The 96772-nt window shown below is 64.2% G+C and carries 99 protein-coding genes, 1 tRNA gene and 1 riboswitch (1 of these 101 only partly in view); of the genes, 43 read left to right on the top strand and 57 right to left on the bottom strand.

Going from position 1 to position 96772, the window contains the following annotated elements; genetic code table 11:
- Positions 1-410 precede the first annotated feature (410 nt).
- The gene (locus tag CI15_RS13640; RefSeq protein WP_062128566.1) at positions 411-1187 is read right to left on the bottom strand and encodes an enoyl-CoA hydratase; all 777 of its coding nucleotides are present in this window, start codon (positions 1185-1187) and stop codon (positions 411-413) included.
- A gap of 137 nt (positions 1188-1324) precedes the next feature.
- On the opposite strand from CI15_RS13640, the gene paaN reads away from it, so the two are divergent.
- The 4 genes from paaN to paaK all read left to right on the top strand — a co-directional run bounded on the left by paaN (position 1325) and on the right by paaK (position 5862).
- Complete coding sequence (gene paaN / locus CI15_RS13635; protein ID WP_062128564.1) at positions 1325-3025, top strand: phenylacetic acid degradation protein PaaN; 1701 nt, start codon at positions 1325-1327, stop codon at positions 3023-3025.
- A 167-nt stretch (positions 3026-3192) separates the two neighbouring features.
- Positions 3193-3984: a 2-(1,2-epoxy-1,2-dihydrophenyl)acetyl-CoA isomerase PaaG gene (gene paaG / locus CI15_RS13630; protein ID WP_062128560.1), complete on the top strand. Its 792-nt coding sequence runs from the start codon at positions 3193-3195 to the stop codon at positions 3982-3984.
- 1 nt (position 3985) lies between these two features.
- Positions 3986-4447 (top strand): hydroxyphenylacetyl-CoA thioesterase PaaI, encoded by a 462-nt coding sequence (gene paaI / locus CI15_RS13625; RefSeq protein ID WP_062128559.1) that lies wholly within the window; start codon positions 3986-3988, stop codon positions 4445-4447.
- 119 nt (positions 4448-4566) lie between these two features.
- On the top strand, positions 4567-5862 hold the full coding sequence (gene paaK, locus CI15_RS13620) for a phenylacetate--CoA ligase PaaK (RefSeq protein WP_062128558.1): 1296 nt from the start codon (positions 4567-4569) through the stop codon (positions 5860-5862).
- Positions 5863-5978: 116 nt separating this feature from the next.
- Here the strand turns inward: paaK and mltA are convergent, their stop codons facing one another.
- Positions 5979-7097 carry a murein transglycosylase A gene (mltA, locus tag CI15_RS13615; protein WP_062128556.1) on the bottom strand — a complete coding sequence of 373 codons (1119 nt, stop codon included), beginning with the start codon at positions 7095-7097 and terminating at the stop codon, positions 5979-5981.
- 28 nt (positions 7098-7125) lie between these two features.
- Between mltA and CI15_RS37285 the strand changes: the two genes are divergently transcribed.
- Positions 7126-7287 (top strand): hypothetical protein, encoded by a 162-nt coding sequence (locus CI15_RS37285; RefSeq protein WP_162842050.1) that lies wholly within the window; start codon positions 7126-7128, stop codon positions 7285-7287.
- A gap of 146 nt (positions 7288-7433) precedes the next feature.
- Here the strand turns inward: CI15_RS37285 and apaG are convergent, their stop codons facing one another.
- Positions 7434-7808 carry a Co2+/Mg2+ efflux protein ApaG gene (gene apaG, locus CI15_RS13610; RefSeq protein WP_062128555.1) on the bottom strand — a complete coding sequence of 125 codons (375 nt, stop codon included), beginning with the start codon at positions 7806-7808 and terminating at the stop codon, positions 7434-7436.
- Positions 7809-8150: 342 nt separating this feature from the next.
- Here apaG and rpe point away from each other — a divergent pair, with 342 nt between their 5' ends.
- The 8 genes from rpe (at position 8151) to CI15_RS13570 (ending at position 15515) form a co-directional block, all read left to right on the top strand.
- Positions 8151-8834 (top strand): ribulose-phosphate 3-epimerase, encoded by a 684-nt coding sequence (gene rpe / locus CI15_RS13605; protein ID WP_062128553.1) that lies wholly within the window; start codon positions 8151-8153, stop codon positions 8832-8834.
- A gap of 7 nt (positions 8835-8841) precedes the next feature.
- Complete coding sequence (locus CI15_RS13600) at positions 8842-9558, top strand: phosphoglycolate phosphatase (RefSeq protein WP_062128551.1); 717 nt, start codon at positions 8842-8844, stop codon at positions 9556-9558.
- 377 nt (positions 9559-9935) lie between these two features.
- Entirely contained in the window at positions 9936-11429 is a 1494-nt protein-coding gene (gene trpE, locus CI15_RS13595) for an anthranilate synthase component I (RefSeq protein WP_062128549.1), read from the top strand.
- A 13-nt stretch (positions 11430-11442) separates the two neighbouring features.
- A complete protein-coding gene (locus tag CI15_RS13590) occupies positions 11443-12060 on the top strand; it encodes an aminodeoxychorismate/anthranilate synthase component II (RefSeq protein ID WP_062128547.1) in 618 nt (205 codons plus the stop codon).
- 19 nt (positions 12061-12079) lie between these two features.
- Positions 12080-13111, top strand: a complete 1032-nt coding sequence (gene trpD, locus CI15_RS13585) for an anthranilate phosphoribosyltransferase (protein WP_062128590.1) — start codon at positions 12080-12082, stop codon at positions 13109-13111.
- An 18-nt stretch (positions 13112-13129) separates the two neighbouring features.
- Positions 13130-13915, top strand: coding sequence for an indole-3-glycerol phosphate synthase TrpC (gene trpC, locus CI15_RS13580; RefSeq protein WP_062128545.1), 786 nt, complete (start codon positions 13130-13132; stop codon positions 13913-13915).
- Positions 13916-13976: 61 nt separating this feature from the next.
- The gene (locus CI15_RS13575) at positions 13977-14603 is read left to right on the top strand and encodes a CYTH domain-containing protein (RefSeq protein WP_062128543.1); all 627 of its coding nucleotides are present in this window, start codon (positions 13977-13979) and stop codon (positions 14601-14603) included.
- Positions 14604-14693: 90 nt separating this feature from the next.
- Complete coding sequence (locus tag CI15_RS13570; protein WP_062128541.1) at positions 14694-15515, top strand: uracil-DNA glycosylase; 822 nt, start codon at positions 14694-14696, stop codon at positions 15513-15515.
- 127 nt (positions 15516-15642) lie between these two features.
- On the opposite strand, the gene CI15_RS13565 is transcribed toward CI15_RS13570, so the two are convergent.
- From CI15_RS13565 to CI15_RS13545, 5 genes are all read right to left on the bottom strand, one after another.
- Positions 15643-16239, bottom strand: coding sequence for an FMN-dependent NADH-azoreductase (locus tag CI15_RS13565; RefSeq protein ID WP_062128539.1), 597 nt, complete (start codon positions 16237-16239; stop codon positions 15643-15645).
- 200 nt (positions 16240-16439) lie between these two features.
- The gene (locus CI15_RS13560) at positions 16440-18230 is read right to left on the bottom strand and encodes a M61 family metallopeptidase (protein ID WP_062128538.1); all 1791 of its coding nucleotides are present in this window, start codon (positions 18228-18230) and stop codon (positions 16440-16442) included.
- Between the two features lie 143 nt (positions 18231-18373).
- Positions 18374-19099: a DsbC family protein gene (locus CI15_RS13555; protein ID WP_062128535.1), complete on the bottom strand. Its 726-nt coding sequence runs from the start codon at positions 19097-19099 to the stop codon at positions 18374-18376.
- A 206-nt stretch (positions 19100-19305) separates the two neighbouring features.
- Complete coding sequence (locus CI15_RS13550) at positions 19306-20478, bottom strand: UbiH/UbiF family hydroxylase (RefSeq protein WP_062128533.1); 1173 nt, start codon at positions 20476-20478, stop codon at positions 19306-19308.
- Positions 20479-20563: 85 nt separating this feature from the next.
- Positions 20564-20923, bottom strand: coding sequence for a hypothetical protein (locus tag CI15_RS13545; protein WP_062128531.1), 360 nt, complete (start codon positions 20921-20923; stop codon positions 20564-20566).
- A gap of 276 nt (positions 20924-21199) precedes the next feature.
- Between CI15_RS13545 and ychF the strand changes: the two genes are divergently transcribed.
- From ychF to CI15_RS13510, 7 genes are all read left to right on the top strand, one after another.
- Complete coding sequence (gene ychF / locus CI15_RS13540) at positions 21200-22294, top strand: redox-regulated ATPase YchF (protein WP_062128530.1); 1095 nt, start codon at positions 21200-21202, stop codon at positions 22292-22294.
- A gap of 308 nt (positions 22295-22602) precedes the next feature.
- Complete coding sequence (ugpB, locus tag CI15_RS13535; RefSeq protein ID WP_062128528.1) at positions 22603-23928, top strand: sn-glycerol-3-phosphate ABC transporter substrate-binding protein UgpB; 1326 nt, start codon at positions 22603-22605, stop codon at positions 23926-23928.
- A 74-nt stretch (positions 23929-24002) separates the two neighbouring features.
- Positions 24003-24887, top strand: coding sequence for a sn-glycerol-3-phosphate ABC transporter permease UgpA (gene ugpA / locus CI15_RS13530; RefSeq protein ID WP_062128526.1), 885 nt, complete (start codon positions 24003-24005; stop codon positions 24885-24887).
- Positions 24884-25729, top strand: coding sequence for a sn-glycerol-3-phosphate ABC transporter permease UgpE (ugpE, locus tag CI15_RS13525; protein WP_062128524.1), 846 nt, complete (start codon positions 24884-24886; stop codon positions 25727-25729). Before ugpA ends, ugpE begins: the two co-directional genes overlap by 4 nt.
- A 50-nt stretch (positions 25730-25779) precedes the next feature.
- Positions 25780-26868, top strand: coding sequence for a sn-glycerol-3-phosphate import ATP-binding protein UgpC (locus CI15_RS13520; RefSeq protein WP_062128522.1), 1089 nt, complete (start codon positions 25780-25782; stop codon positions 26866-26868).
- A 234-nt stretch (positions 26869-27102) separates the two neighbouring features.
- Entirely contained in the window at positions 27103-28767 is a 1665-nt protein-coding gene (gene ettA, locus CI15_RS13515; protein WP_062128520.1) for an energy-dependent translational throttle protein EttA, read from the top strand.
- A 126-nt stretch (positions 28768-28893) separates the two neighbouring features.
- Positions 28894-30018: a DUF748 domain-containing protein gene (locus CI15_RS13510; RefSeq protein WP_062128518.1), complete on the top strand. Its 1125-nt coding sequence runs from the start codon at positions 28894-28896 to the stop codon at positions 30016-30018.
- A gap of 8 nt (positions 30019-30026) precedes the next feature.
- Here the strand turns inward: CI15_RS13510 and CI15_RS13505 are convergent, their stop codons facing one another.
- Genes CI15_RS13505 through CI15_RS13495 form a run of 3 tightly spaced genes read right to left on the bottom strand, consistent with a single transcriptional unit; the run spans position 30027 to position 32781 of the window.
- Entirely contained in the window at positions 30027-30650 is a 624-nt protein-coding gene (locus tag CI15_RS13505; protein ID WP_062128516.1) for an HAD family hydrolase, read from the bottom strand.
- 31 nt (positions 30651-30681) lie between these two features.
- Complete coding sequence (locus tag CI15_RS13500; RefSeq protein WP_062128514.1) at positions 30682-32496, bottom strand: aminopeptidase P family protein; 1815 nt, start codon at positions 32494-32496, stop codon at positions 30682-30684.
- Positions 32497-32514: 18 nt separating this feature from the next.
- Positions 32515-32781, bottom strand: a complete 267-nt coding sequence (locus CI15_RS13495) for a hypothetical protein (RefSeq protein ID WP_062128512.1) — start codon at positions 32779-32781, stop codon at positions 32515-32517.
- Positions 32782-33008: 227 nt separating this feature from the next.
- Here CI15_RS13495 and CI15_RS13490 point away from each other — a divergent pair, with 227 nt between their 5' ends.
- The 8 genes from CI15_RS13490 (at position 33009) to CI15_RS13455 (ending at position 41965) form a co-directional block, all read left to right on the top strand.
- Entirely contained in the window at positions 33009-33719 is a 711-nt protein-coding gene (locus CI15_RS13490; RefSeq protein ID WP_062128510.1) for a response regulator transcription factor, read from the top strand.
- A gap of 80 nt (positions 33720-33799) precedes the next feature.
- Positions 33800-35086, top strand: a complete 1287-nt coding sequence (gene hemA, locus CI15_RS13485) for a glutamyl-tRNA reductase (RefSeq protein WP_062128508.1) — start codon at positions 33800-33802, stop codon at positions 35084-35086.
- A 120-nt stretch (positions 35087-35206) separates the two neighbouring features.
- The gene (gene prfA / locus CI15_RS13480) at positions 35207-36289 is read left to right on the top strand and encodes a peptide chain release factor 1 (RefSeq protein ID WP_062128506.1); all 1083 of its coding nucleotides are present in this window, start codon (positions 35207-35209) and stop codon (positions 36287-36289) included.
- A 10-nt stretch (positions 36290-36299) separates the two neighbouring features.
- A complete protein-coding gene (gene prmC, locus CI15_RS13475) occupies positions 36300-37187 on the top strand; it encodes a peptide chain release factor N(5)-glutamine methyltransferase (protein WP_062128504.1) in 888 nt (295 codons plus the stop codon).
- A 1092-nt stretch (positions 37188-38279) separates the two neighbouring features.
- A complete protein-coding gene (gene ltrA, locus CI15_RS13470; protein ID WP_062128502.1) occupies positions 38280-39980 on the top strand; it encodes a group II intron reverse transcriptase/maturase in 1701 nt (566 codons plus the stop codon).
- Positions 39981-40107: 127 nt separating this feature from the next.
- Positions 40108-40419 (top strand): Grx4 family monothiol glutaredoxin, encoded by a 312-nt coding sequence (grxD, locus tag CI15_RS13465; protein ID WP_062128500.1) that lies wholly within the window; start codon positions 40108-40110, stop codon positions 40417-40419.
- Positions 40420-40459: 40 nt separating this feature from the next.
- Positions 40460-41062, top strand: a complete 603-nt coding sequence (locus CI15_RS13460) for a UbiX family flavin prenyltransferase (RefSeq protein WP_162842049.1) — start codon at positions 40460-40462, stop codon at positions 41060-41062.
- A 117-nt stretch (positions 41063-41179) separates the two neighbouring features.
- Positions 41180-41965, top strand: a complete 786-nt coding sequence (locus tag CI15_RS13455) for a DODA-type extradiol aromatic ring-opening family dioxygenase (protein WP_062128498.1) — start codon at positions 41180-41182, stop codon at positions 41963-41965.
- A 120-nt stretch (positions 41966-42085) separates the two neighbouring features.
- Here CI15_RS13455 and CI15_RS13450 read toward each other — a convergent pair whose 3' ends face one another.
- Entirely contained in the window at positions 42086-43681 is a 1596-nt protein-coding gene (locus tag CI15_RS13450) for an APC family permease (protein ID WP_062128496.1), read from the bottom strand.
- Between the two features lie 430 nt (positions 43682-44111).
- Between CI15_RS13450 and CI15_RS13445 the strand changes: the two genes are divergently transcribed.
- Complete coding sequence (locus CI15_RS13445) at positions 44112-44315, top strand: cold-shock protein (RefSeq protein ID WP_013090665.1); 204 nt, start codon at positions 44112-44114, stop codon at positions 44313-44315.
- A gap of 136 nt (positions 44316-44451) precedes the next feature.
- On the opposite strand, the gene CI15_RS13440 is transcribed toward CI15_RS13445, so the two are convergent.
- Positions 44452-45702: an Hsp70 family protein gene (locus CI15_RS13440; protein WP_062128494.1), complete on the bottom strand. Its 1251-nt coding sequence runs from the start codon at positions 45700-45702 to the stop codon at positions 44452-44454.
- A gap of 217 nt (positions 45703-45919) precedes the next feature.
- On the opposite strand from CI15_RS13440, the gene CI15_RS13435 reads away from it, so the two are divergent.
- A complete protein-coding gene (locus CI15_RS13435) occupies positions 45920-47401 on the top strand; it encodes an MFS transporter (RefSeq protein WP_062128492.1) in 1482 nt (493 codons plus the stop codon).
- 103 nt (positions 47402-47504) lie between these two features.
- Here CI15_RS13435 and CI15_RS13430 read toward each other — a convergent pair whose 3' ends face one another.
- Both CI15_RS13430 and CI15_RS13425 read right to left on the bottom strand, forming a co-directional pair.
- Positions 47505-48098 (bottom strand): nitroreductase family protein, encoded by a 594-nt coding sequence (locus tag CI15_RS13430; protein WP_174543227.1) that lies wholly within the window; start codon positions 48096-48098, stop codon positions 47505-47507.
- Positions 48099-48302: 204 nt separating this feature from the next.
- The gene (locus tag CI15_RS13425) at positions 48303-49586 is read right to left on the bottom strand and encodes an MFS transporter (protein WP_062128490.1); all 1284 of its coding nucleotides are present in this window, start codon (positions 49584-49586) and stop codon (positions 48303-48305) included.
- A 154-nt stretch (positions 49587-49740) separates the two neighbouring features.
- Between CI15_RS13425 and CI15_RS13420 the strand changes: the two genes are divergently transcribed.
- Positions 49741-50388, top strand: coding sequence for a TetR/AcrR family transcriptional regulator (locus CI15_RS13420; protein ID WP_062128488.1), 648 nt, complete (start codon positions 49741-49743; stop codon positions 50386-50388).
- A gap of 94 nt (positions 50389-50482) precedes the next feature.
- Positions 50483-51037 (top strand): DUF1415 domain-containing protein, encoded by a 555-nt coding sequence (locus CI15_RS13415; protein WP_062128486.1) that lies wholly within the window; start codon positions 50483-50485, stop codon positions 51035-51037.
- 10 nt (positions 51038-51047) lie between these two features.
- On the opposite strand, the gene CI15_RS13410 is transcribed toward CI15_RS13415, so the two are convergent.
- Positions 51048-51890: a class I SAM-dependent methyltransferase gene (locus CI15_RS13410; protein WP_062128584.1), complete on the bottom strand. Its 843-nt coding sequence runs from the start codon at positions 51888-51890 to the stop codon at positions 51048-51050.
- A 391-nt stretch (positions 51891-52281) separates the two neighbouring features.
- Between CI15_RS13410 and CI15_RS13405 the strand changes: the two genes are divergently transcribed.
- A complete protein-coding gene (locus CI15_RS13405; RefSeq protein ID WP_062128484.1) occupies positions 52282-52602 on the top strand; it encodes a type II toxin-antitoxin system HicA family toxin in 321 nt (106 codons plus the stop codon).
- Positions 52603-52739: 137 nt separating this feature from the next.
- Here CI15_RS13405 and CI15_RS13400 read toward each other — a convergent pair whose 3' ends face one another.
- Positions 52740-52949, bottom strand: a complete 210-nt coding sequence (locus CI15_RS13400) for a DUF1059 domain-containing protein (RefSeq protein WP_062128482.1) — start codon at positions 52947-52949, stop codon at positions 52740-52742.
- Positions 52950-53369: 420 nt separating this feature from the next.
- Here CI15_RS13400 and CI15_RS13395 point away from each other — a divergent pair, with 420 nt between their 5' ends.
- A complete protein-coding gene (locus CI15_RS13395) occupies positions 53370-54641 on the top strand; it encodes a TIGR03862 family flavoprotein (RefSeq protein WP_062128481.1) in 1272 nt (423 codons plus the stop codon).
- Between the two features lie 13 nt (positions 54642-54654).
- Here CI15_RS13395 and CI15_RS13390 read toward each other — a convergent pair whose 3' ends face one another.
- From CI15_RS13390 to CI15_RS13380, 3 genes are all read right to left on the bottom strand, one after another.
- A complete protein-coding gene (locus tag CI15_RS13390; protein WP_062128479.1) occupies positions 54655-55779 on the bottom strand; it encodes a methyltransferase in 1125 nt (374 codons plus the stop codon).
- 563 nt (positions 55780-56342) lie between these two features.
- The gene (locus CI15_RS13385; protein WP_062128477.1) at positions 56343-58487 is read right to left on the bottom strand and encodes a glycoside hydrolase family 28 protein; all 2145 of its coding nucleotides are present in this window, start codon (positions 58485-58487) and stop codon (positions 56343-56345) included.
- 388 nt (positions 58488-58875) lie between these two features.
- Positions 58876-59499, bottom strand: coding sequence for a CGNR zinc finger domain-containing protein (locus CI15_RS13380; protein WP_062128475.1), 624 nt, complete (start codon positions 59497-59499; stop codon positions 58876-58878).
- 175 nt (positions 59500-59674) lie between these two features.
- Between CI15_RS13380 and CI15_RS13375 the strand changes: the two genes are divergently transcribed.
- Genes CI15_RS13375 through CI15_RS13365 form a run of 3 tightly spaced genes read left to right on the top strand, consistent with a single transcriptional unit; the run spans position 59675 to position 62091 of the window.
- Positions 59675-60370 carry an alpha/beta fold hydrolase gene (locus CI15_RS13375; protein ID WP_062128473.1) on the top strand — a complete coding sequence of 232 codons (696 nt, stop codon included), beginning with the start codon at positions 59675-59677 and terminating at the stop codon, positions 60368-60370.
- A 58-nt stretch (positions 60371-60428) separates the two neighbouring features.
- Positions 60429-61283 (top strand): alpha/beta fold hydrolase, encoded by an 855-nt coding sequence (locus CI15_RS13370; RefSeq protein ID WP_062128471.1) that lies wholly within the window; start codon positions 60429-60431, stop codon positions 61281-61283.
- A gap of 37 nt (positions 61284-61320) precedes the next feature.
- Positions 61321-62091, top strand: a complete 771-nt coding sequence (locus CI15_RS13365; RefSeq protein WP_062128469.1) for an SDR family oxidoreductase — start codon at positions 61321-61323, stop codon at positions 62089-62091.
- A gap of 93 nt (positions 62092-62184) precedes the next feature.
- Here CI15_RS13365 and CI15_RS13360 read toward each other — a convergent pair.
- From CI15_RS13360 to CI15_RS13330, 7 genes are all read right to left on the bottom strand, one after another.
- Positions 62185-62260: transfer RNA gene (locus CI15_RS13360), tRNA-Thr, on the bottom strand.
- A gap of 19 nt (positions 62261-62279) precedes the next feature.
- Entirely contained in the window at positions 62280-62777 is a 498-nt protein-coding gene (locus tag CI15_RS13355; protein WP_062128466.1) for a ClpXP protease specificity-enhancing factor, read from the bottom strand.
- 66 nt (positions 62778-62843) lie between these two features.
- Positions 62844-63455, bottom strand: a complete 612-nt coding sequence (locus CI15_RS13350) for a glutathione S-transferase N-terminal domain-containing protein (protein ID WP_006052302.1) — start codon at positions 63453-63455, stop codon at positions 62844-62846.
- A gap of 95 nt (positions 63456-63550) precedes the next feature.
- Positions 63551-64306, bottom strand: a complete 756-nt coding sequence (locus CI15_RS13345) for a cytochrome c1 (RefSeq protein ID WP_062128464.1) — start codon at positions 64304-64306, stop codon at positions 63551-63553.
- A gap of 23 nt (positions 64307-64329) precedes the next feature.
- The gene (locus tag CI15_RS13340) at positions 64330-65709 is read right to left on the bottom strand and encodes a cytochrome b (protein WP_062128462.1); all 1380 of its coding nucleotides are present in this window, start codon (positions 65707-65709) and stop codon (positions 64330-64332) included.
- Entirely contained in the window at positions 65709-66329 is a 621-nt protein-coding gene (petA, locus tag CI15_RS13335; protein WP_062128460.1) for a ubiquinol-cytochrome c reductase iron-sulfur subunit, read from the bottom strand. The genes CI15_RS13340 and petA overlap by 1 nt, the downstream gene beginning before the upstream one ends.
- Positions 66330-66549: 220 nt before the next feature.
- Entirely contained in the window at positions 66550-67296 is a 747-nt protein-coding gene (locus CI15_RS13330; protein WP_062128458.1) for a Nif3-like dinuclear metal center hexameric protein, read from the bottom strand.
- Between the two features lie 19 nt (positions 67297-67315).
- Here CI15_RS13330 and CI15_RS13325 point away from each other — a divergent pair, with 19 nt between their 5' ends.
- Positions 67316-68539, top strand: a complete 1224-nt coding sequence (locus CI15_RS13325) for a Do family serine endopeptidase (RefSeq protein WP_062128456.1) — start codon at positions 67316-67318, stop codon at positions 68537-68539.
- Positions 68540-68627: 88 nt separating this feature from the next.
- On the opposite strand, the gene tatC is transcribed toward CI15_RS13325, so the two are convergent.
- The 28 genes from tatC to CI15_RS13185 form a co-directional block, all read right to left on the bottom strand.
- Positions 68628-69410, bottom strand: coding sequence for a twin-arginine translocase subunit TatC (gene tatC, locus CI15_RS13320; protein WP_062128454.1), 783 nt, complete (start codon positions 69408-69410; stop codon positions 68628-68630).
- Positions 69411-69444: 34 nt separating this feature from the next.
- A complete protein-coding gene (gene tatB / locus CI15_RS13315; protein ID WP_062128452.1) occupies positions 69445-69978 on the bottom strand; it encodes a Sec-independent protein translocase protein TatB in 534 nt (177 codons plus the stop codon).
- 48 nt (positions 69979-70026) lie between these two features.
- A complete protein-coding gene (gene tatA / locus CI15_RS13310) occupies positions 70027-70272 on the bottom strand; it encodes a Sec-independent protein translocase subunit TatA (RefSeq protein ID WP_062128450.1) in 246 nt (81 codons plus the stop codon).
- Positions 70273-70547: 275 nt separating this feature from the next.
- Positions 70548-70913, bottom strand: a complete 366-nt coding sequence (locus tag CI15_RS13305; protein ID WP_062128448.1) for a histidine triad nucleotide-binding protein — start codon at positions 70911-70913, stop codon at positions 70548-70550.
- 93 nt (positions 70914-71006) lie between these two features.
- Positions 71007-71402, bottom strand: coding sequence for a DUF4870 family protein (locus CI15_RS13300; RefSeq protein ID WP_062128445.1), 396 nt, complete (start codon positions 71400-71402; stop codon positions 71007-71009).
- 90 nt (positions 71403-71492) lie between these two features.
- On the bottom strand, positions 71493-71888 hold the full coding sequence (locus CI15_RS13295) for a phosphoribosyl-ATP diphosphatase (protein ID WP_062128443.1): 396 nt from the start codon (positions 71886-71888) through the stop codon (positions 71493-71495).
- Positions 71885-72295, bottom strand: coding sequence for a phosphoribosyl-AMP cyclohydrolase (gene hisI / locus CI15_RS13290; protein ID WP_062128442.1), 411 nt, complete (start codon positions 72293-72295; stop codon positions 71885-71887). Before hisI ends, CI15_RS13295 begins: the two co-directional genes overlap by 4 nt.
- 1 nt (position 72296) lies before the next feature.
- On the bottom strand, positions 72297-73070 hold the full coding sequence (gene hisF, locus CI15_RS13285) for an imidazole glycerol phosphate synthase subunit HisF (protein ID WP_062128440.1): 774 nt from the start codon (positions 73068-73070) through the stop codon (positions 72297-72299).
- 197 nt (positions 73071-73267) lie between these two features.
- Positions 73268-74020, bottom strand: coding sequence for a 1-(5-phosphoribosyl)-5-[(5-phosphoribosylamino)methylideneamino]imidazole-4-carboxamide isomerase (gene hisA / locus CI15_RS13280; protein ID WP_062128438.1), 753 nt, complete (start codon positions 74018-74020; stop codon positions 73268-73270).
- A gap of 181 nt (positions 74021-74201) precedes the next feature.
- Positions 74202-74843 (bottom strand): imidazole glycerol phosphate synthase subunit HisH, encoded by a 642-nt coding sequence (hisH, locus tag CI15_RS13275; protein WP_062128436.1) that lies wholly within the window; start codon positions 74841-74843, stop codon positions 74202-74204.
- A gap of 161 nt (positions 74844-75004) precedes the next feature.
- Complete coding sequence (gene hisB / locus CI15_RS13270; protein WP_013090696.1) at positions 75005-75592, bottom strand: imidazoleglycerol-phosphate dehydratase HisB; 588 nt, start codon at positions 75590-75592, stop codon at positions 75005-75007.
- A 102-nt stretch (positions 75593-75694) separates the two neighbouring features.
- Entirely contained in the window at positions 75695-76765 is a 1071-nt protein-coding gene (hisC, locus tag CI15_RS13265; protein ID WP_062128434.1) for a histidinol-phosphate transaminase, read from the bottom strand.
- A 171-nt stretch (positions 76766-76936) separates the two neighbouring features.
- On the bottom strand, positions 76937-78271 hold the full coding sequence (hisD, locus tag CI15_RS13260; RefSeq protein ID WP_062128432.1) for a histidinol dehydrogenase: 1335 nt from the start codon (positions 78269-78271) through the stop codon (positions 76937-76939).
- Between the two features lie 58 nt (positions 78272-78329).
- Entirely contained in the window at positions 78330-79031 is a 702-nt protein-coding gene (gene hisG, locus CI15_RS13255) for an ATP phosphoribosyltransferase (protein WP_062128431.1), read from the bottom strand.
- Entirely contained in the window at positions 79028-80290 is a 1263-nt protein-coding gene (gene murA, locus CI15_RS13250) for a UDP-N-acetylglucosamine 1-carboxyvinyltransferase (RefSeq protein ID WP_062128430.1), read from the bottom strand. Before murA ends, hisG begins: the two co-directional genes overlap by 4 nt.
- A gap of 111 nt (positions 80291-80401) precedes the next feature.
- Complete coding sequence (locus CI15_RS13245; RefSeq protein WP_062128429.1) at positions 80402-80641, bottom strand: BolA family protein; 240 nt, start codon at positions 80639-80641, stop codon at positions 80402-80404.
- Between the two features lie 15 nt (positions 80642-80656).
- Positions 80657-81421 carry an ABC transporter permease gene (locus CI15_RS13240; RefSeq protein ID WP_062128428.1) on the bottom strand — a complete coding sequence of 255 codons (765 nt, stop codon included), beginning with the start codon at positions 81419-81421 and terminating at the stop codon, positions 80657-80659.
- Positions 81418-82350, bottom strand: a complete 933-nt coding sequence (locus CI15_RS13235; protein ID WP_062128427.1) for an ABC transporter ATP-binding protein — start codon at positions 82348-82350, stop codon at positions 81418-81420. Before CI15_RS13235 ends, CI15_RS13240 begins: the two co-directional genes overlap by 4 nt.
- A gap of 190 nt (positions 82351-82540) precedes the next feature.
- Entirely contained in the window at positions 82541-82861 is a 321-nt protein-coding gene (locus tag CI15_RS13230) for an STAS domain-containing protein (protein WP_062128425.1), read from the bottom strand.
- Positions 82858-83490 (bottom strand): MlaC/ttg2D family ABC transporter substrate-binding protein, encoded by a 633-nt coding sequence (locus CI15_RS13225; RefSeq protein ID WP_062128423.1) that lies wholly within the window; start codon positions 83488-83490, stop codon positions 82858-82860. Before CI15_RS13225 ends, CI15_RS13230 begins: the two co-directional genes overlap by 4 nt.
- A gap of 114 nt (positions 83491-83604) precedes the next feature.
- Positions 83605-84621, bottom strand: coding sequence for an MlaA family lipoprotein (locus tag CI15_RS13220; protein ID WP_062128418.1), 1017 nt, complete (start codon positions 84619-84621; stop codon positions 83605-83607).
- 20 nt (positions 84622-84641) lie between these two features.
- The gene (mlaD, locus tag CI15_RS13215; protein WP_062128582.1) at positions 84642-85172 is read right to left on the bottom strand and encodes an outer membrane lipid asymmetry maintenance protein MlaD; all 531 of its coding nucleotides are present in this window, start codon (positions 85170-85172) and stop codon (positions 84642-84644) included.
- A 91-nt stretch (positions 85173-85263) separates the two neighbouring features.
- Positions 85264-86031 carry a lipid asymmetry maintenance ABC transporter permease subunit MlaE gene (gene mlaE / locus CI15_RS13210; RefSeq protein ID WP_062128416.1) on the bottom strand — a complete coding sequence of 256 codons (768 nt, stop codon included), beginning with the start codon at positions 86029-86031 and terminating at the stop codon, positions 85264-85266.
- A complete protein-coding gene (locus CI15_RS13205) occupies positions 86028-86849 on the bottom strand; it encodes an ABC transporter ATP-binding protein (RefSeq protein WP_062128580.1) in 822 nt (273 codons plus the stop codon). The genes mlaE and CI15_RS13205 overlap by 4 nt, the downstream gene beginning before the upstream one ends.
- A gap of 94 nt (positions 86850-86943) precedes the next feature.
- On the bottom strand, positions 86944-88047 hold the full coding sequence (gene thiE, locus CI15_RS35315; RefSeq protein WP_075643697.1) for a thiamine phosphate synthase: 1104 nt from the start codon (positions 88045-88047) through the stop codon (positions 86944-86946).
- Entirely contained in the window at positions 88044-88859 is an 816-nt protein-coding gene (locus CI15_RS13195; protein ID WP_062128414.1) for a thiazole synthase, read from the bottom strand. Before CI15_RS13195 ends, thiE begins: the two co-directional genes overlap by 4 nt.
- Before the next feature lie 109 nt (positions 88860-88968).
- The gene (gene thiS / locus CI15_RS13190; RefSeq protein ID WP_026225709.1) at positions 88969-89166 is read right to left on the bottom strand and encodes a sulfur carrier protein ThiS; all 198 of its coding nucleotides are present in this window, start codon (positions 89164-89166) and stop codon (positions 88969-88971) included.
- Positions 89167-89229: 63 nt separating this feature from the next.
- Positions 89230-90360: an FAD-dependent oxidoreductase gene (locus tag CI15_RS13185; RefSeq protein ID WP_062128412.1), complete on the bottom strand. Its 1131-nt coding sequence runs from the start codon at positions 90358-90360 to the stop codon at positions 89230-89232.
- Positions 90361-90581: 221 nt separating this feature from the next.
- Positions 90582-90705, bottom strand: a riboswitch (TPP riboswitch).
- A 429-nt stretch (positions 90706-91134) separates the two neighbouring features.
- On the opposite strand from CI15_RS13185, the gene CI15_RS13180 reads away from it, so the two are divergent.
- From CI15_RS13180 to CI15_RS13160, 5 genes are all read left to right on the top strand, one after another.
- Complete coding sequence (locus CI15_RS13180) at positions 91135-92886, top strand: ABC transporter ATP-binding protein/permease (protein ID WP_062128409.1); 1752 nt, start codon at positions 91135-91137, stop codon at positions 92884-92886.
- Positions 92883-93686 (top strand): SDR family NAD(P)-dependent oxidoreductase, encoded by an 804-nt coding sequence (locus tag CI15_RS13175; protein WP_062128407.1) that lies wholly within the window; start codon positions 92883-92885, stop codon positions 93684-93686. Before CI15_RS13180 ends, CI15_RS13175 begins: the two co-directional genes overlap by 4 nt.
- Positions 93687-93892: 206 nt before the next feature.
- Positions 93893-94366 carry a hypothetical protein gene (locus tag CI15_RS13170; RefSeq protein ID WP_062128406.1) on the top strand — a complete coding sequence of 158 codons (474 nt, stop codon included), beginning with the start codon at positions 93893-93895 and terminating at the stop codon, positions 94364-94366.
- 30 nt (positions 94367-94396) lie between these two features.
- Positions 94397-95080: a hypothetical protein gene (locus tag CI15_RS13165; protein ID WP_062128576.1), complete on the top strand. Its 684-nt coding sequence runs from the start codon at positions 94397-94399 to the stop codon at positions 95078-95080.
- A 101-nt stretch (positions 95081-95181) separates the two neighbouring features.
- Positions 95182-95925, top strand: a complete 744-nt coding sequence (locus CI15_RS13160; protein WP_062128403.1) for a response regulator — start codon at positions 95182-95184, stop codon at positions 95923-95925.
- 37 nt (positions 95926-95962) lie between these two features.
- Here the strand turns inward: CI15_RS13160 and CI15_RS13155 are convergent, their stop codons facing one another.
- Positions 95963-96634 carry a flagellar basal body L-ring protein FlgH gene (locus CI15_RS13155; RefSeq protein WP_062128401.1) on the bottom strand — a complete coding sequence of 224 codons (672 nt, stop codon included), beginning with the start codon at positions 96632-96634 and terminating at the stop codon, positions 95963-95965.
- 53 nt (positions 96635-96687) lie between these two features.
- Positions 96688-96772: the end of a hypothetical protein gene (locus CI15_RS13150; RefSeq protein WP_062128399.1), read on the bottom strand. It continues 638 nt past the right edge of the window; 85 of the gene's 723 nt are visible here — the last part of the coding sequence; the start codon falls outside the window, past its right edge; it ends in the stop codon at positions 96688-96690.

The raw sequence follows: 96772 nt of genomic DNA, 5'->3' as shown, positions 1-96772 counted from the left end.
AACACATGTTTCACCAACCTTTGGTGATAAAAACCTTCTTTTTCGTCCGTGGTAGAGGTCTTACTGCTGTGTCTTGACCACAGTCCCCTGCTAATCCGTCCCTGCATTCCGCATCAAGCGCCCACACTTATCGGCTGTTAGTTTTTAAAGATCGATCCGCGCACTGCGCAGCACCTGACTACCCGGCACTGCTTCGTTTGCGTCGCTGCGTCTGCAGCAGAGAAACGAGATTATGAAGAACTTCTATCGGATCGTCAACAGGTTTTTATCACTCGCTTAACCTGCCCACGCCGCTGAAGCCCCCGCCATCACTGGCTTCCCGCACCCCCGTGCCCCGGCATCCGGTGCACGAAAGAGCGAGATTCTAGTCGCCGGCATCGGGACTTGCAAGCGGTATTTTGACAAGCGTATTACCGGTGCTTGAAAACCGGTTTGCGCTTCTCCACGAACGCGGCCATGCCCTCTTTCTGATCCTCGGTGGCGAAGAGCGAATGGAACAGGCGGCGCTCGAAATGCACGCCCTCCGCGAGGGTTGTTTCATAGGCACGGTTGACCGACTCCTTGACCATCATCACCGCAGGCAGTGGGAACTCGGCAATGATGGCGGCCGCAGCGAGCGCTTCGTCAAGCAGCGATGCCGCCGGGATCACCCGCGAGACCAGTCCGGCGCGCTCGGCTTCGACGGCATCCATGAAGCGGGCGGTCAAACACAAGTCCATCGCCTTCGCTTTTGACACCGCGCGCGGTAACCGCTGCGTGCCACCCGCACCCGGCATGACGCCGAGCTTGATTTCCGGCTGACCGAACTTCGCCGTGTCGGCGGCGAAAATGATGTCGCACATCATCGCCAGTTCGCAACCGCCGCCGAGCGCGAAGCCCGCCACAGCGGCGATGATCGGCTTACGGATGGAGCGAACCGTTTCCCAGTTGCGCGTGATGTAGTCGCCCTTGTAGACATCCATATAGGTGTAGGACGCCATCATGCCGATGTCCGCGCCGGCGGCGAACGCCTTCTCGCTGCCCGTCACGACGACTGCGCCAATCGCCTCGTCGGCGTCGAACTCGCGCAGCGCGGCGCCCAGTTCGTCCATTAGCGCGTCGTTCAGCGCATTCAGAGCTTTCGGTCGGTTCAGCGTGATCAGTCCGACGCGCCCTCGCGTCTCCACCAGAATATTCTCGTAAGCCATGCCACCTCCATAAGGGTTAATCGCACGCGAAAAACGCTTCGCGCATCACTCGTAGTGATGCTACCATTCCCCAACCAACCGGTCGGTCAATTATTCGACAGGCTTTTCCCCAACGTACAGCCGAGCCCCTCTTTGCCATGACACATCCGCTATTCACCAAGCACGAAGACACGCTGCACAAAGCGCTCGCCGCGCTCGAAACGCGCGGCTACTGGAGCCCGTTCGTCGAAATGCCCAGCCCGAAAGTGTACGGGGAAACAGCCAACGCAGACGGCGAAGCCGCATTCAAGGCGCTTCTCGACAAGACGTTCGACCTCGACCAACCGTCGACTGGAGAAACCGTCGGCGCCGAAGTCTCGCCGTTCGGCTTCCCGCTCGGCGTGCGCTACCCCAAAGCCGACCAGAACGCGCTCATCGCCGCGTCCGCAGCGGCGCAACGCGATTGGCGCGCGGCCGGCCCGAAGGCATGGATCGGCGTGAGCCTCGAAATCCTCGCGCGTCTGAACCGCGCTAGCTTCGAGATCGGCTACACCGTGATGCATACGACCGGCCAGGCTTTCATGATGGCCTTCCAGGCCGGCGGCCCGCACGCGCAGGATCGCGCGCTCGAAGCCGTTGCGTACGCCTGGGACCAGTTGCGCCGCATTCCCGCAGACGCACATTGGGAAAAACCGCAAGGCAAAAACCCGCCGCTCGCGATGCAAAAGCGCTACACCGTCGTGCCGCGCGGCATCGGCCTCGTTCTTGGCTGCTGCACGTTCCCGACGTGGAACGGCTATCCGGGCCTGTTCGCCGATCTGGCCACCGGCAACACGGTAATCGTCAAGCCGCATCCGGGCGCGATCCTGCCGCTCGCGCTGACCGTGCGCATCGCGCGTGACGTGTTGCGCGAAGCGGGCTTCGATCCGAACGTCGTCACGCTGCTCGCCACCGAACCGAATGACGGCGCCCTCGTCCAGCAACTGGCCCAGCGCCCCGAAATCAAGCTGATCGACTTCACGGGCAGCACCCAGAACGGCACCTGGCTGGAGCGCAATGCGCATCAGGCGCAGGTCTATACCGAAAAGGCCGGCGTCAATCAAATCGTGATCGACTCGGTCGAAGACATCAAGGCGGCTGCGCGCAACATCGCATTCTCGCTGGCGCTGTATTCGGGCCAGATGTGCACCGCACCGCAAAACATCTACGTGCCGCGCGACGGCATTCGCACCGCGGACGGCTCGCTCAGCTTCGACGATGTCGCCCAGGCGCTCGCAGGTGCCGTGCAAAAGCTCGTGGCCGATCCGGCCCGCGCCGTCGAACTGCTCGGCGCGATCCAGAACGAAGGCGTCGTGCAGCGCATCGACGAAGCCGCTAGCCTCGGCCACGTTCTCGTCGCGAGCCAGGCGCTCGAACACCCGTCCTTTCCGGGCGCTCGCGTGCGTACGCCGCTCGTGGTGCAGCTCGATGCGGCGACCGACCGTGCGCAGTTCACGCGAGAATGGTTTGGGCCGATCTCGTTCGTGATCGCGACGGACTCGACTGCGCAGTCGCTCGACCTGGCAGGCGAAATTGCCGCCGAGCACGGCGCGCTGACGCTGTCGGTCTACAGCACGGACGACGCGGTGCTCGACGCCGCGCACGAAGCGTCGATTCGCGGCGGCGTCGCGCTGTCGATCAACCTGACCGGCGGTGTGTTCGTCAACCAATCCGCGGCTTTCTCCGACTTCCACGGCACCGGCGCCAACCCGGCTGCCAATGCCGCGCTGGCCGATGCCGCTTTCGTCGCCAACCGCTTCCGTGTCGTTCAAAGCCGCGTTCATGTTGAACCGAAAGCGGCGCCGGCGGTAGCTGGCTGAACGACATAGGACACAGCGTCAGCCCACGCACGACTTCGTCCTATGCCATTCGGCGGATGGACCTGGTCGTGCGCTCTCACTAAGATCAAACATCGGATCGAGATCGCACGCCGACGCTAGTCGAGCACTCGTGCCCATCGGTCAACGAGACTTTGAGGAGACATCCCATGGCATATGAAGCGATCCAGCTGGACATCGACTCATCGAGCCACGTCGCCACCATCACGCTGAATCGCCCGGACAAGCTCAACAGCTTCACGCGAGCGATGCATCAGGAACTCGGCGCCGCGCTCGGTCAAGTCGAAACGTCGGGCGCCCGTGCGCTCGTGCTCACCGGCGCGGGCCGTGGCTTCTGCGCCGGCCAGGACCTCGCCGACCTCGATTTCACGCCCGGCGCCATGACCGACCTCGGCGGCCTGATCGACGCGTACTTCAATCCGTTGATCCGTCGTCTGCAGGCGCTGCCGCTTCCGGTGATCGCGGCAGTCAACGGCACGGCCGCCGGCGCGGGCGCCAACCTCGCGTTGGCCTGCGACCTCGTGCTCGCAGCTCGCTCTGCGAGCTTCATCCAGGCTTTCGTCAAGATCGGTCTCGTGCCTGATTCGGGTGGCACGTGGTTCCTGCCGCAGCGCGTCGGCATGGCCCGCGCGCTCGGGCTCGCGCTCACCGGCGACAAACTCAGCGCGGAGAAAGCCGAAAGTTGGGGCTTGATCTGGCAAGTGCTCGACGACGCCGAACTCGCGCCGGCCGCGGCGAAACTCGCAACCCAGCTCGCCCAACAACCAACGCGTGCGATCGCCGCGATCAAGCAGGCGATGCGCGCCGGGGCGACGCAAACGCTCAACCAGCAACTCGACCTCGAACGTGATTTGCAGCGCGAACTCGGCGCCTCGCACGATTACGCGGAAGGCGTTCAGGCATTTATCGAGAAGCGCGCGCCGCGCTTCGAGGGACGTTGAGATGTCCACACAAACCACCCGCCCAGACCAGATGACGCCCGAAGAAGTCGCCCGGGCGACAGCCGCCGCGATGTACGAAGACGACGCCTGCAGCCGTGCGCTCGGACTCGAGATTCTCGAAGTGCGTCCCGGCTATGCGCGGCTGCGCATGGCGGTGCGCGACGACTTCCTGAACGGCCATCAGATCTGCCACGGCGGCTTGATCTTCACGCTCGCCGATTCGACCTTCGCGTTCGCCTGCAACACCTACAACATCAATACGGTCGCGGCCGGCTGCTCGATCGAGTTTCTGCGACCAGTCCACGGCGGCGACGTGCTGAGCGCCGAAGCGGTCGAGCAGACATTGAGCGGGCGCACCGGCATCTACGATATCCGCGTGACGAATCGCGCCGGTGAAACCGTCGCGATGTTTCGCGGCAAGTCGGCGCAAATCAAGGGCAACCTGATTCCGACCGGCGAGTAGTAACTAGCAGTTAGCGGTGGCGAACCAGAACCACCCGCACGGACGACCGTCCGCGTGGTTTTCTGGCGCCAACGCGTCATATATCAGACTCAGATACTGAGGCAGCAAGGAGACATTCGATGAGCACCGCCCTTCCGCTCGATCCCATCGAGACCGCCAGCCGCGACGAGCTCGCCGCGCTCCAACTCGAACGGCTCAAATGGTCGCTGAACCATGCGTACGAAAATTCGCCGGTGTATCGGCGCAAGTTCGACGAAGCCGGCGTTCATCCGGGTGATGTCAAGTCGCTCGCGGACCTCGCACGCTTTCCGTTTACGACGAAGAAGGATCTGCGCGACAGCTATCCGTTCGGGATGTTCGCCGTGCCGCAGGAGCAGATTTCGCGAATCCACGCCTCGTCCGGTACCACCGGCAAGCCGACCGTCGTCGGCTACACGGCGCGCGACATCGATACGTGGGCGAATCTCGTCGCGCGTTCGGTGCGCGCCTCCGGCGCGAAGCGTGGCGACAAGGTGCACGTAAGCTACGGCTACGGCCTCTTCACGGGCGGTCTTGGCGCGCATTACGGCGCCGAGCGCGCGGGGCTCACCGTCATTCCATTCGGCGGCGGCCAAACCGAAAAGCAGGTGCAACTGATTCAGGACTTCCGGCCCGACATCATCATGGTGACGCCGAGCTACATGCTGTCGATCGCCGACGAATTCGAACGTCAGGGCATCGACCCGGCCAGTTGCTCATTGCGCATCGGCATCTTCGGCGCGGAACCGTGGACCAACGACATGCGCGTGGCGATCGAAAAGCGCATGGGCATCGACGCGGTCGACATCTACGGCCTCTCCGAAGTGATGGGCCCGGGCGTCGCCTCGGAGTGCGTCGAAACCAAAGACGGCCCGACGATCTGGGAAGACCATTTCTACCCCGAGATCATCGATCCCGAGACGGGCGAGGTACTGCCCGATGGCGAACTCGGCGAGCTCGTGTTCACCTCGCTGACGAAAGAAGCGCTGCCGATCATCCGCTACCGCACGCGCGATCTCACTCGTCTGCTGCCGGGCACCGCCCGCACGATGCGGCGGATGGAAAAGATCACGGGCCGCTCGGACGACATGATGATCGTACGCGGCGTCAATGTGTTCCCGACGCAGATCGAAGAACTGCTGCTCAAGCAGCATGCGCTCGCGCCGCACTATCAGATCGTCCTGACCAAGGAAGGACCGCTCGACGTCTTGACGCTGAACGTCGAACCGTGCCCCGAAACCGCCCCGGATACGTCCGCGATAACCGCCGCGAAAAACGCGCTGGCCTACGACATCAAGGCGCTGATCGGCGTCAGCGCGGTGGTGAACGTGCTGGGGGTGAATGGAATCGAGCGCTCGGTGGGCAAGGCTCGGCGCGTGGTGGACAAGCGCAAATAGAGGCTCTGATTCGGGCGACGGGCAATCGGCAACGTCAGAAGAGCCCGACAAAAACCGGCGTCACGCACGGATCCTGATCCGACGCGACGCCGCTTCCGATCCCCGCCCCACTCCTCTCACGAATTCGGCAGCAGCAACCACATCCGGCCGCCCTGCTTCATCTTGCCGGCCAGATCGCCGGCATCGTCGCCGAGGCCCCAGAAGTAGTCGGCGCGCACACCGCCCTTGATCGCGGTGCCGGTGTCCTGGGCGAACACGAGGCGGTTCATCGGCGAATTAGTCAGCGGCCGCGTGGTTTGCAGGAACACCGGCGTGCCGAGCGGAATCGCGCTCGGGTCGACCGCGATCGAGCGTTCCGGCGTCAGCGGCACGCCGAGCGCGCCGATCGGACCGTCCGCTCCGCCGCTTGGCGTGCTTTCGGCCGACGGCATCTCACGGAAAAACACGAAACGCGGATTGGTGTCGAGCAGCCCATCGACGCGGGTCGGATTCGCGCGCGCCCAGGCCTTGATGCCTTGCATCGTCGCTTGCGCGGGCGTGACCTCGCCATGATCGAGCAGCCAGCGCCCGATCGACTTGTAGGGCTGATTATTGGTCCCGCCAAAGCCGACGCGCATCACGCTGCCGTCTTCCATCACAATGCGCCCGGACCCCTGCACCTGCAGGAAGAACGCTTCGATTGGATCGTCGACCCAGACGAGTTCGTTGCCGCTGAGCGTGCCCGAGCGCTCGAGCTGCGCGCGCGCCGGCAACGGCGCCCCTGCGCGGGAGCCGGCGGGCCAGCGGTACAGCGCGGTCTGATACACGCCGTGCCGCGTGCGCGAACCGCGCAGCAGCGGCTCGTAGTAACCGGTGACCAGACCATCGAGCGTGCCGTCGCTATTCGCGAGCTGGAATGGCGTGAAGTAGGCCTCGAAGAATGCGCGCGCGCTGGTCACGTCGAGATCGTCGATTTGCGCGGCCGCCGCGCATGCACGCGACCAGTTCGGCTGACGCGCGAGTCTTACGCAGTTTTGCCGCAACGCGGCCGTCGCGCCGATCAGCGAGTCATCCTGCCAGCCCGGCACTTGCTGCCACGCAACCGCGGTCAAACGCGCCGAGGCAATCTGGCCAGGAATGATCGCCGCGCCGCTCGGCGGTGAAGGCCGGATCGCGCCGCCGCCCCCACAGGACGCAAGCAACACCGCAACCGACAACGCACCGAGCCATGCACCGGCCCGGCGGACAAAACGCATACAATGTTCGTTCTTGATGGAAACCGCCATGTCTGATCTGTTCGACGAATACCCGATGCTCATCTTCGCGCTGGAAGCGCTGCTCGCGCTGTTCCTGCTCGTCTTTATCGTTGTATGGACGTCGTCTGGCAAGAAAAAATCGACCCGAGCCAAATCGGCGGAACAGTCCGGACAGCAAAAGCCGCAGTAGCCCTGGCGGGGCGAGCCGCGCGCCGAACTGCGCGGCAAGCTCCACATCAAGCGCTCCACCTGTCGGTCACCCAACCTCGGCTCGACAACTTACTGCGCCGCGCGCCCATCCCGAAGTCATTAAAGACCGCGCAGTGTCGCGCCGGTTCAATGCAACGTGCGCGGCATGCGCAACACGAACTCCGGCACGGGTGCCTCGAAGCGCTCGCCATCTTCGGCCACGCAGAAGTAATCGCCGCGCATCGTGCCGACCGGCGTCGCAATCACTGCCCAACTCGTGTATTCGAAATGCTCGCCCGGTTTGAGCAGCGGCTGATGACCGACCACGCCCAGGCCTTTGACTTCCTGCACGGTGTTGTCGCTGTCGGTGATGATCCAGTGACGCGCAATCAACTGCGCGGGCACCTGGCCGGTGTTACGGATGGTCAGCGTGTAGGCAAAGGCGTACTGGCGACGCTCCGGGTCCGACTCTTCGGGCAGGTATTGCACCTGCGCCGCGACGCTGAATTCGTACTGGCTCATCCTGATTCCGATCTGATCAAACGGGCTGGGAAAAATCGTGGAAGGCCCGAACGCCAATGGTCTGCGGGTGCAGCGGCGATGCGGCGCTCATGGAGTGGCATTCTGCTTGATGCGCGGCATGGCCGCAACCAGACAACCCTTTTGGCCAGGACAGTCTAAGACATTGGGACATGTCTACTTTGCCGCAACGCTTCTATATACCGCTCGTCCCCGCCATTTCTCGCGCTGGCTGTTTGCGCCATTCGATCGCGCGATTGCGCCACGCCAGCCGCCTCCGACACCCCGGTCAACACGCGCAAAGACGGTAAAATGGCGCTTTCCCGCTTGCATCGGCCCCCTGTCATGACGCAATTTCGCATCGCCCCCAGCATTCTCTCCGCCGATTTCGCCCGTCTGGGCGAAGAGGTCCGCAACGTCGTCGCCGCCGGCGCCGACTGGATCCACTTCGACGTGATGGACAACCACTACGTGCCGAACCTGACCATCGGCCCGCTCGTTTGCGAAGCGATCCGCCCCCACGTGGACGTGCCGATCGACGTGCACCTGATGGTGCGTCCCGTCGACCGCATCGTGCCGGACTTCGCGAAAGCCGGCGCGAACGTGATCAGCTTTCATCCAGAGGCGTCGGATCACATCGACCGCACGCTGTCGCTGATCCGCGACCACGGCTGCAAGGCCGGCCTCGTGTTCAACCCGGCGACGTCGCTGAACTACCTCGATCACGTGATGGACAAGGTCGACCTCGTGCTGATCATGTCGGTGAACCCGGGCTTCGGCGGCCAGTCGTTCATCCCCGAGGCGCTCAACAAGCTGCGCGAAGCACGCAAGCGCATCGACGCGTACAACGAGCGCACCGGCCGCGACATCCATCTCGAAGTGGACGGCGGCGTGAAGGTCGACAACATCGCGGAAATCGCGGCGGCTGGCGCGGACACGTTCGTGGCCGGCTCGGCGATCTTCGGCCAGCCCGATCACAAGGTCGTGATCGACAAGATGCGCGCCGCTCTGGCCACCGTCCCGCGCTGATCCGACGATGACTGCTCCGTACCCCGCCCCGACCTTCACCGGCCCGCGCCTCGAAGCGGCGATCATCGATCTGGACGGCACGATGATCGACACCGCCGACGACTTCACCGCCGGCCTGAACGGCATGCTCGCGCAGCTCGATGCTGAAGAAACGACGCGCGAGGAAGTGGTCGGCTATGTCGGCAAGGGTTCGGAGCATCTGATCCGCAGCGTGCTCGCGCCGCGCTTCGAAGCCACGCATGCGCAAGCGCGCTTCGACGAAGCGCTCGCGATCTATCAGGCCGAGTACGCGAAGATCAACGGCGTGCATACGCGGCTTTATCCCGACGTCGAAGCCGGCCTGCGCGCGCTGCGCGACGCGGGGCTGAAGCTCGCCTGCGTGACCAACAAGCCGCACCGCTTCGCGCTCGAGCTGCTGCAGCAGTATGGACTCGCGCAGTATTTCGGCGTCGTGCTCGGCGGTGACAGTCTCGCGAAAAAGAAGCCCGACCCGCTGCCGATGCTGACCGCCGCAGCGCAACTCGGCGTCGAGCCGCGCGCCACGGTCGCGATCGGCGACTCGGAAAACGACGCGCTGGCGGGCCGCGCGGCCGGCATGGCCACGCTCACCGTGCCCTACGGCTACAACCACGGCCAAGCTATACAAACGATAAAATCCGATGGTATAGTTGCCTCGCTGCTCGACGCCGCCAGGGCGATCGCGGCGCATCAATCCACGACTTAACAGTCCTTCATCCTCATGTTTCTGAATAAAAAACGGAGTCTGATTAGCATCGACCGGGGAGCCTGGCCCTGGCGTCGCTGGTCGCGCTAACCTCACCTGAGGTACGCTGAAGATCGTCTTCGGCAACCGTTTTTTACTTCGCTGCGCTTACGCGCTTTTTCCATCGTTCTGTTTTTTGCGCTGCTGCATCGGCTGATTGGGCCTGCGCGTACCCGCAAAGTACCGCTGCACACCCGCACCGCTCGCACGCGCCGATGGAAGACCCGCGCCGGTCGGTATCATTGTGTCGAAAACGTCGACCCACGCCCTGACCGGAGGCGCCTAGCCCCGCTTTGCCCGACGCTTGCAGCCGCCGGACCACCGTACAGGATCGGAACATGACCGAACTCGAATTCCAATCCCTCGCCAACGAGGGTTTCAATCGCATCCCGCTGATCGCCGAAGCGCTCGCCGACCTCGAAACGCCGCTTTCGCTGTACCTGAAGCTCGCGCAGACCGAGCGCAACGGCGCGAACTCGTTCCTGCTGGAGTCGGTGGTGGGCGGCGAACGCTTCGGGCGTTATTCGTTCATCGGCCTGCCGGCGCGCACGCTCGTGCGCACGCGCAACAGCGTGTCGGAAGTGGTGCGCGACGGCAAGGTCGTCGAAACGCACGACGGCGATCCGCTCGCATTCATCCAGCAGTTCCAGGCGCGCTTCAAGGTCGCGCAACGCCCGGGGCTGCCGCGCTTCACGGGCGGTCTCGCCGGCTACTTCGGCTATGACGCGGTGCGCTACATCGAGAAGAAGCTCGCGCACAGCGCGCCGAAAGACGATCTGAACCTGCCCGACATCCAGCTGCTGCTGACCGAGGAAGTCGCCGTGATCGACAACCTCGCGGGCAAGCTCTATCTGGTGGTCTACGCGGACCCGACCCAGGCCGAGGCGTATACGAAAGCGAAGCAACGTCTGCGCGAACTACGCCAGCGTCTGCGCGTCACCGTCGAGCCGCCCGTCGTGTCGTCCAGCGTGCGCACCGAGATCTACCGCGAATTCGCCAAAGACGATTATCTGGCCGCCGTGCGCAAGGCGAAGGAATACATCGCCGCCGGCGAGCTGATGCAGGTGCAGGTCGGCCAGCGCCTGACCAAGCCGTACCGCGACAATCCGCTGTCGTTGTATCGCGCGCTGCGCTCGCTGAATCCGTCGCCGTACATGTACTACTACAACTTCGGCGACTTCCATGTGGTCGGCGCATCGCCGGAAATTCTGGTGCGCCAGGAAAAGCGCGGCGAGGACCGCCTCGTCACGATCCGCCCGCTCGCCGGCACGCGGCCGCGCGGCAACACGCCCGAGCGCGACGCCGCGCTCGCGACCGAGCTGCTGAACGACCCGAAGGAAATCGCCGAGCACGTGATGCTGATCGACCTCGCGCGCAACGACGTCGGCCGCATCGCGCAGATCGGCTCGGTCGTCGTGACCGACAAGATGGTGATCGAGAAGTACTCGCACGTGCAGCACATCGTCAGCTCGGTCGAAGGCAAGCTGAAGCCCGAGATGACCAATTTCGACGTGCTGCGCGCCACCTTTCCGGCCGGCACGCTGTCGGGCGCGCCGAAGGTCCGCGCGATGGAGCTGATCGACGAGCTCGAGCCCGTCAAGCGTGGCCTCTACGGCGGGGCGGTCGGGTATCTGTCGTTCACCGGCGAGATGGATCTCGCCATCACGATCCGCACCGGCGTGATCGCGAACGGCAATCTGTATGTGCAGGCGGCCGCGGGCGTGGTCGCCGATTCGGTGCCGGAATCCGAATGGCAAGAGACCGAGAACAAGGCACGCGCGGTGATGCGCGCGGCCGAGCAGGTCCAGGACGGCCTCGATAGCGACTTCTGACCGGAGACACACCATGCTGCTCATGATCGACAACTACGACTCGTTCACCTACAACCTGGTGCAGTACTTCGGCGAACTCGGCGAAGACGTGCGCACCTACCGCAACGACGAAATCACGCTCGACGAAATCGCGAAGCTGAACCCCGAGCGCATCTGCCTGTCGCCGGGCCCGAGCAACCCGCAACACGCCGGCATCACGCTCGACGTGCTGCGCGAATTCGCCGGCAAGACGCCGATTCTCGGCGTGTGCCTCGGCCATCAGGCGATCGGCGAGGCGTTCGGCGGCCGCGTCGTGCGCGCGCAGACCATCATGCACGGCAAGGTCAGCACGATCGAAACCGACTGCAAAGGCGTATTCGCGGACCTGCCGAAGCACTTCACGGTGACGCGCTACCACTCGCTCGCGATCGAACGCGAATCGCTGCCCGACTGCCTCGAAGTATCGGCATGGACCGAGGACGGCGAAATCATGGGCGTGCGCCACAAGGAACTCGCCGTGGAAGGCGTGCAGTTCCACCCGGAATCGATCCTGTCCGAACACGGCCACGCGCTGCTCGAAAACTTCGTCAAGCAGTCGAAGCTCGCCGTCGCCGGCAAGAACCCGAATAACACGGCGTCCGGCAATGCCTGACAACAAGGGAGACGAGACCATGTCCATTACGCCCCAGGAAGCGTTGCAGCGGACCATCGAGCACCGCGAGATTTTCCACGACGAAATGCTGCATCTGATGCGCCTCATCATGCGCGGCGAACTCTCGCCCGTGATGTCGGCGGCAATCATCACCGGCCTGCGCGTCAAAAAAGAGACCATCGGCGAAATCACCGCGGCCGCCACGGTGATGCGTGAATTTGCCCGGCACGTCGAGGTGCAGGACAACTCGAACTTCGTCGATATCGTCGGCACCGGCGGCGACGGTGCCCACACGTTCAATATTTCCACCGCGACGATGTTCGTGTCGGCCGCGGCCGGCGCGAAGGTCGCAAAGCACGGCAATCGCGGCGTATCGAGCAAGTCGGGCAGCGCCGACGTGCTCGAAGCGCTCGGCGTCAACATCGATCTGCAACCGGAGCAGGTCGCGGCATCGATCGCGGAGACGGGCATGGGCTTCATGTTCGCGCCGAACCATCATCCGGCCATGAAAAACGTCGCGGCGGTCCGCCGCGAGCTCGGCATACGCACGATCTTCAACATCCTCGGCCCGCTCACCAATCCGGCCGGCGCGCCGAATCAGCTGATGGGCGTGTTCCACCCCGACCTCGTTGGCATTCAGGTGCGCGTGATGCAGCGTCTCGGCGCGAAGCACGTGCTCGTCGTCTACGGTATGGACGGCATGGACGAGGTGTCGCTTGGCGGCGCCACGCTGGTCGGCGAGTTGCGCAATGGCGAGATCCGCGAGTACGAGATCCACCCGGAAGACTTCGGCATGCAGATGGTGTCGAACCGCACGCTGAAGGTCGCCGATGCGGGCGAGTCCAAGGTCATGCTGCTCGACGCGCTCGACAACAAGCCCGGCGTCGCGCGCGAAATCGTCACGCTGAACGCCGGCACGGCGCTCTATTCGGCGAACGTCGCGGCTACGATCGCGGACGGCATCGAACTCGCGCGCGAAGCGATCGCGAGCGGCAAGGCGCGCGCGAAGGTCGACGAACTGGTGCGCTTCACCCAGCAATTCAAGCAGTAATCACGTAGCGAGACATTTATGAGCGACATCCTCGACCGCATCATCGCGGTCAAACGCGAAGAAGTCCGGGCGGCCGAACAAAGCGTGCCGCTCGAAGAACTGCGGCTCGAAGCGTCCTCGCGCGACCTGCGCGACTTCGTCGGCGCACTGCGCGCCAAGCATGCGGCGGGTCTCGCCGCGGTGATCTCCGAAGTGAAGAAGGCGAGCCCGTCGAAGGGCGTGCTGCGCGAACAGTTCGTGCCGGCCGACATCGCGCGCTCGTACGAGAAGCACGGCGCGGCGTGTCTGTCCGTGCTGACCGACGTGCAGTTTTTCCAGGGTAGCGTCGCGTACCTGCAGCAAGCGCGCGCCGCCTGCCAGTTGCCGGTGCTGCGCAAGGACTTCATCGTCGATCCGTATCAGATCGTCGAAGCACGCGCGATGGGCGCCGACGCGATCCTGCTGATCGCCGCGGCGCTCGAAACCTCGGAGATGCAGGACCTCGAAGCGCTCGCGCAGTCGCTCGGTCTCGCGGTGCTCGTCGAAGTGCACGACGGCAAAGAACTGCAGGAAGCGCTGACGCTGAAAACGCCGCTGATCGGCATCAATAACCGCAATCTGCGCACGTTCGAAACCTCGCTCGAGACGACGCTCGGCATGCTCGACGCGATTCCCGACGATCGGATCGTCGTGACCGAATCGGGCATCCTGTCGCGCGACGACGTCGATCGCATGCGCGCGCGCAACGTGCATACGTTCCTCGTCGGCGAGGCGTTCATGCGCGCGGACGAGCCGGGTGTGGAACTTGCGCGAATGTTTTTCTGAGCGCCGCATCGACGTATCAACGAATCGGCCCAGACAGACACCCGCAACAAGGACACGCATCATGAGCATGGAACGCGAAATCAAGCTGGCGCTGCCCGCTTCGCAGGTGCAGGCCGCGACGCGATGGTTCGCCGCGCGCGCCGGCATTGAAGGACATCCGATCAAGCTCGTGAACATTTACTTCGATACGCCACAGCTGACGCTGGCGTCGTCGAAGAGCGCGCTGCGTCTGCGGCAGACACCGGACGGCTGGCTGCAGACCTTCAAGACGGTCGGTACCGCGAAGAATGGTTTGCATAGCCGGCACGAATGGGAAATGCCGGTCGCGGGCCCGAAGCTCGAAATCGACGCGTTGCTGAGCGCTTGCGATGAACCCGCCGCCGCGGACGCTTTGAAGCAGGCGGCACCGTCCCTGGTCGAGCTGTTCCGCACGAATTTCACCCGCACGCTATGGCAGCTCGACACCGACGGCGCGCAGGTCGAGGCCGCGATCGATCAGGGCGACGTGCTTGCCGAAGTCGACAGCGAAGCGCGCCGCGCGCCGATCTCGGAGATCGAGCTCGAACTGAAATCGGGCGACGAAGCGGCGCTTCATACGCTGGCCGCCGAACTCGGCAAACGGATTGCCGGCCTCGCGCCGGATGACATCAGCAAGGCGCAGCGCGGGTATCGATTGCGCGCGGGTTGAGTGCGGGTTGGGCGCAGGTCGGTCGCGGCAGCGCCTCATCCGCTCGCCACAGCTTGAGCTAGCCGACGTTTGCTGCGACACTTCCCCGCCATGACCTCCGCTTCCCGTACCCGCTCCAGTTCGCCGCAGGCATCGCTGTTCGACGATGCCGCGCCAGTCGCCACTCAAGCCCCGACCGATACGGCCGCCGCGCTGCCCACGCTCGAAGCCCAGTTCGCCGCGCTGCCCGCGGCATGGCGTGCGCACCTCAAATCATTCATCGACAGCGACACCTACGCGCCGCTGTGCCGTTTCGTCGACGGCGAGCGTGCCGCCGGCAAGACCATCTATCCGGCCGACGTGTTTCGCGCACTGCGCCTGACGAGCCCCGACGAAGTGAAAGTCGTGATCCTCGGTCAGGACCCGTATCACGGTGAAGACCGCGGCACGCCACAAGCGCACGGTCTCGCGTTTTCAGTCGCGCCGCACGTGCGGCCGCCGCCGTCGCTGCGCAACATCTTCAAGGAAATCGCCGCGAGTCTCGGTCACGAAACGCCGCAGCACGGCTGTCTCGACAGCTGGGCCAAACAGGGCGTGTTGCTGCTGAACACCGTGCTGACCGTCGAGCGCGACAGCGCCGCGAGCCACGCGAAACGGGGCTGGGAAAAATGCACGGACACGCTGATCCACGAACTCGCGACGCGGCATCAGAACCTCGTCTTCATGCTGTGGGGCGCGCATGCGCAAGCGAAGCGCTCGCTGCTCGGCGGCAAGTCGCACTACGTGCTGGAGGCGCCGCATCCATCGCCGCTGTCCGCGCATCGCGGCTTTCTCGGCTGCGGGCATTTCGCCAAGGCGAACGAGTATCTGGAGCAGCACGGCCGCGAACCGATCGACTGGCGTCTGCCCGACGAGGCGCAAATGCTTGCGTAAGGACGCAGTCGTCGGAAGATTGAGATACGAAGCGAAAACGCCACGGAGGGCGAACCCGTCCGTGGCGTTTTTTCATTTCGCCGCTCGCGCCGCATCGAAGCGGCGCAAGGCAGCACGACCGACCCGCTTAAACCGCGGCGATCGCTTCGCGCGCCGAGCTCAGCGCGGCGTTGGCGGCGTCCGGGCCCATGTTCAGGCCTTCGGCGTAGATGAAGTTCACGTCGGTCATGCCGAGGAAGCCGAGGAAGCTCTTCAGGTACGGCGTCTGGCTGTCGTTCGGCGTACCGAGATACTTGCCGCCGCGCGCAGACACGACATGAACCTTCTTGCCCTTCACGAGACCTTCCGGGCCGTTCGCGGTGTATTGGAACGTGATGCCCGCACGCGCGATGAAGTCGAAGTACGTCTTCAGTTGCGACGAAATGCCGAAGTTGTACATCGGCGCGCCGATCACGATGACGTCGGCGGCTTGCAGCTCGGCGATCAGCGCTTCGCTGCGCGCGGCGATCGCGGCTTGTTCCGGGGTGCGCTGCTCGGCCGGCGTGAAGAACGCGCCGAGCACGTCATCGTCGAGGTGCGGCAGCGGCTCGGCTTGCAGGTTGCGGACGACGACTTGCGCGCCCGGATTCGACTGTTGCAGCTTTGCGGTCAGCTCGTTGACGAGAAGCGTCGAGTTCGCGCCTTGCGAACGGGCTGCCGAGTTGATTTGCAGGATCGTGGTCATGGTTGACTCCAGTAGGGGCGCGCAGTGTTGCGCGAGTGGAGCCATTGTGTTTATTTACCGGCCGGCGAAAAAGCCGTCCGGCGGCGACGGATTGTTGCATGGATAGAACAATCCACCACCCTCGCCCGCCGATTGACGACGGAGCGGGCGACGATCGGTGGGCCGCCCGGTGCGGCCCACCACCCCCACCACCGCGCCGATCAGCTCGCCAGCCAACGCTCGCGGGCCTTGCGCGCGGCGGGACGGTTATCGCTGACCGCGAGCTTGTAGCGCGCCACTTCGGGGCCGTCGAGCTTCACCTGCGTGACCCGCAGTTCGTCGCGGCGGAACGCATGCACCTCGACGTTGGCGCCCGGCTGATAGCGCGACAGCAGAGCATCGATATTCCCGCCCGTCACGCGCAGCCCATCGAGCGCGATCAGCACGTCGCCGGCGGAGAGGCCCGCCTTCTGCGCGGCGCTGCCCTCGTGCACGGTGGCAAGCGCGCAATCCGCGCCGCCGCGCAGTCGCACGCCGAGCGAGGGCTTGCCGTTCTTGTCGAGATCCGCCGCGAGCGCCACGCCGAACGGTGCGAGCAGCGTGTCGAGCGGCAGATCGCGCGTGCCGCGCACGCCTTCGGCGAACAACTCGGCCAGTTGCGCGCCGGTCGCTTCCGCGAAAATCGTCTCGATCTCGCTTTCGTCGACGCCGACCGGCTTGCCGCGATAAAAGTCACGGCCGAAGCGCTTCCATAGCAGACGCATTACGTCGTCGAGCGATTTGCGGTTGCCGGTCTGCGCGCGGATCGTCAGATCGAACGCGAGCGCAAGCAGCGAGCCCTTCGTGTAATAGCTGACGATCGCGTTCGGCGCGTTTTCGTCCTGCCGGTAGTACTTGACCCAGGCATCGAACGAACTCTCGGCGACGCTTTGCTTCAAACGCCCGCTGCCGCGTTGCACGCCGCCGATCACCTTGCCGAGCAGGCCGAAATAGTCATCCGGCGAGATCACGCCGCTGCGCACGAGGATCAGGTCGTCGTAATACGACGTAAAGCCTTCGAACAGCCACAGCAGCGACGTGTAGTTTTCGACGCTGAGATCGTACGGCGCGAAGGCGGCCGGCTTGATGCGCTTCACGTTCCACGTGTGGAAATACTCGTGGCTGCACAGCCCGAGATAGGTCCGGTAGCCCTCGCTCATCGTGTCGCGGCCCTGCACCGGCAGATCGGTGCGATTGCAGATCAGCGCGGTCGACGCGCGATGCTCGAGGCCGCCGTAGCCGTCGGTGACGGCCTGCGTCATGAACACGTAGCGCTCGACCGGCGCCTGGTTCGACTTCGGTTCGAACAGTGCGATCTGCGCCTCGCAGATCCGCTTCAGGTCCTTACACAGCCGCTCCATGTCGAGCCCGATCACCCGACCGCCGATCACGACGTCGTGCGGCACGCCATGCGCCTTGAACGTCGCGAGCGCGAATTCACCCAGCGTGACGGGATGATCGATCAACTCGTCGTAGTTCTGCGCGCGGTACTCGCCGAAGCCGTAGCGCTTCGTGCCGCGCGCTTCCGGCAGCGCGGTCGCGACGCGCCAGTTGCGATACGCGGTGCCCTGGGGCTTGCGGATATCGACCACGCACTGCGCGTCTTCATGGCCGAGCGGCGACAGAAACACGCTGGTGCCGTTGAAAAAGCCGATCGTGTCGTCCAGATGCGCGGCACGCACCGACATGTCCCATGCATACACCTCGTAGCGCAGCGTCAGCGCGCCCTTGACGGTCGCAGCCTGCCACGTGTGCTTGTCGATCTTCTCGACGCGCACCTTGCGGCCCGCGTCGTTCACCGCGCGCAGCGTGACGATGTTGCGTGCGAACTCGCGCACCATGTAGCTGCCCGGAATCCACACCGGCAGCATGAAACGCTGGCCGGCCGGATCGGGATCGACGACGGTCATGGTGACTTCGAACAGGTGGGCGGCGGGATTACCCGGAACGATGGTGTAGCGAATCGGCTTCATCGGCGGCGTTGGGGAGTGTCAGGGGAGTGAGCGGAGAAGTTCGGGCTCGATGCGAAAGGAGGCGCTGTGTGCGCCTCCTTTCGTTTGCGGGTTGCTTCTGTTGCGCGCCCGAAGCGTGCGTGGTGCTGCGTGCAGCGCGCGGTTCAGTGCACCGCCGACAGCTCCTTGTCGAGCCGGTCGGCCGGCACCGCACCGGGCAGGCGACGGCCGTCGGCGAGGAACATCGTCGGCGTGCCTTCGACGTTCATCGAACGGCCGAGCGCGAGGTTCTTGTCGATCGCGGCAGTGTCGCAGGTGGCGGCGGCGGTCGGCGCCTGACGGTCCTGCATCCACGATTCCCACGCCTTCGCGCGATCGGCCGAGCACCAGATCGACTTCGACTTGGCGGTCGAATCCGGCGACAGCACCGGGTACAGGAACGTGTAGACCGTCACGTTGTCGACCGACAGCAAGGTCTTTTCGAGCTGCTTGCAGTACGGGCAGTTCGGGTCGGAGAACACGGCGATCTTGCGCGCGCCGGTGCCGCGCACGACCTTCACCGCATTGCCGAACGGCAGGCTCGCGAAGTCGATGCGGTTGGTTTCCGACAGGCGCGCCTCGGTCAGATTCTTGCGCGTCTTCGCGTCGACCATGTCGCCGAGCATCAGGTAGTCGCCGTTCGCATCGCTATAGATGATCTGCGTGCCGAGGTTCACTTCGTACAGGCCCGCGATCGGCGTCTTCGACACACTCTTGATCGTCACGTCGGAAAGACGCGTTTGCAGCGCGGCTTTGAGCTTGTCGGTGGTCTGGTCGGCCTGTGCCGAGCAGCCGAGCGTAGCGGCAGCGATCGCGAGCACGGCGGCGGCGATGCGGAAAGTCTTTTTCATGCTGGAGTCCTGGGTTCAGTCGCACACCGTGCGCGTTTCTTCACGTTCCGGCCGCGCGTTTGGGTCGCCTATCGGGTCGATCCGGGTCGATCAGGTTTGATCGGGGTCAGATAGGGGAGCGATCGCAGCGCGTCGATCCGCTCATGATACCTGTCCCGGACGCCCGTGAACGGCCATCGGCTATCCACGCGACGCCTCCTTGCCGTTTAGCCCAGCGCGGCCGACACGAGCCAGCGCTTGATGAACGGCTGCGCACCGACGAACGCCATGCCGGTATTGCGCACGGCACGGGCGAGCGGACCGGGCACCGAGAACAGTTTCTGCAGGCCGTCGGTCGCGATCATCAGCGCGCGGATGTCTTCGCGGCGCGCGCGCTCGTAGCGGCGCAGCAACACCATGTCGCCGAGGTCGCGAAACGACTCCTTGCCACCGATCGTGCTCGCGAGCGCGGCGACGTCGCGCAAACCGAGGTTCATGCCCTGCCCCGCAAGCGGGTGAATCAGATGCGCGGCATCGCCGACTAGCGCGACGCGTGGCGCGACGAGCCGGTCGACGGTCTGCAGCGCGAGCGGGAAGCCTTGCGCTGGCGTCACGCAGTCGAGCGCGCCGAACTGGCCGCCGCTCACGTGTTCGACTTCGGCGGCGAGCCGCTCGGGATCGAGCGCGAGCAGTTGCTCCGCGTGCTCGGTGCGCGCCGACCAGACCAGCGACACGTGGCCATCCGGCATCGGCAGCAACGCGATGATCTCGCCGTCACGGAACCACTGATACGCGGTTTCGCCGTGCGGTTTCGCGGTCTTGAAATTGGCGACCACGCCGGTCTGTTTATAGTCGCGCCGCACCGTCTTCGAGCCGATCTGCGCGCGCACCCACGAGTGCGCGCCGTCCGCGCCGACCACCAGGTCCGCTGCGAGCACGCTGCCGTTCGCGAGGCCGACGCTCGCGCTGTCGGCGGAGAAATCGAGCGCCTGGGCGCGCGTGTCGATCCACGTTAGATTCGGCTGGAAGCGCAGCGCGGCATCGAGCGCGCGCTCGATCACCGACGACTCGACGATCCACGCAAGCTGCGGCACCGATGCCTGAAACGCGGAGAAATGCAGCTCGGCGTGCGCGTCGCCGTACACGCGCATGTCGTAGACGGGACCGAGCCGCGTGTGATCGAGCGCCTGCCACACCCGCAGTCGCTCGAGCAGGGCCTGCGAACTCGACGACAACGCATAGACGCGCGAGTCGAAGACCGCACCGGCCGGCAGCGCCGCGCAAGGCTGCGCGAGCAGTGCGACGCGCAGTCCGCCTTGCGTGAGCGCGAGCGCCGCGGTCTTGCCGACGAGCCCGCCGCCGATCACGGCGGCATCAAAGGTCTGGTGGTGTGCGTTCATGCGCGCATTATAGCCGCGGGGGGTGCGGGGGACGGATCGACCGGCGCGGCATGTGGGCCCGTCAGATCAGGCCCGGCGGCCCGCGTTAATGCCCCGGAGCGCTCGCCGCGAGCGCCGCGTTGGCCTCGCGCATGCGCATGAAATCGCGATCGGACGACAGGTTGCGCCACGCGGCCGCCTCGAGCTGCGCCTTGCGATCGCGTTGGTCGCCGCGCACCGCGCAGTCGGGGAACACGCGGTCATACACGCTCCACAACGAATCGTTGTCGTTCTTGTCTGCGAACCGCGCGATGTCGGCCCGATCCTGGTGCGTGAGGTGACTCGTCAGGCAATCGATCGTCTGACGGTCCGTGGTGGCTTGCGCTTCGTCGAAATTCGGCGTGACCCATGTCGCGACCACGCCCACCACGATCGCGGCGACGACGCCGATTCCGACCCATCTCATGATTCGCACGTTTTTGCCCCGGAAATGAGCTCTCTCGGCTCTGAACTGACGATTCTACAGTGGCTTCACGCAAATGCGCCGGCCGGTCCGCCCGGGCGAACGGGTTACAATTGCGTTTTCCGTGAAAACTCGCACTCAATCGTCGAGCCAACGCCCCGATTCGGTGACTTGTCCGCTCCGCCGCGCCTGCCACGCAACGCCCTACGCGAAGGCTTTCCGAATCCGCGCGCAGCGTCGAGCGCATCACGCAACCTACTGATTCACTGAAGGATTTCCATGAGCCTCCAATGCGGCATCGTCGGCCTGCCTAACGTCGGCAAGTCCACCCTGTTCAACGCCCTGACGAAGGCGGGCATTTCCGCCGAAAACTATCCGTTCTGCACGATCGAGCCGAACGTCGGCATCGTCGAAGTGCCGGACGCCCGTCTGAAGGCGCTCGCCGAAATCGTCAAGCCGGAGCGCATCCTGCCGGCGGTGGTCGAGTTCGTCGATATCGCGGGTCTGGTGGCTGGTGCAAGCAAGGGCGAAGGCCTCGGCAACCAGTTCCTCGCGAACATCCGCGAAACCGATGCGATCACGCACGTGGTGCGCTGCTTCGAGGACGACAACGTGATTCACGTCGCGAACAAGGTCGATCCGCTGTCGGACATCGAGGTGATCAACACCGAACTCGCGCTCGCCGACCTCGGCACCGTCGAGAAGGCACTCGCGCGCTATTCCAAGGCAGCCAAGTCGGGCAACGACAAGGAAGCCGCGAAGAATGTGGCGGTGCTGGAGAAGGTCCGCGCGCAGCTCGACCAGGCGAAACCGGTCCGCGCGCTCGACTTGACCGATGAAGAAAAGGCCACGCTCAAGCCGTTCTGCCTGATCACCGCGAAGCCGACCATGTACGTCGCCAACGTGAAGGAAGACGGCTTCGAGAACAACCCGCACCTCGACGCGGTCACGAAGTTCGCGGCCGCGGAAGGCGCGCCGGTCGTGGCCGTGTGCGCGGCGGTCGAAGCGGAAATCGCCGACCTCGACGAAGCCGACATGGAAGTGTTCCTCGCCGACATGGGCATGCACGAGCCGGGCCTGAACCGCGTGATCCGCGCGGGCTTCAAGCTGCTCGGCCTGCATACCTACTTCACGGCCGGCGTGAAGGAAGTGCGCGCGTGGACGATCCACATCGGCGATACGGCGCCGAAGGCAGCGGGCGCGATCCACACCGACTTCGAACGTGGCTTCATCCGCGCGCAGACGATCAGCTTCAACGACTACATCACCTACAAGGGCGAGCAAGGCGCGAAGGAAGCCGGCAAGATGCGCGCCGAAGGCAAGGAATACGTCGTGCATGATGGCGACGTCATGAACTTCCTGTTCAACGTGTAAAGCGCAAAGCAGCGCAAACTGCGCTGCACGAGTAAGGCCCGCGAACGCTCAGGCGTCGCGGGCTTTTTTATTTGCGCGCGACGATTAACCCACCGCACCGGGACAACGAGCCTCGCTACGCATCGCTGACGATCTTCCCGAATCCCGTCCCATTTATTTCCTTTCCATGACAGCCGATGCTAAATTGCGACTTCCGGCGCCCCGCCACCCATCGTGCGCGCCGCCCGGCCAACGACGCCGGAATGTCATCGAACACAAATAGAATCGCGCGATTCGCGTCCGCGCCCTTCCGAACCGGAGACAAATCGATGAATTACAAGCCGCTGTTCCGTTCACTTTCCGTCGCCGCCGTGTTGAGTATCGGCGTCAGCCAGGCGGCTCACGCCGCGACCGAAATCCAGTTCTGGCATGCAATGGAAGCCGCGCTGGGTGAACGTCTGAACGACATCGCCAACGACTTCAACAAATCGCAAAGCGACTACAAGATCGTGCCGGTGTTCAAGGGCACCTACGACCAGACTCTCGCCGCCGGCATCGCGGCCTATCGCAGCGGCAACGCGCCGGCCATCCTGCAGGTCTACGAAGTCGGCACCGCGACGATGATGCAGGCGAAAAAAGCCATCGTCCCGGTCACCCAGGTATTCAAGGACGCGGGCGTGCCGCTCGACCAGAAAGCGTTCGTGCCGACCATCGCGAGCTACTACAGCGATTCGAAAACCGGCGAGCTGATCTCGATGCCGTTCAACAGCTCGACGCCGGTGCTGTACTACAACAAGGACGCGTTCAAGAAAGCCGGCCTCGACCCGAACCAGCCGCCGAAGACCTGGGCCGAACTGCACGCCGACGCGCAGAAGCTGAAGGCCTCGGGCATGTCGTGCGGCTACTCGTCGGGCTGGCAAAGCTGGATTCAGCTCGAGAACTACAGCGCGTGGCATGCGGCGCCGTTCGCATCGCGTAACAACGGCTTCGACGGCATGGACGCGCAGCTCGAATTCAACAAGCCGCTGCAGGTCGCACACATCCAGTTCCTGCAGAACATGCAGAAGGACGGCACGTTCACCTATGTCGGCCGCAAGGACGAGCCCGTGTCGAAGTTCTATAGCGGCGACTGCGGCATCATCACGAACTCGTCGGGCTCGCTCGCAACGATCAAGAAATACGCGAAGTTCAATTTCGGCACCGGCATGATGCCGTACGACGAGAGCGTGAAGGGCGCGCCGCAGAACGCGATCATCGGCGGGGCGAGCCTGTGGGTGCTGTCGGGTAAAGACCCGGCGGTCTATAAGGGCGTCGCGAAGTTCCTCGCGTATCTGGCCACGGCGCCGGTCGCCGCGAAGTGGCATCAGGACACCGGCTATCTGCCGATCACGACCGCCGCGTACGACCTGACGCGCCAGCAGGGCTTCTACGAGAAGAACCCGGGCAGCGACACCGCGATCCGTCAGATGCTGAACAAGCCGCCGCTGCCGTTCACGAAGGGCCTGCGTCTGGGCAACATGCCGCAGATCCGCACCGTGATCGATGAAGAACTCGAGCAGGTCTGGGCGGACAAGAAGACGCCGCAGCAGGCGCTCGACTCGTCCGTCGCGCGCGGCGACGACCTGCTGCGCCGCTTCGAAAAGGCCGGTAACTAAGCATCGCCTGGTGGCGGGGTTCCGGCGCTGTTGCGCTGGAACCCGATGTCGTTGCCACACACCTGAGAATCTCGATGGAAAAGCGCTCTTACTTCGGCACCAGCGGGCTGCCCTACCTGCTCGTCGCGCCGCAGTTGCTCATCACGCTGGTGTTCTTTCTGTGGCCGGCTGGCGTTGCGCTGTGGCAATCGACGCAAAGTCAGGACGCGTTCGGCACGTCGAGCCAGTTCGTCGGACTCACGAACTTCAAACAGCTGTTCGCCGACCCGCTCTATCTGGCGTCGTTCAACACGACGATCGTGTTCTGCACGCTCGTCACCGTGTCGGGCCTCGTGATCTCGCTGTTGCTCGCGGTCTGCGCGGATCGCGTGACGCGCGGCGCGAAAGCCTATCAAACCTTGCTGATCTGGCCGTACGCGGTCGCGCCCGCGATCGCCGCCGTGCTGTGGTCGTTCCTGTTCAATCCGAGCATCGGCCTCGTCACGTATGCGCTCGCGAAGTACGGCATCGTGTGGAATCACGCGCTGAATCCCGGTCAGGCCATGTTCCTCGTCGTGCTCGCGTCGGTCTGGCAGCAGGTCAGCTATAACTTCCTGTTCTTCTACGCGGGCCTGCAGGCGATTCCGCGCTCGCTGATCGAAGCGGCCGCGATCGACGGCGCCGGTCCGGTGCGGCGCTTCTTCGGCATCGCGCTGCCGCTGCTGTCGCCAACCACGTTCTTCCTGCTGGTGATCAACATCACCTACGCGTTCTTCGACACCTTCCCGGTGATCGACGCGGCAACCGGCGGCGGCCCCGGCCAGGCCACCCGGACGCTGATCTACAAGATCTTCGCCGAAGGCTTCCAGGGGCTCGACATCGGCAGCTCGGGCGCGCAGTCGGTCGTGCTGATGATCATCGTCGTGGCGCTGACCGTCGTGCAATTCCGCTTCATCGAACGCAGGGTTCAATACTCATGATCGAGAACCGACGCGGTTTCGACCTCTTCTGTCACGCGGTGCTGATCCTCGGCGTCGCGCTGGTGGTGTTTCCGGTGTACGTCGCATTCTGCGCGGCGACGATGAGCGAGCACGAAGTGTTCACGGTGCCGCTGTCGCTCGTGCCGAGCACGCATCTGTTCGAGAACATCGCCACGATCTGGTCGCACGGCACCGGTAACGCGGCGGCGCCGTTCAACCGCATGCTGCTCAACAGTCTCGTGATGGCGCTCGTGATCGCGATCGGCAAGATCGCCGTGTCGATGATCTCCGCGTACGCGATCGTCTACTTCCGCTTTCCCTTTCGCACGGCCGCGTTCTGGCTGATTTTCGTCACGCTGATGCTGCCGGTCGAAGTGCGGATTTTCCCGACCGTGGAAGTGGTGTCGTCGATGCATCTGAGCAATACGTACACCGGTTTGACGCTGCCGCTGATCGCGTCGGCGACCGCGACGTTCCTGTTCCGCCAGTTCTTCAAGACGCTGCCGGACGAACTGATGGAAGCCGCGCGCATCGACGGCGCGGGCGCGCTGCGCTTCTTCTGGGACGTCGTGCTGCCGCTGTCGCGCACCACCATGGCGGCACTCTTCGTGATCACGTTCATCTACGGCTGGAACCAGTATCTGTGGCCGATCCTGATTACGAGCCAGCAATCGCTGACCACCGCGGTGATCGGCATCAGGGGCATGATCGCCTCGGGCGACACCGCGACCGAATGGCATCTCGTGATGACGGCCACGTTGCTCGCGATGCTGCCGCCGCTCGTGGTCGTGCTGACGATGCAGCGCTGGTTCGTGCGCGGCCTCGTGGATTCGGAGAAGTGATCGGATATGACGAACTGCGACAAGCACTCAAAAGCAAAGGCTAAAACAGCATGGCTGCACTGACTCTGCAAAGCGTCAAGAAAACCTACGACGGCAAACAGTTCGTATTGCACGGCATCGACGTCGACGTCGCCGACGGCGAATTCGTCGTGATGGTCGGTCCGTCCGGCTGCGGCAAATCGACGTTGCTGCGGATGGTCGCCGGGCTCGAGCGCATCTCCGACGGCAGCATTTCGATCGCCGGGAAGGTCGTCAATGATCTGGAGCCGAAGGATCGCAACATCGCGATGGTGTTCCAGAACTACGCGCTGTATCCGCACATGAGCGTGGCCGAAAACATGGGCTACGCGTTGAAGATCGCGGGCGTCGAGCGCGCGCAGATCGCGAAGCGGGTGGAAGCCGCCGCGCAGATTCTCGAACTCGGCGCGCTGCTGCAGCGCAAGCCGCGCGAATTGTCGGGCGGGCAGCGGCAGCGCGTCGCGATGGGACGCGCGATCGTGCGCGAACCGGCCGTGTTTCTGTTCGACGAGCCGCTGTCGAATCTCGACGCGCGTCTGCGTGTGCAGATGCGCCTCGAAATCCAGCGTCTGCATGCGCGTCTGAAGACCACGAGCCTGTACGTCACGCACGATCAGATCGAAGCGATGACGCTGGCCCAACGCGTGATCGTCATGAACAAGGGCCACGCCGAGCAGATCGGCGCGCCGACCGAGGTCTATGAGCGGCCGGCCACGGTATTCGTCGCAAGCTTCATCGGCTCACCGGGGATGAACCTGCTCGAAGGCCGTGTCTCGGACGACGGCTCCACGTTCGACGTCGCCGGCAACGGCCCGAAGCTGCCGCTCGCGGGCGTACCGTCGATCGGCCGCGAAGTCGCGACCGGCCGCGAATGGACGCTCGGCATCCGCCCCGAGCATCTGAGCCCGGGCACGGCCAACGCAGCGTCCGCGACGCTGACCGTCGATTCCTGCGAAATCCTCGGCGCGGACAATCTCGCGCATGGCCGTTGGGGCAAGCACGACGTGACCGCACGGCTGCCGCACGCGCACCGCCCGGCGGCGGGCGAGGTGCTGCAGGTCGCGCTGCCCGCGCAGCATCTGCATTTCTTCGATCCGGCGACGGGACATCGCGCGAACTGAGACGCCCCCCGAAGCGCCGTGACGGCGGCCTGCCGTCGGCCCTCCCCTGCCGCCCGGCCCCCGCCGCGAAGTACAATGCGACCTGAACCACGCGCCGCGCGCGGCAGCGTCGTCTGAATCCGACGCCGCGCCGGCCGGCGCCGGGCGTTCCGCCCGGCTCTCACACCGATTACCCATTCACCCTCGACTGCCCGCCCGCACGCGGCCGGCGTCGTCAACGTCTACTGCAAGCAAATGGCCCAATACGTTTTCACCATGAACCGGGTCGGCAAGATCGTGCCGCCCAAGCGCCAGATCCTGAAAGACATCTCGCTATCGTTCTTCCCCGGCGCGAAGATCGGCCTGCTCGGCCTGAACGGCTCGGGCAAGTCGACGCTGATCCGCATCATGGCTGGTGTGGACACGGAAATCGAAGGCGAAGCGACGCCGATGCCGAACCTGAACATCGGCTATCTGCCGCAGGAGCCGCAGCTCGATCCGCAAAAGACCGTGCGTGAAGCGGTCGAGGAAGGCCTCGGCGACGTCTTCAACGCGCAGAAGAAGCTCGACGAAATCTATGCGGCTTACGCCGAGCCGGACGCCGACTTCGACGCGCTCGCCGCCGAGCAGGCGAAGTACGAAGCGATCCTCGCGACGACCGACGGCAGCGCCGAGCAGCAGATCGAAATCGCCGCCGACGCGCTGCGTCTGCCGGCATGGGACGCCAAGATCGAGCATCTGTCGGGCGGCGAAAAGCGTCGCGTGGCGCTGTGCAAGCTGTTGCTGCAGAAGCCCGACATGCTGCTGCTCGACGAGCCGACCAACCACCTCGACGCGGAATCGGTCGAATGGCTCGAGCAGTTCCTCACGCGCTTCCCGGGCACCGTGGTCGCCGTCACGCACGATCGCTACTTCCTCGACAACGCCGCCGAGTGGATTCTCGAACTCGACCGCGGCCACGGCATTCCCTGGAAGGGCAACTACAGCAGCTGGCTCGATCAGAAGGAAGACCGGCTGAAGCAGGAAGAGGCGTCGGAATCGGCGCGCCAGAAGGCGATCAAGAAGGAGCTCGAGTGGGTGCGCCAGAATCCGAAGGGCCGCCAGGCGAAGTCGAAGGCGCGTATCGCCCGCTTCGAGGAGCTGAACAGCCAGGACTACCAGAAGCGCAACGAAACGCAGGAAATCTTCATTCCGGTCGGCGACCGACTCGGCAATGAAGTGATCGAGTTCAAGAACGTCAGCAAGTCGTACGGCGATCGCCTGCTGCTCGATAACGTCAGCTTCAAGATTCCGGCGGGCGCGATCGTCGGCATCATCGGTCCGAACGGCGCGGGCAAGTCGACGCTGTTCCGCATGCTGACCGACCGCGAGCAACCCGATTCGGGCGAAATCGTGAAGGGCCCGACCGTCAAGCTCGCTTACGTCGACCAGAGCCGCGACGCGCTCGCAGGCACCAAGACCGTGTTCGAGGAAATCTCGGGTGGCGCGGACGTGCTGACGGTCGGCAAGTACGAAACGCCGTCGCGCGCGTATATCGGCCGCTTCAACTTCAAGGGCGGCGACCAGCAGAAGATCGTCGGCAATCTGTCCGGTGGCGAGCGCGGTCGTCTGCATCTGGCGAAGACGCTGATCGCGGGCGGTAACGTGCTGCTGCTCGACGAACCGTCGAACGACCTCGACGTCGAAACGCTGCGCGCGCTCGAAGACGCGTTGCTCGAATTCGCGGGCTCGGTGCTCGTGATCTCGCACGATCGCTGGTTCCTCGACCGTATTGCGACGCATATCCTTGCGTTTGAAGGCGACTCGCAGGTCACGTTCTTCGACGGCAACTACCAGGAATACGAAGCGGACAAGCGCGCGCGTCTGGGCGAGGAAGGCGCGCGGCCGAAGCGTCTGCGCTACAAGCCGATCTCGCGTTAAGAAGCAGGAAACAACGGCCCGTCTGGTGCAATGCCGGACGGGTCACGGGGCATGCGGGTTGCTTGCCTTCGCGTGGTGGGCCCGCGCGTGAAAAATCCGCGCACGCGACAGACGAAGGAGACAAGCATGGCGATGTCGAAGGGCAGACGCTGGATCGTCGTCGTGGGCGGCACGCTATTAGCGTTGATTCTGATCGCGATCGGCGCGATGCAATTCGCGCAACAAGAAGTCAAGAATCGCGTGAGCGCGGCGCTCGGGCCGCTCGGCAGCGCCGAGAGCATCGATGTCGGCCTCACCTCGGTCCACCTCACCCACGTCGTGCTGAAAGCGCCACCCGGCTGGCCGGCGGGCGAACCGCTGCGCGCCGACGAAATCACCATCACCCCCGACGTGCGCGATCTGGTCGCGCGGCGCATGCATATCCGCGAGGTCGTCGTGCGCGGTTTCGACATGGCCGTGCTGCGCACCAGGGACGGCTCGCTGAATCTGCTGCCGAACCTGCGCGAAACGCTGAACCGCGACGATCAGCCGGGCGGCACCGGCAAGGCGCCGCCGATCCCGCGCGAAAAGCAGGTCGACCGGATCCGCTTCGAGCAGGGCAACTTCCACTTCTACGACATGACCGTCGGGCCGCCACCGTTCAAGGTGACGGTCAGCAACGCGAACGCGACGGTCGACAATCTGCATCTGCCGACCCTCGCCGAGCCGACCAACGTCAGCGTCCGCGGCTCGCTGAAGGGTCCGGCGCATACGGGCACGGTTACATTCGACGGCTGGATCAAAATCGCCAGCCGCGATTCACAGACGACGAGCACGTTGCGCGGCGTCGATATCGCGATGCTCGATCCGTATCTGCTGAAGAAGGCCGGCACGCGAGCGCAGGTGACGGGCGGCACCGTCGATCTGACGATCGAATCGACGGTGCGCAACTATCACGTGCACGCGCCCGGCACCGTGACGATCCACAATCTGCAGCTCGCTGAAACCGACAATCCGCTCGAGACGTTCATGTCGATCCCGACCCGCGCGGCCGTCGCCGCGCTGCGCACCCATAACGGCGACATCTCGTTGCATTTCGTGCTCGACGGCGATTTGCGGGATCCGAAGTTCTCGGTGCGCGACGGAATCCTCGCGCGCGTCGGCGAGGGGTTTGCAAAGGCGTTGGGGGTGAGCGTCGAAGGTGTCGCGAAGGGCGCGGGCGAGACCGTTAAAGGTCTCGGCAATGCGTTGAAGAATCTGCTGGGGCAGTAGCGCTCAGCTCAAACCGGCAAGCCTAGCTCGCGCAGCTGCGCTTGCGTTTGCGCGGCGCTCGTATGATGCACGCCGTGCCAGCCGAGCGCCGTCGCGGCTTCGGCGTTCTTCGGGTTGTCGTCGATGAAGACGAGCTCGGCCGGCTCGACGCCGGGCATCTGCGACTCGATGCGCTGGTGCATTTCCGCGAAGATCGCCGGGTCGGGCTTGACGAGCTTCACGCGCCCCGACACGACGATGTCGCGGAACCGCCGCAGCACCGGATAGTGCTCCCACGCATACGGGAACGTCTCGGCCGACCAGTTGGTGAGCCCGAAGAGCGGCACGTCGGCCGCTTCGAGCTTTTCCATCAGCGCGACGCCGTCATCGAGCACACCCGCCACCATCTCGTGCCAACGCTCGTAGAACGCGCGGATCAGCGGCTCGTGGTCGGGAAAACGTGCGATCAGCTCGTCGGTGGCCTCGACGATCGGCTGACCGCCGTCCTGGCGGATCACCCAGTCCATCGAGCACACGTGCGTGAGGAACCAGCGGCGCTCGGTTTCGTCGGGAATCAGCTCGCGATACAGGTACTCGGGACTCCAGTCGATCAGCACGCCGCCGAAATCGAACACCACTGCCTTGATTGCCATGCACGCTCCGCCTGGAAGGTTTTCGTTGCGTTCAGATCGGTTGCGTGCGCAGTTCGAGCCACGCCTTCGCGTCGCCCGACACGTGCGGCGCGAGGCGCGTGCGCACCGTCTCGTGATACGCGTTGAGCCAGGCGCGCTCGTCCTCGCGCAGCAGCGACAGCTCGATGCAGCGCGTGTCGATCGGGCACAGCGTCAGCGTTTCGAACTTCAGGAAATCGCCGAATTCAGTCTTTTCCGCGGCGACATTGAGCACGAGGTTTTCGATGCGCACACCCCACTTGCCCGGCCGATATAGACCCGGCTCGTTCGACGTGATCATGCCCTCCTCCATCGCGGTCCACGGTTCGGCCGGCGCGTAGTGCGAGATCACCTGCGGGCCTTCGTGCACGTTCAGGAAGTAGCCGACCCCGTGGCCGGTGCCGTGACCGTAGTCCGCGCCCGCTTGCCAGATCGGCGCGCGCGCGATCGCGTCGAGCATCGGTGAGCGGATACCACGCGGGAATTGCGCGCGCGACAGCGCGATCATGCCCTTCAGCACGACGGTGAAGTCACGCCGCTGTTCATTGCTCGGCGTGCCGATCGGGACGACGCGCGTGATATCGGTCGTGCCGCTCAGATACTGGCCGCCCGAGTCGATCAGCAGCAGGCCGTTGCCTTCGATCACCGCATGCGACTCCTCGGTCGCGCGATAGTGCGGCATCGCGCCGTTCGCGTTGAAGCCCGCGATCGTCGCGAAGCTCAGCGACACGAAGCCGGGACGGCGCGCGCGGGCGGCCGTCAGATGTTCGTCGATCGTCAGCTCGGTGATGCGCTCGCGGCCCAGCGCGCTTTCGAACCACGCGAAGAATTCGGCGAGCGCGGCGCCGTCCTGCTCCATCGTTGCGCGCACGTGCGCGGCGTCGGCGGCGGTCTTGCACGACTTCAGGAAAGTGGACGGATTGACCGCCTCGACCACCTTGACCGACGACGGCACCGCCTGCAGCGAGCCGTAGGTGATCCGGCGCGGATCGATCAGCAGCGTGCTGCCGGCCGGCAGCGCGGCGAGCGCGCCGGCGGCTTGCGCGTATGGCTCGACGCTGATGCCGTCGCGCGCGAGCACTTCGGCGAGCGCCGGCGACACCTTGCCGTCGGCGATAAAGAGCGACGCCCGATCCGCGCCGATCAGCGCATGGGCGACGAACACCGGGTTGTAGCTGACGTCGGCGCCGCGCAGGTTCAGCAGCCACGCGAGGTCGTCGAGCGTCGAGATGAAGTGCCACTGCGCGCCTTTGTCGGCCATCGCGCGACGCACCTGCGCGAGCTTGGCCGCCCGCGCGACGCCCGCTTGCGGCGCGGCGTGCTCGAAGACGGCGTCGGTAGGTAGCGTCGGACGCTGCGCCCAGATCGCGTCGAACAGGTCGACATCAGTGCGCAATTGCACGCCACGCGCGTTCAGCGTCGCGCTCAGGGCACGCGCCGCCGCGACGCCGAGCACCGCGCCGTCCACGGCGACGGTCCCACCGCTCGGGACGTTCTGCGCGAGCCATTCGAAATGCGGCGTGGTCAATTGGCCACCGGTCATCTTCATCAGCTGGACACCGGTCCCGGCGAGCTGCGCGCTCGCCTGTTCCCAGTAGCGGCTGTCGGTCCAGACGCCGGCGAAATCGGCGGTCACGACCAATGTGCCGGCCGAGCCGGTGAAGCCGGACAGCCACTGACGGCCCTGCCAGCGACCCGGCAGATACTCGGACAGGTGCGGATCGGCGGACGGCACGAGGTAAGCGGCGATGCCTTCATGCGCCATCGCGGCGCGCAGGCTCGCGAGGCGCTCGGGAATGGAGGAGGTTTCGGGAAGTCGGGCGTTCATGGAGTTACCTGCAAGGATTCATCGACGGATTGATCGGCGCGAAAAAAGGCCGACCGTCACGGCGACGGCGATCAGCGCAAAGGCGGTGCATACCAGCCATTCGAGCATGTCGCCGTCATGGAAGAGACCTGTCACATTGCCGGCCATGCGCGCGACGCTCGCGCCAAGCACGCCGGCCAACAACGCGACCCACCAGCGGGCGCGGCTCGTCGCGCGCAGCGGATGCAACCCCCAACCCGCGAGGCCGATCACGACGCCGAGCACGAGAATGCCTGGCCAACCCATCAGGCGTGGGCTCCAGACTGGGCGCTCAAACACGGCAAAATCAATTTCAGATTCGTCTCATAGGCGGAATAAGCAGCCAAGGCTAGCATTTTTGCCTCCTTAACTATAGAAGTTCAGCACGGCGCTTTCCGCATAGCGGTTGAGTTTAGGGGTCGGGGTGTGCTTAGGCAAGTTGTCGGTCTGACGAAAAGCCTGTACTCCGCCCGTTGCCAGGCTGACGCCGAGCCATGCGCATCGCCCTTATCGAACCGGACGTGCAACACGCCAAACTGGTCGACCGGCTCATTTTCGCCGGCGGTCACGTGTGCCAGCACTTCACCACCAGCACCACCTTCCTGCAGTGCGCCACCGACGAATTTTTCGACCTGCTCATCACCGAGAGCTGGGCCGGTGACCATTGCGCCGAAGACGTGATCCCGCGCGCGCGCTCCATTTTGCCGGGGCTGCCCGTCATGATGCTGATCGTGGCTCCGCGCGAGAGCCAGATCGTCGCCGCGCTGCACGCCGGCGCCGACGACTGCCTGAGCAAGCCTGTGCGTGGCCCCGAAATGCTCGCGCGCGTCGAGGCGCTGCAGCGTCGCGCGGGCGTGCGTCGCCCTCCCAACCGGCGGCGCGACGTGATCGGCGGCTATACATTCGACGCGGCGAGTTTCGCGGTGAGCTTTCGCGAGCTGACCGTCATCCTGACGCCGAAGGAATTCCGCCTCGCGCTGCTGCTGTTCAACAATCAGGCGCGGCCAGTGTCGCGCGCGCATATCCTCGAAACCGTGTGGTCGCGCCGTCGCGACGTAAAGTCACGCACCATCGACACCCACGTCTCGCGCGTGCGCAGCAAGCTGCAACTGCGCCCGGAGCTTGGCTACGCGCTGACGCCGGTCTATGGTTACGGTTATCAACTCGACCCGATTCCGCCGGAGAACCTGACAGGCGCGAGCTGACGCATGCGGGGTATACGGCCGCCAGGATGTGAGAATCGTGGAAACGCTATAATATAGGCCTGAACGATAGCTCCCCTCAAATGCAGCTCCTTACGATCGGAATCAACCACCACACTGCGCCTGTCGCCTTGCGCGAACGCGTGGCGTTTCCGCTCGAACAGATCAAGCCCGCATTGGACACGTTCAAAGGCATCTGGCTGGGCCGCATGGCCCCCAACGCGCCCGAAGCGGCCATTCTGTCCACCTGCAACCGTACCGAGCTCTACTGCGCGACCGACGACCTCGCCGCGCGCGAAGCCGCGATCCAGTGGCTGTCCAGGTACCACCACCTGCCCATCGACGAACTCGCGCCGCACGTCTACGCGTTGCCGCAGTCCGAAGCGGTGCGGCATGCGTTCCGCGTCGCATCGGGGCTTGATTCGATGGTGCTCGGTGAAACGCAGATCGTCGGACAAATGAAAGATGCGGTGCGCACCGCGTCCGAAGCCGGTGCACTCGGCACTTATCTGAACCAGCTGTTTCAACGCACGTTCGCCGTCGCGAAGGAAGTCCGCAGCACGACCGAAATCGGCGCGCAGTCGGTGTCGATGGCCGCCGCCGCGGTACGCCTCGCGCAACGCATTTTCGACAAGATCTCGAACCAGCGCGTGCTATTCATCGGTGCTGGTGAAATGATCGAACTGTGCGCGACGCACTTCGCCGCCCAGCATCCGCGTGAGCTCGTCGTCGCGAACCGTACCGCCGAGCGCGGCATGCGGCTCGCCGAGCGCTTCAACGGCCGCGCCATTCCGCTCTCCGAGCTGCCCGCGCGGATGCATGAATTCGACATCATCGTGTCGTGCACCGCGTCCACGTTGCCGATCATCGGGCTTGGCGCGGTCGAACGCGCGGTGAAGGCACGCCGCCACCGCCCTATTTTCATGGTCGACCTCGCGGTGCCGCGCGACATCGAGCCCGAAGCCGGCCAGCTCGAAGACGTGTTCCTTTATACCGTCGACGACCTCGGCGCGATCGTCCGCGAAGGCAATGCGTCGCGCCAGGCCGCGGTCGCGCAGGCCGAAGCGATCATCGAAACGCGCGTGCAGACCTTCATGCAATGGCTCGACCAGCGCAGCATCGTGCCGGTAATCCGCCATATGCATACGCAGGCTGACGCACTGCGCCGCGTGGAAGTCGAGCGCGCGCAAAAAATGCTCGCGCGCGGCGACGACCCGGCCGCGGTGCTCGAAGCGCTGTCGCAATCGCTCACCAACAAGCTGATCCACGGTCCCACGCACGCGCTGAATCGCGCCGACAGCGACAACCGCGACAAGCTGATCGCGTTGATGAGCGGCTTCTACAAACACTCCGGCTCCTCCGAGCGTTAGCGGCGCAGTTCTCGCCGCACCCCGCGCGCCACCGTCGTGGCTCGCTAAGTGCTTCAGTCCCGGGCATTCACCCGTTCCCCTGGCCGCATCCTTTCCGGAGTCCGCTCCGCTACCCGCCCGATGAAAACGAGCATGCAACGCAAGCTCGACCAGCTGACCACCCGGCTGGCCGAACTGAACGACCTGTTGAGCCGCGAGGACATCACCGCCAACCTCGACCAATATCGCAAGCTCACGCGCGAGCACGCGGAGCTGGGGCCGGTCGTCGAGCAATACGGGCTGTGGCGTCAGGCGCAGAACGACGCGACCACCGCGCAGGAGCTGCTCGCCGACGCGTCGATGCGTGATTTCGCCGAAGAGGAGATCCGTGCGGCGCGCGATCGCATGGACACGCTCGGCGTCGAGTTGCAGAAAATGCTGCTGCCGAAGGACCCGAACGACGACCGCAACATCTTCCTCGAAATCCGCGCGGGCACCGGCGGCGACGAATCCGCGCTGTTCGCGGGGGATCTGCTGCGCATGTATCTGCGCTATGCCGAGCGCAATCGCTGGCAGGTCGAGATGATGTCGGCGAGCGAATCGGATCTCGGCGGCTATCGCGAAGTGATCGTCCGAATCGCCGGCGACGCCGCGTATTCCAAGCTCAAGTTCGAGTCGGGCGGACACCGTGTGCAGCGCGTGCCGGCTACCGAAACGCAGGGCCGCATTCACACCTCGGCGTGCACGGTCGCGGTGATGCCTGAAGCGGACGAGATCGGCGAAGTCGAGATCAATCCGGCCGATCTGCGGATCGACACGTTTCGCGCGTCCGGCGCGGGCGGCCAGCACATCAACAAGACCGATTCGGCGGTGCGCGTCACGCACTTGCCGACCGGCATCGTCGTCGAATGTCAGGACGACCGTTCGCAGCACAAGAACAAGGATCGCGCGCTGAAGGTGCTCGCCGCCCGCATCAAGGACAAGCAGGCGCACGAGCAGCAGGCGAAGGAAGCGGCGACGCGCAAGAACCTGATCGGCTCGGGCGACCGCTCGGAACGGATTCGCACCTACAACTTCCCGCAGGGACGCCTCACCGATCACCGCATCAACCTGACGCTGTACCGCCTCGACGCGATCATGGACGGCGATCTCGACGAACTGATCGCGGCGCTCGTCAGCGAACATCAGGCCGAACTGCTGGCCTCGCTCGGCGACGCGGACTAACGCCCCGCCAATGACCGACGCCGCCCCAGCCCCGCTCGACTCCTCCGCTTCGCCCGCCACGGCCGCTGCGCTGTTGCGCACGTCGCCGTTGCCGGCGCTCGAAGCGCGGATTCTGCTCACGCACGTGCTCGGCTGGCGACGCACGCAACTGATCACGCGCGGCGAGGAGCCGCTCGAGCGCGAAGGGGTCGAGCGTTATCGCGCGCTCGAAGCGCGGCGCCTCGCCGGCGAGCCGGTTGCGCAGCTCGTCGGTGCGCGCGAGTTTTTCGGGCTGGAGTTCGAGGTTACGCCGCACGTGCTGATTCCGCGCCCCGAAACCGAACTGCTGGTCGAGACCGCGCTCGCGGCGATCGAACCTCGGCCGCGTCCGCTGGTGCTCGATCTCGGCACCGGAACCGGCGCCATCGCGGTGGCGATCGCGTCGATGCGGCCCGACGCGCAGGTCTGGGCGCTCGACCGTTCGGCCGATGCGCTCGCGGTCGCCACGCACAACGGCGCGCGCCTGCTCGACGCGAAGCGCCCGGGCGGCGCCATCGCGTTCCTGTCCAGCGATTGGTACGGCTCGCTCGATGCCGCGTTGCGTTTCGACGCGATCGTCAGCAATCCGCCGTATATCGCGAGCGGCGACCCGCATCTGTGCGAAGGCGATTTACGCTTCGAGCCGCGCGGCGCGCTCACCGACGAAGCCGACGGCCTCAGCGCGATCCGCGCGATCGTCGCCGGCGCGCCCGAGCGTCTCACCGCCGATGGCGTGCTGTGGATCGAGCACGGCTACGACCAGGCCGAAGCCGTGCGCGCATTGCTCAGCGCGCGGGGTTTTGCCGAGGTCCGCTCGGAGCGCGATCTGGCCGGCATCGAGCGGATCAGCGGAGGCGTGCTGCGCGCCGCCTCGGCATAAACGGCCTCGCCGCAGCTAAAACCCTTGGCGCGACGCGGCTGCGGCCGCCCTTAGCGAAATCCGCTATCATTTCAGCCTATTGTGCGACACGCACCGTTCGCTCACGTTACGAGCATCGACAATCAAACCCACTTTTCTCTGGGGGTTTGGGGGACTTTTGTCCTTAATTTTTCTGCGTGAGTGCATCGGCCTTTACGCCGCATGCTATGTATTAATCCGATTATCCTCGGATTCCGCCTCGTCAGCGGCACCAAACCGCTGACAAAGCGGAGTGGCGTCTACTAATTGCCCCTTCTTTTGGAAGGGGTACTCACTTCGATGCGAGCGACAAGCTCGATCCGTCATTGTTCAACCTCGGTCTGCCTGTCGGATAGTTCTTATCGACTGGTACGGCTGTGGCAGAGAACCTGTTATACGACTAGCAGTAGCCTACGAAGACATGCGTCACTGGTAACGGTGGGGTGTGAAGCTCTTCTGACAAAGTAGCCTCCGGATGTTCTCGGACAAGTGATCTCCGTGAGGCGATCACTTGGATACTCCTAGCAGCAAAAGGGGTTGAGGAGCTGGCTGACTGACACGGTCAACATATGTGAACTGCTGATAAACCTCGTAAAAATGGCGTTGCCAAAGCTGCTGACAGGCAACAACCAAAAGGTGTGCGGCCGGTTAACTCGCTGGTAGGACGGGTTACGTCGTCATCGGTGCCGCCGGGGAAGAGGCAGGACCTAAATCAGTCGTGTGACGGATCGGGAACGTGGTAAGCCCGTATGGTTGCCTGCGGAACATTGCAGGCAGGTGGACCGCAAGGAACGCTGTTGACTGTGCGGGTATGGGAGGACGGAAAAAGCGAACGCCAGACTGTAATGGTTTGGATAGGGGCTGAGACATTGCCCCACGCGAAAGCGGGCAGACTTCCGTTTGGTCTACCGTCGCAAGACGGCTGACGGACCTTTCGCTAAAAACTGGTGATCGTTGGCGGCTGCTCTAGCCGTCAGTGTATGTATTTAACCCCCTTGCGGGAGCAGATAGCTCCCGCAAGGGGCGATCTGTTCTTCGCTCGGGTCTCACTTTTTTTTCGAGCAGGAGAGCAGCATGAAAGTATCTATCCGCGAGGATCGATCTGCGCTTTCCCACGCGCCGGACAACTGGCACGCCATCGATTGGCGTCGCGTTGAACGGAACGTGAGAGGGATGCAGATTCGAATTGCGAAGGCGACGCGGGAACGCGACTGGCGCAGGGTGAAAGCCCTGCAACGGATGTTGACCCGCACGTTGTCCGCAAAGCTGCACGCGGTACGACGTGTTACGCAAAACCAGGGTGCGCGAACGGCGGGAGTCGATCGCGAGCTTTGGAATTCACCTGAAAGTCGATGGCAGGCCGTCAACCGGTTGACGCGACGTGGATACAAGCCTCTGCCTTTACGGAGAATCTTTATCCCCAAGGCCAATGGGAAGGAGCGCCCTTTGGGCATCCCAACCATGCGGGACAGGGCGATGCAAGCTTTGTATCTGCTAGCCTTGGAACCGGTGTCGGAATCGATGAGTGACCCAAACTCTTATGGGTTCAGGTTAAGTCGCTCGACGGCTGATGCAATGTCCCAGATTTTCGTCGCCATGTCTCAGCACGGTTCTGCCCGCTGGGTACTGGAGGCGGACATCAAGGGCTGCTTCGACTACATCAATCATGACTGGCTGGAGAACCATGTCCCGATGGACAGGGCAATCCTCCGAAAATGGTTGAAGGCTGGCCTGATTTACAAAGGACAGTTACAGGCGACTGAGGCCGGTACGCCACAGGGCGGGATCATCTCCCCTACGCTGGCGAACGTGACGCTGAACGGGCTTGAACGTGAACTGATTGCGCATCTTGATGCGAAATTTGGGATCGCAAAAGCAAAGAAGCTGAAGGTGAATGTGGTGCGATACGCGGATGACTTCGTCATAACCGGCGACTCGAAAGAGATACTGGAAAACGAAGTGAAGCCTTGGGTGGAAGCATTCCTGGCAACTCGAGGACTGCAACTGTCGGAGGAGAAAACGCGGATCACTCACATTGATCAAGGCTTTGATTTCCTTGGGTGGAACTTCCGGAAGTACTCGGGAAAGCTACTCATCAAGCCGAGCAAAAAGAACGTGCAAACGTTCTATCGCAAGGTGGCGGATACGATCAGTGGCAACAAGACGGTGAAGCAGGCGGATCTGATTCGTTTGCTCAATCCGATGCTACGGGGCTGGGCGCAGTACCACAGTCCCGTGGTTGCCAAGCAAGCGTACAGCCGCATGGAGCATCTGATTTTCAAGAGGCTTTGGCGGTGGTCGAAGCGGCGTCATCCTAAGAAGAGCACCAGTTGGATAAAGAAGAAATACTTCTGCTCCATTGGTGATCGACACTGGGTGTTCGCCGCTCCAATAACTCGCGAAGACGGCAGTAAGGGGCTTTTTGACCTGTACGAAATCAGCGGTACGGTTATCAAAAGGCATAAGAAGATTCGAGGGGATTACCACCCCTTTGATCCAATGTTGGAGCAATACAGCGAGAAACTGCGGCAGGAACGCATGGTGAATTCGATGCGTTATCGAAAGCAGTGGGCCACGCTGTATCTATCGCAGAGCGGGTTGTGTGCGCACTGCAACTGTGCCCTAACGGACGAAACGGGTTGGCACGACCATCATCTGGAATATCGGATGCATGGCGGGTCAGACGCGCTGTCTAATCGGGTACTGCTTCACCCCCAATGCCACCAACTGGTACACGCTGGTAAAATCGCAGTAACTAAACCGTCTCTGCGTTAAGCAGGGATTTGCCGTAGGCTTGAGCTGTATGCGGGGAAACTCGCACGTACAGTTCTTAGGGGGCCCCTCTTCCGCGAGGAAGGGGGGCTACCCTACCCCTTCCTCTATCGGAACCGCAAGGTCAGTCATGGATACGCAACAACGCATCAAGCAAATCGTCGACGGCAACAACGTCGTTCTCTTCATGAAGGGCACGGCCCAGTTCCCGATGTGCGGTTTCTCCGGCCGCGCCATCCAGATCCTGAAGGCGTGCGGCGTCGGCGAGATCAAAACCGTCAACGTGCTCGAAGACGACGAAATCCGCCAGGGCATCAAGGTGTTCTCGAACTGGCCGACCATTCCGCAGCTGTACGTGAACGGCGAATTCATCGGCGGCTCGGACATCATGATGGAGATGTACGAATCGGGCGAGCTTCAGCAGCTGTTCGCCGCAGCCTGAGCGATCTTCGCCTGGTTCGCTTCATCAGGCGCCGCAAGCCATGCTGCAAACCCGCTCCGCGGCGCCCCGCCGGCTGATCGTCGCGATCACCGGCGCCACCGGCGCCATCTACGGCGTCCGGCTGCTCGAAACGCTGCGCCGGCTCGGCGGCGTCGAGAGCCACCTGCTGATTTCGAGCGCAGGTTGGCTCAACATTCAGCACGAACTCCAGTTGGGCAAGGAATACGTGCATCCGCTCGCGGATGTCGTCCATTCGGTGCGCGACGTCGGCGCGAGCATCGCCTCGGGCTCGTTCGCGACCGACGGCATGGTCATCGCGCCGTGCTCGATGAAAACGCTCGCGAGCATCGCGCACGGTTTTGCCGACAACCTGATCACCCGCGCCGCCGACGTTACGCTCAAGGAGCGTCGCCGCCTCGTGCTGCTGGTGCGCGAAACGCCGTTCAATCTCGCGCATCTGCGCAATATGACGGCCGTCACCGAAATGGGCGGCGTGATCTTCCCGCCGCTGCCCGCGTTTTACAACCAGCCCACTTCGATCGACGAGATGGTCGACCACACGGTCGCACGCGTGCTCGATCTGTTTGCGCTGGGACCCGCGCTGTCGCCCGCGTGGAAAGGCTTGCGCGACGCGCAAGATTGAACGCGTCCGCTGATTAACAATAACCGCGACACAATCAATTCCGCCCGCACCCATTTATCAAGCCGGCGTGCGGACCTATATTGGTAGCAACCCAATTTCTCGTGCCGCGTTGCTGTCATGAACCGCTTACCTTCGCTTTTCCTGTCCCACGGCGCACCCACGCTGCCGATCGATCCGTCGATGCCGTCCGCCGAATTCGGTGCGCTGAGCACGCAATTACCCCGTCCCGAGGCCATCTTGATGTTGTCGGCGCACTGGGGCACCGCGCAGCCGCTCGCGAGCATCGCGACGGCGCCTGAAACCATCCACGATTTCTACGGCTTTCCGCGCCAGCTCTACGAGATCCAGTACCCGGCGCCTGGCGCGCCTGACGTCGCGCGCAGCGCCGCCGCGCTGCTCGGCGCGAGTGGCATCGCCGCCGACGTGCAGCCGCACGGACTCGACCACGGCGCATGGGTGCCGATGCTGCTGATGTTCCCGCAGGCCGACGTGCCGATCGCGCAACTGTCGATCCAGCCGCACAAGGACGCCGCGCATCATTTCCACGTCGGCCGCGCGCTACGCGCGCTGAAGGACGAAGGCGTGATGGTGATCGGCTCGGGCCAGATCACACACAATCTGCGCGCCGCCGATTTCTCCGCGCGCCCGGAAGACGCCGATCCGCGCGTGACGGAATTCACCGACTGGTTCGAGGACAAGCTCATCGCGCGCGATATCGATGCGCTGCTCGACTATCGTCGCCAGGCGCCGCACGCGGTGCTGATGCACCCGACCGACGAGCATCTGTTGCCGGTGTTCGCCGCGCTTGGCGCCGCCGACGACGACTATTCGCTCGCGATCCAGTCGCTCGGCACTTATCAGCGCTCGCTCGCAATGACGAATTACGTGTTCGGCACGGCCTGATCCGTCGCGAAACCATCCGGAAACGGCCGACAAAAAAGCCCGCCTGATCATCGATCAGGCGGGCTTTTTCAATGACCCGAAGCACCCGCCGCGAGCGGATTCTTCGATGTCGAGCGGCGCTCAGTGCGCGCCGATGCCTTCGAGCACTTCATCGTGCACGAGCCGCTCGTCCAGATAGTCCGAACGATAGCCGCTGTTCACGCCCCAGAAGTAGAACACCAACGCGAAGGCGATCACGACGAGCATGTCCCAGCCGTAGGGCAGGATGCCGAAGCCGCCGAACTCCTTGCTGCCGATCAGCGAAAGGATCGCCATGATCGGCAGATACGCGACCAGCCACCAGGCGGCCTTCAGGTCACGGGTCCAGCCGTCGAAGCCCTGCTTGGCCTGGAAGTAGAAGTACACCGGCAGCGCGACGACCATCAGCAGAATGATTTCACCGGTGAGCGGCCACTTCGCCCAGTACAGGATCAGCGACGCGCAAACGAACGCGAACGGCGCGATGACCTTCATGCCGGCGATGCGCAGCGGGCGGTCGAGATCGGTCGCCGCGCGACGCAGCGCCATCAGGCTGATCGGGCCCGTCAGGTACGAGATCACCGTCGCGACCGAGATCACGGCCGCGAGCGAACTCCAGCCGCGGAAGAAGAACAGGAAGATGAACGACACGAACAGGTTGAACCACATCGCCGGACGCGGCACGCCGTAGAACGGATGCACCTGGCCGAAAATCTTCGGCATCGTGTTGTTGCGCTCCATGGCGTAGATCATGCGCGTCGTGGTCGCCATATAGGTCGTACCGGTGCCGCTCGGGCTCACGAACGCGTCGACGTACAGCAGGATCGCCAGCCAGTTCAGGTTCAGCGCGATCGCCAGTTCCGCGAACGGCGAAGCGAAGGTGAGGTGGCTCCAGCCCTTCATCACGTCGGCCGGGTTCACCGCGCCGATGTACGCGATCTGCAGCAGCACGTAGATCACGAGCGCGAGCAGGATCGAGCCGATCACCGCGAACGGCACGCTCTTGGCCGGATTGCGCGCTTCACCGGCGAGGTTGATCGGGCTCTGGAAGCCATTGAACGCGAACACGATGCCGCTCGTCGCGACTGCGGTCAGCACCGACGACCAGCCGTACGGGGCGAAGGTGGTCGTCTGGCCGAAGTTCTCGGTATGCACGCCGGTCATCATCAGACCGATGATCGTCGCGCCGGGGATCAGGAACTTGAAGATCGTGATCGCCGAGTTGGCGCGCGCAAACAGCTTGACGCCCCAGTAGTTGAGCAGGAAGTAGATGATCACGAGCCCCGCCGACAACAGCAGGCCGTTCGTGGTCAATGACCCGTCGACGAACAGCGCATGCGCCCACGGATAGGGCCAGGTGCTCATGTACTGGATCGATGCTTCGGCCTCGATCGGAATCACGGATACGATCGCGATCCAGTTGGCCCACGCGCTGATAAAACCGACCAGCGCACCGTGCGAGTAGCGCGCGTAGCGCACCATCCCGCCAGATTCCGGAAACATCGCGCCGAGCTCCGCGTAGGTCAGCGCAATCGCGAGAATCACGACCGCGCCGATGATCCATGCGCAAATCGCGGCCGGACCGGCAATCTTTGCGGCCTTCCACGCCCCGAACAGCCAGCCCGATCCAATGATCGAGCCCAGACCGGTCAGCATCAGCGCGAATGGCCCGATGTTCCGTTGTATAGAACTTTTCACGTCTTCTCCTAAATCAGAACCATGTCGGCACCCGCATGACCTCGCTTGTGGCGTGAGGACGGGTGACGCGCATGCAAGCGCGTCCAGATGCCGAGTAGGTGCAACCGACGCGCGGCGCGTAGTTTAACGGTTGCACCGTGTTACTGCAGCGAAACCGCCGAACAACTAAGGGGTTCCCCCTAGCAAAAAGCTCGCCTGATCGCAAGGTTTGTAAGAAATATTCGGATCAGTCCGGCAAAGTTTCGTCCAGACTGTTGACCTTCGTCCGAATTCGCCGTATAACGTTCGGGCAGGATTTCAAGCGGCGAGTGAAGTGGTTCTTTCGTAGTTCGCCCATCAACGGTACTCCGGTTGGTCCCATTACCCCCTTCCTTGATTTTCATGCACCCCGGGCTTCGGCCTTATTCACCATCTTTAGGAACAAAGTAATATGGAAACCGGTACCGTCAAGTGGTTCAACGACGCTAAGGGCTTTGGCTTCATCACTCCGGACGGCGGCGGTGAAGATCTGTTCGCGCATTTCTCGGAAATCCGCGTCGACGGCTTCAAGACGCTGCAAGAAAACCAGAAGGTCACGTTTGAAGTGAAGACGGGCCCGAAGGGCAAGCAAGCAGCCAACATCAAGCCGGTGTAAGCTCTCCGCTTCCTTCTGGACGCAAAAAAACCCCGCTTCTGCGGGGTTTTTTATTATCGGCGGCGAATCCATAATGCGCCGATTAACTTCGCATCACTTCGCAATTCGCGGCGGATTAATTGCTGATTATTCGCGATTATCCGAACACGCGCCGGGCGTGAATACCGAGCCCGGTCGCCACGCTCGCGAGACGGTCGCCGAACACCGCTTTCGCGTCCGGAAACGCCGCGGCCAGCGCGCCCGACAGAAACGCGAGCCCCGTCGAGCCACCCGTGAAATAGATCGCGTCGACGTCGCGCGGCGCGACACCCGCGGCCTGCACGGTATCGCGTGCCGCCTGGACGATGCGCCGGGTTTCTTCCTCGCCGGCCTTGACGAGCTGCGCTTCGTCGAACGCGAGACGCAGATCCTCTTCGACCTCCTCGAGATCGATCACGGTCTCGCCGCCCGCCGCCACGCCGATCTTCGCCTCTTCCGCATGCGCGGCGAGCGCATGCCCGAAACGCTGCTCGACGACGCGCATCAGCCGGTCGTGGTGCTTCGTCTCCGTGAAAAGGTGCCGCATCAGCGCCAGTTCGCTGACGCGCTTCGGCGTGTAGACGGTGTTGATCAGATGCCACGTCGCGAGATCGAAATAAATCCGGTTCGGGATTTCGCGCCCCTGCGGATCGAGCGACTGGTAGCCGAGCTCGCGCAGGATCGTCACGAGTTCGACGCGGCGATCGAAATCCGTACCAGCGACGTGCACCCCGTGGTGCGCGAGCACGTCGTCCTTTCGCTCGACGCGCTTCATCCGCTCCGGCCCCACGCGCACGAGCGAAAAGTCCGACGTACCGCCGCCGATGTCAGCCACCAGCACGAGCCCCTCGGCGCTCAGATGCGATTCGTAGTCGAACGCGGCTGCGATCGGTTCATACTGAAAGTGGATGTCGCGCAAACCGACCGTGCGCGCGGCAGCTTCGAGCTGTTGCTGCGCCATCTGGTCGGCGCGCGGATCGTCGTCGACGAAAAACACCGGGCGGCCCAGCACCGCGCGGTCGATCGCGCCGCCGGCGCTCGCCTCGGCCGAGCGTTTCAGGTGACTCAGGAACGTCGCGATCACGTCGGTGTACTTGATCGCACTGCCGTCGCCGAGGTCGGTCGTATTCTCGGCGAGTGGCGAGCCGAGAATGCTTTTCATCGAGCGCATCAGCCGGCCGTCGAAACCGTCGATATAGGCCGCGAGCGCCGCACGCCCGAATTCGCTGGTGTTTTCGTCGGTATTGAAGAAGACCGCGGTGGGCAGCGTCGTGTACGCGCCCTCGACCGGCGCCAGCTTAAGCTGCGCACCGTCAGGGACCGCGACGGCCGAATTGGAAGTACCGAAGTCAATCGCGCAATAGTTCATGGCAGGAATGGCCGCTCACGGCTGGCGCGCACAGGAAGGGGAGCGGCTTTGTATCACGAAAACTCCGGCAGCATCAACTGAAGCTGGTGGGACGGCCGCGGCATCGGTTGAAATCGTGCCACGGAACGGGACTTGCTGCGTCGGACCCGCTGCATCGGACCCGCTGCATCGGACCCGATATGCCGCCCCATTTTCGCCATCGAGGAGACTTCGCGTCATGAGCATGCCGCCCACCGCCGCCGTCGATGACCGCCACGCCAGGCTGATCGAAACCGATCTGCCCTCGCGGCTGGACCGCCTGCCGTGGGGCCGCTTCCACACGCTGATCGTGGTCGCGCTCGGCGTGACGTGGCTGCTCGACGGGCTCGAAGTGACGCTGGCGGGGGCGGTCGCGAGCGCGCTGAAAACGAGCCCGGCGCTGCGTTTCTCGAACGCCGACGTCGGTCTAGCGGGCAGCGCGTACATTGCCGGCGCCGTGCTCGGCGCGCTCGGCTTCGGCTGGCTGACCGACCGGCTCGGCCGCCGCAAGCTGTTTTTCATCACGCTGACCCTCTATCTGGCCGCGACCGCGGCGACCGCGCTGTCGTGGAATCTGATGAGCTTCATGCTGTTTCGCTTCCTGACCGGCGCGGGTATCGGCGGTGAATACACCGCGATCAACTCGACCATCCAGGAATTTACGCCGGCACGCGTACGCGGCTGGACCGACCTCGGCATCAATGGCACGTTCTGGGTCGGCGCGGGGCTCGGCGCGGCAGGCTCGCTGGTGCTGCTCGATCCGCATCTGCTGCCCGCCGACTGGGGCTGGCGCGCGTGTTTTTTCATCGGCGCGGTGCTCGCACTTGGGATTCTGCCCATGCGCATCTGGGTGCCCGAAAGCCCGCGCTGGCTGCTCACGCATGGCGACGAGCCCGACGCGCGCAAGATCGTCGAGGGGATCGAGAGGGGTATTCGCGCCGACGGTCACACGCTCGTCGACGACACCCTTACGCGGTTGCGCTTGCGCGCGCGCGACCACACGCCGTTGCGCGAGGTGTTCCATGTGCTGTTCAACGTGCACCGGCGTCGCGCGCTGGTCGGCCTCACGCTGATGACTGCGCAGGCGTTTTTCTACAACGCGATCTTTTTCACCTATGCGCTCGTCCTCACCGACTTCTATCACGTGCCGGGCGACCACATCGGCTGGTATCTGCTGCCTTTCGCGCTCGGCAATTTCCTGGGACCGCTGGTGCTCGGGCGGCTGTTCGACGTGATCGGCCGACGCAAGATGATCGCCGCGACGTACGCGATGTCGGCGATCCTGCTGACGCTGTCCGGCTATCTATTCGAGCAGCAACTGCTCACCGTCGTCACGCAGACAGTGGCCTGGATGGTGATTTTCTTCTTCGCGTCGGCGGCCGCGAGTTCGGCGTATCTGACCGTGAGCGAATCGTTTCCGCTCGAAATCCGCGCGCTCGCCATCGCGGTTTTCTACGCGTTCGGCACCGCGCTCGGCGGCATCATCGGACCGGCGTTTTTCGGCCGGCTGATCGATACGCACCAGCGCAGCGCAGTGTTTTCGGGCTATCTGGTCGGATCGGCGTTGATGCTCGCAGCGGCGCTCGTCGCGGCGATCTGGGGTGTCGATGCGGAGCGCAAGTCGCTCGAACACGTGGCGGCGCCCCTATCGAGCGTGGCGGACGACGACGGCGCCGCATGAAAAACGCGCGGACGATGCCGCGCGCGCCTGACTGCTTCGTTGCCTGTCTACTGCTTTCTTCGCCTCGCGCGAACTCACGCGGCAAGCGCCGCGCGGCCGGCACTCAGAACGCCTTCTTCCAACCGCCGCCGTATGCGATATCCGCGAGCGCCGCGCGCTGACGCGGCGCCTTCTCGCGCTCACGCAGAACCGGGTCGAGTTTATCGATATCGCCGTAGTGGCCGAGCGAGATCATCGCGATCGGCTCGACGTCTTTCGGCAATTCGAAGGCGGTGCGGAACGCGTTCACGTCGAAGCCGCTCATCTGATGCGCGGCGAGGCCAAGCGCGTGCGCCTGCAGCACCAGGGACATCGCCGCCGCGCCCGCATCGTAAAACGCGCAGCGGTTCAGGTCGCCCTTGTTGGTTAGCGTATGTGCGGTCACCGCGATCAGCACCGGCGCGGGCGCATTCCAGCCCTGGTTGAACGGCACCAGCGTGGCGAAAGCCTTCTTGAACGCGACTTCGTCGACGCTGCGATCGAAGACGACAAAGCGCCACGGCTGTACGTTATACGAAGACGGCGCCCAGCGCGCTGCTTCGAGCACGGCGCGCAACTGGTCGCGGCTCACCGGCTCGCTCGAAAACGCGCGCGGGCTCCAGCGGCCTGCAATCAGCTCGTGAATAGCAACTTCGGTTGAGGCGGGTTTGTTGGCCATGCGCTTCTCTCGGTAGAAATTCATGATCGCCGGACGGTTGCCCGGGGCCACATAGCATAACGGGCTTTCGGCGCGCGCGCTCCAAGTCGCGGCGCGGCGTGATGCGGCGCTGGCTGCGAAAATGCGCACGGCCCCGTGGCGGGGCCGTGCGTCGTTGCTTCGCTGCTTCGGTGCCGGCGAATCTGCGCGGCTCGCGAGGACGCCTCAGATTGCCTGTGGCGTCGGTACCTTCGCCGGACGGTTGATGCGCAGCACGATCACCGCGGCGATCAGGCACAAGCCGCCGGAAATCATCGACGCGACCGTGTAGGTACCAAGGCTCGCGCGCAGCATGCCCGCGCCGAGCGCCGCGAACGCCGCGCCGAGCTGATGGCCCGCCACCACCCAGCCGAACACGACCGGCGCCGCTTCCTTGCCGTAGACATCGGTGGCGAGACGCACGGTCGGCGGCACCGTGGCGATCCAATCGAGACCGTAGAACACCGCGAACAGCGGCAAGCCGAAAAAGTCGATGCCGAACGCGTGCGGCAGATACATCAGCGACAGCCCGCGCAACCCGTAGTACCAGAACAGCAGCACCCGGCTATTGAAGCGGTCCGACAGCCAGCCCGACAGCGTCGTGCCGAACAGGTCGAATACGCCCATCGCCGCGAGCAGCGACGCGCCCTGCACCTCGGTCATCCCGTAGTCGCCGCACATCGCGATCAAATGGGTGCCGACGTAGCCATTGGTGCTCGCGCCGCAGATGAAGAAACTAAAGAACAGCAGCCAGAAATCGCGCGTTTTGCTTGCCGACGCGAGCGTGCCGAACGCGATGGCGAGCGGGTTCTGCTTCGTGACGGTCGTGGTGATCGGTGCGTCGTGCGGTTCGCCGTACGGGCGCAGCTGCATGCTGGCCGGATGCTCGGGCAGCAGAAACGCGACGAGCGGAATCACGACAGCCGCGGCGAGCGCGACGACCCACACGACCTGGCGCCAGCCGTAATGCTCGGCGATGGCCGCGAGCAGCGGCAGGAACACGAGCTGACCGGTCGCCGAGCTGGCGGTCAGAATGCCCATCACGAGACCGCGGCGCGTCGTGAACCAGCGCGTCACGACGGTCGCCGACAACGACAGCGCCGCCACCCCGGTCGAGCCGCCGACCATCACGCCCCAGATCAGCACCATCTGCCACGGATGCGTCATCAGCGACGACAGCGCGACGCCCGCGGCCATCGTGCCGAGCGCGGTCAAGAGCGTCGGACGGACGCCGAAGCGCTGCATCGCGGCGGCCGCGAACGGCCCCATCAACCCGTACAGCGCGATGTTCACGGAGATCGCCAGCGAAATCGTCGCGCGGCTCCAGCCGAATTGATGCTCGAGCGGCACCATCATCACGCTCGGCGTCGCGCGCGTGCCGGCCGCCGCGAGCAATACCAGGAACACCACGGCGACGGTCAACCAGCCGTAGTGAAAACGTCCGCCTATCAGTCGCGCAGCCCAGTTCATCGGTTCTCCCATCGACGCGGCCTGGCGGGCGGCGTCGTTCGCATTATTACGGCTTCGGTAAAGGACTTGTGACAGATCAGTCACAATAGTGTTGCGATCTTAGTTACCGGTCGGTAACATGTCAAGACGTCAATTCCATTCGGGGTGACTTTCCATGTCCGACAGCGAAACTCTCAAGCGCAGCCCCACTCGCGCGCGGCGCGCACGCAGCGCGCAGACTGCGGGGCCGCAGGCCCAGCAGCATCTGCTGCGTGCGGCCAGCGAGCTGTTTTATCGCGAAGGCGTGCGCAGCGTCGGCGTCGATGCGGTGGTCGAGCGCGCAGGCGTGAACAAGATGAGCCTGTACCGGCAGTTTTCGTCGAAGGACGAGTTGGTGATGGCGTATCTGGAGCAGAAGGACGAACAGTTCTTCGGCTACGTCGAGAAAAGCTTCGCGAAGCATCCGGGCGAGCCAGCCAGACAGCTTCAGCAATATTTCGACGACCTCGCGGTGCGCGCATCGGTCGACGATTATCGCGGCTGTCCGTTCGTGAACGTGTCGGTGGAGTTTTCTGATACGACGCATCCGGCGCGGCAGTTCGTGTTTCGCAACAAGCAGCGCTTGATGGCGCGTCTGCTCGAATTGTCGACGTCGGCCGGCGCCGACGACCCGCAAGCGCTCGCCGATGGGCTTGGTCTGCTGATCGAGGGTGTGTACGCGGCGAGCCAGACTTATGGGCCGGGCTGCGGGCCGGTCCTCGCCGCGCCGAAGGTCGCCGCGCAGTTGATTGCGGCGGCTTGCCGGCAGTCGCGGGCTTGCTGAGCCGGTCCGCGAGCCGGTCCGCGAGCCGGTCCATGAACCGGTCCATGAGCCGGGTCGATTAAAATCACGCCTTTCCCCGCCGCGTCCGTTTGCCATGCCGTTGCCCGCCGAATCCCACGATGCCGTTATCGCCTCGACCCGTCATTGGCTGACGGAGGCCGTGATCGGCCTGAACCTGTGTCCGTTCGCCAAGGCCGTGCATGTAAAGGGGCAGATTCGCTACGCAGTCAGCGAAGCGGACAATCTCGAAGCGGTGCTGTGCGCTCTGGAAGCCGAGTTGCAGACGCTCGTGGCGGCCGACCCCGCCGCCATCGACACGACCCTGCTGATCCTGCCGCGCGCGTTCGGCGACTTCCTCGACTTCAACGACTGCCTGTTCTTCGCCGATCGGCTGATCAAGCAGTTGAGGCTCGAAGGCGTCATCCAGGTCGCGAGCTTTCATCCGCATTACCAGTTCGAAGGCAGCGAGCCCGACGACATCGAGAACTACACGAATCGGGCGCCCTATCCGATCCTGCATTTGCTGCGTGAGGACAGCATCGAGCGGGCCGTGCAGGCCTTTCCCGACGCGGAAGAGATTTACGAGCGCAATCAGGAAACGCTGCGGCGCATCGGCCTCGCGGGTTGGGACGCGTTGATGAAGCGCTAGGCCGCGCCTCTCAAGCCGGCGCGAAAAAGCGCTCCTTCAGCGCATCGAGGCCAAGCGTGTCCAGTACTTCGACGAGCCGCTCGGCCGGCCGGCGCCGCGGCAGATCCTTGTAGTGCGCGATGATCAGCTCGTTTTTCATCGAATGCTCCCAGCCGACCAGCTCAGTCACGCTGACCTGATAGCCATGCGCTTCGAGTTGCAGGCAGCGCAGCACGTTGGTGATCTGGCTGCCGAATTCGCGCGTGTGCAGCGGATGCCGCCAGATTTCCGTCAGCGCGTTCTTCAGCGCCTTACCCTTGTTCTGCCGCAGCACGCCGGCCACCTCGGCCTGGCAGCAGGGCACGACGACGATGTACTTCGCGTGCTTTTCGAGCGCGAAGCGGATCGCGTCGTCGGTGGCGGTATTGCATGCGTGCAGCGCGGTGACGATGTCGATTTCGGCGGGCAGGCGCGTCGACGTGATCGACTCGGCCACCGACAGATTCAGAAACGACATCCCCTTGAAGCCGAGCCGCGCCGCCAGCTCTTCGGACTTCGTCACCAGCTCCTCGCGCGTTTCAATGCCGTAAATGTGCGAAGCCACACCAGCGGCGTCCTGAAACTCCTTGAAAAACAGGTCGTACAGAATAAAACCGAGGTATGACTTGCCCGCGCCGTGATCGACGAGCGTGAGCGACCCCTGCTGGTCCTTGAGGTCCTTGAGCAGCGGCTCGATGAACTGGAACAGGTGATAGACCTGCTTCAGCTTGCGACGGCTGTCCTGATTCATCTTGCCGTCACGGGTGAGGATGTGGAGCTCCTTCAGCAGCTCGACGGACTGGTTGGGACGGATTTCGTGGGATTTGACGGACATCATGTGAGCCGCCATCAATTGCAGCGCGAACGTGCGACAGATGACGGAAAAAGAGAAAAGTTGCTGCCAGTTTACCCAAAGTGCGGCACTCCCAGCGAGCAAGCCGTGCGGAACACGCGAGACATGCGGTCAATCTGGAACACTTTCTGCTCGAAGGACGAAGCACAGAAGCGTCTAGAGAATGGCTGAAAACAGCTTGCGCGCCGGCTGAGCGCGCGGGTGCACGCTGTGTCGCCGAAAAACAGGGGCTGTCCGGCCATGTGCGGCCGGACACGCGCACCGGATGCATGTGGGGAGGGCGGTCCCGGAACATGGGCCAAACGTTACGTAACCAGCGGCGTGCCGGCGTGGACAGCGGTCGCGCGCTCGGCTGATCAGAGAAGAGGCGGCAATGGATACCGTACCTGGCGGAAACGTCGAACAAAAGTTTCAGGAAATGCTGGCGAAGCTCACCGCCGCGCCCGCGTGGTCGGAGAAGCAGCAGCTCGAGCTGGAGATGGCACGCGACATCTCCACGGAAATGCTACGGCTCGCCGAGGTCATGCGCGACGGCAGCGTCGATCTCGAAACCTGCCTGACGATGCTCAAGTACGCCAAAGTGCTCGACTTCGTGATGACGACACTTGCGTCGCGACGCGACATCAAGCCGCAAACGCTGCGGGTGATCTTCAAGCTCGCTGGGCTGAAGGTCGACGAGGCCTATCCCGGTTAGCGCGTCGTCACGTTGGTTAGGATGGCTTGGTATTGCGTCTCTCGCGCCACGACAAGACTGCTGCAACGCGACTGCGCGCGGGCGGCTCCATGCCGCTCGCGGCGCAGGCTTCCGCACTCCTCCCCTCCACGCTGGCGTCACGCGCGCGGCGCCTCGACGGGCGGCGTTCCGTCATGAAATAGCGACTTCAGCTGCGCGCGCAGCTCGGGCGAATCCGCGTGCTTGTGAACGCTGACGGCATGCTGGACCGCGGCTTCGAGCAGTTCGCTGTCGCTGTCGGCGGACAACGCGACAGTGCAGTTCACGTCGCTCGGACACTCGCGACAGTCGATATATTTGCGGGCCATGGCAACCTCCTTGCGCTAAACGATCGACCCTTCCACCGATTTAAACGCGCTGCGCGTCGGCTGCCGGCAAGCGGCAGTGAAGCGCGCCGCAGCGGCTGCGTCCGAAGTGACGGGAGTGGGATTTGACGCGGAGAACGACGCGAACGGCGTCCGATGGAGGGTGTTCGAAAAGTATAGGTCGCGGGCCGCGCGCGCCAAACGTCGGACGCGATGCATAAAGGCCGGGAGAAGGACGGAATGCAGTATTTTCCGGCCTGGCTGGGTCAAACCCTGCTGGTTTGATCAATTCCCGCGTGCTCGGCTGCGTTCGGCGGCGTTTGCCGCACACCGCGCACGGTGTGACAATGGCGCCCTTCGCGCCCCTGTCCGCCTGACCGCTTTGGCGCACTACCATTTCCCCCCGCTGATCTGCCGAACCGCATGCCATCCTCGCTCGATTCCGCCCGCGTCGCCGTCATCGGCGGCGGCCCCGCCGGCCTGATGGCCGCCGAGACGCTTGCCCGGCGCGGCGTGCAAGTCCACGTGTATGACGCGATGCCGTCGGTCGGCCGCAAATTCCTGATGGCGGGCAAAGGCGGCATGAACATCACGCATTCGGAACCCCTCGAGCCGTTTCTCGGCCGCTACGGCGCGCGCCGCGAGCGCATCGCGCCGTTGCTCGACGTGTTCGGGCCCGACGCGCTGCGCACGTGGCTGCGCGAGTTGGGCGTCGACACGTTCGTCGGCAGTTCGGGGCGGGTGTTCCCGTCCGACATGAAGGCCGCGCCGATGCTGCGTGCGTGGCTGCATCGGCTGCGCGAAGCCGGCGTGCAATTCCACATGCGTCACAAGTGGAGCGGCTGGGCGTCGATGTCCGAAGCCGATGACGCGCACGTGCTGCGCTTCGACACGCCCGACGGTGAGGGAACGGTGCGCTGCGACGCCGTCGTGTTCGCACTGGGGGGAGCCAGTTGGCCGCGTCTCGGCTCCGACGCGGCGTGGGTACCGCTGATGAGCTCGCGCGACGTGCCGGTGACGCCGCTGCGTCCCGCGAACTGCGGCTTCGACGCGGACTGGAGCCCCTATCTGCGCGAGCGATTCGCCGGTCAGCCGATCAAACCGGTCGCCATCTCACTCACCGATGTAGACGGAAAAGTCCACAATCGACAAGGTGAAATACTTTTGACCGAAACAGGCCTCGAAGGGAGCCTGATTTACGCGTTGTCGGCGCCGATCCGCGAGCGGATTCTGGCTGACGGCGAGGTCACGATCACGCTGGATCTCGCGCCAGGCTTGCCGCTCGAGCGAGTCGTCGAGGAGGTGACGCGGCCGCGCGGCTCACGTTCGATCGCGAGTCATCTGCACGGGCGGATCGGGATCGGCGGGGTCAAACTGGCGTTATTGCACGAAATTCTGTCGAAAGAAGCGTTCGCCGATGCCGCCGGCCTCGCTCGCTCGATCAAGGCGCTGCCGGTGCGGCTTCTGCGCGCGCGACCGATCGAGGAAGCGATCAGCACCGCGGGCGGCATTCCGTTCGAGGCGCTGGACGCGCATCTGATGATCGAGCGGATGCCCGGCGCATTCTGCGCGGGTGAAATGCTCGATTGGGAAGCGCCGACCGGCGGTTATCTGCTGACCGCCTGTTTTGCCAGCGGGCTGGTGGCGGGTGACGGCGCGCACGCGTATCTGGCAGCGCGCGGCACGTCGGCGTGACGCGCGCTCGGCTTCACCGCGCTTTGAGCCGCCATAACGACGTAAGCTCGGCCGCTCGCGCAACATACAGCGGGTCGTTCTGATCGCTGGCCTTCGGATGCCGCGGACGGATGTCCTCGCGGCCCACCACGCTCAGACCTGCGTGATCGATCGCCGCCAGCAGCCACTCACGCGTGCGCAGCCCCAGATGCTCGGCGAAATCCGAAATGATCAGCCAGCCCTCGCCGTCCGGCGTCAGATGATTCGCGAGGCCGTTCAGGAAGCCGAGCAGCATGCGGCTGTCCGGATCGTAGACCGCATATTCGAGCGGTGACGCGGGCCGCGCCGGCACCCACGGCGGATTACAGACGACGAGCGGAGCGCGCCCATCGGGAAACAGATCCGCCTGCACGATCTCGACCTGCTCGCCGTAGCCAAGACGCGCGAGGTTTTCACGAGCACACGCCAGCGCGCGCGAATCCTGATCCGTCGCGACGATCTTGCGCACGCCGCGTTTGGCCAGCAGCGCGGCCAGCACGCCGGTGCCGGTGCCGATATCGAACGCGAGCTCGAGCGAAGGCAGTGGCGTGCGCGCGACCAGATCGACGTACTCGCCGCGCACCGGTGAGAACACGCCGTAATGCGGATGGATGCGCTCGCCGAGCGCTGCAATCTCGACGCCCTTCTTGCGCCATTCGTGCGCGCCGATCAAGCCGAGCAATTCCCGCAACGACACGACCGACGCGTCACCACTCGCCGGCCCATAAGCTTCGATGCAGGCCTGCCGCACGTCCGGCGCACGGCGCAGCGCAATGCCGTAGTCGGCATCGAGCGGAATCAGGATCATGCCGAGCGTGCGCGCGCGCTGCGATTGGGTTTGCCGATGCAGATTGAACGCGTCGAGCGGCGTCGCGCCCTGCTTGCGCGGCTTGCGTTCGAGCCGGCGCGTGACCGCCTGCAGTAGTTGGCGCGCGTTCTGGAAGTCGCCGTGCCACAGCAGCGCGGTGCCTTCGCTGGCGAGACGATAGGCCGAGTCGGCGGTGGTGCGATCGTCGGCGACGACGACGCGCTTCGGCGGCGGCACGGCCGCTTCGGAACGCCAGCGCGCGGTGCGCGGGCCGTCGGCTTCTGGCCAGGTGAGGGTTGCGGGGCTGGTCATGGTGCAATGGAGTCGAGGTGGCGTCGCCGGCGACGGGGACCGCGGCAGCCGATCAGAATGCCCGGTCGCTGACCGCCATCCCGGGCGACGCCCGAATAGTACCGTACCGCCGCCGTGGGGATTCGCGGCGCGGCATGCAACGGTGACGGTGATGAGGGGAGTTTAGAGGCCCCTAACGCAGACCAAAATGTAGACTTATAAGTCCACAATCGACAAGGTGAAAGAGATATTGTGATTTTTGAGCCATTGGGAGGCTCACCTCACGTCGTGCGGATTCGCGGCGCTGCATCCTGCGGTGACGTTGATGAGATGAGTTTACCGGCCCCGAACGCAGGCCAAATGAAGACTAAACAGTCCACAATCGACAAGGTGAAAGAGATATCGTGATTTTTGAGCCATTCGGAGGCTCACCTCACGCCGCACCGACCTCTTTCCGGCCCGAACCAAAGACAAAAAAAGCGCCGTCGAATCCGACGGCGCCCGTTGTGAAGCGTGCTTGCTGCAGCAGAAAAGCGCAGACACCAGCGCGAACGGAACGCGGTTCCGTCCGCGCCGATGCCCGATCAGCCGGTCAGCACCGAGTTGTACGTGGTACCTGCAACCACCACGTTGTTCAACGTAATGCCGTTCGTGTTGACGACGAACATCGGTCCCGGCACGGTCGACGAGGCCGGGCCCACGCAAACCGGGTGACCCAGGTTGCAGTTCGAGATCGTCACGCCGGTGATCGGCGAGACCGTCGGGACCGGCAGCGGACCGTTGTAGTCCGCCGCCATCGGGCCCTGCGCCACGATTGCCTGGAAGCACGAGTTCGTGCCGGCGGTGAAGCCCGGCGTCATCGAGTACTTGACGCTGCCCGACACGTCGGTTGCGTTCACGTTCGAGATGTTGACGTTGTTGATCGTGGCCGGATTCCAGCGCACCGCATCGCCCGACGCGCTGTAATCACAGTCGAACGTGATCAGACCGCCCTGACCCGTCGACGGGTTGGTGACCGTACCGACCGTGCCGGTGCCAGGCACCGAACCCGGGTAGGCCGCGCCCAGCGCGCCGCCGCCGAACTTGCCGGCGAGGTTCACGCCGTTCGGCAGGGTCACGCCGTTGATCCACACGTTGTTGATGAAGCCGCCGCGGTTCATGTTGGTCTTGAAGCGCAGCGCGATGTTCAGCGGGTTGCTTGCCCAGTTCTCGTTCTGCATCGTCAGATTGCGCGCGTAGACGTTTTGCACGCCCGCGCTCATTTCGCTGCCGATCGTCAGACCGCCGTGCCCGCTTTGCATCGTGCAGTTCTGCACGACGATGTTCTGCATCGGGCCGTATTCGGTGTCGAGGCACTTGCCCGACTTGATCGCGATGCAGTCATCGCCGGTGTTGAACTGGACGTTCTGCACCAGCACGTAGTTGCATGCGTCCGGGTCGAAACCGTCGTTGTTCGGGCCGATACTGTCGGCGAACACACCGTCGATCACCACGTTCGAGCTGGCGGTCGGGTGGTGCTGCCAGAACGGCGTGTTTTGCGTGTGGTAGTTCTGCAGCAGCACGTTGGTGCAACCGATGAACTCGACCATGCACGGACGCAGGTAGTGACCGTTGCCGAACACGCGGTTCACCACTGGCACGCCGAGTTCGGACAGCGCCGGCAGATAGTTCTGGTCCTGATTCCAGCCGGTCGCGGTGAGCAACGTCATCAGCGTCGTCGTCACGCCGTCCTGGTTCGTGAACGACACGTTCGCCTTCGGATTCGTGACCTGCGTGGCGGGCAGGCTCGTCAGCGCGACGTTGTTCGGGTTCGCGTAGGCCTGCGTGGTCGTCGTCGAGCTGGTGGAGCCATACGTGTTGCTCGAACCCTTGTACGTCCACCAGCATGACGTCGGCGGCTGGGTGCTCAGCTGCATCGGCGTCATGGCCTGTCCGTTCAGGACACAGGTGTTGTCGTCGGCAGTCAGTGCGATGTTCTTCTGCTGATACGCGTAGATCGGCGAGCCGAAGTTCAGGCAGTCGTTGGCCTGCCAGCGCGTCCAGTAGAGGTTGCCGTTTGCCGTCGGGTACGGACCATTCTTCGCGTAGTCGGCCGGGTTCGGGCTGAAGTAGATCGTGCAACCCGAGCTCAGGTGGAAATTCACGTTGCTCAGCAACACGATCGGACCGCCGCAATACCAGTTGCCGGCCGGCACGACCACGCGGCCGCCACCCGCCTGACTCGCGGCGCGGATCGCGGCGTTGAACGCCGGGCATGCGTCGTATGCGGTGTCCGTGTAGTCGCACGGGACCATGATGTTCGAGCCCGGGCTTTGCAGGTCGTTGCTCGGATACTGGGTCTGCTCGCTGCCGCCGGTGACCCAGGGAATCAGGCCGCCCGGCCAGGCGGTCGACTGGATCAGCGCTGCCGCGGGCAGCGGTTGCGCGCCGTACGTCGTGACCTGGAAATCGACCGAGGGGAACATCGACGTCGTGATGCCGGCCAGCTTGTTGATGATCGTGGTCGCCTCGCCGCTCGGGCCCCAGATCGGATCGGCGGGCGGTGTGGTGGTAGCCGACGTGCTGCCGCCGCTAGCGGCGGTGTCGGTCGAACCGCCACAGCCGGGCAGACCCGCAATCAGCCCGGCGCCGGCCGTGACGCCAGCGAATGCGAGAAAGCTACGGCGAGCCGGCGATTGCGGACGCTCCTGCTGTGCGCGGTTCAGTGAATCTTCCACTTTCCTGGTCATAAAACCTTGGTCTCCTGTTGCTTTCTGGTGTGAGCACGCACGCAACGGTCTGCGCGCGTGAATATTTTTACCGCCATCTTGTAAGACGACGTACAAATGGCGCAGGTTTACCTTAGCAGGAAAGGTCGCCTGACAGCCGTTTTTATAGAGAAAATTTTCGATTCAGCCGCTAAATTCGGGCTATACGGATTTTCCCTTGCCGCCCACGTGATGTAAGACATATGACAACATTCACGAAAAGTTTTCGTAAGCAAGGCGAAGGTTTGGGCGAGCTCCTTTCTTGCTCACATCACCCGGGACCCGCCTTCTGCAATTAAAAAACCCCGCAAGGCCATTGTTGGCTTTGCGGGGTTTGGGTTAGCTGTGAACGCAAATGGCGAGGGTTACATCACCCGCCCTCCAGTTCCTTCAGCCGCTTGCGGTGTGCTGCCACCTTCGCGCGATTCCCACAGACCGCCATGCTGCACCAGCGCCGCGCATGTCCACGCGTGTGGTCGGCAAACAGCAGCGTGCAGCGCGGACCTTCGCACGCTTTTACGTACGTGAAATCCTCGTCGCAAACGAGTCTGGCCAACGCTTCGGCGATCGGCATCAGCAACGATTCGGGCGACGCCCACCGACGGCGTTCGCGGAATTCGAATCCACCGTCGTCGCCGGTAACGAGTGCGCCGTATCGTTCGTCGCGCTCGAGCAGTCGATTCAACAGCTCGAGTTCTAGCAAGTCTCCCGCAGCCAGCGGCCGCCCTTTCCTCGCGCCGACAAAGCCTCTGAACCACTCGCGCAGCTCGCGCGCCTGAGCGGCCATCGCATCGAACTCAGTCGATACGAACCTCTCGCGCACTTCAGCGAGCGCCTCGGGCGGCACCATGCCGGCCTGCTCGAGCCACGCCAGCAAGCCTGCGCCGTCCGCGATCCAGTCGACTTCCTCATCCACGGGCGTAGCCACTGAGTTCAGAAAATCGAGGCCCGGCGCGTCGGCCAGGAACAGCGGGGGGAACTGACGGTAGTCCATTTTTCTCGACGAAACGGAGCTGATGACGATTCGCTCATCGTAACCATCAAAATCTCACTTGACAAGTTACAACGTACGTTTGTAACCTGTAAATACGCATTAACACGGTTACACAGAAGCGTCACGCGTCCGGACGTCGCAGCCAAACATTTCCTTCGCTCAAAGGAGCAACAACATGTCTCTTCGCAATGTGAACGTAGTGCTCGTGCATGGCGCATGGGCCGACGGGTCGAGTTGGAGCCGGGTCATCGAGCGGCTCGCCGACCGGCATATCGATGCGGTCGCGGCGCCTCTGCCGCTGACGTCGCTCGGTGACGACACGGCCGCGCTGGAGCGCACGCTCGCGCGAATCGAGGGTCCCGTCGTGCTGGTCGGACATGCGTATGCGGGCGCTGTGATCGGTTCCGCGCGTGCCGCGAACGTGAAGGCGCTGGTCTACATCGCGGCGTTGGCGCCCGACGAAGGCGAAACGGTGGCCGACGTGTTCCACCGCGGTGAAGCGCATCCGCAGGCTCCGACGCTCGCGCCGGATCGCGACGGCCTGATCTGGCTTCCGCGCGAGGCGTTCGCAGGTGCGTTCGCACATCACGCGAGTGCGCGCGAAGCGAACGTGCTCGCCGCGATCCAGCGTCCCATCGCGGCGGCCTGCATCGGCGTACCCGTGGGACGGCCGCGGTGGAAAGACCTGCCGAGCTGGTTTCTCGTGGCCGCGCAGGACCGAATGATCGCGCCCGACAACCAGCGCTCGATGTCGCAGCGGATGGGCGCGCGCGTCCACGCGCTCGACGTCGATCACACGCCGAGCGTCACGGCGCCCGAGGCCGTCGTCGAGGTCATCGTCGAGGCGGCGCTGGCTGTCTCGGCCGACTGAAGCAGGCCGTTTGCATCCGCATCCGTTATTCACGCCCTTTTTTGCAGAGAGAGCCATCATGACCGCCATCACCTATCGCCATGCCGACGTCGACGGTTTCAAGGTCTTCTATCGTCAAGCCGGTTCCGAGAACGCCCCGAAACTCCTGCTGCTGCACGGCTTTCCAAGTTCGAGCCATATGTTTCGCGAGCTGATTCCGCGGCTTGCCGATCGCTTTCACATCGTCGCGCCCGATTTGCCGGGCTTCGGTCAATCCGACATGCCTGCGCGCGAAAACTTCGCGTACACGTTCGCGAACCTTGCAGAGGTGATCGGCCGATTTACCGAAGTGATCGGGTTTGACCGATTCGCCGTCTACGTCTTCGACTATGGGGCGCCGACCGGCTTCCGGCTGGCGCTCGCGCATCCCGAGCGGATCACGGCGATCATTTCGCAGAACGGCAACGCCTACGAAGAGGGGCTCAGCGACGGCTGGAATCCGATTCGCGCCTACTGGCGAGACGCGTCGCCGGCCAATCGCGAAGCGCTGCGCGCCTTGCTCGCGCCTGAGACGACCGTGTGGCAATACACGCATGGGGTGCCGGATACTGCGTCGGTCTCCCCGGACGGCTATTCGCTCGACGACTTCTACCTGCGCCGCCCCGGCGCGGACGAGGTGCAGCTCGATCTGTTCCGTGACTATCGCCACAACGTCGCGCTGTACCCGGCGTTTCAGGAGTATTTCCGCAGTTACCGCCCGCCGCTTCTGGCCATATGGGGCAAGAACGACCCGTTCTTTCTGCCGGCGGGCGCGGAGGCGTTCCGGCGCGATCTGCCTGATGCGGTCGTGCGTTTCCTCGACACCGGCCACTTCGCGCTTGAAACGCATGCGGACGAAATCGCCGCGGCAATCCGCGAGTTTCTTGACCGTTGATGCCCACCGAACCACCCCATCCTTCAGGAGAAGCGAAATGTCGAGCAGAGTTGCTATCGTCACCGGCGCGAGTCAAGGCATCGGACGCGCCACCGCGATCAGATTGGCGCGGGATTTTGATTCGATCGTGGTAGTCGCACGCAATCGGCCCAATCTCGAGGAAACGGCGTCTCAGGTTGAGCAGGCCGGAGCGAAAGCGCTCGTCGTCGATCTCGATCTGTCGGAGCCGGATGCCGCCGGGCAAGTCGTCGAGCGGACTCTCGCTGCGTTCGGCAGGATCGACGCGCTGCTCAACATCGCCGGCGCGGTGCCGCAGATCGACATCCTCGAAATGACCGATCAGCAATGGGATCAAGGGCTTGCGCTGAAGCTGCACGGCGCGCGCCGGCTGACAGTGGCGGCTTGGCCGGCGTTGAAGGCAAGCGCGGGGTCGGTCGTGTTGATGTCCGGCAACTCGGCGCTGTTCCCGAAGGCGCCTTACGCAGCGGTCGGCACCATCAACGCGGCAATCGTGGCGCTGGCCAAGGCCTTCTCGGATCGCGGCATCGCGGACGGCGTGCAGGTCAACAGCGTCCTACCCGGACCGGTCATGACCGGCCGGCGCCGCTCCTATCTCGAGCATTGGGCGCCGTTGCATGGCATGAGCGTCGAAGAGGCAACCGCGAAATTCCCCATCGAGGCAGGCATCTCGCGCTATGGCACACCCGAGGAAATCGCGGAGCTGATGGCATTCGTCGTGTCGCCCGCGGCACGCTGGATGACGGGCTCGACGCTGCGGATGGATGGCGGCGAAGTGAAATCGATCTAGCCGCCCATTTACGGCCGAAAAAAGAAAAACCCCGCCGAAACAAGCGCTTCGTCGGGGTTTTCAGTATTTCCGGTTACTGCTGATAAAGCAATTTGGTGCCGGCTGCAGGACTCGAACCCGCCACCTCATGATTACAAGTCAAGCGCTCTACCTGATGAGCTAAGCCGGCATGAGGCCGTGATTCTACTTCATTTCACGATCTTAAGGCGAGCCCTTCCGCCGCCTTTCGAGCCATCGTCGTCAGGCTGCGGTTTGTCGTCGGCATCGGCGGTCGCGGCCGGATCGGCCGGCGACGTTTCGACGGCACGAGGGGCCGCCGGCGTGTCGACTTCGTCCGCGGCATCCGCGCCCGAATCCTGCGCCTCGCCGCCCGCCGATTCGACCGGGAACGCCATGCCCTGCCCGTTTTCACGCGCGTAGATCGCGAGAATATTGGCCACCGGCACCTCGATCTTGTGCGACTTGCCGGAGAAACGGGCGTTGAACTCGATCCACTCGTTGCCCATCTGCAGCTGGCTCGTCGCCTCGAAGCTGATGTTCAACACGATCTCGTTGTCGCGGACGAACTGACGCGGCACACGCGTCTGATTGTCGACCCGGACCGCGATGTGCGGTGTGTAGCCGTTATCCGTGCACCACTCGTAGAGCGCGCGCAGCAGATAAGGCTTCGTGGAAATCTCTTGCATCAACAGTCCTCTTGCGGACGCGGGCGCGTATCAAAACGATGCGGCGCCCGCGCGCCAAAGCCAAACTCAACGACGCATCACCTTTTCCGACGGCGTCAGCGCTTCGATATATGCCGGGCGGCTGAAAATGCGCTCGGCGTACTTCATCAGCGGCGCGGCGTTCTTCGACAGCTCGATTCCGTAGTGGTCGAGACGCCACAGGAGCGGCGCGATCGCGACGTCGAGCATCGAGAACTCTTCGCCGAGCATGTACTTGTTCTTCAGGAAGATCGGCGCGAGCTGCGTCAGGCGATCGCGGATCGCGAGGCGCGCCTTCTCGTGATTTTTCTCCGCCGCCTTGCCCTTCTCGTTTTCGAGCGTGCCGACGTGAACGAACAGCTCTTTCTCGAAGTTCAGCAGGAACAGACGGGCCCGCGCGCGCTGCACCGGATCGGCCGGCATCAGCTGCGGGTGCGGGAAGCGCTCGTCGATGTACTCGTTGATGATGTTCGATTCGTACAGAATCAGGTCCCGTTCGACGAGAATCGGCACCTGACCGTACGGATTCATCACAGCGATGTCTTCCGGCTTGTTGAACAGGTCGACGTCGCGGATCTCGAAGTCCATGCCCTTTTCGAACAACACCAGCCGGCAACGCTGGGAGAACGGGCAAGTAGTGCCGGAATACAGAACCATCATGTTTACGTTTCCTCAAAAAGCTGAAGGGCCAGCGCGCAGAAAAACCGTTCAGCAGGTCTTTCCTGGCGCCGGCCCCACGCCGTGTAACGGCGTGATTATTTGATATGTTTCCAGTACGCGGCGTTCAGTCGCCAGGCGAAAAAGCTCAGGATACCGAGGAACAACAGCACCCACACGCCAAGTTGCTTGCGGGTTTGCTGCGTCGGTTCGGACATCCATGACAGGTACGACACGAGGTCGGCCACAGCAGAATCATAATCTACCGGCGACATCGTCCCCGGAGTCAGCTGCTGGAAGCCGAGGAATTTGTGTACCGTTTCGCCGGATTTTTCGTCGGTTTCATCGCCGAATTTAGCCGCGCGCTGCCCCTGAAGCTGCCACAGCACGTGAGGCATGCTCACGTTTTCGTACACCAGATTGTTCCAGCCAGTCGGGCGCGTATCGTCGCGGTAAAAACTGCGCAGATACGTGTAGAGCCAATCCGTGCCGCGCGCCCGCGCCTCCACCGACAGATCCGGCGGCGTCGCGCCGAACCACGCTTTCGCGTCTTCGGGCCGCATCGCCACGGTCATCGTGTTGCCGACCTTGTCGGTGGTAAACAGCAGATTCGCCTGGATCGAGCTCGGCGAAATGCCGAGATCGGTCAGGCGGTTGTAGCGCATCAGGTTCGCGCTGTGGCAATTCAGGCAGTAGTTTACAAACAATTGCGCGCCGCGCTGCAAAGAAGCGAAATTGTTCGTGTTATCCGGCGCGCGATCGAGCGGGAAATTCTCGTCCGCATGGACCGGAGCGGCCAGCAGCGCCAGCACGGTCGCGCCGACCAGCGCGCACATCGAAAGCAGTTTTTTCATCTTCGTGTTCTCCTGGCTCGCGATTAGTGAGGCTTGAACCGCACCCGTTCCGGCGGCTGCTTGAACGTGCCAAGCCGCGTCCAGAAGGGCATGCCGAGGAAAAACGCGAAGTAGATCAGCGCGCAGATCTGGGCGATCAGCGTCGAAGCTGGCGATGGCGGCCGCGTGCCGAGGAAGCCGAGCGTCAGGAACGCGACCACGAAGATCCCGAAGAAAACCTTGTGGAAGAACGGCCGGTAACGGATCGACCTGACCGGCGAGCGGTCGAGCCACGGCAGGAAGAACAGCGAAATCACCGCGCTGCCCATCACCACGACGCCCCAGAACTTCGACTCGGTGAACGCCATCGCGACGATCACCAGTACCGCCAGCACCGGCAGGCCGAGCTTCCACTTGCCGCGGGCGCGCACGAGCGCGAGCAGCCCGAGCAGCGCGATGACGATCATCAGCACGATCTTGAACGGATCGGTGGTGGCGCGCAGCATCGCATAAAAAGCGGTGAAGTACCACACCGGCGCAATTTCCGGCGGCGTTTGCAGCGGATTCGCGGGAATGAAGTTGTTCGCTTCGAGGAAGTACCCGCCCATTTCCGGCGCGAAGAAGATGATCGCCGCGAAGATCAGCAGGAAGATCGTCACGCCCATGAAGTCGTGCACGGAGTAGTACGGGTGGAACGGAATGCCGTCGAGCGGCACGCCATCCGGGCCCTTCTTCGCCTTGATCTCGATACCGTCCGGGTTGTTCGAGCCGACTTCATGCAGCGCGACCAGGTGCGCGATCACGAGGCCGATCAGCACCAGCGGAATCGCGATCACGTGGAACGCGAAGAAGCGGTTCAACGTGACGTCGGAGACCACGTAATCGCCACGAATCCACAGCGACAGATCCGGTCCGATGAACGGAATCGCCGAGAACAGGTTGACGATCACCTGCGCGCCCCAGAACGACATCTGGCCCCACGGCAGCAGATAGCCGAAAAACGCCTCGGCCATCAGACACAGGAAGATCAGGCAGCCGAAAATCCACACGAGCTCGCGCGGCTTGCGGTACGAGCCGTACATGAGACCGCGGAACATGTGCAGATACACGACGACGAAGAACATCGACGCGCCCGTGGAGTGCATGTAGCGGATCAGCCAGCCCCACGGCACCTCGCGCATGATGTACTCGACCGACGAGAACGCGAGCGTCGCGTCGGGCTTGTAGTTCATCGTGAGGAAAATGCCGGTGACGATCTGATTGACCAGCACCAGCAACGCAAGCGAACCGAAGAAGTACCAGAAGTTGAAGTTCTTCGGCGCGTAGTACTCGGAAACGTGCTTCTTCCACGTGGCAGTCATCGGGAAGCGCTGGTCGATCCAACCCGTCACCCCGGTCGTCTCTACTTCGTGTTCGCTCGCCATTACGCTTCTCCTTTTTCGTCCTTCCCGATCACAAGGGCCGTCGCCGACGTGAACATGAAGCGCGGGATGTCGAGGTTCTGCGGAGCGGGCTTGTTCTTGAAGACGCGGCCGGCCATGTCGTAGGTGGAGCCATGGCACGGGCACAGGAAGCCGCCGGGCCAGTCGTCGGGGAGATTGGGCTGCGGGCCCTCCTGGAAGCGCGGCGTCGGCGTGCAGCCCAGATGCGTGCACACGGCGACGGCGACGAGCAGATGCTTGTTCTCTGCGCGTGAACGGAATTCGTTGTTGCAGTAGTCCGGCAGCGGCATCGAGAACGGATTCAGCGAGTGGGGATCCGCCAACTGGCTATCGGCTTTCTGGACATCGGCGAGCATGCGGTCCGTGCGGTTGATGATCCACACCGGCTTGCCACGCCAGGCGACCGTCATCATGTCGCCGGGCTTGAGACTGCTGATATCGACTTCGACCGGGGCACCCGCTGCCTTGGCCTTTTCGGATGGTGCAAACGAACTTACAAAGGGTACGACAACGGCAACACCTCCTATGCCGCCTGCTACGGTCGTCGCTACCAGCCAGTTACGGCGGCTGCCATCGACGCGTTCCTCTTCTTTGTCTCGCATCACACGCCCCACTTCTGAGTTGGATTTTTCCTTCACGCCGCTTCTACCGCCGCTAGTTTGCTCGAATGGAGTCGCCATTTACAAGGGCCGATTGCCAAAAACCGTGCGAAGCCCTTGATAACTCAGGGTTTGTCCGTACCGATCGCAAACTTTTTCGCCACTCTTTTTAAGTGCCTTCTACGGTATTCATGCCTTTTTCTGCGTGAATGCAATTCGCAATTCAAACCGGATTGGGGATATCGATAAACAGGTGTTCGATATCGAAAGATTCGGACAGATGCTTGCCCACCGCCTGGACGCCGAAGCGCTCGGTCGCGTGGTGGCCGGCCGCAAGAAACGCGACGCCGCTTTCCGCCGCCGTGTGCATCACCGACTCCGATACCTCGCCGGTCACGTAGACGTCGGCGCCCGCGTTGATCGCCGCGTCGAACATGCCTTGCGCAGCGCCCGTGCACCAGCCGACGCGGCGCAGCTCGAGATCCGGATCGCCGAACACGAGCGGCGTACGGCCGAGCGTCTGCTCGATTTCCGCGGTCAGGTGCGACAGCGTGATGCGCATCGGCAGCGTGGCGAGCCAGCCGAGATCGTTCTCGCCAAAGCGCGCGTCGCTGATCCAGCCCATCTTCTCGCCGATCTGCGCGTTGTTGCCGAACTGCGGGTGATCGTCGAGAGGAAGGTGGTAGGCGAACAGGTTCAGGTCGTTGGCGAGCAGCAGCTTCAGGCGCGCATGTTTGCGGCCGGTGATCTGCGGTGCCTCGTTGCGCCAGAAGTAGCCGTGATGGACCAGCACAGCGTCTGCGCCCCAGTCGAGCGCGGCCTCCAGGAAGGCCACCGACGCGGTCACGCCGGTCGCGAGCTTGTTGATCCGGCGGCGCCCTTCGACCTGTAATCCGTTCGGGCAATAGTCCTTGAACCGCGCGGTTTCAAGGAGATTGTTCAAGTACAATTCAAGTTCAATCCGATCCATATAGACCTCTAGTCTTCAGATGCTTAGACGCTTTTGGCTGTTATTTGCCCAAGCGGTAACTGTGCTGTTGGCGCTGATGTTCATCATTGCGACCCTCAAACCGCAGTGGCTGCAGCGTCAAGGACAATTCGGCAGACAACTCGTCGAACCGATCGTCGCGCTGCGGGAAGTGGCGCCGGGCATCAGCAATGGCCATGCCGAAGCGTCCTATGCCGAAGCGGCGCAAAAGGCCATGCCCGCGGTCGTCAACGTGTTCTCCAGCAAGGATGGCTCACTGCCTCCCGACCCGCGCGCCAAAGATCCGCTGTTCCGCTACTTCTTCGGCGACAGAAACAATCGCAAGCAGCAGGAGCAGCCTGCATCGAATCTCGGCTCAGGCGTGATAGTGAGTTCGGAAGGTTACATTCTAACGAACCAGCACGTCGTCGACGGTGCCGATCAGATCGAAGTTGCGCTCGCCGACGGCCGCACCGCCAGCGCCAAGGTCATCGGCATCGACCCCGAAACCGATCTGGCCGTGCTCAAGGTCAACATGACCAATCTGCCTACCATCACGCTCGGCCGGATGGAGCAGACCCGCGTCGGCGACGTCGTGCTCGCGATCGGCAACCCGTTCGGCGTCGGCCAGACCGTGACGATGGGTATCGTCAGCGCGCTGGGCCGCAACCACCTCGGCATCAACACGTTCGAAAACTTCATCCAGACCGACGCGCCGATCAACCCAGGTAACTCGGGCGGTGCGCTCGTCGACGTCAACGGCAATCTGCTCGGCATCAACACCGCGATCTACTCGCGCTCGGGCGGCTCGCTCGGCATCGGCTTCGCGATTCCCGTGTCGACCGCGCGCAGCGTGCTGGAAAGCATCATCACGACCGGCACGGTCACGCGCGGCTGGATCGGCGTCGAGCCGCAGGACGTGACGCCGGAAATCGCCGAGTCGTTCGGGCTCGACCAGAAGTCGGGCGCGATCGTCGCGGGCGTATTGAAGAGCGGCCCGGCCGACCGCGCGGGTATCAAGCCCGGCGACATCCTGACGAGGGTGAACGGCCAGGAGATCACCGACACCACGCGACTGCTGAACGTGATCGCGCAGATCAAGCCGGGCACGTCGGCGAAGGTGCATCTGGTGCGCAAGGGCCATCAAATCGATCTCGACGTGATGATCGGCAAACGCCCACCGCCGCCGAAGCAGGCGGCGGAAGACGAAAACGGCGGCGATCAGCCGGACGACGAGGGCGGCTGAGGGCGACCAAGGCTTCGCACAATGAAAAAGGGCAGTCCGCGATGGACTGCCCTTTCTTATTCAACGCCCGGCCCCGACTAGCGACACCTCAACTCGACGGCGGGCTCGCATCCTCCACGACCACCGGCTGCTTGCCGACGATCAGCCGCGCCGCGATGATGCCCGCTTCATACAGCACGATCAGCGGAATCGCGAGGATCAGCTGCGAAAACACGTCGGGCGGTGTCACCACAGCCGACACCACGAACGCACCGACGATCACATACGGCCGGATTTCCTTCAGCTTTTTCAGCGTCAGCACGTTCATGCGCACCAGCAGCACGACGACGATCGGCACTTCGAACGTGACGCCGAACGCAATGAACATGGTGAGCACGAAGCTCAGGTAATTGTCGATATCGGTTGTCATCTCCGCGCCGAGCGGCGCGTTGTAGTGCGCCATTACGCGGAAGATGGTCGGAAACACGACGAAGTACGCGAACGCCATGCCGCACAGGAACAGCGTATAGCTGCTCGCGACGAGCGGCCCGACCAGCTTCTTCTCGTGCTGATAGAGCCCCGGCGCGACGAACGCCCAGATCTGGTAAAGCACGACCGGCAGCGCGATCACGAAGGCCACCAGCATGGTCACCTTCATCGGCACGAAGAACGAGCCGGTGACGTCGGTGACGATCATCTTGCCGTCCTTCGGCAGATTCATCATCAGCGGCCGCGCGAGCAGTTTGAAGATGTCCGGTGCCCAGTACACGAGCCCGATAAACACGACGATGACGGCAAGCCCCGCACGGATGATGCGGTCACGCAGTTCGACGAGGTGGGAAATGAAGGTCTCTTCAGCGCCTTCGTTCTGGGATTGCTGGGGGTCGCTCACACCGGCCCTCGGTTAGGGATTGTCGATCTGAACATCAGAGAAACCGCGTCGGACGACGCAGGTTGGCAGGCGTGTGCCGCGCGACGCGCGCGGCACCCGACTGCACGCGTGTGCGGCGTAGACTCGCGCGCTTGTACCAGGTAGGTGTGGCGCTCTGCTGGACGCGCCAGTTCTTGCGTTTGGGCGCGGCGGCCGGCGTCGTGACCGGCCACGATGTGCCACCGGTGCTGCCGCTGCTGGCGTCTTCGAGCGCGCCGCCGGCGATGCTCGGGGACACCGACGTCCCGCTACTCCACGCTTCGTTCAGCTCGTTCTCATGCTTGCGCAGATTGTCCTGAACCGCCGTTTCGACATTGGTCGCGGCCTTCTCGAACTCGGTCTTCATGCGCCGCAATTCGTCGAGCTCGATTTCGCGCGTGACCTCGGCCTTCACGTCGTTGATGTACCGCTGCGCGCGGCCGAACAGCGCGCCCGCCGTGCGAGCGACGCGTGGCAGGCGCTCAGGCCCGAGGACGACCAGCGCGACGACGCCGATCAGCGCCATCTTGGTTAGACCGAGGTCCAGCATGAAGTGGAGTGTCCGTCAGAAACGCGGGAACGGCGCGAACGCCGCGGCTTAGCGGTAGTCGCCCGAACGCGGCGCCTTTTCTTTCGCTTCGACGTCCACCGCGCCGTTGCGCGGCAGCTCGCGCTGCTGCTGTTGCGCGTCGGCCGACGGCGTTTCGGCTTCCTTCATGCCTTCCTTGAAGCCCTTCACGGCGCCGCCCAGGTCACCGCCGATGTTGCGCAGCTTCTTCGTGCCGAACACGAGCGCGACGATCAACAGAACGATCAACCAATGCCAAATACTCAACGAACCCATGACTACTCTCCTTAACCCCGACGCCGCATCTCGATGCGGCAAATTTGCATAACCTGAAGCGCGTGCGCTTCGTCTCCATGTATCTCTACGTTACCGCAGGTCGCCCGGCCTCGCTCTCGACGCGCCGGTCGTCTCTACCGTTGTCATTGTGTCGGGACGATCGCGTCGACGTTATTACACAGCGGTAAAAAACAACGGCGGCGCTATTGTCCTCGACCAAAATCACGCGGCGACGTGCATTTGCCACGCATCGCGCATCACACGCGAATCCGCGCTCAGCCCATCCGTTGCCAGGGGCGCGGTCCCGCAAGAATGTGCGCGTGCAGGTGATACACCTCCTGACCTCCGCCCGGACCGGTATTGATTACCGTGCGAAAGCCCGTCTCGCCGCCGGTGTACGCGACCCCCAATTGCCCGGCCAGACGCGCGGTCAAGACAAGCATTCTACCAAGCAGAGGCGCGTCGCTTTCGGTGCAGTTCGACAGCGTCGCGATGTGCTTGCGAGGAATTACCAGCACATGCGTTTCGGCCGCCGGACGGATGTCGCGAAAGGCGACGAACTCGTCGTCTTCGCGGACCTTGGTCGACGGGATTTCGCCAGCGGCGATCTTGCAGAAAAGACAGTTTGGATCGTGACTCATCGTATTCCTGACGCGATATGACTTGAGCGAGCGAAGCCGCACGCGACCAGGTTCGACCCGAATGCCGGCCCGCCCATACGGACCGGCTAGCGTTCAGACCCAGCCGGCCGGATTCGCGAACGGCTTGTTATCGTACAGGTACAACCAGCCTTTGATAATACGGTACAACATCCATATGCTGACGGCCCACAGCACCGGAATGCCGATCACGACGAGCAGCAGCAGCGCACCGATCGCGTAACCGATGAGGCCCAGCCAGAACGTGCGGATCTGCCATTCGAAGTGCGCTTCGTACGGCGTGCCGGCCACGTCCGACCGTTTGATGTAATTGATGATGATGGCGACCAGAATGGTGAGCCCACCGGTCAGCCAGTGGACCGCATACAGTGCGTACAGCACGTGCGTGAGCGTGCGCAGGCCGCGCTCGCGCTCAGGCTCCATCGCGTGGCGGTAGACCGGCGGCGGATAGCTTCCTTGCGGCTGTTCCATGCTTGCGTCCTCCCGATGGTGCGCTTACCGCTATATAGGTGGCGGTACGCGCGACTTCAAGCGGAAACGCCCGATTTCCGCCTCGAATGCTCAGTCGCCGTTCTCTTCGCGCTCGCGGCTCTTGCGCAGTGCCTTTTCCTCGATGCCCGACAGGCCTTCTCGCCGCTCGAGTTCGGCGACCACGTCGGCGGGGCTCAGATCGAAATGCGACAGCATCACGAGGCAGTGGAACCACAGGTCCGCGACCTCGCCGACCAGCGCCTTCGGCGCGCCGCCGTGGCGCGCGTCCTTCGCGGCCAGCACGACTTCGGTGGCCTCTTCGCCGATCTTCTTCAGCACCGCGTCGTCGCCCTTGTGGAACAGGCGCGATACATACGAGATGTCCGGGTCTCCGCCCTTGCGGCTATCGATCACCGCGGCGAGACGCAGCAGCGTGTCGAGCGTGGAAGCTTCGGCGGACGACGGGTTTTGCGTGGATTGCGTCATTTGTAGATGTGTTCGGGGTCTTTCAGCACGGGCTCGACAGCCTGCCAGTCGCCGTCGTTCACCGAGCCTTCGAATTTCTGGAAAAAGCACGAGTGGCGGCCCGTGTGGCACGCAATGCCCGATACCTGCTCGACTTTCAGCAGCACGACGTCTTCGTCGCAATCGAGCCGCACTTCATGCACATGCTGCACGTGGCCCGACTCCTCGCCCTTGAACCACAAGCGCTGGCGCGAGCGCGAGAAATACACCGCGCGGCCGGTTTCGACGGTCTTCGCGAGCGCCTCGCGGTTCATCCACGCGAACATCAGCACGTCGTTCGTCGACGCTTCCTGCGCGATCACCGGCACGAGGCCGTTCGCGTCCCATTTGACCTTGTCGAGCCAGTTCACTGCCGAGGGATTCGTCACGTCACAACCTCACCGAGATGCCCTGGTCGGCCATGAAGCGCTTGGCCTCGCCAACCGTGTGTTCGCCATAGTGGAAGATGCTCGCGGCGAGCACCGCATCCGCGTGACCGCTCTTGATACCGTCGGCGAGATGCTGCAGATTGCCGACGCCGCCCGAGGCGATCACCGACACCGGCACCGCGTCCGACACCGCGCGCGTCAGCGCGAGGTCGAAGCCGCTCTTGGTACCGTCGCGATCCATGCTGGTCAGCAGGATTTCGCCCGCGCCGAGCTCGGCCATCTTGCGCGCCCATTCGACCGCATCCAGGCCGGTCGCCTTGCGACCGCCGTGCGTGAACACTTCCCAGCGCGGCGTTTCACCGTCCGCCGACACGCGCTTCGCGTCGATCGCGACGACGATGCACTGCGAGCCGTACTTGTCGGTGGCGTCCTTCACCAGTTGCGGATTCGCGACCGCCGACGAGTTCATGCTGATCTTGTCGGCGCCCGCGTTCAGCAGGCGCCGCACGTCTTCGACCGCGCGCACGCCGCCGCCGACCGTCAGCGGAATGAACACCTGCGAGGCGACTGCTTCGATGATCGGCAGGATCAGGTCGCGCTGATCCGAGGTCGCGGTGATGTCGAGGAACGTGAGTTCGTCGGCGCCCTGGTCGTCGTAACGGCGCGCGATTTCGACCGGGTCGCCCGCGTCGCGCAGTTCGACGAAGTTGACGCCCTTGACCACACGGCCCGCGGTGACGTCGAGACAGGGGATGATGCGTTTAGCTAGAGCCATGATCGTGCAATTCTGCCAATACCGCTGATGAGGCCGCTCGCTTGCGGGCAAGCGGCACGCTGCCGGCGCGAACGGTTGCGTCGCGCCGCGAGTGGGGTGCCGGCCGGAAGCTGGCGATTCCGGATGCGTGCTCGGGCGACGCGCGCGGCGGCCAGGCCGTCGCTCGAGCGAGCGAGCGCCGCAAACCGGCGCCGTGCTTAGGCGTCGTCCGCTTCGCGCAGCCGGTCCGCGAGCGTTTGCGCGGCCGCGAAGTCGAGGTCGCCCGAATAGATCGCGCGGCCGCAGATCACACCTTCGATGCCTTCGCCTTCGACTTCGCACAGCGATTCGATGTCCGCGAGGTTCGACAGGCCGCCGCTCGCGATCACCGGAATCTTGACCGCGCGCGCGAGGCGCACCGTCGCTTCGATGTTGATGCCTTGCAGCATCCCGTCGCGGCCGATGTCGGTGTAGATGATCGACTCGCAGCCGTAGTCCTCGAACTTGCGCGCGAGGTCGGCCACTTCGTGACCGGTCAGCTTGCTCCAGCCGTCGGTCGCGACCTTGCCGTCTTTCGCGTCGAGACCCACGATGATGTGGCCGCCGAACGCGGTGCACGCGTCTTGCAGAAAGCCAGGGTTCTTCACCGCGGCCGTGCCGATGATCACGTACGACAAACCGTCGTCGAGATAGCGCTCGATCGTGTTCAGATCGCGGATGCCACCGCCCAGCTGGACCGGAATCTGGCCGCCCACTTCATCGATGATCGCCCGGATCGCATCGCCGTTCTTCGGCTTGCCGGCGAACGCACCGTTCAGATCGACCAGATGCAGACGACGCGCGCCGCGGTCGACCCAATGTCGGGCCATTGCCGCCGGTTCCTCGGAGAAAATCGTCGCCTGGTCCATATCGCCTTGTTTGAGGCGTACACACTGACCATCTTTCAGGTCGATGGCGGGAATCAGCAGCATAGCAATCGGGTGTTATCTGGGAGTGGATTGAAGGTCGACGGCAGCGGCTGGCGAGTCAGCCCGCCGCAACACCGTCTCGCTAGTTTAGTACAACTCTTCCGGCGCTCCAGTGGGGCGCCGCTCGGATGCGGGACCGCGGCGCCGCGCGACGCGCGCGCGGCAACGGGATAAAGAAAGGCGTTCACGGGTTCCAGTGCACGAAGTTGCGATACACGCGCAAACCCGCCTCGGCGCTCTTTTCAGGGTGGAATTGGGTGGCGAAGATGTTATCCCGCGCGACTGCCGAGGTAAAGGGCATGCCGTAGACCGTCTCGCCCGACGTATGCGCCGGGTTGTCCGGCACCACGTAGTAGCTGTGCACGAAGTAGAAGAATGCGTTGTCGGCGACACCGTCCCACAGCGGATGCGGCTGCGCCTGACGCACACGGTTCCAGCCCATCTGCGGGACCTTGAAGCGCGAGCCGTCGTCCTGCACCTGGCCTTCGAGCTCGAAGCGCACCACTTTGCCGGGCAGCAGACCCAGGCCCGGCGTATCGCCCTCGGCGCTCCAGTCGAACAACATCTGCTCGCCGACGCACACGCCCATTAGCGGCTTGCTGCGCGACGCCTCGACGACCGCTTCCTGCAAACCGGACGCGCCGAGACTGCGCATGCAGTCGGGCATCGCGCCCTGGCCGGGCAGCACGACGCGGTCGGCCGCACGGATCGCTTCGGGACGATCGACGATCGCCACGTCCGCTTCCGGCGCGGCTTTGCGCAATGCCTGGGCAACCGAGCGCAGGTTGCCCATACCGTAATCCACAATCGCTATCGAAGTTTTCATTTCAAGTTTGGCCGCTCTGCCTTCAATCCATCGACGCCGCGGCGCGGCGTCGAACGACGTGCCGGCAAGTGCGGTCCTGCCCGATGCGTCGCTTGAAGGTGAGTGGCCTGAAGACGTTGGAGGCGGTGATACCCGTGTTAAAGCCTGCTACGGCCGTTGCGTCAAAGGCTGCCTTTGGTCGACGGAATCTGTCCGGCCGCGCGCTCGTCGAGCTCGACGGCCATGCGCAGCGCGCGCCCGAACGCCTTGAACACCGTTTCGAGCTGATGGTGAGCGTTGATGCCACGCAGGTTGTCGATGTGCAGCGTCACGCCGGCATGGTTCACGAAGCCGCGGAAGAATTCGATCGACAGGTCGACGTCGAACGTGCCGATGCGCGCGCGCGTGAACGGCACGTGGAATTCGAGACCCGGACGGCCGGAAAAATCGATCACGACGCGCGACAGCGCTTCGTCGAGCGGCACGTACGAATGACCGTAGCGGCGAATACCCTTGCGGTCGCCGATCGCCTTCGCGACGGCCTGGCCGAGCGTGATGCCGGTGTCTTCGACCGTGTGGTGGTCGTCGATATGCAGGTCGCCATGCGCTTCGATCTCGAGGTCGAACAACCCGTGGCGGGCGATCTGGTCGAGCATGTGGTCCAGGAACGGCACACCGGTGGCCAGCTTCTGCTGACCGGTGCCGTCCAGGTTGATCTTCACACGGATCTGCGTTTCGCTGGTGTTGCGAACGACTTCCGCAAGGCGCATGGCAATTCCTCGAATCTGGCTTAAAAGCGCTAGTAATGTGGGGTGGAAACAATGGCGTGCTGCGCGGCGCAGCCGCTCGAGGCGGCCGCCTGGTGCTGCGGACTACCGCAACACGAGCTTCAGGCCGGCGAGCAACTGGGCGTTCTCGTTCGGTGAACCGACGGTCAAACGCACGCAATTAGCCAGCAATGGATGCATTTTACTCACGTTTTTGATCAGAACCCGCGCCGTGAGCAGGGTTTCGAACAGCACCGACGCATCGGGCACGCGCACCAGCAGGAAGTTGCCCGCGCTCGGAAACACTTCGGCACCCGGCAACGCGGCCACGGCCTGCGCGAGCTTCGCGCGCTCGTCGCGCAATTGCGCGGCCTGGGCGTCGAGCACGCCGATGTGATCGAGCAGGAAATCGGCGGTGGCTTGCGTCAGCACGTTGGTGTTGTACGGCGGGCGCACCTTGTCGAACTCGGTCAGCCACGCGGGCTTGCCAACCAGGTAACCGAGGCGGATGCCGGCGAGGCCCAGCTTCGACACCGTGCGCATCACGACGACGTTGTCGAACTGGTCGGCGCGCGGCAGCCAGCTCTTTTGCGCGAACGGCTGATACGCCTCGTCGATCACGACGAGGCTCTTGCCCGCCGCGGCGATGACGCGCTCGATGTCGGCGTCGTCGAACAGCGTGCCGGTGGGGTTGTTCGGATACGCGAGATAGATGATCGCCGGTTGATGTTCGGCGATCGCCGCGAGCATCGCGTCAGTGTCGAGCGCGAAGTCCGGCTTTAGCGGCACGCCGACGAATTCGAGATTCGCGAGCTGCGCCGACATCTGATACATGACGAACCCCGGCACCGGTGCGAGCACCTTCGCGCCCGGCTTCGCGCACGCGACCGACATGATGCTGATGATTTCGTCCGAGCCGTTGCCGAGCAGCACGTCGCAACCGGCAGGCACGCCCATCACCTGACGGATGCGCTCGATCAACTGCTCGGGACGCGGCGCCGGATAGCGGTTCAGCGCGACGCCGGCCAGACGTTCGCCGAGATGCGCGGCGAGTTCCGGCGGCAGCGAAAACGGGTTTTCCATCGCGTCGAGCTTGATGAAGCCCGTGGCGTCCGGAACCGGATAGCTCGTCATTGCGAGCACGTCGCTGCGGATGATGTCTTGAGGTGTCGTCATAGCTTCGGGGGCCGGGCCGTGCGAAGAACGCCGGGCCGGCGTCGTCGGCGCAGGTGCGCTCGGGTTGGTCTCTGTGGTAGTTATTGAACGGGCAGTTGGCGCGCGCCGTCGGGCGAGCGGGTGGAAGCAGGCAGACCTGGAAGCCACCCTCGCCGCGATCGGTGATCCGCCTCAGCCGCGTTCGTTGCTGTTCTGCCGCATCCGGTATTCGGCGCTGCGCGCGTGCGCTTGCAATCCTTCGCCGTAAGCGAGTTCGGCGGCGATTTCGCCAAGCGTCTGTGCACCTTCCGCGCTGACCTCGATCAGGCTCGAACGCTTGAAGAAATCATAGACGCCGAGCGGCGACGAGAACCGCGCAGTGCGCGAGGTCGGCAGCACATGGTTCGGGCCCGCGCAGTAGTCGCCAAGGCTCTCGCTGGTGTAGCGGCCCAGGAAGATCGCGCCCGCATGGCGGATCTGCTGCGCCCATTGATGCGGCTCGAGCGCCGAGATTTCGAGGTGCTCGGGCGCGATGTCGTTGGCGATCGCGCAGGCCTCGGCCATGTCGCGCACCTTGATCAGCGCGCCGCGATTTTCGAGCGACGTGCGAATCACGTCGCGGCGCGGCAGCGTGGGCAGCAGTTCGTCGATCGCTTCCTGCACACGCGCGATGAACGCATCGTCCGGACACAGCAGGATCGACTGCGCGAGCTCGTCGTGCTCGGCCTGCGAGAACAGGTCCATCGCGACCCAGCGCGGATCGGTCGTACCGTCGCACAACACGAGGATTTCCGACGGCCCGGCGATCATGTCGATGCCGACCGTACCGAACACGCGACGCTTCGCCGACGCGACATACGCATTGCCGGGGCCGCAGATCTTGTCGACCGCGGGCACCGTCTTCGTGCCGTACGCGAGCGCGGCCACCGCCTGCGCGCCGCCGATCGTAAACACCCGATCGACACCGCCCAGCAGCGCCGCCGCCAGCACGAGCGGATTCTTCACACCGTCCGGCGTCGGCACGACCATCACGATTTCGCGTACGCCTGCGACCCGCGCCGGAATCGAGTTCATCAGCACCGACGACGGATACGCGGCCTTGCCACCCGGCACGTAGATCCCCGCGCGATCGAGCGGCGTGACCTTCTGGCCAAGCACCGTGCCGTCCGCTTCGGTGTACTGCCAGCTATGGCTACCGCACTCGATCTTCTGCTTCTCGTGATAGCCACGCACACGCGCCGCCGCCGCTTCGAGCGACGCACGCCGCTTCGGCTCGAGACTTTCGAGCGCCGCTTCGAGCTCCGACATCGGCAGCTCGAGCTCAGCCACGCTTTTCGCAGCGATGCGATCGAAGCGGTTCGTGTACTCGAGCACCGCCTCGTCGCCGCGCGCCTTCACGTCGTTCAGAATCTGCGCAACCGAGCGCTCGATGGCTTCGTCTTCGCTCGCCTCGAACGCGAGCACCGCATGCAGCGACTTGTGGAAGTCGCGCGCGGTGGAATCGAGTTTGCGAATCTTGGTAGACATACAGGTATCCGTTTCGGTAAGGCGCTCAGTCGCAGCGTGATCAGAGTGCCATCGTCAGTCAGGCCGCCGGGGCGCCGGTTTTCAACGACGCATTGGCAAACGCGTCGAGAATCGGCCGCAACGCGGCGCGTTTGAGCTTCAGCGCTGCCTGGTTCACCACGAGACGCGAAGAAATCTGCATGACCTCCTCCACCTCGACGAGATTGTTCGCACGCAGCGTATTGCCCGAGCTGACCAGGTCGACGATCGCGTCGGCCAGGCCGACCAGCGGCGCGAGTTCCATCGAGCCGTACAGTTTGATCAGATCGACGTGAACGCCCTTGGCGGCGAAATGCTCACGCGCGGTTTCAACATACTTGGTCGCGACTCGCAGACGCGCGCCCTGGCGCACCGCGTTCGCATAATCGAAACCCGCCGCGACCGCGACCGACATCCGGCAACGCGCGATGTCCAGATCGACCGGCTGATACAGGCCGCTGCCGCCGTGTTCGAGCAGCACGTCCTTGCCGGCCACGCCGAAGTCGGCCGCGCCGTACTCGACATAGGTCGGCACGTCGGTCGCGCGCACGATGATCACGCGCAGATTCGCGTCGGTGGTCGGCAGGATCAGCTTGCGCGACGTTTCCGGGTCTTCCGCGACTTCGATGCCGGCCGCCGCGAGCAGCGGCAGCGTTTCCTCGAAGATACGCCCTTTCGACAACGCAAGCGTGAGCGGCGCGCTCACCGCCGGCGACGACGAAGTCTGCGGCATCGAACTCATGCCTCGCTCCCGGAAACCCGGCGCACCTTTGCGCCGATCGCATTGAGCTTCGCTTCCATACGGTCGTAACCGCGGTCGAGGTGATAGATGCGGTCGATCAGCGTCTCGCCCTCGGCGCGCAGCGCGGCGATCACGAGGCTCGCGGAGGCGCGCAGATCGGTGGCCATCACCTTCGCGCCCGAGAGTTTCTCGACGCCGTTCACGAGCGCGGTGTTGCCGTCGATCGTGATGCTCGCGCCGAGGCGGTTCAGTTCCTGCACGTGCATGAAGCGGTTCTCGAAGATCGTCTCGACGACCTGCGACGTACCGTCCGCGATCGTGTTGAGCGCCATGAACTGCGCCTGCATGTCGGTCGGGAAAGCCGGGTATTCGGAGGTGCGGAACGTCACCGCCGACGGGCGTTTGTCCATGCGCACGCGCATCCAGTCGTCGCCTTCGTCGACCGTCACGCCCGCCTCGCGCAGCTTTTCCGTCACCGCTTCGAGCAGCAGCGGACGCATCTTGCGCAGCGTGACATCGCCGCCGGCCGCCGCGACCGCGCACAGGAACGTGCCTGCTTCGATGCGGTCCGGAATCACCGCGTGCTTCGCGCCGTGCAGCTTGTCGACGCCGTGGATCACGAGGCGGTCGGTGCCGATGCCGTCGATCTTCGCGCCCATCGCGACGAGCAGATGCGCGAGGTCGACCACTTCGGGTTCGCGCGCTGCGTTCTCGATGACCGTTTCGCCTTCGGCAAGCACCGCCGCCATCAGCAGGTTCTCGGTACCGGTCACGGTGATCATGTCGGTGACGATGCGTGCGCCCTTCAGACGCTTCGCGCGCGCTTCGATGAAGCCGTGCTCGATCGTGATCTCGGCGCCCATCGCCTGCAGACCCTTGATGTGCTGATCGACCGGACGCGCGCCGATCGCGCAGCCGCCCGGCAGCGACACGCGCGCATGACCGAAGCGCGCGAGGAGCGGACCGAGCACGAGAATCGACGCGCGCATCGTCTTCACCATCTCGTACGGCGCGACGAGGTTGTCGACCTGCGATGCGTTCAGCGCGACGCGCCCTTCGCCCGCTTCGATGCGCACGCCCATCTGCCCGAGCAGCTTGAGCATCGTGCGCACGTCCTGCAGATCGGGCACGTTCTCCAGATGCACCGGATCGGCGGTCAAAAGACCCGCGCACAGGATCGGCAATGCCGCGTTCTTCGCACCCGAGACGACAACTTCACCGGAGAGCGGGTAGCCACCTTCAATGATGAGTTTATCCATGCCTGTCGGTTCCTGATCGGCCCGGTTCGCGCCCGGACCTGCTTTGTCTGTGTTCGGCGCGCCGCTCGCGGCGTCGCGCCCTTCCTGAGTAATTCGCACTAAATTTCCAGATTACGCGTTCTGCCATTCGGCGGGCGTCAGCGTCTTCATGCTGAGCGCGTGGATTTCTTCGCGCATGCGGTCGCCGAGCGCCGCATACACGAGTTGATGGCGCTGGATCAGGCGCTTGCCTTCGAAGCTCGGCGAAACGATCGTCGCAAAGAAATGCTGACCGTCGCCTTCGACTTCGAGATGCTCGCATGCGAGCCCAGCCGCTATGTATTGCTTGACCTGTTCGGGAGTCGGCAACATGAGAGAAGCTCCTCGTCAGTGGCGCAGCTTGTAGCCGGTGGCGAGCATGCGCATCGCGACGACAGCCAGCACCACGAAGAAACCGGCGACGATCGCAAGGCTCACGAGCGGGTCGATATCCGACACGCCGAAAAAGCCATAGCGAAAGCCGTCGATCATGTAGAAAAACGGATTGAGCCGCGACGCTTCGCGCCACCCCGGCGGCAGCGTATGCGTCGAGTAGAACACGCCGGACAGGAACGTGAGCGGCATGATCAGAAAGTTCTGGAACGCGGCGAGCTGGTCGAACTTTTCGGCCCAGATGCCGGCGATCAGACCCAACGTGCCGAGAATCGCCGCACCGAACATCGCGAACACGATGATGTAGAGCGGCGCGGTAAAGGAGAGCGGCACAAACCAGATCGTCACGATGAACACGCCGAAGCCGACGCACAAGCCGCGCGCGACGGCCGCGAGCACATAGGCCGCGAACATCTCGTAGTGCGACAGCGGCGGCAGCAGCACGAACACCAGATTGCCGGTGATCTTCGACTGGATCAGCGAAGACGAGCTATTGGCGAACGCGTTCTGCAGCACGCTCATCATCACGAGACCCGGAATCAGGAAGCTCGTGTACTCGACGCCCGGATAGACCTGCACGTGGCCGCGCAGCGCGTGGCCAAAGATGGTCAGGTAAAGCAGCGCGGTGATGACCGGCGCGAGCACGGTCTGGAACGACACTTTCCAGAACCGCAGCAGTTCTTTGTAGAACAGCGTGCTAAATCCACTGTAGCCGCTCATGCCAGCCCCTCGATCACTTCCGGACCGTTCATCACCTGAACGAATACGTCTTCGAGATCGGCCTTGCGGACCTCGATTTCTTCGAATGTGCAACCTGCCGCGCGACATTGCGCGAGGATGCGCTCGACGTCGTCATAGCTCGTCAGACGCAGCAGATGCTGGCGGCCGTTAGCGTTGGCCGCCCCGCTTTCCGCCTCGAGCGGACGCAGCTCGGCGGGTAGCACGCCTTGCGCGAAGCGCACGAACAACTGCATGCCGGCGAAACGCTGCAGCAACGTGCTGGTGCGATCGAGCGCGACCACCTCGCCACGGCGCAGCATCGCGATCCGGTCGCACAGCGATTCGGCTTCTTCGAGGTAATGCGTGGTCAGCACGATCGTGTGGCCTTCGCGATTCAGGCGCGAGATGAACTTCCACAGCGTCTGGCGCAGCTCGACGTCGACGCCCGCGGTCGGCTCGTCGAGCACGATCACCGGCGGACGGTGCACCAGCGCCTGCGCGACCAGCACGCGGCGCTTCATGCCGCCCGACAGCGCGCGCATATTGGCGTCGGCTTTCTCGGTGAGATCGAGATTGGCCATGATCTCGTCGATCCACGCGTCGTTGTTGCGCAGCCCGTAGTAGCCCGACTGGATGCGCAAGGTTTCGCGCACCGTGAAGAACGGATCGAACACGAGCTCCTGCGGCACCACGCCGAGCGCACGGCGCGCGTTGCGGAAATCGCCGACGACGTCATGACCGCGCACCGCGATGCTGCCTTCGTCGGCGCGTGCGAGACCCGCGAGTATGCTGATGAGCGTCGTCTTGCCCGCGCCGTTCGGACCGAGCAGCCCGAAGAACTCGCCTTCTTCGACCGTGAGGCTGACGCCCTTGAGCGCCTGCAAGTCCTTGTAGCGCTTCTTGACGTTACGAATTTCTATGGCTGACATGACTATGGGCCGCGTGCGTCGCGGCGCCTGAAGTAGCCCCGATGGAGCTTGGGGACAAGCAAATGCTGGAAGAAACGGAACCGGGTCCGATTAGGGGGCCAGTTCAATGCCCCAAAAAAACGTTTGATTATAGGGCAAAAACTGACACCCCCGGCTTGACCGGAAGGAGGGAGACGACGCTAGAGGAGCGTCAATGTCGCGCTGACGCAACCATATTGGCGGCGACAGGGTTGAGAAGCGTATCGACGCCATAGGCCTGCGCGAGGCTGGCGAGACCAGCCGGCAGATTGACGATTTCAAAGCTGGCGCCGCGCGCCGCCGCGGCCCGCACCCATGCGAGCAGCACGGCGAGCGCCGACGAATCGAATTGCGTGAGCGGCGCGCAATCGACGCCGCGCGCGCCCGCCTCGATGCGTTGCAGACCCGCCGCGAGCGCAGCCTTCGCGCTCTCGTGGGTCATCGTCGCGCCGCTGTCGAAGCGGTTCGCGACCGCGTTCAGCACGTCGCTCACGACTGCTTGCCCGCGGCGAGTTGCTGATTGCGCTGCGTGAGGAACTGGATCAGTCCGTCGACGCCCTTCTGCTGGATCTGCTCGTTGAACTGCTGCTGATACGCCTGGATCAGCCACGCGCCGAGCACGTTGATGTCATACACACGCCAGCCTTGCGCCGTCTTGTACAGGCGGTAGTCGAGTTCGATCGGCTGGCCATTGTTCATCACGACCGAGCGCACCACCGTGTCGGTATCGTCCGGGTTCATGCGGAACGGCTTGTACTGGATCTGCTGGTCGCGCACCTGCGCGAGCGCGCCCGAATACGTGCGGATCAGCAGCATCTTGAACTGCTCGACCACCTGGTTCTGCTGCTCGGGCGTGGCGGTGCGCCAGTTGCGGCCCATCGCGAGCTGCGTGGTGCGGCGGAAGTCGGTGTACGGCAGGATCTTTTCGTTGACGAGCGCCGTGATGTGCGTGATGTCGCCCTGCTGGATCGACTTGTCGCCGCGAATCGCGTCCATGACCTGCTGGGTGACGGTCTTGATCAGCGCGTCCGGTGCGTTGACGTCGACAGTCTGCGCCGATGCCCCTGCGCTGATGAATGAAAACAACGCGGCAAACAACGGAATCAGGAAGAATTTTTTCATATCGAGCTTTACCTCAAAAATAGGGCAACGATTTGGACCGACCTTATCACGCGAGTTCGACGGCAATCCATGCGCAAACTGCGAGAGTCGTATCGATCTGTTACGGCCGCATGTTCAATGCAATCTGAACGACGGAAAGTTAAAGCGCGTGGGCGGCACCAGCTGACCGGCCGGAATCTGGGTTTCGGGACCGCCGTTCAGGTCGAGCGGCGGGGTTCCGGTGCCGGAGGCGGCCTCGGGTGCCGACGCGCTCTGCGGCGGCGTGGCCGCGACCGGGCCAGAGGCGGGAGCCGTCGTGGCCGGAGCACCCTGCGTGCCCGCCGCAGCACCTGCCGCGCCCGGAGCGGCGCCGGTCTCGCCCTCGTCGTACTTCGGCAGCGGCGCCTCCTCGTCGTAGCTCGGCAGTTCCTGCGGACGCCGGCGATTATCCGAGAGCAGATACTGACGGCGCTGCAGATAGGCGTTGCGCACGAACGAATATTTGTCGAGCGCCGCGGTTTCGAGCAGGTTGCTCGCGCCGAGCAGGTTTGCGCGCGTACTGATGATGTTCAGGCCCCACAGGCCCCAGCTCAGGCCCGACGGACTGATGTAGCTGATCGGGTTCACGTAGTAGTTGCCGAGCGAGCCGAACGCGTCGCGCACCGTGCTCGGCCCGAACAGTGGCAGCACCAGGTAAGGGCCCGACGGCACGCCGTAGTGGCCGAGCGTCAGACCGAGGTCGTTGTCGTGCTTGGGCAGCTTCGCGAGCGTCGCGACGTCGAACAGGCCGCCGACGCCGAACACCGTGTTGATCACGATCCGCATGATGTCGGACACGCCGTCCGCGATACGCAACTGCAGCAGATTGTTCGCCGCGATATAGATGTCGCCGATGTTCGAGAAGAAGTTCGTCACGCTGTCCCGCACCGGCTGCGGCGTGACAAACACGTAGCCCTGCGCGACAGGCTTGATCGCATACTGGTCGATCTTGTCGTTGACAGTGAAGATCGTGCGGTTCAACCCTTCGAACGGGTCGCCCTTGGTGGGGGTCTGCACGGTCGTGCAACCGGCAAGCAGCGCAGCCGCCACGGCGACCTTGCCGAACTGTAGGACGCGCGCGACGCCGCGCGGGGTCTGCAGTGTCGTCTGCATCGTTGTTCTCCTTGTTGGCCTTACTGGCCGGCAGCGCCGGAGGCCGGCGCGCCCGGCGCCGGCGCAGGGGCCGATGCAGCAGGCTTCGCCGCGCCGGAATCCGCGGCCTTGCTATACAGAAACTGGCCGATCAGATTTTCCAGCACGATCGCCGATTGCGTCATCGAGATGGTATCGCCCGCCTTCAGCATTTCCGTGTCGCCACCGGGCTCGAGCCCGATGTATTGCTCGCCGAGCAGACCCGAGGTCAGGATCTTCGCCGACGTGTCCCGCGGAAACTGGTATTGCTTGTCGATATCGATCGTGACGAGCGCCTGGTAAGCATTGCTGTCGAAGCCGATCGACGCGACCCGGCCGACCGTCACGCCCGCGCTCTTCACCGGCGCGCGCGGCTTCAGCCCGCCGATGTTGTCGAACTTGAGTTTGACCGGATAGGTTGCCTGGAACGACAACGAGCTCATGTTGCCAGCCTTCAGCGCCAAAAACAGCAAAGCTACGAAACCCAGCACCACAAACAGGCCGACCCAGAAGTCGAGAACATTCTTTTTCATCGTCATCCCAAAGTGAATCCGCCGCGCCGCCGCCACTTTCCGCCGTGCGCGGCGCATCGTGCGCCGCCGGCAGCCGGCGCGCTGCGCGGTCTTAGCTGAACATCAGAGCGGTCAGCAGGAAATCGAGCCCGAGCACCGCGAGCGACGCGTACACGACCGTGCGGGTCGTCGCGCGCGACACGCCTTCCGGCGTCGGCTTCGCCTCGTAGCCTTGAAACAGCGCGACGAAGGTCACCGCGAGGCCGAACACCACGCTCTTGACGACCCCGGCGCCAACATCGCGCCACACGTCGACGCCGCTTTGCATCTGCGACCAGAACGCGCCGGCATCGACGCCGATCAGCAGCACGCCCACCACGTAACCACCGAGAACGCCGACCGCGCTGAAGATCGCGGCGAGGATCGGCATCGACACGATGCCGGCCCACAGGCGCGGCGCGATCACGACCTTGACCGGATCGACGGCCATCATTTCCATCGCGGTGAGTTGCTCGCCCGCCTTCATCAGACCGATTTCGGCGGTGAGCGACGTGCCCGCGCGCCCGGCGAACAGCAGCGCCGTCACGACCGGACCGAGCTCGCGCACGAGCGACAGTGCAACCAGCAGGCCGAGCGCCTGCTCGGAGCCGTAGCGGTTCAGCGTGTAATAGCCCTGCAGTCCGAGCACGAAGCCGACGAACAGCCCCGACACCGCGATGATCACCAGCGAATAATTACCCACGAAGTGGATCTGCTTCGTGACAAGACGCGGGCGGCGCAGCAGCGGGAAAAATTCGAGCAGCAGGCGCAGGAAGAAGCGCGTCGCGTAGCCGGCGGTGCCGAGCCCGGTGATCACCGAGCGACCGAGCGTACTGATCATGACTGGCCTCCGCCGATGCCGAAGTCCGCCGCAAGCGGTGCATTCGCCGGATAGTGGAATTTGAACGGGCCGTCCGGCGCGCCGTCGATGAACTGCCGCACGGTCGGATCGGTCGATGCGCGCAGCTCGTCGGGCGTGCCCTCGGCGAGCACGCCGCCATTGGCCAGAAAGTAGACGTAGTCGGCGATCGCGAACGATTCCGGCACGTCGTGCGTGACCAGAATCGAGGTCGCGCCGAGCGCCTGGTTCAACGTACGGATCAGATTCGCGGTGATGCCGAGCGAGATCGGGTCGAGGCCGGCGAACGGCTCGTCGTACATCATCAGTTCGGGGTCGAGCGCGATGGCACGCGCCAGTGCCACGCGCCGCGCCATGCCGCCCGAAATCTCCGACGGCAGCAGATCGCGCGCGCCGCGCAGACCGACCGCGTTGAGCTTCATCAGCACGAGGTCGCGCAGCAGTTCTTCAGGGAGATCGGTGTGCTCGCGCAGCGAGAAGGCGACGTTCTCGAACACCGACATGTCGGTGAACAGCGCGCCGAACTGGAACAGCATGCCCATCTTGCGACGCAGCGCGTAAAGGCCTTCGCGCGTCTGCTCGCCGATGTCCTGGCCGTGGAACAGCACCTGCCCGCGCTGTGCGCGCACGAGGCCGCCGATCAGCCGCAGCACCGTGGTCTTGCCGCAACCCGAGCCGCCCATGACCGCGACGACCTGACCACGACGAAAGCGCAGATTCAGATTCGACAGGACGAGCCGGTCGCCGTAACCGAAGTCGACGTCGCGCAGCTCGAGTAGGGGCTCGGGGGAGGAAGGCACCAAACTGACAATCCTTTTACAGGGAAGGCCGAATTATAGGGCCATCATGCAAAAGCTGCCGTGAGGTGCCCCGTTCGCTGACTATGCCTGACGATTATTGCGTAAACGCGTGTTGCAGCGCAGAAACGGCGGCGGCCGGATCGGCCGCCTCGGTCACCGCGCGCACCACCGCCGCGCAGCCGACGCCCGTCGCGAGCACCTCCGGCAGCACCTGCAGATCGATCCCGCCGATCGCGACGAGCGGCACCACGCCGTCGAGCAGCCGCACGTAACGCGCGAGGCGCCGCAAGCCCTGCGGCGCGGTCGGCATCACTTTGGTCGTGGTCGGAAATACGGCGCCCAATGCAATGTAACTCGGACGGAAATGCAGCGCCTTCAACATCTCGTAAAAACCGTGCGTCGACAGACCAAGGCGGATACCTGCGTCGGCCAGCGCGGACAGATCCGCGGTATGCACATCTTCCTGGCCGAGGTGCACGCCGTACGCGCCCGCCTCGAGCGCCGCCTGCCAGTGATCGTTGATGAACACCTGCGCGTCGCGCGCGCGACCGGCGGCCACGCAACGGGCGATTTCGCGCTTCAGCTCGTCGGCGGGTTCGGCCGACTTGCGGCGCAACTGCACCGTCTTCACGCCGAAGCCGACCACCCGTTCGACCCAGTCCGCGGTCGGCAGCACCGGGTATAGGCCGAGCTTGTCCGGGCAGCGCGGAAACGCCAGCGCGGGCGCGGCCGGCAAACCGGTAAGGCGCGGAAAGCGAGCGAGGTCGGCCGGGAACGCGTCGTCGGCGCGGGTTTCGTCGCCATCGCGCCACGCGAGCGCGAGCACCAGTGCGTCGTGCGGATCGAAGCCGCAGTCGAGGAACGCCGCCAGCGCGGGGATCCAGTCTTCCGCCAGATGGCCTTCGAGGCCGTACTTCTCGCCGCCCAGATGGAGCGTCGCGCGGTTTTCCGCGGCGACGATCACGCCCGCGCCCCGCGTCAGCCAGCGCGCCATCTGCTCGCCGTGCGGCTGCGCGTCGGCGATCACGATCAGGTCGCCGCCGTTCGGTTCATCGGGCGCGGTCAGGCAGATCCGCCACGGTGCGTGCGTCGGCGGCCAGTCGCCGAGGCGGGCGCGAATACGCTCCGCGGCTTCGATGAGCTCGTCGGCCGTCGGCCAGAACAGATCGCGGTCCTTCAGCGTCAACGACTGTGTCATGCGGCACCTCCATCCTGATGCCAGAACGGCATACCGACCACCGGCGTGCTTGCGTGCGCACTCTCGCGCTCGGCCATCGGCCCCGCGAGATACGCCTGCCGGCCCGCCTCGACGCCGAGCGCGAACGCGCGCGCCATCGCGTCGGGATGCGTCGCCTGCGACACCGCCGTGTTCAGCAGCACGCCGTCGAAGCCCCACTCCATTACCTGCGCCGCATGCGACGGCACGCCGAGTCCAGCGTCGACGATCAGCGGCACGTCCGGCAGCCGCTCGCGCAGCACGCGCAGCCCGTACGGGTTGATGACACCCTTGCCGGTGCCGATCGGCGCACCCCACGGCATCAGCGCCTCGCAGCCGGCATCGAGCAGACGGCGGCCGATCACCAGATCTTCGGTGCAGTACGGCAGCACCTTGAAGCCGTCCTTGACGAGCCGCGCGGCGGCCTCGATCAGGCCGACGGGGTCGGGCTGGAGCGTGTAGTCGTCGCCGATCAGTTCGAGCTTGATCCAGTCCGTCTCGAAGATTTCGCGCGCCATGTGGGCGGTCGTCACCGCTTCACCGACGCTCAGGCAACCCGCCGTGTTCGGCAGCAGCGGCACGCCGTGGCGCTTGAGCAGATCGAAGAAGCCGGCTTCGGCGTTGCCTTCGTTCATCTGGCGGCGCAGCGCGACGGTCACCATGCCGGGGCGCGCTGCATCGATCGAGTCGGACAGCGACTGCAGCGACGGGTAGCGCGACGTGCCGAGCAGCACGCGGCTCGCGAATGGTTGACCGTATAGCGTCAGCGCGTCGGCGGTCTCGTGAGAAGTCATTTGCATCATCCTGGTTTGCCGCCGCGGCCTGGCACCGGCGGCGTTGCGGCAATGGGTTATCGGCGACGGTGTGTTGCGTTCTGTGGGGGACAGGCTGGCGCGAGCGCGCTCAGCCGCCCGCGACCGGCTGCACGACGTCAAGCCGGTCGCCCGTTTGCAACGCGCGCGCCGCATGCTGCGCACGCGCGACGAAATCGCCGTTGAGTGCGACCGCGAACGGCGGACGCGCGCCAAAAGCGGCGAGCGCATCGGCGACAGTCGCGCCCTCGGGCAACGACAACGGCTTCTGATTGATATGAATGTCCATGGTGTTCGAATACGGTTCAATCGATGGCGGAAGCGGTAGCGCGCGGCACGAAGGCCGCCCGGCTCAGGCCGGCTCCCGCGCGAAATCCTGCTGGAACAACTCGCTCCAGCGCGCCTCGCGCCGCCAGTCGGCGAATGCGTCGGCGTCACCGACGCGGCCGTCGAGCAGCGCACTCGCAAAGCGCACGGCTTCGTCGGCGACTTCGGGCGCGATCATATAGCCGTGGCGGTACAGGCCGTTCACGCGCAGCGTGCGAGCGCCGTCCCACAGCAGCGCGGGGCGATGATCGGGTAGCGTCGGACGGCACTGCGAATTCAGCTCGAGGATGCGCGCCTCGCCAAAACCCGGATGCACCGAAAACGCCGCGCTCAACAACTCCAGCGCCGAGCGCACGCTGACGGGCGACATGTCCTCGCCTTCGACCTCGGTTGCACCGATCACATAGAGGCCGTTCTGCTTCGGCGCGATATACAGCGGGTAACGCGGATGCAGCAGCCGCACCGGCCGCGTCAGTTGCAGATGAGGCGCATGCACGCGCGCGACCTCGCCGCGGATGCCGCGCAGGGTCGGCAGCACGGGCTTCGCGCCGAGGCCTCGGCAGTCGATCGTGATGGCGGCGTCGGGCAGCGATGCTTCGTCGACCGGCGTGTTCCAGTGCGTGTCGACGCCGCGCTCGGCAAGCCCCGCCGCGAGCGCGGCGAGCACCTGGCGGTTGTCGAGCTGGCCTTCGCGCGGCAGCAGCCAGCCCTGGTTGAAGCGGCCGGCCAACGCGGGCTCGGCCGCGCCCAGTTGCGCGCCCGAAAGCGCGACGAAGCCGCCGTCGAGCAGCTCGGCCGGCGCGTTCGCGCGCACCCGGCGCTCGAACAGCGGCGCCTCGGTGCGATCAGCGTGATGCCAGACGACGAGGGTGCCGTTGCGCTGGAAAAAAACCGGCTCCGGCAGTTCGGCGAGCACGCTCGGCCAGCTTTCGAGCGAACTCGCGCCCAGCCGAGTGATCAGCAGCTCCGCGCTGGCGGCTTCGGCGAGCGGCGCGAGCATCGCCGCGGCGACCCACGCAGCGGCTTGCGAGCCGGCGGCATCGCCTCGCTCGTACAGCGCCACGCGATGCCCGGCGCCAGCCAGCCGCCACGCGACCAGCCGGCCGCACAGGCCGCCGCCGAGCACGGCGAAATCGGGTCGGGCGGGACGGTTCATCGCGCGCACCTCGTTTGACCACGGCGGGCAAAACGACAACGGCGCGGCACGCCCGAGGCGGCGTGACGATGAGATAAATACATGTCTGAAGAATAGGCGGTCATCGAGTCCTTTCCGTACGGCCAAAAACGCACGTACCCAGGACGAAACCGGCGGGTGAAGCCGGCCAGGCATTGCGCGCGCATACCAACTGCGCTCGCCGCCCGGCGGGGAATGGAAGACGGTTGCTTCCGGAAACTTCCCGCGCCGGTATTACCCGGATCGGGTGCAAAGGGTCTCTCTCAGCCTCGCCGCTTCGGCATGAACATCATGCCGCCTGTGGGCGAAGCACCCCTGTTTCGTCGCAGGTCATTAGACCATAAAAGGCGCGACGCCCGCAAACGAACGGGGCCCCGTTGCTGCCCCGATCTTGATCTGGCACTACCTATCGCGATGCCGATGCGATGTGGACCGACGCTCTGGCACAATGCCGTGACCGGTGCCGCAATAACGCGGCGCACGCGGCGTTTCGCGCCGCATGCGTGGCGGCGGCACCCGAGCGGACGCCGGCCGCGAAAATTAATTTTCGCTTAAGCGCGTCACGCCAGAATCGGGCGCCCGTCCGGACTCGCGTTCATCGAACGCGATGGCGCGATGCCCGGCGAGGCATTGCAGACCCGTCGCAGCGGCGGCCCCAAAAGGGGCGGCTGTTCGCGGGATCGCCCGACATGGGTCAACCAGATCGGACCCGCGCGCCGGATCAGCGCTTTGGGTCAGCACTTCATCAGGACGCTCATGACACCACATACTTCCGCCAGCCCCGCGCTGCCGCCCGACGACAAGGTCTCCGCGTGGAGCCTGATCAAGCCTTACTGGGTTTCCGAGGAACGAGGCATTGCGTGGACGCTGCTCGTCGCGATCATCGTGATGAACCTGCTCGTCGTCTGGATCAACGTGCGCCTGAATCGCTGGAGCGCGGACTTCTATAACGCGCTGCAGGCGAAGAACGTCCACGACTTCCCGCACCTGCTGATGATTTTCACCGGGCTCGCGTTCGGGTTCATCATTCTCGCCGTGTATGGACGCTATCTGCGCCAGATGCTCGGCTTCCGCTGGCGCCAGTGGTTGACCACGCGCTACCTGAACGAGTGGCTCGACGACAGCGCGTTCTACCGCATCGAGCGCGACCGCCTCGCCGACAACCCCGACCAGCGGATCAGCGACGACCTGCAGTCGTTCGCGACCACCACGCTGTCGCTGACGCTCGATCTGCTCTCCACCGTCGTCACGCTCGTGTCGTTCATCACGATCCTGTGGTCGCTCGCGGGCGCGCTGAGCATTTCGCTCGGCGGCATGCCGCTGCAAATCCCCGGCTACATGGTGTGGGCCGCCGCGCTGTACGCGGTGGTCGGCTCGCTCGTCACGCAGAAGGTCGGCCATCCGCTCGTGTCGATCAACTATCAGGCACAGAAAGTCGAGGCGGATTTCCGTTTCGGCCTGATCCGGCTGCGTGAGAACGCCGAGCAGATCGCGTTCTACAACGGCATGGAAACCGAGAAGACGAACGCGCGCACGCTGTTCGGGCGCATCCGCGACAACTGGTGGCAGGTCATGAAGTACACGAAGCGCCTGACCTTCGTGCTGAGCTTCTACGGCCAGATCGCGATCATTTTCCCGATCGTCGTCGCCGCGCCGCGCTACTTCGCGGGGGCGTTCACGTTCGGCGTGCTGATGCAGATTTCGAGCGCGTTCGGCACCGTCAGCGATTCGTTCTCGTGGTTCATCAACAGTTATACGAGCCTCGTCGAATGGCGCGCGACCGTGAACCGGTTGCGCGAATTCAAGCGTGTCGTGCATTCGCCGCGTCTGAAGGAATCGGTGTCGCCGGCGACCGAGCACGGTGGCATCAATCTGCATTTCGTCGATTCCAACGAGCTTTCCACCGACAACCTCAAGCTCGCGCTGCCGAACGGCAATCCGCTGTCGCGCATCCGCGATATCGCGATCCGACCGGGATCGCGCTGGCTCGTGCGCGGTCCGTCGGGCGCCGGCAAGAGCACGCTGATGCGTGCGCTCGCAGGCCTGTGGCCGTTCGGCGACGGTTCGATCGACGCCCCGGTCAACGCGCGCATGATGTTCATCCCCCAGGTCAGCTACATGCCGATCGGCACGCTGAAGGCGGCGCTCGCGTATCCCTCGGCGGCGGACACCTATAGCGACGACGAATGCCGCGACGCGCTCATCACCTGCCACCTGTCGGAGTACGCGGACCGTCTGAAGGAATCGGCGCACTGGACCCGCGTGCTGTCGCCGGGCGAGCAGCAGCGCTTCGCCGCTGCGCGCGTGCTGCTGCACAAGCCCGACTACCTGTTCCTCGACGAGGCGACCAGCGCACTCGACGCGGAAAACGAGGCGCGGCTCTATCGGCTGTTCACGGAGCGGCTGCCGAAGGCGGCGATCGTCAGCGTCGCGCATCGCGAATCGCTGGCGGCGTTCCATGACGAAACGCTCGACGTCGAGCGCTCGGCCGAACCGGTAGCGGCATGAGCGACGCGAGCGGCGCTCACGTCAGCGAAGCGCACGGCGCCGCTCCCCGCGTCGTGCTGATCACGGGTGCCGGCTCCGGCATCGGCGCGGCGCTCGCACGGCGCCTCGCCGCCCCGCATACGTCGTTGATGCTGCATGCGCGCGGCGCCGACGACGCGTCGCGTCGGCGCCTCGTGCAGGTGGCCGCCGATTGCACGGCCAGCGGCGCACGCTGCGCCACCGTTTTCGGCGATCTTGCCGAGCGCGGCGCATCCGAGCATGTGATCCATCAAACGCTCGCCAGCTTCGGCGCGCTCGATCAACTGGTCGCGAACGCCGGCCACGCGCAGCGTCAAACGCTCGCCACACTCGATCCCGATACGTTTAGCGCCGCTTTCGCCGCGATGCCGGCCGCCTTCGCCGCACTCGTGCGGCGCGCGATGCCCGCGCTCGAAACGTCGCAACGCGGCCGCGTGGTCGCACTGAGTTCGTTCGTCGCGCATCGCTATCGCGCGGATGCGCCCTTCGCCGCAACGGCGGCCGCGAAAGCGGCACTCGAAGCGCTCGCGAAAACAGCGGCCGCGGAGCTCGCGCCGCTCGGCGTGACCGTCAATTGCGTGGCGCCGGGCTACACGCGCAAGGATCGCGGTCCGAGCGCCGATAATGCCGCCGTGTGGACTCGCGCCGCCGAAGCCACCCCGCTCGGTCACGTCGCCGAACCGGCGGACGTCGCGGCGTTGATCGCGTTCCTGCTGTCCGACGAGGCGCGCCACATCACCGGCCAGGTGATTCACGTCGATGGCGGCCTGACGCTCGGTTGAGCCTCGCCTTCGCGCCGGCGAGCGCCTCGCGCAACATCCGGAAAGACACGAGAAGAGTTCGAAAGCATTTGCGAAGCGGGCAAGCTGTTCCGCGCTTTGAAAATGCCCGCGGGCGGCGACGATAGTCGTACGGGCCGCGCCATGCGCCGGCCTGCGTTGATGTCAGTGACGTCTTTCATCGCAACCGCTCTCCGGACTTCTCGCCCATGTCATTCGCCCGCTGTGTCTCCCCTTTGCTCCCGTCTTTGTTCCCGCGCATCGCGCTCGCCTGCGGCGCGGCGCTCCTCTTTACGAATGCAGTCGATGCCGCGCAAACGGCCGAGCCGAACCAACCCGCTGATATCTGCGCCGCGCTCACGCACATCGTCGATGCAGGCGATTTCCGGCAACTGCCGGGAGAATCCGCCGCGCAACTGCCAGGTCTCGCCCATGCCGACGATTGCCGCGCGAGCCCGCACGCGTACGACTGCCACTGGCGTGCGCACTGGCAAGCCGATGGCGTCGTCAACGATCCGCTCGAAGAACTCGGCGCCGATATCGCCGCGTGCTTTCCTCGTGTCGTGCACGACGTCAACACACCGGTGCGCCAGCATTTCGTCGTGACCACCGACGCGCGGCGCGTCAACGTCACCGCGAGCGTGCAAGGTCAGAACGAATTGCGACTGCGCGTGACGCGCTAGGCTCTGGTGACCGCCAACGGACGCCGCCTCATGACCTCGTCGCCGATCGTGCGCGCGTCCGCTGGCGCGCGTGCTTTTCGGGCGCGGCTGGGCCTGATCGTCTCGCCGAGATCCCGCGGCCGTTGCGCGCGAGCCGCGCTCGCGACGTTCGCCGCGACGCTGACGCTCGGGCTCCACGGCTGCGCCTGGACGCTGATCCAGGCCGCCGACGCCACCGGCTCCGTGATTCAGGCCGGCTACGCGATCGCGTCGAACTACTCGTCGCCGACCTTCGTCAACGGACGGCCCGCGGATCTGCAACACGTCTGTATCGAAGTGAACCCGACCGTGTCGGTCGGCGATTTCGTGCCGGCGCTGCAGTTGGCGCTCGAGCGGCGCGGGATTCGTTCGGACGTCTACAATCCGGGCACCTCGCCCGCCGGCTGCGAGGCGCGGCTCGTCTACAACGCCGCGATCGACTACGGCCGCCGCTCGTTCAGCGACGAATCGATCCAGTACCTGTCGATCATCGATCTGACGCTGATCCAGAGCGGCCGCATTCTCGTCACCGCGCGCTATCAGACAGGCGGCCTGAACACCGACCGCTTCTCATCGGCCTCGGTGAAGCTCGGCGGACTGATCGAGCGGATGGTCGTCGATCGCAGCGATTTTTCGCGGCAAGTACAGCAAGCGCAGACCCTGCAAACCTCGCAGGCCTTCCCCCCGACCCACTGAGTCCCCGCAGCATGGCTTCTGCTTGCGCTGCCTTACACGGGAAAGGAATGGAAAGCGGTATGCGCTTTGCGCGCCCCGCGCGCATCACTAAGATGACCTGAATGAACCAGACCATCCTGATCGTCGATGACGATCCCGTCGTCCGCCAGCTCGTCAGCGAATATCTGCACGGACGCGGCTTCAACGTTGCCACGCTCGAAAACGGCCTGGCATTGCAGCGCCGATTGCAGCACGAGCGTCCCGCGCTAGTCGTGCTCGACATCATGATGCCGGAGCTCGACGGCATCAGCGCGCTGCGCGCCTTGCGTGTTGCCGGCGACGACATTCCCGTGATCCTGCTGACCGCGCGCGCCGAACCGATCGATCGCGTGATCGGCCTCGAACTCGGCGCCGACGATTATCTCGGCAAGCCGTTCGAGCCAAGCGAGCTCGTCGCGCGGATTCGCACCGTGCTGCGGCGTCGCGGCTCCGTTGCACCGGGCGCGCCCGAGCAGCGCGCGCCCTATCATTTCGGCCGCTTCGAAGTGAACTTCCCCGCGCGCGAACTGCGCCGCGACGGCGAACGCATCACGCTGCGTTCGAGCGAGTTCGCGATGCTGAAGGTGTTCGTCACGCACGCGATGACCGTGCTCACGCGCGCGCAACTGCTCGAAAAGCTGCACGGCAATAGCGAAGCGCACCGCAATCGCAGCCTCGACGTGTCGATCTGGCGTTTGCGGCGGCTGATCGAAGTGGATCCTTCGGAACCACGCTACGTGCAGACGGTGTGGGGACGCGGCTATGTGTTCGTGCCGGACGGCGAGATCGGCGCGGCCGAGCGCGGGCTTGCGCCGCCGCTTGGCTAGCGGCAGAGGTTGATCGAGCCCATGGCGCTGCTGACGGTCAAAACGTCAGCACGCTCAAAAACATCCTCTGCAACCATCCCATCGTCGTCGCATCGTTCACCATGCCGACGCCCGCCTGTTCGATGCGCGCGTTCGCGACCTTGCTCGACGCGACGTAATTCCCCGCTTCGATATCCTTTGGATTGACGATACCCGACAGCCGCAGCCGGTCACGGGTACCGCTCATCGCGATCATCTTCTCGCCCGACACCACGAGGTTGCCGCCCGACACCGTGCCGATCACGGTCACGGCGAGTGTGCCGGTCATGTCGCTGATGTCGCTCAGATTGCCTTGCCCTTTGTAGTCGGTGCTGGCCGAGCCGATGTTGAACAGTCTCGCGAGCCGCGCGGCGGCATTGGTCGACTGGTCGGCGGCGCTTGCTGTGATGCTGCTCGCGCGACTCGCCGAAGCGTTCGCGCTGTTGGTGCCGCTATACGATTCCGACAAGCGGATCGTCAGCACGTCGCCGATGTGCTGCGCGCGCGGCGTCTCGTACAGCAGCAGCGGCGCACCGGCCTGATAGATCGCGCCCTGGGTGTTGACGTTCAACGGCACCGACGCGAGCGGCGGCGCCATCGGGGTTTCGACGATCGAATTGGTTCGCGTGCTCGAACAGGCCGCGAAACAACTCGCGACGCCGAGCGCGAGGGTGAGACGTAGCGCGGTCATGCTGGCTCCGTGGCGAGAAAGATGGAATGGAAATCACGCATGCCGGCCAATCGTCAGCCTGCGTCGGCGCCGCTTGCCTGCCACTGTCTCAGGACCGCTTTCATCCACGCGTCCGAGCCCTTCAGCAGATACGTGAGC

The sequence above is a fragment of the Paraburkholderia monticola genome (assembly GCF_001580545.1).
Classification (GTDB): domain Bacteria; phylum Pseudomonadota; class Gammaproteobacteria; order Burkholderiales; family Burkholderiaceae; genus Paraburkholderia; species Paraburkholderia monticola.
Note: the sequence above shows the minus strand (reverse complement) of the source record. Positions and strands in the feature narration are given on the sequence as shown.

What these genes read in the sequence shown, in the direction of transcription:
- CI15_RS13640 (WP_062128566.1), bottom strand. Translation starts at nt 1,187, where the DNA reads ATGGCTTACGAGAATATTCTGGTGGAGACGCGAGGGCGCGTCGGACTG.
- paaN (WP_062128564.1), top strand. Translation starts at nt 1,325, where the DNA reads ATGACACATCCGCTATTCACCAAGCACGAAGACACGCTGCACAAAGCG.
- paaG (WP_062128560.1), top strand. Translation starts at nt 3,193, where the DNA reads ATGGCATATGAAGCGATCCAGCTGGACATCGACTCATCGAGCCACGTC.
- paaI (WP_062128559.1), top strand. Translation starts at nt 3,986, where the DNA reads ATGTCCACACAAACCACCCGCCCAGACCAGATGACGCCCGAAGAAGTC.
- paaK (WP_062128558.1), top strand. Translation starts at nt 4,567, where the DNA reads ATGAGCACCGCCCTTCCGCTCGATCCCATCGAGACCGCCAGCCGCGAC.
- mltA (WP_062128556.1), bottom strand. Translation starts at nt 7,097, where the DNA reads ATGCGTTTTGTCCGCCGGGCCGGTGCATGGCTCGGTGCGTTGTCGGTT.
- CI15_RS37285 (WP_162842050.1), top strand. Translation starts at nt 7,126, where the DNA reads ATGTCTGATCTGTTCGACGAATACCCGATGCTCATCTTCGCGCTGGAA.
- apaG (WP_062128555.1), bottom strand. Translation starts at nt 7,808, where the DNA reads ATGAGCCAGTACGAATTCAGCGTCGCGGCGCAGGTGCAATACCTGCCC.
- rpe (WP_062128553.1), top strand. Translation starts at nt 8,151, where the DNA reads ATGACGCAATTTCGCATCGCCCCCAGCATTCTCTCCGCCGATTTCGCC.
- CI15_RS13600 (WP_062128551.1), top strand. Translation starts at nt 8,842, where the DNA reads ATGACTGCTCCGTACCCCGCCCCGACCTTCACCGGCCCGCGCCTCGAA.
- trpE (WP_062128549.1), top strand. Translation starts at nt 9,936, where the DNA reads ATGACCGAACTCGAATTCCAATCCCTCGCCAACGAGGGTTTCAATCGC.
- CI15_RS13590 (WP_062128547.1), top strand. Translation starts at nt 11,443, where the DNA reads ATGCTGCTCATGATCGACAACTACGACTCGTTCACCTACAACCTGGTG.
- trpD (WP_062128590.1), top strand. Translation starts at nt 12,080, where the DNA reads ATGTCCATTACGCCCCAGGAAGCGTTGCAGCGGACCATCGAGCACCGC.
- trpC (WP_062128545.1), top strand. Translation starts at nt 13,130, where the DNA reads ATGAGCGACATCCTCGACCGCATCATCGCGGTCAAACGCGAAGAAGTC.
- CI15_RS13575 (WP_062128543.1), top strand. Translation starts at nt 13,977, where the DNA reads ATGAGCATGGAACGCGAAATCAAGCTGGCGCTGCCCGCTTCGCAGGTG.
- CI15_RS13570 (WP_062128541.1), top strand. Translation starts at nt 14,694, where the DNA reads ATGACCTCCGCTTCCCGTACCCGCTCCAGTTCGCCGCAGGCATCGCTG.
- CI15_RS13565 (WP_062128539.1), bottom strand. Translation starts at nt 16,239, where the DNA reads ATGACCACGATCCTGCAAATCAACTCGGCAGCCCGTTCGCAAGGCGCG.
- CI15_RS13560 (WP_062128538.1), bottom strand. Translation starts at nt 18,230, where the DNA reads ATGAAGCCGATTCGCTACACCATCGTTCCGGGTAATCCCGCCGCCCAC.
- CI15_RS13555 (WP_062128535.1), bottom strand. Translation starts at nt 19,099, where the DNA reads ATGAAAAAGACTTTCCGCATCGCCGCCGCCGTGCTCGCGATCGCTGCC.
- CI15_RS13550 (WP_062128533.1), bottom strand. Translation starts at nt 20,478, where the DNA reads ATGAACGCACACCACCAGACCTTTGATGCCGCCGTGATCGGCGGCGGG.
- CI15_RS13545 (WP_062128531.1), bottom strand. Translation starts at nt 20,923, where the DNA reads ATGAGATGGGTCGGAATCGGCGTCGTCGCCGCGATCGTGGTGGGCGTG.
- ychF (WP_062128530.1), top strand. Translation starts at nt 21,200, where the DNA reads ATGAGCCTCCAATGCGGCATCGTCGGCCTGCCTAACGTCGGCAAGTCC.
- ugpB (WP_062128528.1), top strand. Translation starts at nt 22,603, where the DNA reads ATGAATTACAAGCCGCTGTTCCGTTCACTTTCCGTCGCCGCCGTGTTG.
- ugpA (WP_062128526.1), top strand. Translation starts at nt 24,003, where the DNA reads ATGGAAAAGCGCTCTTACTTCGGCACCAGCGGGCTGCCCTACCTGCTC.
- ugpE (WP_062128524.1), top strand. Translation starts at nt 24,884, where the DNA reads ATGATCGAGAACCGACGCGGTTTCGACCTCTTCTGTCACGCGGTGCTG.
- CI15_RS13520 (WP_062128522.1), top strand. Translation starts at nt 25,780, where the DNA reads ATGGCTGCACTGACTCTGCAAAGCGTCAAGAAAACCTACGACGGCAAA.
- ettA (WP_062128520.1), top strand. Translation starts at nt 27,103, where the DNA reads ATGGCCCAATACGTTTTCACCATGAACCGGGTCGGCAAGATCGTGCCG.
- CI15_RS13510 (WP_062128518.1), top strand. Translation starts at nt 28,894, where the DNA reads ATGGCGATGTCGAAGGGCAGACGCTGGATCGTCGTCGTGGGCGGCACG.
- CI15_RS13505 (WP_062128516.1), bottom strand. Translation starts at nt 30,650, where the DNA reads ATGGCAATCAAGGCAGTGGTGTTCGATTTCGGCGGCGTGCTGATCGAC.
- CI15_RS13500 (WP_062128514.1), bottom strand. Translation starts at nt 32,496, where the DNA reads ATGAACGCCCGACTTCCCGAAACCTCCTCCATTCCCGAGCGCCTCGCG.
- CI15_RS13495 (WP_062128512.1), bottom strand. Translation starts at nt 32,781, where the DNA reads ATGGGTTGGCCAGGCATTCTCGTGCTCGGCGTCGTGATCGGCCTCGCG.
- CI15_RS13490 (WP_062128510.1), top strand. Translation starts at nt 33,009, where the DNA reads ATGCGCATCGCCCTTATCGAACCGGACGTGCAACACGCCAAACTGGTC.
- hemA (WP_062128508.1), top strand. Translation starts at nt 33,800, where the DNA reads ATGCAGCTCCTTACGATCGGAATCAACCACCACACTGCGCCTGTCGCC.
- prfA (WP_062128506.1), top strand. Translation starts at nt 35,207, where the DNA reads ATGAAAACGAGCATGCAACGCAAGCTCGACCAGCTGACCACCCGGCTG.
- prmC (WP_062128504.1), top strand. Translation starts at nt 36,300, where the DNA reads ATGACCGACGCCGCCCCAGCCCCGCTCGACTCCTCCGCTTCGCCCGCC.
- ltrA (WP_062128502.1), top strand. Translation starts at nt 38,280, where the DNA reads ATGAAAGTATCTATCCGCGAGGATCGATCTGCGCTTTCCCACGCGCCG.
- grxD (WP_062128500.1), top strand. Translation starts at nt 40,108, where the DNA reads ATGGATACGCAACAACGCATCAAGCAAATCGTCGACGGCAACAACGTC.
- CI15_RS13460 (WP_162842049.1), top strand. Translation starts at nt 40,460, where the DNA reads ATGCTGCAAACCCGCTCCGCGGCGCCCCGCCGGCTGATCGTCGCGATC.
- CI15_RS13455 (WP_062128498.1), top strand. Translation starts at nt 41,180, where the DNA reads ATGAACCGCTTACCTTCGCTTTTCCTGTCCCACGGCGCACCCACGCTG.
- CI15_RS13445 (WP_013090665.1), top strand. Translation starts at nt 44,112, where the DNA reads ATGGAAACCGGTACCGTCAAGTGGTTCAACGACGCTAAGGGCTTTGGC.
- CI15_RS13440 (WP_062128494.1), bottom strand. Translation starts at nt 45,702, where the DNA reads ATGAACTATTGCGCGATTGACTTCGGTACTTCCAATTCGGCCGTCGCG.
- CI15_RS13435 (WP_062128492.1), top strand. Translation starts at nt 45,920, where the DNA reads ATGAGCATGCCGCCCACCGCCGCCGTCGATGACCGCCACGCCAGGCTG.
- CI15_RS13430 (WP_174543227.1), bottom strand. Translation starts at nt 48,098, where the DNA reads ATGGCCAACAAACCCGCCTCAACCGAAGTTGCTATTCACGAGCTGATT.
- CI15_RS13425 (WP_062128490.1), bottom strand. Translation starts at nt 49,586, where the DNA reads ATGAACTGGGCTGCGCGACTGATAGGCGGACGTTTTCACTACGGCTGG.
- CI15_RS13420 (WP_062128488.1), top strand. Translation starts at nt 49,741, where the DNA reads ATGTCCGACAGCGAAACTCTCAAGCGCAGCCCCACTCGCGCGCGGCGC.
- CI15_RS13415 (WP_062128486.1), top strand. Translation starts at nt 50,483, where the DNA reads ATGCCGTTGCCCGCCGAATCCCACGATGCCGTTATCGCCTCGACCCGT.
- CI15_RS13410 (WP_062128584.1), bottom strand. Translation starts at nt 51,890, where the DNA reads ATGTCCGTCAAATCCCACGAAATCCGTCCCAACCAGTCCGTCGAGCTG.
- CI15_RS13405 (WP_062128484.1), top strand. Translation starts at nt 52,282, where the DNA reads ATGGATACCGTACCTGGCGGAAACGTCGAACAAAAGTTTCAGGAAATG.
- CI15_RS13400 (WP_062128482.1), bottom strand. Translation starts at nt 52,949, where the DNA reads ATGGCCCGCAAATATATCGACTGTCGCGAGTGTCCGAGCGACGTGAAC.
- CI15_RS13395 (WP_062128481.1), top strand. Translation starts at nt 53,370, where the DNA reads ATGCCATCCTCGCTCGATTCCGCCCGCGTCGCCGTCATCGGCGGCGGC.
- CI15_RS13390 (WP_062128479.1), bottom strand. Translation starts at nt 55,779, where the DNA reads ATGACCAGCCCCGCAACCCTCACCTGGCCAGAAGCCGACGGCCCGCGC.
- CI15_RS13385 (WP_062128477.1), bottom strand. Translation starts at nt 58,487, where the DNA reads ATGACCAGGAAAGTGGAAGATTCACTGAACCGCGCACAGCAGGAGCGT.
- CI15_RS13380 (WP_062128475.1), bottom strand. Translation starts at nt 59,499, where the DNA reads ATGGACTACCGTCAGTTCCCCCCGCTGTTCCTGGCCGACGCGCCGGGC.
- CI15_RS13375 (WP_062128473.1), top strand. Translation starts at nt 59,675, where the DNA reads ATGTCTCTTCGCAATGTGAACGTAGTGCTCGTGCATGGCGCATGGGCC.
- CI15_RS13370 (WP_062128471.1), top strand. Translation starts at nt 60,429, where the DNA reads ATGACCGCCATCACCTATCGCCATGCCGACGTCGACGGTTTCAAGGTC.
- CI15_RS13365 (WP_062128469.1), top strand. Translation starts at nt 61,321, where the DNA reads ATGTCGAGCAGAGTTGCTATCGTCACCGGCGCGAGTCAAGGCATCGGA.
- CI15_RS13355 (WP_062128466.1), bottom strand. Translation starts at nt 62,777, where the DNA reads ATGCAAGAGATTTCCACGAAGCCTTATCTGCTGCGCGCGCTCTACGAG.
- CI15_RS13350 (WP_006052302.1), bottom strand. Translation starts at nt 63,455, where the DNA reads ATGATGGTTCTGTATTCCGGCACTACTTGCCCGTTCTCCCAGCGTTGC.
- CI15_RS13345 (WP_062128464.1), bottom strand. Translation starts at nt 64,306, where the DNA reads ATGAAAAAACTGCTTTCGATGTGCGCGCTGGTCGGCGCGACCGTGCTG.
- CI15_RS13340 (WP_062128462.1), bottom strand. Translation starts at nt 65,709, where the DNA reads ATGGCGAGCGAACACGAAGTAGAGACGACCGGGGTGACGGGTTGGATC.
- petA (WP_062128460.1), bottom strand. Translation starts at nt 66,329, where the DNA reads ATGCGAGACAAAGAAGAGGAACGCGTCGATGGCAGCCGCCGTAACTGG.
- CI15_RS13330 (WP_062128458.1), bottom strand. Translation starts at nt 67,296, where the DNA reads ATGGATCGGATTGAACTTGAATTGTACTTGAACAATCTCCTTGAAACC.
- CI15_RS13325 (WP_062128456.1), top strand. Translation starts at nt 67,316, where the DNA reads ATGCTTAGACGCTTTTGGCTGTTATTTGCCCAAGCGGTAACTGTGCTG.
- tatB (WP_062128452.1), bottom strand. Translation starts at nt 69,978, where the DNA reads ATGCTGGACCTCGGTCTAACCAAGATGGCGCTGATCGGCGTCGTCGCG.
- tatA (WP_062128450.1), bottom strand. Translation starts at nt 70,272, where the DNA reads ATGGGTTCGTTGAGTATTTGGCATTGGTTGATCGTTCTGTTGATCGTC.
- CI15_RS13305 (WP_062128448.1), bottom strand. Translation starts at nt 70,913, where the DNA reads ATGAGTCACGATCCAAACTGTCTTTTCTGCAAGATCGCCGCTGGCGAA.
- CI15_RS13300 (WP_062128445.1), bottom strand. Translation starts at nt 71,402, where the DNA reads ATGGAACAGCCGCAAGGAAGCTATCCGCCGCCGGTCTACCGCCACGCG.
- CI15_RS13295 (WP_062128443.1), bottom strand. Translation starts at nt 71,888, where the DNA reads ATGACGCAATCCACGCAAAACCCGTCGTCCGCCGAAGCTTCCACGCTC.
- hisF (WP_062128440.1), bottom strand. Translation starts at nt 73,070, where the DNA reads ATGGCTCTAGCTAAACGCATCATCCCCTGTCTCGACGTCACCGCGGGC.
- hisA (WP_062128438.1), bottom strand. Translation starts at nt 74,020, where the DNA reads ATGCTGCTGATTCCCGCCATCGACCTGAAAGATGGTCAGTGTGTACGC.
- hisH (WP_062128436.1), bottom strand. Translation starts at nt 74,843, where the DNA reads ATGAAAACTTCGATAGCGATTGTGGATTACGGTATGGGCAACCTGCGC.
- hisB (WP_013090696.1), bottom strand. Translation starts at nt 75,592, where the DNA reads ATGCGCCTTGCGGAAGTCGTTCGCAACACCAGCGAAACGCAGATCCGT.
- hisC (WP_062128434.1), bottom strand. Translation starts at nt 76,765, where the DNA reads ATGACGACACCTCAAGACATCATCCGCAGCGACGTGCTCGCAATGACG.
- hisD (WP_062128432.1), bottom strand. Translation starts at nt 78,271, where the DNA reads ATGTCTACCAAGATTCGCAAACTCGATTCCACCGCGCGCGACTTCCAC.
- hisG (WP_062128431.1), bottom strand. Translation starts at nt 79,031, where the DNA reads ATGAGTTCGATGCCGCAGACTTCGTCGTCGCCGGCGGTGAGCGCGCCG.
- murA (WP_062128430.1), bottom strand. Translation starts at nt 80,290, where the DNA reads ATGGATAAACTCATCATTGAAGGTGGCTACCCGCTCTCCGGTGAAGTT.
- CI15_RS13245 (WP_062128429.1), bottom strand. Translation starts at nt 80,641, where the DNA reads ATGTTGCCGACTCCCGAACAGGTCAAGCAATACATAGCGGCTGGGCTC.
- CI15_RS13240 (WP_062128428.1), bottom strand. Translation starts at nt 81,421, where the DNA reads ATGAGCGGCTACAGTGGATTTAGCACGCTGTTCTACAAAGAACTGCTG.
- CI15_RS13235 (WP_062128427.1), bottom strand. Translation starts at nt 82,350, where the DNA reads ATGTCAGCCATAGAAATTCGTAACGTCAAGAAGCGCTACAAGGACTTG.
- CI15_RS13225 (WP_062128423.1), bottom strand. Translation starts at nt 83,490, where the DNA reads ATGAAAAAATTCTTCCTGATTCCGTTGTTTGCCGCGTTGTTTTCATTC.
- CI15_RS13220 (WP_062128418.1), bottom strand. Translation starts at nt 84,621, where the DNA reads ATGCAGACGACACTGCAGACCCCGCGCGGCGTCGCGCGCGTCCTACAG.
- mlaD (WP_062128582.1), bottom strand. Translation starts at nt 85,172, where the DNA reads ATGAAAAAGAATGTTCTCGACTTCTGGGTCGGCCTGTTTGTGGTGCTG.
- mlaE (WP_062128416.1), bottom strand. Translation starts at nt 86,031, where the DNA reads ATGATCAGTACGCTCGGTCGCTCGGTGATCACCGGGCTCGGCACCGCC.
- thiE (WP_075643697.1), bottom strand. Translation starts at nt 88,047, where the DNA reads ATGACACAGTCGTTGACGCTGAAGGACCGCGATCTGTTCTGGCCGACG.
- CI15_RS13195 (WP_062128414.1), bottom strand. Translation starts at nt 88,859, where the DNA reads ATGACTTCTCACGAGACCGCCGACGCGCTGACGCTATACGGTCAACCA.
- thiS (WP_026225709.1), bottom strand. Translation starts at nt 89,166, where the DNA reads ATGGACATTCATATCAATCAGAAGCCGTTGTCGTTGCCCGAGGGCGCG.
- CI15_RS13185 (WP_062128412.1), bottom strand. Translation starts at nt 90,360, where the DNA reads ATGAACCGTCCCGCCCGACCCGATTTCGCCGTGCTCGGCGGCGGCCTG.
- CI15_RS13180 (WP_062128409.1), top strand. Translation starts at nt 91,135, where the DNA reads ATGACACCACATACTTCCGCCAGCCCCGCGCTGCCGCCCGACGACAAG.
- CI15_RS13175 (WP_062128407.1), top strand. Translation starts at nt 92,883, where the DNA reads ATGAGCGACGCGAGCGGCGCTCACGTCAGCGAAGCGCACGGCGCCGCT.
- CI15_RS13170 (WP_062128406.1), top strand. Translation starts at nt 93,893, where the DNA reads ATGTCATTCGCCCGCTGTGTCTCCCCTTTGCTCCCGTCTTTGTTCCCG.
- CI15_RS13165 (WP_062128576.1), top strand. Translation starts at nt 94,397, where the DNA reads ATGACCTCGTCGCCGATCGTGCGCGCGTCCGCTGGCGCGCGTGCTTTT.
- CI15_RS13160 (WP_062128403.1), top strand. Translation starts at nt 95,182, where the DNA reads ATGAACCAGACCATCCTGATCGTCGATGACGATCCCGTCGTCCGCCAG.
- CI15_RS13155 (WP_062128401.1), bottom strand. Translation starts at nt 96,634, where the DNA reads ATGACCGCGCTACGTCTCACCCTCGCGCTCGGCGTCGCGAGTTGTTTC.